Below are 115,343 nucleotides of genomic sequence, written 5' to 3' on the forward strand. Positions count from 1 at the left end.
TCAAAATTCGTCAATCTTTCGCGATTATCAACCACTAAACAGAAACGCCGTGGCTCATAATGAAACGACGCAAAATAGCGGTGGTATTGTAGTGCATTTTAGCCCGACTATTCAACTTAATGGAAATCAAGGCAAAGATGATATTTTAAATGACCTTCAACAGGGGCTAAATATGACTTTAACCGAACTTAAACGTTTAATTATTGATACAGTCAATCGTGAAAATGATCAATATAGACGGAGAGCTTACTAATGTATTTTATGTTAGGCAATATCGCCTTTGAGCCTGTCAATCTGACCGATTTTTCTGAAACTCATTCTGCGGATTTTGCCGAACACGCGGTGCTCAAAGGCAAGCCAAAACTGCAAGCCATGGGCGAAAAGCTGACAGATTTATCCTTTGCGATTCGCCTGCACCACAAAATCGGCGGTGTGGAAAGTCGCTATCAGTCGCTACTTTCGGCAAAAGCCAAGCAAGACGCTCTTGCCTTAATGTGGGGTTCAAAATACAAAGGCAATTTTGTGATCACTGATATTTCATCGACCACACTATTTACCGACGGCAAAGGTAATGCCTTAGCGCGCGAGATGAATATCAGCTTGAAAGAGTTTGTCGGCAATGGGCAAGCGGGCTTGCTTGGTGCGGCATTAAATGTGGATGGAAAATCTTTGCTCGGTTCGATTTTGCCGAAAGGTTTAACCAATACGCTTTCAACGGTGAAAAGTGCGGTTAGCCGTGGCGTGGAATTGTATCAGCAAGGCAAACGTGCGGTGGACGAAGTTCGTAACACCGTTGCAGTAGTTCGCCAGTTGGCACACGACCCTGCTTCCGCTCTTGCCTATTTGCCCAGCACCCTTGCCAATTTAGACAACGCCTTGGGTGGTTTTGGCGAACTGGTCGGTATGCAATCCGCTTTCGAGGGCGTTCGCCAGTATCTGCCTGCTATTAGAGAATTTAGCCGTGATGTGTCTGCGGTATATGATGATTTGCAAATAATGAAACAGAGTTTCAGTCGGGCGTCTGCTGATAGCGAATGGAATAACTGGTTCACGCCTGCCGATAATGCTTTAACTGAAATCAATGAGCGGCTGGATAATTCCGCAAATTCAGTGGCAAAAATGACCGCTTGGATTGTATTGCGTGAAGATGAAGACGTGGAGATTTTGAATGACCCAAACCGTACTTAAACATACCGTCAAACAAGGGGAACGCTGGGATAACCTCGCTTATTATTACTATGGCGACGCACTGGAATATGCTCGCATCATCGAAGCTAACCCACAAATTAACTTTTGCGAAGCGTTGCCTACTGGGGCGACCGTGCTTATTCCAGTGCTCAATGTAAAGCCGACCCAAAACGAAAATTTACCGCCGTGGTTAAGAGGAAATAATGAGTAAAGTCCAAACGCCCGATTTTTCGCTTTTTTACGAGAAAACCAATATCACGGCAGAGATTGAGCCGTCTTTGCTGGAATTGACTTACACCGACTATTTGGAAGGACAATCGGACGAGCTTTCTGTATCCTTTGAAGACATCAGTGGCAAATGGATTCGCCAGTGGTTTCCGACACAGGGCGACAAACTCAAGGCGGCGATTGGCTATCAGGGCGAGCCGTTAGTTGAAATTGGGGCATTTGAGATTGATGAGGTGGAATACAGCTATCACCCGTCTAGCATTACCTTGCGAGCCTTATCCACTGGCATTAGCAAAGCTAACCGCACGCTTAAACCAAAAGCCTACGAGAACACCACGCTTGCCCAAGTGGTGGCAGCGGTGGCAAATCGCTTGAAACTCAAAGTGGTGGGCAAAATTCGCCACATTCCCATTCAACGCATCACCCAATATCAAGAGCGTGATGTGGAATTTCTTGCCCGCCTTGCCCGTGAGTATCATCACAGTTTCAAGATTGTGGGCAATCAACTGGTGTTTACCGATAAAGATGAACTCGGGCAAAGCGAACCCGTAGTCGTACTCGATGAAAGCGAATGTATTAGCTTGCGACTTCGAGATCGGATTAAAGACACAGCAAAGCAAGTGGAAATCAAGGGCTTTGACACAAGCGGTAAAAAAGTGCTGAAAAAAAGCAAAAAAGCCACCACACTTCGCCCGAAAATGAAACAGGCACAGGCAGCAAGTGGCGATACGCTCAAAATCACGACACGTGGCGAAAGCCAAGAACAGATTGATGCCAGAGGCGATGCAGCATTAAGTGAGCAAAACGAAGACCAAAGTGCAGGCGATATTACCCTGATTGGCAACCCCAAACTGGTGGCAGGTTCAACCATTATGCTTAAAAATTTGGGCATATTTTCGGGCAAATACTTAATCAAACAATCACGCCACACCTTTAATAAACAGGGCTACACCACCAGCATCGAGGTGCGAATGTTGGAATTTATCCCCGATGATTTGATGACTTTAGGCATGGAGATGACGAATGCAAACTCATAATTTTGGTGCGACCTATCAAGAAGGCATTGTGTCGGCAATCGACCCGAAAAGCCACAAAGTGCGGTGTAAAATTCCCGCATTGGAAGATTTAGAAACTGCGTGGCTCTCTTTCCTCACGCCAAACGCAGGCGGAAACCAGTTTTACTGCTTGCCTGACGTGGGAGAATTGGTGGCGATTTTACTTGATGCACGTGGCGAAGGTGGTTGCGTGTTGGGGGCAATTTATAACGAGCAAGACAGAACGCCAGTGCAAGATGGCGACATTTGGTTCAAAAAATTTAAAAACGGCACAACTATTGCCCACGACCGTAAATCGGGCGATTTAACCATTCATACCAGCGGTAAAGTTATCGTCAATGATTGCGAAGTGGAAGTGAACAACGGCAATATCAATGTGAACGGTGGCGATGTGATCGCAGATGGTATTTCGCTGAAAAATCATAAACACCTTGAACAAGGCGATGGTAAGCTCACTTCTCCGTCAAAATCTTAGAATCTTTGACCGCACTTTTCTTTAAATCAGTTTAAAAGCTCCCCAAAAAATAGCCTTGTATCATCAAGGCTATGAATACAAATCCGATACACTCAACCCACTGGCAACTTGCACCGAATCTTAACGAGCAGGCGGTGCAAGGCATTGATGATATTCATCAGTGCATTGCTAACATTCTCAATACCCTCAAAGGCACGGATATTCTTCGCCCTGAATTTGGCTCGGATCATTTTCAATATATTGACCAGCCCGAAGATGTCGCCCTGCCGAATATGGTGCGTGAAATCACGCTTGCCCTACAACGATGGGAAAACCGCATAGAAGTCGAAAGTGTGCAAATCAGCGGACAAGCTCCGCATTTTGAATTGTTGATTTTCTGGACTTTAGTGGACGATGTATATCGGGAACTTTATCAGACACAGGTGGCGCAATGAGAAAAGAAGATGTGAAAATTGTCTCCGATGATATTAAGCAAATTTTAGCGGACGCCATTGCCGACTACGAACAACGCACAAGTAAGACATTGCAACCTGCCCATATTGAACGCTCTATTATTCAATCTTATGCTTACCGAGAAATGCTGGTGCGACAAGGCATTAACCACGCTTTTTTGCAAACCTTTCCGCAATTCGCCACCGGGCTAGCTTTGGATTTATGCGGCGAACCGATGGGCTGTTATCGATTATCAGACCAAGCTGCCGAAGTCACTTTGCGTTTTAGCGTGAGTGGTTCGCATTCCGCTATTGTTATTCCACAAGGCACGCTGGTTGGTGCAACCGGCAGCCTATTATTCGCTACGCAAACCGAAGTGCGAATTAACCCGACTGAGCAATATGTGGATGTAACGGCGATTTGCCAAACCACAGGTGAAAGTGGCAACGGCTGGCAAATCGGGCAAGTAAAAACGCTCAAAAGCAAACTGCCAGCCGATGTAACCGCCTCCAATATTGATGTGTCTGCAAATGGTATCGACACTGAAAGCGATGATGACTACCGCAAGCGGATTTTGCTTGCGCCTGAAGCCTTTACCACTTGCGGTTCAGTTGCCGCTTACGAATATCACACTCGTAGCGTGTCGCAAGTGATTTCTGATGTGGCGATTTCCACCCCTCAAGGTGGCACGGTCAAAGTCACGGTGCTTACCAAGCACGGACTACCGTCAGCAATTTTACAGGAGAAAATTCGCCATTACATCAGTGGCGAAAAACGCCGACCGCTGTGCGATACCGTGATTGTGGCTGCGCCTGAACGCAAAAGCTATCGTGTGGTTGCTAACTTAGATTTGCTCGCTACCGTCGCCGAAAATGAAGTGAAAGCCAAAGCCGAAACCGCTTTGCGAACCTATCTTTCATCACGCACGCAAAAATTGGGGCTGGACATCGTACCTCTCGATATTCAAAGCGTACTGAAAGTCGCAGGCGTGTATAACGTGCATTTGGCAAGCCCACAACTTACTGAGCTCACGCCTGAACAATGGGCAGAATGTGAAAGCATCACAATAAACATCAACGCAGGGCGAAAAGATGGCTAAGTTGCAATATCCGTCAATCATTGAAATATCGCCAAAACTGACCGCACTTGCCGACCTTGGCAAGCGATTAAACCGACTGGATAAATCACAAATTATGACCAGTTTCGTGGATTTAGTCCCGACCGAGTTTTTAGAACTGCTTGCCGAAAAATGGAGTGTAACAGGTTATGACGGCTGGTTGCTTGCCGAAAGTGTAGAAGCCAAACGCAAGCTGATTAAACGCGCGGTCGAGCTGCACCGCTACAAAGGCACACCGTGGGCAATGCGAGAAATTATTCGCCAACTAGGTTTTGGCGAGGTGGAGATTATTGAAGGCTTGTTTGACAAACGTCGCGACGGCTCATTTATCCGAGATGGAACTTACTACCACGGCGACCGCTCCAAATGGGCGCATTACCGTGTGATTCTGCAACAAACCATTACTAACGACCAAGCCGATTTACTGCGAAAAACCTTGCGTGTTTTTGCTCCTGCTCGTTGTGTGTTAGCGAGCTTAGACTACCGTCAAGCAGCACTTCGGCACAACGGTATGGCAATGCGTAACGGCAGATTTAATCGTGGCACAGCTTAACTCAAAAAGGAAACAAAATGGCAAATTTAACCTTAACCCGACAATGGGTGGAAAGCATCTATCAATTGGAAACATCCGACCCTGTAATGGGAGGACCAGACGGCATTGATAATCGCCAAGCCAAAGAACTAGGGGCGAGAACGAATTGGCTAAAAGACCAAGTAGATACCATCAACCAAGATCGCACTGGCTACGCTCCCAAAGCCAGCCCAGCGTTCACTGGCGTACCCACCGCTCCTACTGCCAACCAAAACACCAACAACACCCAAATTGCGACGACAGAATTTGTGAAAACCGCAATTGCCGCATTGGTGGGTTCTGCCCCAGCAGCATTAGACACGTTGGAAGAATTGGCACGTGCATTAGCTGGTGATGCAAATTTAAAAGCAACTTTGCTTGCGGAAATTGGGAAAAAAGCGAATGCCGCTGATTTTAATGCCTTACATGATTTATTTATTGGTATCCCTATCCCTTATCCGCTCTCTACCGTCCCAACAGGTTGCTTAGCCATGAACGGACAGCGGTTTGATACTCGTCGCTATCCAAAATTAGCACAGAAATATCCGTCAGGGCAACTGCCAGACATGCGCGGTGAATTTATCCGTGGTTTGGATAATGGGCGTGGTGTGGATGCTGGGCGGGCGTTGTTGTCGACACAAGATTTTGCAATGCAAAAAATTACAGCAGCCTTTTCTATTAGAGCAGTACAAGAACAAGACGGTACAAGACGAAGAGATCTTATTGTACAAACAACTGGAGCATTTCGAAATGAACAAGGGGGAGCTTGGGACTTTGGGAGTTTAGCATCTCCATCTGGGCGTGGTTCAAATGTAAGTATAGTGAATTTCGATTCAGAACGAGTTGTTAGCAGTGCAAATGAAACACGCCCCCGAAACATCGCTTTCCACTACATCTGCTTAGCCGAATAAGGAGTACAACATGACCGTAACATTTAATCAAGACGGCTTTGCCGAAACTAGTGGCGAAATCACCGTGTATTGCACTGACAACCAAGGTATTTACAGCCACAGCACCACCGAATTTGTCAGCGAAGGTGGCAGTCTTTCCGCAGGCAGTTATTTAGATGCACCGCCACAACCGAAACAAGGCTTTGTCATTGTGCGAGCAGATAACAGTTGGCAATATCAAGCCGACCATCGAGGCACCTATTACAGCAAGGAAACAGGCGAAAAAGTAGAACATACTGCACTGGGTGAATTGCCTGATAATTTAACTGTGCTTGAGCCTCTTGCTGAACCGTGCAAGTGGAATGGCACAGAATGGGTGAAAGATGAAGCGAAAATTGCCGAAATCAAATCCCAACAACAAGCCGAAATGTGGGAACGTATTAAACAAAAACGCCACGACAACTTACGCGGAGGTGTGTTTGTACGGTCGATTGGTAAATGGTTTCATTCTAACGATGAAAGCCGTCAGCAATACACCTTTATGCGAACGCTTGAGCAGCTGCCGCCCAATATGCAATGGAAAACTATGGAGAATGCGTTTGTTCCATTTAATAAAGCTATTTTGGACGAGCTTTCCTTGCAACTGATTGCCGATGAGCAAGCGGATTTTGCCAACGCAGAACGCCACAAGCATTTAATGGAACAGGTGGAAAATCCGCTCAATTACGATTTTTCAGACGGCTGGACGACGACTTTTACGGAGTAGCTTATGGCAATTTATTTGGCGTTATACAAACACAAACGTGATTGGAGAAAAGAACCATTCAAAGCCCTTGCCGACCGAGCTACTCGCTTTTTCACGAAGGGCAAATACTCCCACTGTGAAATCGCCGTGGAACGCATTGAATTTACCAACGGGCATCATTACGAACATCAAACCGTGTTCGATTGCTACTCATCCAGCGTGCAAGATGGCGGCGTGCGTTGCAAACAAATTGATGTATCCGATAACACCAAATGGGATTTAATCCCCCTTAACGAGGTCACCGAGGAGCAAATTAAAGCTTATTTTAACCGCACTTCTGGCAAGGCTTATGATTGGTGGGGTGCGCTTGGCATTGTGTTGAGCATTAAGCAAAAACGCAGCAAGTATTTTTGTTCTGAATGGTGTTTTAATGCGATTCATGGGAGTGAAGAAGGTTGGCGATTTAGCCCGAATCAGTTGGCTGCAATGTTTATTAAGGGATAATAATGACAAACAAACAAACAAACAAACAAACAAACAAACAAACAAACAAACAAACAAACAAACAAACGGAGCGTACTATGTTTAAACAAGCACCGCTACCGTTTGTTGGACAAAAGAGAATGTTTCTAAAGCACTTTGCAACGGTGCTAAATGAAAACATTGAAGGTGATGGCGAAGGCTGGACGATTATTGATACCTTCGGTGGTTCAGGATTATTAAGCCATGCAGCTAAACACATCAAACCGAAAGCGCGAGTAATCTACAACGATTTTGACGGCTACGCCGAACGATTAGTGCATATTGATGATATTAACAAGTTACGAGCCGAGCTTTACTCCGCAGTTAGTAACGCTACGCCAAAAAACAAACGAATGACGAAGGATTGCAGGGCAGAATGCGTCAGAATCATTCAAGATTTCGAGGGTTACAAAGACTTAAACTGCTTGGCTAGCTGGTTACTATTTAGCGGACAGCAAGTTGCAACTCTTGAGGACTTGTTCCAGTGTGATTTTTAGCATTGTATTCGCCAGTCAGATTATCCAAAGGCGGATGGTTATTTGGATGGTGTAGAAATTGTGCGGGAGTCATTCCATACGTTGCTACCGAAATTTGCGGATAATCCCAAAGCGTTGTTTGTGTTAGATCCGCCTTATCTCTGCACCAGACAAGAAAGTTACAAGCAAGCTACGTATTTTGACTTGATTGACTTTTTGCGACTGGTCAATATCACCCGACCACCTTATATTTTCTTCAGCTCAACAAAATCGGAGTTTGTGCGGTTTATTGAGTATATACAAGAAGATAAGGTGGATAATTGGCAGGTTTTTGACGGTGTGAAAAGAATTGTGGTAAATGCATCGGCGAGTTATTCGGGGAAATATGAAGATAATATGATCTATAAATTCTAACACCATTGAAATTCTAGATTATAACCACATCTAATATCTAAACACATTTTTATGTGTGAGGAAATTATTGTTTATGTTTTTAAAATGAGGCAATTTATGGCATCTTCAGGAAACGCAATACATTTGGCATTCCATAACTGTTTAGATGATTCAACCGAAACAACTTTTAATAAAGTTCGTAATGCAAAATTATCTCGATGGAAGCACTCTCTCAATGAAAAACAAGAAGATTGGGTCTTTTTTGACAAATGGGAAATTAGGCTAACCATTTTAGATGGGAGAGTTCGATCTTCTAATGTATTAACGAAAGGGCAAATAGAAGAAGGGTCGAAAGAAGAAGTAATTTCAATTTTGAAAAATTACCTATCTGATTTGAATGAAAACAATATCGATAGTTTTTCGTTTGAAATAGCTGATACTGACCCACTAGACGTAATAGCATACTAACCTAAAATTTGTAATGCTGTTACAGAATATGAAAAAAGCGAGATACTAAAAATATCTCGCTTTTTTAGCTCTAGTTATATTGCGCGGTTTTAATAACTTTGAGCGTGTTCAAGCATTAGCAAGTAGTTTTATCCAAATTACAGATAAAAGCACCGAGCTTTCTAATAAATTGAAGCTGGTTACTGATGATGAAATTCAGCACGCCCAAGCAATGTCAGCGGTATATGATATTTCGATGAAAACCGCTCAATCTACGCAGGCGGTTTCTGCCATCTATTCTTCTTTTTCCCAAAATGCAAAAGAGTTAGGTATCAATCAGCAACAGGTGGCGAGTGTTACCGAAACCATCTCAAAAGCGGTAGCTATTTCAGGTGCAAGTGCGTCAGAAGCTCAAAATGCCCTTACCCAATTTAGCCAGACTTTGCTAATGGGCAAAATGCGAGCTCAAGAATACAACTCGATTATGACCCAAACACCAGCGGTAATGCAGGCAATCGCACGAGGTTTGGGCGTAACAATGGGTGAATTAAAGCATATGTCAGATGATGGCAAACTGACTTCTGACAAGATGATTCAAGCCCTAGAAAAATCAAAAGCATCGGTTGATGAGCTCTATGGCAAAACAGCGACAACTGTTAGCAATGCAATGCAGAATTTGACAACTGCAACCGAAAAATTTATTGGCGAAGTTGATAAAACAACTGGTGTATCAAGTTTGGCGGCAGCAGGTATCAATACCCTAGCCCAAAATTTAAATAATTTAATTCCCCTTTTACTCTATGCTGGTACGGCATTTGCTGGAATGAAACTGCAAGTATTTACCGCTCAAACTTGGCAGCTAGTGAATGCCAAAGTTCAAGATGTAAAAACTACCGCAGAACAAGCACAAAAAATTCTATTTAAAACACAAGCAAGATCACAAGAAGTTGCCCAAGAACTTAGAGCAACACAAGCTTATATTGCAAATCTTCAAGCACAAATGAATTTAGCTCGTACCGAACAACAACGGAGCATTATTGCGAGAGAACTTCATATTCAAACGCAACGAGAAACGGCACTTGTTCAACAACAAACCTTGGCGATTAAAGCCCTTGAAACCGCACAAAACCAAGCAAATATCGCCAAACGAGCGGGGCTTGGTTTGCTTAATGCCTTTGGCGGACCTTGGGGAATTGCAATGGGATTAGTTTCTGCTGGTGTAATGGTTTTATACAACTGGCACCAAGAAGCTGAACAAGCCAGAGAGAAAGCCTTAGCTTATGCCGATGCTATCGAACAAGTGCGTGCTAACCTTGAAAAAATGTCTGCGGTTCAAGTAGCTGCGGAAATGGTTAAGGTTAAACAGTCTATTCACGAACAAGAAGAGGCAGTAGCGAAGCTTAAAGAGGAATATAAAAACCTTGAAGCTGAGGCGCAATCAGCGGTAAATATCGCAGACAGTATGGCAACAGGCTTTGTGACATATAAGACCGCTGAAGAAATGGCAAAAGCCAATGATGAATTAGCATTGAAAACGGCAGAGCTTGAAGAGGCTGAAAACAAACTCAATAAAACACTTGAATGGCAAAGAGATCTTAAAGCTCACGAGCCTGTAGCCGAACTCAAAGAACAATTTTCAGCCCTCTTTCCACAAGTGGAACAATCACAAATCAAGGTTGATGGCTTGAATGTGTCCATTGGTAACTTAACCGTCACTTTACCGCAAGCAACCATTGAGGCGTTGAAATTTGCAGGTGCTATCGGCTCTATTGCAACAGGTGCAATTCAAGCAGCGGTAGCAGTAGCTAATCTAAACAATGTCAGTGGTGGACAACTAGGCGAAACTGCCCAGAAAATGATTCGCCTTAATCAAATTGAAGGGGAGTTATCTGCAGCTAAAAAAGGTAATGATAAAAAACGTATTGCCGAACTTGAAGTAGAACGAGCGGAATTAAGCGGTCGTTATAAAGACTTACAAGGGAAAGATTTAGAAGCGGTAAAAGCCTCAGACTTTGAAAAATACCAACGGCAAGCTCAAGAGGGATTTTCAAAAGGCAGTAAAAAAGGAAAAACCAAATCAAGCGAAGATTACCGCAACGATTGGGATAAATACTACGATGACTTAGTCAATGCCAACGCCTCTGCGTGGGAGAAAATCAAGTATGAGCAAGATGTCGCCTTCCGTGAGTTAGGAAAACACCTTTCACACGGGGTAGTTAACCAAGCCGAAGCTGAAAAAGCCCGAGCGCTAATTGCCGAGCAATATGGCAAACAACGAATGGAATTGGCAGGGCAGTATATTCCTGAAATTGCCTATCGAGAAAAAATTAAAACCCAATTGAAAGATTTAGAACAATTGGAAAAAGATGGCACGCTTACCACCGAACAAGCTGCCCGCGCACGTCAAAATCTTGGTGCAAAATATGTACCTGTGGTGGCAGTGATGGAGGAGTATCGCCAAAAATTGGCTGAAATTGCAGAACTGGAACAACGTGGCATTATTAACAATAGCCAAGCCAACGAAGCTCGTGCGGATGCCGAATATGAAAAATGGAAAGGCACAGCCGACAAAAGCAACCCAATGAATGGGATTCGCCAAGGTTGGGAAGAATGGGCAAAAACGGCAGGTAATACGATGGAACAAGTGGCGAACATCACTACACAAGCCTTTGACGGAATGGCTGACCAACTCACCAATTTTGTGATGACAGGTAAAGCCGATTTCCGCAGCCTCACCGTTTCTATTTTGTCGGATATTTCCAAGATGATTATTAAGATGATGATCTTAAATGCAGTAAAAGCGGCATTCGGAGGCTTTTCTGGAGGCGGTTTAGTAGGTGGTACAGAAGTTAATGGTAACGCTACTTATGGAATGGGCACGTGGGCAACAGGTGGCTATACAGGTGATGGCGGCAAATATACCCCTGCTGGTATTGTCCATCGTGGCGAATATGTGATTACTAAAGAGGCAACGGCACGGCTTGGCAAAGGCTATTTGGATTACCTCAACTACGGCACACGTGGTTTTGCCAGTGGTGGCGGAGTTGCGGTGCCAAACGTGCCAATGCCGAATGTATCGTCAAGCGGTGCAAGCAGCAACCAAGTGAGCATCAATATCAACATTGACCAAAACGGCAACACCGAAAGCCAAACCGATACCACCGAGCAAGCCAAACAGCTTGGCAAAACCATTGAAGCCAAAGTGTTGGAAGTACTGGTAAAACAGCGTAGAGCTGGCGGAATATTGAGCTAATAAAATACCCAAAACATAACCCTGAACATTTGTGATGTTCGGGGTTTTTTATTGCCATAAATTTAATAGGAGCAAAAATGAACTTGCAAAAAATTGAGAATTTCAACCAATTTGTTCAAGTAAAAGGCGACAAAATTGTAACTAACACATTAACTATTGCTAGCGTGTTTGGTAAACGTCACACGGAAGTGCTACGAGCGATTAAGAATTTAAATTTACCTTCTGAATTTGGTGAACGCAATTTTGCGTCCACCTATTACAAAGATAAGTGGAATCGCCAAAAACCAATGTATGAAGTTACTAAAAACGGATTTATGTTCTTAGTAATGGGTTTCAATGGGCAAAAAGCTGACCGATTAAAGGTGGCATTTATTGAGGCGTTCGATTATTTGCTTGCTCAAGCAAACAAAACAGGCTATCAACTTCTGCAAGAATACCAACAAATTTGTCTCCATAAAAAAATGGAAGAAGAATTTGCCAGTTATTGTGGTAAAGGGTTGAATCGCTGGAAAGGTAAAAAACCGAACCTCAACCAAAAAATGAAAATGCTTGAAGATAAAATTCAAATTAACTTGAATCTAGTGATTGATGAAAATTTACTAACATCACAAATATAACAAACCCCGAAGCGTTTGCAGCACTTCGGGGTTTTCTATTTTCCCCTTATTGTACCTAAGAGGACATCAATTGAATGAATTTTAATATAGAGATTGGAAAAATGCTACAAAGCAATTTTAGAGCAGGTGGAATGTTCGCCTAATTTTAGGCGAATTTTCTATTTTGTGATCTTGTTCAAAGTTTTTTTGATGTTTTCAAAATAAAATGCAACCGACCATATTTTCAGAGGAGGTTGCATGAAAAAATTATTATTAACTGGGTTAGCTTGCGCATTATTGGTAGGGTGTGCTCAAGAACCGTTAAAAAAACAAACATCTTCAGGAAAACCTGAGACTGAATTTCCAAACAAAACTGTAGATCAGGTTATTAATGGAATCACTGAATATTGCAATGACAAAGGATTTGTTGTTGAAGAACAAAATAAAAACTATGTAGTTTGCGCAAAAGAAGCTGAAGGAGCTCAAGGATTCTTTACTCAGCTTGCTATAGGTAATGCCTACTCAACTACTCCACAAAATAAATTAAGATTTTCAGTATCAAAAAAAGGAAATGGTTCTAAAGTTTGGGTAAATGCTTGGAGCGAAACTCAAATGGCTATGGGGCAAGTAAATAAAATGCCTTTTGAAGGTAATAAAGCACAAAATCAAATGCAAGATATGCTTGATCTTTTATTACCTCAATATGTAAATAAGCAATAAAATAAATATAAGCCCCTTGACACCCAAGGGGATTTTTATTAGTATGTTTTCAAGGTCTCAAAAGCCTTATGTTCAACGGTATTATTCACCCCGTCAGCGTGATTTTTTTGTATCTAAAATTTGAGAATTTTACCGCCATTATAAAATTCTCAAAGAATCAATGACCGACGGTGCGAGGAATACAATACCGAAAGGGAATAACTCCGCCTGATTGAACACAGGTTTTGAGCCGTTGGTCGCCCAATTATGGGTAAATTATCAATCCATCAAAAGGAAATGTTCAATGAAAACTCAATCCCAACTCTCTACATTCAACTTTGAATCAAATTCTATCCGCACTTTAGCTATCAACAATGAGCCTTGGTTCGTTGCTGTTGATATTTGTAGGGCGCTTAATTTAAGCAGTCCATCAATGGCTATTGCCAATTTAGATGATGATGAAAAATATACCCTAAGTTTAACTGAGGGTATCGAAGGAGTCGGTAAACAAGTTCAAGAATTGAATTTAGTTTCCGAAAGCGGAATGTACACTCTAATTCTTCGTTGCCGTGATGCAGTGAAAAAAGGCTCTGTACCACACCGATTCAGAAAATGGGTAACCGCCGAAGTATTACCTGCCATTCGCAAAACAGGCAGCTATTCGCAAAACGCAAGCCAAATCCAACCGCTTGCAGACGAACCCCTAAAACTACTGGTGCAAGCCTATCATTTTCTTTACCAGGCAAGCGACTTACGCACCAAAGTGCAACCAACCTTTATCGGTATAGATATCGACCGCCACTTTGGTAGCCATTACCTCCACAACTTAGGTAAACCGCTCAGCCAATGTATGGAAAACATCCAAGCCTACATTCACGCAAGTGCCGAACGCCTTATGTTCGTACAAGGTATGGCAAGCCTGCTTGAAACACCAACTGCTAAAAAAGCAGTATTTAAATAATCCTTAAATACTCAACCGACCTCACCTGAAATAACGTGAGGCGGTTTCCCACTCCTTAAATTTAAGGAATGCACCATGACTGAAAAACAACTGCGCCTACAAATCAAATGGTACTGGCACAACTTCGCCCAAACAGGCAACATCGAATACTGGTACAAAGGCTACAACGCCTTTAACCAACTTGCAAAACTGCTCGGCTTATAATTCGTAAACCACAGCTAAAAAAAGACCGCTTGTGAACCATCGTAAGCGGCTTTTGGCGTGCTTTTTATTTACTATTTTTTTAAAAAAGGAATGCAGATATGGAAACCTTACCTTACTGCCCAAAACCCAATTACACGGTAAGCAATGAGCCGAAGATCAAAAAAATGGACTTTGGCGACGGCTATCAACAGCGCCGTGCGGACGGATTAAACCCACAGCTACGTAAATTCAGCGTAACCTTTAATCTACGAAATCCGCAAGCGGTCAAATTAGCCCAATTTCTTGCGAAGCATAAAGGTGTAACGGCTTTTCTGTTTAAAGCCGAAAATGCCAAAGTGACCTGCCCAAAATGGACAGAAAACCGTGGCAAAACCCACACCGAAATTCAATGCGAGTTTGAAGAAGTGGTGGAGTAATTTATGACAACCAACATCACCCCAAAATTCCAGCTTGAACTGGCAAAGCTCGAACAAACGGCGTTGCTTGACTTATTTGAGGTCGATATGCGACAGCTTACGGGCAAAGACGGTAATCGTGGCGAGCTGTTCCGTTTTTATGCAGGCACGAATGAACTTACCCAGCCGATTATTTGGCAAGGCAACCGCTACACACCCTTTGGGGTAAAGGCAGAAGGCTTTGAAATGTCAGGGCAGGGGGCGAGCAATCGACCAACGCTCACAGTAGTCAATTTTGATGGCTTTGTGACCGCACTCTCGAATAACTTCGAGCAATGCTTAGGTGCGATTGTACGCAGACGGCAAGTGTATGCCCAGTTTTTAGATGCAGCGAACTTTAAAGAGGGCAACCGCAATGCCGATCCACAGCAAGAGCGAGTGAGTTATTACCTGATTGAGCAATTAACCACGCTCACGCAAGATATTGCGACCTTTACGCTGGCGTTGCCAACCGAAACCGATAATGCCTTGATTAACAAGCGAACGATTTTAGTCACGTGCCCGTGGGTGTATCGCTCAACCGAATGCGGTTATACGGGCAGACCTGTTGCAGATGAAAAAGACCAACCGACCACCGACCCCAAAAAAGACAAATGTTCGGGGTGCTTGCGGGGTTGCCAACTACGTAATAACACCCTCAACTATGGTGGGTTTATTGGAGTCAATAAATTGGGATAGAAAATGATTGAACAAACCATTTTAGACCACGCCAAACAATGCGAACCGCAAGAAGCGTGCGGGTTGATTCTCAGCGACCATATGATGGGCGAGCGGTTTTATTACCCTTGCCAAAACGTGGCAACCGATCCACTCAATTTCTTTGAGATTTCGCCTGAGGAGCAAATCGAGGCGGAAAAATTGGGGTGGATTGAGGCGATTGTCCATTCACACCCGAATGGCGAACTTGTGTTATCGCTTGCCGACCGTCAGATGTTCGCCCACACCGATTGCGATTGGCTTTTAGTCTGTGAGGGTAAATTGCAACGTTTCCCGAAAATTGCCCCGCTTGTTGGCAGAACCTTTGAGCACGGCAAAACTGATTGCTACACGTTGTTTAAAGATTTCTACTTTTTAGCAGGTTTGGATATGGATGAGTTCAATCGCCCCAATGAATGGTGGCACAACGGGCAAAATCTTTACTTAGATAATCTCGAAGGGCAAGGCTTCAAGCGGTTAGATTCTCAGGAAACTTTGCAAATTGGCGATGTAATCTTAATGCAAGTAGGGGCGAACGTGCCGAATCACGCGGGCATTTACTTAGGCAGTCAGATGGTGTTGCACCATAGTCCCAAACGACTTAGCAAGCGAGATTTATACGATGGCTACTGGCTCAAACATACACACTCGATTTGGCGACATACCAATGCCGAGCAGTTGGGTTTTTCCATTCCGATTTCTACTTTATAGGGCACCTCTATGATCAAGATTAAATTCTACGGCTCACTCAAGCGTTTTGGCACGGATTTTCAGCTGGATTGCCAAACGGTGGCAGAGGCGTTAAAAGCCTTGATGAGCCAACTAAAAGGACTGCGTCACATGATGCAACAAGGGATGTATAAAGTCCGTATTGGTTCGCAATATTTAGATAATCGATATCTAGAAAAAGGCTTGCATTACCGCTTGAGAGCAGGAATGACGGTGCATTTTACCCCAGTGTTAAAAGGGGCGAAGCGTGGTGGCGTATTTGGCGTGATTGCGGGTATTGCTTTGATTGGTGCAGCTGTGTTACTTGGCCCTGTCGGTGGCATTATCAGTTCTCAAGCGGCAATGATGTTGGGTGGAATGGGAGCGTCTATGTTGCTAGGTGGCGTGGCACAAATGCTGACCAAAACGCCGAGTATGGGTAACTTCAACGAGCAAGAGAAAAAATCTTCGACGGCATTCAGCGGGCTACAAAATCGGGCCGCACAAGGACAAGCCATGCCACTGGCTTATGGGCGAATGTTGGTGGGCTCGTTGATTATCTCGCAAGGGATTGAGACCTTTGATGTGGTGGAAGAGAAAAAATAAGGGGCTATTATGGGATTATTCCGCAAAAAGAAAAAAGCACATACACCAATAGAAGCCAAAGAGAGTGGACGCAGTAAACAACGTATTAAAATTGTGGAAGTGCTTTCAGAAGGGGAAATTGAAGGTTTAGTAGACGGGTTAAAATCAGTCTATTTAGACAAAACCCCGATTGAAGCTCAAGACGGTTCGCACTATTTCAAAAACATGGAAATTGAAGGGCGTGAAGGGACGCAAACCCAAGAGGTCATGCAAGGCTTTCAAGCGGTCGAAAAAGAAGTTTCCGTTTCAACTGAAATCACCCAACGCACCGCTTTAACCCGTACGGTCACCGATGCTAATGTGAATCGCCTTCGCTTAACCTTGGGCGTACAAGCTTTATTTGAGCAGAACGACCAAGGCGACACCAATCCAGTTACCATTGAGTTAAACATTACCGTCGGCACACAACAGATTCCATTTACCATTCATGGTAAATACAACTCACCTTATTCCCGCTCAATTGAGGTGACAAATTTGCCAGCAGTGCCCTTTACCATCAAAGTGGAACGTATCACTGCCGATTCCACCTCAAACCGCTTAGCGAACAAAACGATGTGGGCGAGCTATACCGAAATCATTGATGCCCAATTCCGCTACCCGAATACTGCCTATATAGGCGTGAAATTCGACTCGGAGTATTTCAACAATATTCCCACTCGCACCTATGAAATCTATGGCATCAAAGTGCGTGTGCCGAGCAATTACAACCCTGAAACACGCACTTATACGGGGTTATGGGATGGCACATTTAAAGTCGCTTACACCAATAATCCTGCGTGGATTTTGATGGATATTGTTACCCACAAACGTTACGGCTTAGGCGACCGCTTGGGTGAGTTTAGCGTGGATAAATGGGCACTTTATCAAATCGCCCAGTATTGCGACCAGATGATTCCTGATGGTTTTGGAGGGCAAGAGCCTCGCTTTACGTGTAATTTATGGCTGACTGAACAACGCAGTGCTTATGATGTGCTCTCTGATTTATGCTCGATTTTCCGTGCGATACCAGTATGGAATGGCACAGAGCTCACTTTTATTATGGATAGACCATCCGATCCTGTTTGGGCTTACACCAATGCTAATGTGATAGGGGGGCAATTTTCACGCCAGTATTCGGCAATGAAAGCACGCCATAATGCGATTCAAGTGGAATACAAAGATGCCGAGAACAACTACGAGAGCACGATTGAGTATATTTCTGATGATGAGCAGATTCGTAAATTCGGTTTAAACCTCAAAAAAGTGACCGCTTTTGGCTGTACTTCACGTGGACAAGCATTCCGCACAGGTAAATGGATTTTAGAAACTGAACGCCTTGAAACCGAAACGATTACTTTCACGGTGGGCAGTGAAGGCTTAATGAATATCCCTGGCGATATTATCCGCGTGAGCGATAACCACTTTGCGGGCACGAATATTGGCGGGCGAGTACAAGCAATTCACGGTCGAATCCTTACGCTTGACCGTGAAATTCAATTCAGTGCGAATCATTTTTTAAGTTATATCAACGCTCAGGCGAAACATCAAAAAATACGCATTACCGCCGTTTCTGGCAAGCAGGTGACATTAGAGTCCGAGCCTGTTGGATTGAGCTTACAAGGGGTGTGGTCGCTTTTAACGCAGACAGTTGCCTCTCAACTTTATCGTTGCATGACGGTAACGGAAAACGAAGAGGGCACTTACACCATTTTTGCCTTGCAACACGAACCGCAAAAAGAGGCGATTGTCGATAACGGAGCGAGTTTTGAGCCTCGCAACACCAGTGTGATAAAAACGCCAACTTTGGAAAGCCTCAATGCGGAGGCGACTCCAAACGGCTTAAAGCTTAACTGGTCGTCTACGGCTGGGGTGGGTACGCTCACTTATGATATTAAGATCCTGAAAGCGGGCAATTTGTATGCCTACCATAAAGGTATCAGCAGCACCGAATTTTCTACAGATGATTTGCCCGATGGAGATTACACTGCGATTGTGATCGCTAAAAATGCAAGCGGTCAAATGGTGAGTGAAAAATCGCAAAGTTTCACCATAAATCGACCGCCTGTACCGCGTGATGTGGCGGTGCTCGGCGGGCTAGGTAATATCACGATCTCGTGGGCGTGGGTAGATGATTTCACCCAAACTGAAATCTGGGTCAGCGAGCAGGATAACCTTACTACCGCACAACGTTTAACCAAGCTCACTGCAAAAATGTACAGCCATGAAGTCGGTGCAAAGCAGGTGCGTTATTACTGGCTTAGACACGTGCGTGGGCAAAATGTCGGGTCGTTTTATCAACAAACGGGCTTGCGAGGAGAAAGTTCGGTAGATATTGATAAAGAGCTGAAACTGCTGAATGAAAAGCTCTCAAAAAATATCGTGAATGAAGTAATTGATACAGCCTTACCGGCTCGAAACCTTGATTTAATTAAAACGGTCAATGGTTTAAATACTGGTGAATATCAAGGACACAAACAGGTATATAACACCGCAGACGGTAAACTTTACACCTGGAACGGTAGCAAATACCTTGAAAACGGAATTGATATAAATGGTGTAAAAATTAGGACAACGCAATTAGTCGGCACTTTGCAAGCTAATCAAATTGGTGCGGACACAATCGGAGCAGGTGCATTACAAGCTGGAGCGGTGCGAGCAGATCATCTTGCTGCAGGGGAGATTTCAGCCGATAAACTGGCGATTGGGTTGGGTGGGAATTTACTCACTAATCCGATTTTTGCTAATAATGGTTATGGTTGGAATACATTTTTTAATAATAATGCAACAGGAATTCATACCGCTCATCAACGTTCTGATACTTGGGGAAATTTAAGTTATTTACCAAATGAGAATATATTTACAGGTAGTTTTAACGTTTCTAATGCTAGTATTGCTAACGGTGCTAGAGTTGGTGGTGTTTATATCAATGTACCTGTTGTTGCAGGGAAATGGTATATGTTGTCTTGTTATGTTGGTTGCCATCGTGGTGTTATTCAGATCTCGCCTGAGTTTAGAACAGCTAACGGTGGTCGGGTTGGCATTAAATATAGCAAAACTTCTAACGCAAATTTTGCCGGAGGACTAAAAGGAGCAGAAAGAATATATGTTCTAGCACAAGCTCCTGATAATGCAATAAGCGTTGATTTCTTTATTTCTGTTTATAAAACAGAAAATACAAGTAATCTTGCTTGGTTTGCTCAACGCCCCATGCTCGAAGAATGTACCGAACACACCAAAGTACCTAGCCCTTGGCAAAATGCAGGTGTCACAGCAATTCATGGTGGATCGATTGTCACCAATTCGATTACTGCTCAGCAGATTGCAGCGAATACGATTACAGGTAATGAGATTAAATCTGGGACAATTACGGCAAAAGAAATTGCATCAGGAACGATTACAGGGAAACACATTGCAGCGTCTCAAACGCTACAATCTCCGATTATTCGAGGAGGAGTTCTTGAAGTTGGTAGCTTGATTGGAGGAAATTTATATGAATTTTTATCAATTAGTCCAAATGGTCGTACTGCAAGTACCGTTGTTATTAAGCCCTCTATTGCAGAGCGATTGCTAATTATAAAATGGGAAACAGGTGAAGTCAGATATAGCAATAATAGTGTATCTATAATGTCAAATGATGAGTGGGTGACTAAAATAGAATCAACACATAAAAAATCAAGCTTTTATAGAAAAGGGCTTTATACTCAAACTATTCCAGCCAATACCGAGGTTCGTATTACATTAAATTATTTCGCAAAGAACATTATAAATCCGATTGATATAGAAACGATTGTATTTTCTGGGAAAAAATATATTGAAGTCAGATAAGCCCACAACCGTGGGCTTTTTACTATTTCTTACCTGCAAAAGCTTCGTAAGGATTACCGCGATCATCAAGGACTACACCGTTTACCTCTTCGGCTTTTGGTCCCATAAACGTACCCGCATAAGGTGTGTGCACTTGCATTCCATCAATGGTTGCATGAGCCATACCGCCAAAACTTGCAATGCTATCTGCAGACATTATCGTTCCTTTTTCAAGTGTAATTTCAGGAAGGGCTTTTTTATCTTTTAATGTCGTACGGTTATATAAACGACCTTCTACGTTTTTATTGGCAAAGTTAGCAGTGAAACGCATTTTACCTTCGCTGTTTGCGCCAAATGAGACACCGTTATAAGTTGCTGCACCTAGGTTAGCGATATCATCAAATTTGGTTGTTAACCCTACTATGTCAAAGTTATCTTTGGTCGTTACGCGGTTGTCAATAACACGTCCGTATTCATCAATACTTACATTTCTTGGCAGCACATAACCAATGGCAGAATATGGCAGATTATAGGCACGAAGTTTTAATTCATTCCCTACATTTTCAACAGAAATCCAGCCCTCAGGTTCAAAAGCAAAGTTGGCTTGCTGGTTTGGTAACTCAATTAGTTTTTCTTGAATGACTTGTGAACGGAAAGCACTATCAACCGAATCTAACGCAGTTTTTGGTGTTGTTGGCTGAGACACAGTTGGTTTTGACAAGGGGGGAGCAGGCTGATTAACAGCAGGGTGTGAAGTAGTGGTATCTGTATTGCTACCGCCACCACCACTTCCGCAAGCAGCTAAAACTAAACTAGAAAGGAGGGTTAAAGCGAGTTTTTTCATATGTTTTCCCCGTTATTGTTCTAAGAGTGTAGATTGAAATGACCCTGTTTTACAACATTGCCACTTTTAATTCAGAACCGCAAGCCTGAGCATAGCGTTGCAATGTGAGAAAAGAAGCGCGGCTAGCATTTTTTTCTAATTTACTGACAGCAGGTTGAGTAACGCCCATTTTTTCAGCCACTTGAGAAACCGTCAATCCCGCACGAGTCCGCATTTCTTTAAGTAGAGATTGCAACTCATCGACACGTTTCTCGGTTAAATAAAGTTGCTTAGTCTCTTCATCTTGCAAAAGTGTCTCTTTGACTTGTTTATAACTAATGGGTTGTACTTTCATCGGTCATTTCTCCTAAACGTTTTAACGCAAGTTCAATTTCAGAAGCGGGCGTTTTTTGTGTTTTCTTTACAAAAGTTCGCAAAATATAAATTTTCTGCCCAATGGCAAATGCAAAAAAGGTGCGAGAAATATCTTTATTCCCTGCTCTTAACTCAAATAATCCCTCTCCCATCGCTCGGGTATGGGGAAAGCGCAGCGCATTACCTAGCATTTCTAGCTTATCCAGTGCATTTAAGGCTTTCGATCTCATTGATGGAGAGAGTGCTTCGATTTCTGAAAAGGCGTCAGGGTGGAAAAGTAATTCAAACATCATCAAGTTCATAACTAATAAATCATGTTTATCATATCACTTTTGAAATATAAATTAAAGGTAATATTTCATCAACAACAAGGAGTCTTTTATGACGACATTTAACAAAATCTTAAACCCAGTCTATTCAACCATCTCTGGTTTCACCATGAATTCAGACGGTTCAATGAACGTGACTTACGCCATCGGCACAGGCACGGAAGAGGCGGAACAAATCACCGAATTTCGACCGCTTGTGACTGAGTACAAATACCTCGATGCCAGCCAATCACACGCCATTATGTTCGCCCCGCTCACACAGGGTGATATTGGCAAATCGTTCCAAGATTTAATGCTCAACCGTATTTACAGCTATATGAAAGAGCAGGGAATGATTGAGGTGTAAGGCTTTTCTTAAAACTAACCGCTTGTAGCAATGCAAGCGGTTTTCTTTTGGAGAAAAAATGGAAAACGTTAATTTAGAAATGATACGCGGCGATGATGATGGCTGGACGTTTGAAGTCCTCGAAGAATCACCAACGCTTGAGCTAACACAATGTCGCTTTGACTTACATATCAAACCCGGCAAAGGTGGCATTATCAAACTCTCAAGCAAAACAGGCGAAATTACGACCGAAGGCAACTTGATTCACGTAGTCATCGCACACAGCAAAACCGAAAACGAGACTTGGGAACAAGCACAATGGGATTTGCAATGTATCGACCCAAACCAAAAAGTCACAACCCTCGTGGGTGGTGATTTCACGTTAATTCCCGATATTACGAGGAACGAATAATGCAAAAAATCGCTATCCGCATTCGTGATAAACCCCCAATTCACGTACGGCTTTGGACTAAAAAGCCAATTAAAATCAAAGTAGCAAAATTGGCAATTGCACAGCCAGCTATCCCTCCTTTATCCGATTTAATTCTCAACTACAAAATAGGACGACTATGACAACACAAACAATCCAACAATTACTCACCGAATTTGCAACGTATTTAGGTGAGCAAGATAAAGCAATTTTGGCTCAAATTGATACTAAGGTCACCCAGCTTAAAAATGACCTGTTAGGCGGTGAAGTATCAACCGATTTAGACACATTTAGAGAGCTAGCAGAAGAGTTACGCAAACTCAAAGCAAGCGGAAGCAGTGCACCTGAGGCACTAACCAGCAAACTGACGGAATTTAAACAGAGTTTAGATGGCGTGATTGAGCAAATTAACACATTAAAAGCAATGGACTTAAAGGCAGCTTATCAACGCGGGAAAAATAGCTAATGAGCCTTTTAGAACAATTGCCCGAGGTCATCGAACAAATCGGGCGAGATATTAAAGCCATAACCGTTGTGCTTGGTAGCGGTCGCCCTGATAAGCCCGATACAACAGGCGGAAAAATAACAGGAAATGAGCCTAACGGCACGATTTATGAATCATCAGATGGCGGTAGAGTCGGAGCCTGGAAATGGCAAAAACGCAACGGAAAATGGATGGTTACAGATGGTGATACAGGTTTGGTTAATGCTGTAACTAAAAATCTAAAGCCTGGTGCTTACATTAAACTCCGCAGACAAGGTAACCTTGTATCATGCCATATGGGCGGGTTATCTTGGGGATTGTTTGGTTATCTAGGCAAAACCGAAAAAGGCTATACCCCACGACAAGCAGGTCGAGTTGAGGTTATTAGTCAAGGAGGAATCCCTCTTGGCTTTAGATCCGATGACTCTTGTGGATTTAGCTTGTTTGATGATGACACCAATCGAGCAGTTGCAGGTATTTATGTGGGAGGTGTAGGCGATTCTAATTTTATGCGATTTACCCCATACCACGCCGACCCTAAAATAAAAGGCAATGAGGCAATTCCTGATATTGGCCCCAAAAATCTAAGACCGCCCGCTATGATGTGGACAACATCCGACCCTTGGCCCGATAAGGTTTAAAATAATTTAATATCTCTAAATTTAAACGCCAACCGCTCGCATTCTGAGTGGTTATTTTAGGGCAACCAGCACAAAAGCACACTGGTTAAAGTGAATAAAGATGAAGTGGTTAAAAAATAAGTTTCGGAAAAAATGGGAGGGTTTCGGAAATGAGATAAATTTGAGGTGTGTAAGTGTTTGATTTTATAAGGAAATTCAGAGCCAATATAATTGTTCTTTATTTTCCTTAAAAATCAGAGTAAAGTTCAAAAATCCGTTTTAAATCTAAACACAACACAGGAAGCATTATGGAACGTTTTCCAAAATCAGATAAATTAGCACAGGTTCGCTACGATATTCGCGGTCCTATTCACAAAGAGGCGCTTCGCTTAGAGGAAGAGGGCAATAAAATTCTCAAACTCAACATTGGCAATCCTGCCCCATTTGGGTTTGAAGCCCCTGATGAGATTTTGGTGGACGTTATTCGTAACCTGCCAACAGCACAAGGTTATTGCGATTCTAAAGGTTTGTATTCTGCACGTAAAGCGATAGTGCAGTATTACCAATCAAAAGGTATGCGTGGAATGGACGTGAATGATGTATATATCGGTAATGGCGTATCAGAACTGATTACGATGTCAATGCAAGCGCTCTTGAATGAAGGAGATGAGATCCTTATTCCAATGCCTGATTATCCACTTTGGACTGCGGCAGCAACGCTAGCAGGAGGGAAAGCGGTGCATTACCTTTGCGATGAAGAGAATGAGTGGTTCCCTGATATTGAAGATATCAAAGCAAAAATCAGCCCACACACCAAAGGGATTTTGATCATCAATCCAAACAACCCGACTGGTGCGGTGTATAGCCGTGCAATTTTATTAGAAATTGCTGAACTGGCTCGCCAACACGGGTTGATTATTTTTGCTGACGAAATCTACGAAAAAATCTTATACGATGGTGCAGTTCATCACCATATCGCAGCTCTTGCACCTGATGTGTTGACAGTCACTTACAATGGTCTATCCAAAGCTTACCGCGTGGCAGGTTTCCGCCAAGGGTGGATGGTATTGAACGGACCGAAAAACCAAGCGAAAGGCTTTATTGAGGGCTTGGATATGTTGGCTTCTATGCGTTTGTGTGCCAACACTCCAATGCAACATGCGATCCAAACCGCACTGGGCGGCTACCAAAGCATAAATGAATTTATCCTCCCTGGTGGACGTTTGCTCGAACAACGCAACAAAGCGTGGGAGTTATTGATACAAATTCCAGGCATTACCTGTGTGAAGCCAAAAGGTGCGATGTATATGTTCCCGAAAATCGACACCGAGATGTATGGCATTAAAGACGATGCTAAATTTATCTACGATTTGCTTCAAGCAGAAAAAGTGTTGCTAGTGCAAGGTTCTGGCTTTAACTGGCATAAACCAGACCACTTCCGCGTGGTAACATTGCCTTATGTCCATCAGCTTGAAGAAGCGATTGGCAGATTGGCGAAGTTTTTGAAAACGTATAAGCAAGACTAACATTTTGTAACACAATGGTGTTGCGATTGATGTAGGGGGCGAATTTAATTCGCCCCTACACAAATGTAGCAAATTTGCTCTAAATTAATAAACTCCTCTCTATTTTTCATTTTCAATTCTTTATGTTAAAAGGCGTACTCTTTTCTTTAACAGCCTCTTTTTTATTTGGCTGTTTATATTATTTAGCCATTCACTTAAGACCTCTTGCAGGAGAAAGCGTGTTCGGTATTCGTATGGTATTGACGCTGCCTTGCTTATTTTTGGCTTTATTGTTATTTAAGAAATGGAACGAGTTTAGCTTATTTCTACAACGATTAAAACGTGAGCCAAAATTATTTCTGGTGATTTTCATCACTTCGGCGATTGTCGGCGGGCAAATGTGGCTATTTTTATGGGCGCCGAATAGCGGGAAAGCGATTGAAGTTTCCATGGGCTATTTATTAATGCCTATTGTTATGGTCGCTTTTGGCAAAATCTTTTATAAAGAACTGCTTTCAAGAAATAAATGGCTGGCAATTATTTTTGCCTTTATTGGCGTGGTGAGTAACATTATTTTGGCAGGGAAACTCTCTTTAGAAAGCGTGTTTGTTTGTACGGGTTATCCGATTTATTTTTATTTACGCCGAAAATTTGGCTTAAGTCATTTACATAGTTTTGTATTTGAAATTGCATTTTTAGTTCCTGTGGCAATTTATTTTATTTCTAAAACCGATATGCAAGCAGTACAACAGGTAAATCCGCATATTTATATTTTTATTGCTTTATTAGGCATTATTAGCGGGGCAGCTTTAATTTCTTACACGTTGGCAAGCACTATTTTACCTTTTAATTTATTAGGCTTATTGGGTTATGTTGAACCGTGCGTGATGTTACTCATCTCATTTTTAATTGGTGAAAAATTAAATCCCGATGCTTATATTTTAATGTCTTGCTTATTAATCGCGATTTTATTATTGATATTAGATGGTATTCAGGCTGTTCGCCGTAGTCATCGGAAACATAAAGCACAAATAAAGGTGAAATAATGTTAAAAGGTGTCTTTTTTTGTATCACAGCTAATTTTTTATTTGGCTTGGGTTATTATTTCGCAATTTTATTGCGCCCATTAAGTGGCGAAAGTATGTTTGGTTTTCGAATTATTGTATTGATTCCATTTATTTTACTCGCGATTTTATTATTTAAACAGACACCAAAATTTACACAACTTTGGAAAAAAATAAAGAAAAACCCACCGCTTATCTTTATTTTATTATTGCTTGCACTAAATACAGGCGTGCAACTTTGGCTTTTTATGTGGGCGCCCAATAATGGTCAGGCAATTCCTGTTTCTATTGGCTATTTATTGTTACCTATCGTTGCTGTTGCGTTAGGTAAAATCGTATTTAAAGAACATTTTACCTTATTGAAATGGCTTTCTTTAATCTTTGCGATTATTGGTGTAGGTATAAATATTATTTTAACGGGGGATTTTTCTTGGGGAACACTGGTCTCTGGCATTGGCTATCCACTTTATATTACATTACGTCGCTATTTTGATATTAATAATCTTGCTACATTTTTTATTGAGTTATTATTAGTCACTCCCTTTGCATTATATTTTATTTCTCAAACAGAGATGCAGCCAATCTTAATAGAAAATCATTATCTTTATGCGATTCTTGCTCTGTTTGGATTGGTAAATGGTGTTGCATTTATTGCTTATATTGCTTCCAGTAATTTATTACCTGTAAATGTGTTAGGGCTATTAGGTTATATGGAACCTTTAGTAATGCTTGCTATCTCATTTATTATTGGCGAAAGTTTAGATTCGAAATCTTATATATTGATGATATGTTTATCTCTTGCGATTACATTATTAACTATTGATAATTTTAGACAAGGAAGATTAAAACGATGAATGACATTGTAAATTATTGGGGATTTTTAACCGCTTGTATTTTATTAAATCTTACCCCTGGCTCAGATACCATTTATATTATTACCCGTACCATTGCGGAAGGCAAAAGATCGGGCATTGTTTCCGCTCTCGGCATTCAAACGGGAATGCTATTTCATGTGTTAGCGGTTTCCTTAGGTTTAGCGGGTGTTGTTGCTCACTCCACAATGCTATTTGCTATTCTCAAATATGCAGGTGCAGCTTATTTGCTTTATTTAGGCATCAAAATGTGGCGTGAACCTTTGGTCATTGATAATCCAAATTTAGACAAATTACCACTCTATAAAATTTATCGTCAAGGCGTGATTACTAACGTATTAAATCCTAAAGTAGTGTTATTCTTCTTGGCATTATTGCCACAATTTGTTACCTCAAACTTAGAAAATACCTTTTTACCGTTTTTATTACTGGGCTTAACTTTGCTCAGCACAAGTACCGTTTGGTGCATCATATTAGTGATAGCAGCCTCCCCATTAGGTTGTTTATTAAGAAATAATCAAAAAATTGGTAGCTGGTTAAATAAAATTTGTGGCACCATTTTTGTTGGGTTAGCAATGAAGATTGGACTTGAAAAGTAAGATAACAAAAAATGTATATAGTAGGTTTTTAAGGTTTATTATTTATTTTCAACTTCTGATATATTTAGGAAGTTTTCTTTGACATTAAAAAATAAATCTAAAATCTAAGGAATTAATTTTAGGGTTTTTATTCTCGTATGTTTTACTATCATTTTAACGCAAATCTTGTACCTCAAAATCAACAAATACTGCTCGAAAAATTTTTCACTTGCAAAAATTTTGAAAAATCAGACCGCTTGCTTGGTTTTGCAAAAGGGCGAGGCATTACATGGTTTTTAAATACGCAAGCTGAATTAGGGGTAAACAGTGTTTTACGTCATTATCGAAGAGGGGGCTTATTTGGCAAGATTATCAAAGATAGCTATCTTTTTCGTGGTATTGAACATACTCGGGCTTTTCAAGAATTTAGTTTGCTAGAAAAAATGTGTGCTTGGTGTTTGCCTGTTCCTCGTCCAATTGCCATTCAAATTGAGAAACGATTTTGCTGTTATCGTGCTGATATTATAATTGAAAAAGTGGAGAACACTCGAGATTTAAGTCAGATCTTGCAAAGTAGAATCCTGACTGATGAACAATATCAGCAAATAGGAAAACTGATTCGTCAGCTACATAATCATCAAGTGCACCATACTGATCTTAATATTCATAATATTTTGCAAGATACAAGCGGTCAATTTTGGCTTATTGATTTTGATAAGTGCTATATTCAGTCAGGTAATAGCTGGAAACAAGGTAATTTAGACCGATTGTTAAGATCGTTTCATAAAGAACAAAATCGACTAAATATTCATTTTAGTGAGCAGAATTGGCAAGCTCTTATAAATGGGTACCAAAATAAATAACCTTAAAAGATTATTATGAGTGGTGTTTTTTTTTGCTATTATGAAATTCTACCATGTTAGTAGATTCTTTTAATCTTTTTCAAATAAGGATATTTAATGAAAATTAGTGCAAGAAATCAATTAAAAGGTAAAATCGTTTCAATCAAAACTGGTTCTGTAAACGCAATTGTACATATTGATATTGGTGGTGGTAATGTAATTACTTCGACCATTTCTATCTCAGCAGTTAAAGAATTAGGTTTAGAAGTAGGCAAGGATGCGTATGCAATCGTTAAAGCAACTTCAGTAATGATTGGCGTGGAATAGTCTCATTTAAAAATAAAACCTCGCAAACTATATAGTCTGCGAGGTTTTAGTAGGCATAGTAGATAAAATAAAAAATTTTGTTTAGTATGACATTTTAAGCCTTACGCCAAGTTGTGCCATTCGGCGTATCTTCAAGCACGATATTCATTGCTTTTAACTTATCACGTACCTCATCCGCTACAGCCCAATTTTTTGCTGCTTTTGCTTCATTGCGTTGTTTGATTAATGCCTCAATTTCAGCCGCTTCATCATCATTCGCATCGCCTTTTAAGAAAGTTTCTGGATCTCGCTCTAATAAACCAAGCACGCTTGCTAACTCTTTTAAGCGAACCGCTAAACCATTCGCTGTTTCGGTATCTTCTGTTTTGAGTTTATTCACTTCACGAGCGATTTCGAATAAAACTGCTAATGCACCTGGTGTGTTGAAATCATCATCCATTGCGGTTTTGAATGCTTCCACATATTGCTCTCCGCCCTTTGCAGGAACAGTTAGATCGCACCCACGCAATGCCGTGTATAAACGTTCTAGTGCTGAACGTGCTAAATTTAAGTTATCAATGCTGTAATCAAGCAAGCTACGATAATGTGCAGTTAAGAAGAAATAACGCAGGCTTTCGGCATCGTATAAATCCAACATATAACGAATGCTAAAGAAGTTACCGAGCGATTTTGACATTTTCTCTTTATCAATCGTCAGCATTCCCGTGTGGAGCCAATAATTTACGTAATTACCGTGATTTGCACAACAAGATTGGGCGATTTCGTTTTCGTGGTGTGGGAACATTAAATCTGAACCGCCGCCATGAATATCAAAATGTTCGCCAAGCTCTTTGCTATTCATTGCAGAACATTCAATATGCCAACCTGGACGACCATTTCCCCAAGGGCTTTCCCAGCTTGGTTCGTTTTCTTTCGACATTTTCCATAGCACGAAATCCATTGGATTTTTCTTCACTGATTTGATTTCAACACGTGCACCTGCTTGTAGCTGATCTAAATTTTGGCGAGAAAGTGCCCCATATTTTGGGAAAGATTCTACATCAAACATCACATCGCCATCTGCAGCAACATAAGCGTGCCCGTTAGCAATAAGCTTTTCAACCATTGCAATAATTTCAGAAATATGATGGGTTGCACGCGGTTCAACATCTGGGCGAAGAATATTTAACGCATCAAAATCTTTGTGCATTTCAGCAATCATGCGATTAACAAGCTGATCGCAAGTTTCGTTATTTTCAATCGCACGTTTGATAATTTTATCATCCACATCGGTAATGTTTCGCACATAGCACAAGTTATAGCCAGAGTAGCGAAGGTAGCGTGCAATCACATCAAAAGAAACGAAAGTACGACCGTGCCCAAAATGACAAAGATCGTAAACCGTTACTCCACAGACATACATCCCAACTTTGTTGGGATTAATCGGTTTAAATTCTTCTTTTTCACGTTTTAGCGTATTGTAAATTTTGAGCATAAGGTCCTCGTTGATGAAATAAAGAAAGGATTGCAAACGGTTTGATAAAATCAACCGCTTGTAAATGAGAAGAAGTGTAGCAAATAAGAGGTAAAAATAAGAGGATTTTTTACAAATTTATTAGCATTTCATTCTTTTGAAAACGAAAAAGGTGTGCAAACTATTATTTATGCACACCTCTTATTTATTTTTATTAGCGACTATATTTCCCTGCCATTGCTTGATACACTAAATTTTCATTCGTTAAAATCGTATATTTTTGATTTAACAAAGAAATTTGTGAACTCAGCTCGGTATTCATCGCACTAATCCAATCACGGAATTCGGCTACACCTTGATTGTAACGGTTTTGGTAGTAAGTGCTGATTTTACGATTTTTCTCGTAAGTTTGCTCTAATAAACCTAAACTGCTACGTGCTTGGTTATAAGTGTAGTAATAGCTGTCAATTTCGTTTAATGCCGTTGTAATGCTTTGTTCGTAGTTGATACGAGCGGTAGTGTAATCTGCTTCAGAGATTTTCACGTTATTTTTCACACGGTTCCAATCTAAGAATGGTAGATCGAATGAGAACATACCATTTGCAATTGGGTTATTGCCAATGTTAGATGCAGAACGTGCACTACCTGAAATTGCTCCACCTAAAGTTAATGTTGGGAACCAGCTTTTTTCGGTTGCTGTTAAGGTTTTAAATGCGCTTTGTAAACGGCTTAAACGTGCGATAACATCTGGGCGGTTTGCAATTGCTGAAACAGGCACATTAGTATCAACGCCTTGTAATTTCACGTTAAGAATGTTTGGATAGCGAGATGGAAGCGGTTGATTTGGCTGAAGGTTTAGCAAATTACGCATCGTTTGTTCAGCGGTTTTTAAGCTTGTTTCTAAGCCAACCACGCTATTACGAGCACTTAGGGTCGCTTGTTGAGCTTGTTCTACCGCTAATGGGTCGATTGCACCCACTTTCAATTTATTGTTTAAGATATTGCTGATTTGCTCATAGTTTTTGATGGTGCGGTTTGTTACCGCAATCGCATCTTTGTAGTAAGCAATTTGGTAATAAGTTGCCACCACAGAGTTAATCAAAGAAAGGCGAGATGATTTTAGATCTTCAATTGTTGCTTTGTGTTCCCACTCTGCTGCACTTGCGGTATCTGCTAAACGACGCCATAAATCAACGGTATAGCTTAATTTAAAGCTTGCAGTATTGCTTACAGTTGATGTACCTACAGAGTTGGTGTTATTGCTTGAGCCAATACCTTTTGATGCAGAAGATGAACCCGAACTACTAAAAGTTGGTACTAAGTTTGCTCCCACTAAATTCGCATTATAAATTGCACGGTTTACTGAAATTGCACTTTTCGCTAAATCTAAGTTATTTTTAATCGCTTGATCAACCAACGCATTTAACTGCGGGTCGTTATAACCTCGCCACCACTGCTCGTCAATTGAGAATTGTTTACTAATATTTTCGTAATTTTGGTAAGTTTCTTGGGCTTGGTTTAACGAACCATCGCTACTCATATTTGAGCACGCAGATACGGCTAAACCTAATGCTACGGCAAAAGTTAATTTAGATAATTTCATTCCGTTTCCTTATTTATATAACGTAGAGCGGACTTTAGTCCACCACGAATACATATAATAATTTGGCGGACTAAAGCCCGCCCTAAGTTCAACATTGTGATTATTTCGCTAAAAGCTGCTCAATCAACGTTTTATGACGAATTTCTTGAGAAACTAATTTCAAGCGTTCGGCAGTTAAAATCGCTTTAAGTTCCGATAAAGCCTGTTGGAAATCATCGTTTACAATCACATAATCAAACTCGCTGTAATGGCTCATTTCTGACTTTGCTTCCGCCATACGTTTTGCAATGGTTTCTTCTGAATCTTGACCACGTCCTACTAAACGATTTTTTAACTCTTCACGTGAAGGTGGCAGAATGAAGATCGTTTTCACATTCGGCACTTTTTGGCGAATTTGTCTTGCTCCTTGCCAGTCAATGTCTAAGAACACATCCACACCTTGTTCAAGTGATTTTTCAATCATTGGCAAAGATGTGCCGTAATAGTTGCCGAATACCTCTGCCCATTCAAGGAAATGATCTTTCTCAATCAGTGCCTCAAATTCAGCGTGAGTAGTGAAATAATAATGAACGCCATCTTCTTCCGCAGGGCGAGGATTACGGGTGGTGTGAGAAATCGATAAACGTACTTCGTTGCGAGGTAAATCGGCAAGTAACGCATTGATTAGAGAGGACTTCCCTGCACCGCTTGGGGCAGATAAAATATATAAATTACCTAAACTCATAACAACCTCAAGAGGAAATCAGATAAAGGGAGTAAAAAGAGAAAATGGGTAACGAATCCACTTCATTACCCATTTTGATGATTATTTTTTCGCAAGAGGTGGAACGAACTGAATGCCTAAATCCCAAGGCTGTTCAATCCAAGTTTCTTGAGGAATATCAATGACATAATCGTCTACTAACGGTGCACCTGCTGGTTTTGCGAACACGGTCACAAATTTCGCTTTTGGATACATTCTGCGAATTTCGCGAGCGGTGTTACCTGTATCAACTAAGTCATCCACAACGATGAAACCTTCGCCATCCGTTTGTGCTGCGTGTAATACTTTTAACGCACCTTGGTTATCATGATCGTAGCTTGCAATACATACGGTTTCAACGTGGCGAATTCCTAATTCACGTGCTAGCACTGCCGCTGGGAATAAACCGCCACGGCTTACGGCAATAATGCCTTTCCATTGTGAAGCAGGCAATAAACGCTCTGCCAATTTACGTGCGTGCATATGGAACATATCCCAGGTCACAACATATTTTTCATTTGTGTATTTTTCGCTCATAACTAGATCCCAAAATATAAAAAATCGACGAATTGAGGTTTCGCCGAATAAAAAAATTGCGTTATTCTAACCTAAAAATGACATTCGTGCTATTATTTCCCGCATATTCTTTCTCGCTTTTGAACATAAATATTTTACAAGCGGTAGAATTTTCTCGATATTTAACAGATAACAGAAATAAACAAATGAGGTGTTATATGTCTGAAATTGCTTCTTTAAATCCACAAGCACTTTGGCAATGGTTCGATAAAATTTGTGCTATTCCCCACCCTTCTTATCACGAAGAGCAAATCGCCAACTTCATCGTGGATTGGGCAAAGTCTCAATCACTTTTCGTTGAACGTGATAATGCAGGCAATATTTTAATCCGCAAGCCTGCCACTCAAGGTATGGAAGACCGCCAAACTATTGCTCTGCAAGCTCACTTAGATATGGTGCCACAAGCTAACACAAGCACCGTACACGATTTCTTAAAAGACCCAATCCAACCTTACCAAGATGGCGAATGGGTGAAAGCCAAAGGCACAACCCTTGGTGCGGATAACGGCATCGGTTTGGCCTCTTGCCTTGCCGTGCTTTCCTCAACTGATTTAGCTCACCCAGAAATCGAAGTGCTTCTCACAATGAGCGAAGAAGTGGGAATGGAAGGGGCATTGGGCTTGCGTCCACACTGGTTAACATCCAACATTATGATTAACACTGACACTGAAGATAACGGTGAAATTTATATCGGTTGTGCAGGTGGTGAAAACGTAGAAATCCACTTACCTGTTGAGTTTGAAAAAGTAGAAGGTCAAGCATTGCAAATCACGCTTAAAGGCTTGCGTGGTGGGCATTCTGGCTGCGATATTCACACCAACCGAGTGAATGCCATTAAGCTATTAACGCGTATTCTTTCAGATCTTTATCAAGCAGAAGTTTTCCAGCTTGTAAACATTACGGGCGGTTCAGTACGCAATGCGATTCCACGTGAAGCTCACGCTACCCTTTTGGTAAAAGATGTGGCAAAAATCACCGCTTGCATTGAGCAACTACAAGCACAATTCCAAGCAGAATATCACTTAGCAGAACCGAATTTAACACTGGTTGCGGAAGCTACAAATTCAGCCGAAAAAGCCTTTACTGCAAAAGCAACCCAAACCGCATTACAGTTCTTAACGATGTTGCCAAACGGCGTGATCCGCAATAGTGATGCGGTAAAAAACGTGGTGGAAACCTCACTCAGCATCGGTGTATTGGCGTTAAAAGAAGAGCAACTCGTTGGCACTATTTTGTCTCGCTCATTAGTTGAACACGGCAAAGAAGAGGTGCGTAGTCGCTTAAATGCTTTAGCTCAATTAACAGGAGCAACGGTCGAATATTCAGGTAATTACCCTGGTTGGGAACCTGCACCAAACTCTGAAATTACGGCACTCACGAAAAAAATCTATGATGAAGTATTGGGCTACGACGCTCAAATCAAAGTCATTCACGCGGGTTTAGAGTGTGGCTTAATCAAAGAGGTATATCCAAACATGGATTTAGTCTCTATCGGGCCAACTATCCGCAATGCACACTCACCAGATGAAAAAGTACATATTCCAGCGGTACAAATTTATTGGGAATTGCTAACCAAATTATTAGCGAATGCACCGCAAAAATAAGGCAAAAAATCACCGCTTGTAAAGCTAGGTAATTTTTGTTGTCTTTTGGGGATTGTGCTATACAATCCCCATTTTCTTAAACTACATTTAATTAAATAGGAGACTTTTATGAAAAAAATCTTATGGATTGTGTTAATTGCAGTGGTTGGTTTAGGCGGCTACTCTCTTACCAAATACAATGACTTAATGCGTGCGGAAGAAGATATTAACTCTGTTTGGGGGAATGTAGAATCGGCTTACCAACGCCGTGCGGATCTCATTCCAAACTTAGTCAATGCAGTAAAAGGGCAAGCGAATTTTGAGAAAGAGACGCTAACCGCGGTAATGGATGCTCGCTCAAAAGCAACAGCGGTAACGATTAATCCAAACACCGCAACCGAAGAAGAAATGGCGAAATTCCAAGCGGCTCAACAAGATGTAAACTCATCGCTTTCGCGTTTATTAGTTACGGTTGAAAAATACCCAGAATTGAAAGCCCACGAAGGTTTCTTAAACTTACAAGCTCAGCTTGAAGGCACAGAAAACCGTATCAATACTGAACGCAATAACTTCAATGCAGCAGTAAAAGAGTACAACAAACAAGTGCGTGAAATGCCAACCAAAATTGCAGCAATAATTATGGGCTTTAAAGCTAAACCACAATTTAAAGCCGAAGCGGGCGCAGAAAAAGCACCTGTGGTGAATTTTAATTAGTTTCCAGATTAGCGTAGGGCGTGTACAACACGCCCCTACAAAAACGAATGATTGCTACAATACAAGGATTTTGCTATGCCCTCAATTCCTTTCTTCTCCAAAAAACTTCCCATTAGCACCAAACAAATCGAACAAGCTATTGCCCGTTTAGAAACACAGACCTCCGCTGAATTACGTGTAGTGGTTGAGCGTAAAAACACGAGTAAATTCGATGCTATTGCTCGTGCCGAACAGCTTTTTGATGAGCTAAATATGCGAGAAACGCAAGATCGTAATGGTGTGCTGATCTACCTTGCTTTTAAACCACATCATTTAGCGGTGATTGGCGATCAAGGTATTGACGAAAAAGTGGGGAACGATTTTTGGCAAGCGGTTTATGAAGCAATGAAAAAACAACTTCAATTGGGCAATTACACCCAAGCAATTTGCGATGGCATTGCTCAAGTTGAAGAACAACTCGCCCGTTATTTCCCTTATCAAGCGAATGATGTGAATGAACTCCCAAATGAGGTGGTAATTAAATGATTAGCAAATTTTCTCAATATTTTTACCGCTTGTTTGGGCTATTTTTATTGTTTTTTAACTTAAACAGCTGGGCGGTTGATTATCCTAAAGCACCTGATCCGTTCTATTATGTGAACGATTACACTAACACACTCAGCCCGCAAGAATGGCGAACACTGGAAAATGCGTTGATTGAAAACCGCAATAAAACCAGCTCTCAAATTATTGTAGCGATTATTCCCACCACGCAAGGCGAAGAGATTGCGCAATATGCGACTAATTTATTCAACAAATGGGGCATTGGTCGAACCAAGCATAATGAGAATAATGGTGTATTATTACTCATTGCCAAAAATGACCGTAAACTCTTTATCGCAACAGGACGAGGTATTGAAGGGGCACTGCCTGATGCAACGGCTTCAACCATTATTCGCCATAACATCACGCCTTATTTCAAACAAGAGCGTTATGCGGAAGGTATTGCCAACGGCTTATCGGCAATTATGGCAGCTATCAACGGTGAATATGCTGCTTACGACAGCTATGGTGAAGAAGAACAACGGTTCGATGACATTAACGGGCTACTCTTTTTCTTAGGAATGGGGTTGATCATCTTTGTGATTTTCTATCCTCGAGGTAACAGCCGTTATGTTAGCCCAAGCACTCTAGACCAATTAGGTCGAGAAATGATGCGAGCATCTCGCAGCAATAACGGATTTGGCGGCGGATTCAGTGGTAGCTTTGGTGGCGGAAGCCGTGGTAGCGGTGACAGCTTTGGTGGCGGATCTTCTGGCGGCGGCGGTGCTGGCGGAAGTTGGTAAATTCTCCCCTTCTCCCTCAAAGGGAGAAAGTAATAATACATTTTAACAACGAAGGAATTAATATGAAAAAATCCCTTTTCACACTTTTAACAAGTGCAATCTTATTAGGTAATACTGCTTTAGCACACAATCTCAAATTAGAACAATCTTTACCGCAAGTAAGCGTTTCAGATGAAGGTGAAATCGTATTGAAAGGCAAAGAAGTAGCATATCAACCGTGGAAATCGACCACTTTAAATGGCAAAGTTCGCATTGTGCATCACTTAGCAGGCAGAAGCGCAGCAAAAGAGAAAAACCAAGCAGTCATTGATGCAATTAAAGCGGCTCACTTTAACTCAACCCAATATCAAACCACGACGATTATCAATGCTGATGATGCCATTGTTGGCACAGGCTTATTTGTTAAAAGCAGTGCAGAAAATGGCAAAAAAGAAAACCCACACAGCCAAGTAGTGTTAGATGATAAAAGCGCAGTGAAAAATGCGTGGGGATTAAAAAGCAAAGAGAGTATGATTATTGTGTTGGATAAATCAGGCAAAGTGAAGTTTGTAAAAGAAGGTAAACTTTCGAATGAGGAAATTCAAACTGTGATTGGTTTAGTCAAAAATTTAGTGCAATAATTTTGAATATATTATCAAATGCCAATTGAATTTAATTTTTCAATTGGCATTTTTATTACTAGATTATATTTTTGATTTCATAATCTACGCCGAACGCTTCGCCGTTGAAGCAAAGGTGATTTTATCTGGGCGATAGCTGATGCTGCCGTATTGGAATAGACGACCATCGGCAAGATAAGTTGTGCTGGTTACGCTGACTACCATCTCATATTCGGCTAAATCCATTTTCTCTTTTTCTTCATCGTTAGCATAACGGAAACTAATTTCCCGCTGAGAATAGCTAATTTTCAAGCCGAGTTCATTTTCTAAATAGCGGTAGATAGACTGTTCAGCGATTTCACGGCTAATAAAAGGCACAATCCGTCGATCAAAATAAGAGATCTCATATTCCACGGCTTCGCCATCAATTTCACGGAGGCGACTTATACGGTAAAAGTCAATTTGATCATTTACGTTAAAGATCTGCATAAGCGTCTCTTCACCTTGAACAATATAGAGGCTCGAAAGTGTTGTTTTTACTTGATGCGCAGACTTATTGTTAAGTTCGCTCATTGTTTTAAGTTCAGAGAGAGGTTGCAATTTTAATAAATCACGTTCTAAAACAATGGAATTTCTGCCTTGTTGTTTCTGAATATAACCATCCATTTCAAGTAAAGACAGGGCTTTGCGAATAGTATCCTTAGAAAAACCATAGCTTTGCATCAGCTCGTATTCACTCGGTAATTCTTGATTAGGTGCTAGAAGCCCCTGGCTGATTTTAGTTTTGATTTCATTGTAAACTTGCTGATATTTACTCATTTTTATCCGTTCTTTTGTTCTTATTTTATCCATTATTTCTTTAGATGCCCTATAGCATACCATAAAACCGGATAAGTTATACGTAAAAATGTGATCAATATCACAAATTTACGTAAAAATCCCAACTTTTACGTAAAAGTTATTGCTTAAGACTTGGTTTGGAGTAAAATGCATCAAAATTCTTAATTTTAAAAGGAACATCACAATGACTCAATTTAGTACTTTCGTACAAACTGCCACTCATAAAACATTAGAACAACTTAGTGATCGTGAAATTTACGTTCAGTTATTAAATTATGTTAAAAGCCTCTCTGCCGACAAAACCAAAAACACCGCAAAACGCAAGGTTTACTACATTTCAGCAGAGTTTTTAATTGGTAAATTACTTTCTAATAACCTGATCAATCTTGGGATTTATCAAGAGATCAAAGCTGAATTAGCTGAAGCGGGGAAATCATTAAGCCATATTGAAGATATTGAGCCCGAGCCGTCTTTAGGAAATGGTGGCTTAGGTCGTTTAGCCTCTTGCTTTATTGATTCGATGTCCACTCTAGGCTTGAATGCGGAAGGTGTGGGCTTAAATTATCACTGCGGTTTATTTAAACAAGTATTTAACAAGAATGAACAGCACGCAGAGCCAAATAATTGGATTGAAGAGAATTCTTGGTTAATTCCAACAGAAATCAGCTATGAAGTGCCGTTCAAACACTTTACTTTAACCTCTAAATTAGATCGTATAGATATTTTAGGCTATAAAAAAGAGACTAAAAACTATCTAAATTTATTCGATATTCAAGCCTTAAATTATAATCTTATTGAAACTGGCATTGAATTTGATAAAACCAAAATTAAAGAAAACTTAACATTATTTCTTTACCCAGATGATTCTGATAAAAATGGTGAATTATTACGCATTTATCAGCAATACTTTATGGTATCTAACGCGGCGCAATTATTAATTGATGAAGCGATTGAACGTGGCAGTAATTTACACGATTTAGCAGATTACGCTTATGTGCAAATTAATGATACTCACCCTTCCATGGTGATTCCTGAATTAATTCGTTTATTAACCAAAAAGCATCATTTGAAATTTGATGAGGCGGTGGAAATTGTCCGTAATATGGTGGGTTATACCAACCACACTATTTTAGCGGAAGCCTTAGAAAAATGGCCGTTAGCTTATTTAAATGAAGTGGTGCCGCACCTTGTAGTAATTATTAAAAAATTAGATAAATTAGTTCGCAAAACCTATAAAGACCCTGCGGTGCAAATTATTGATGAACACAAACGTGTGCATATGGCACATATGGATATTCACTTCTCTAATTCGGTGAATGGCGTAGCAGCATTGCATACAGAAATTTTAAAAAATTCAGAATTAAAAGCGTTCTATGCGATTTATCCTAAAAAATTCAATAATAAAACCAATGGGATTACGTTCCGTCGTTGGTTAGAATTTTCAAACCAAGAATTAGCTGCTTATATTAAAACATTAATTGGAGAAGGTTATTTGCACGATGCTACAGAGTTAGAAAAATTATTAGCGTTTAAAGATGATAAAGCCGTGCATCAAAAATTAGCGGGAATTAAATTTAATAATAAACTCGCATTGAAAAAATATCTGAAAGAAAATAAAGGCATTGAATTAGACGAACATTCAATTATTGATACACAAATTAAACGCTTCCACGAATATAAACGTCAGCAAATGAATGCACTTTATGTGATTCATAAATATCTTGAAATTAAAGCGGGTAAATTACCAAAACGTAAAATCACAGTGATTTTTGGCGGTAAAGCAGCACCTGCTTATATTATTGCCCAAGATATTATTCACTTAATTCTTTGCTTATCAGAATTGATTAATAACGATCCTGAGGTAAATCAATATTTAAACGTATTCTTAGTGGAAAACTATAACGTGAGCGTGGCAGAAAAATTAATTCCTGCAACCGATATCTCAGAGCAAATTTCCCTTGCCTCAAAAGAAGCATCTGGTACGGGCAATATGAAATTTATGCTAAACGGTGCATTAACCCTTGGCACAATGGACGGTGCGAACGTGGAAATCGCGGAATTAGCAGGGGCGGAAAACATTTACACCTTCGGTAAAGATTCAGAAAGCATCATCAAGCTTTATGAAACTGCAGGCTATGTATCAAAAGATTACTACGAAGCGGACAAAAACATTCAACAAGCGGTTGATTTTATTCTGAATCCTGCAATTGTGAAATTAGGCAACGAAATGCGCTTAACTCGTCTTTACAACGAATTGTTGAATAAAGACTGGTTTATGACCTTAATCGACTTCGATGCTTATGTGAAAGCGAAAGAGCAAATTCTAGCTGATTATGAAGACCAGGATAGATGGAACGAAAAAGTGGTACAAAACATTGCCAAAGCAGGTTTCTTCTCATCCGACCGAACCATTGCGCAATACAACGCCGACATCTGGCACTGTGAGGGCTAAGGGGAAGGTATGAAATTACTAACCCTCAACGTACACGCTTGGTTAGAAGATAACCAAGCGGAAAAAATCGACATTCTTGCCGACACCATTGCGGAAAAAGGCTACGATGTGATTGCATTGCAGGAGGTGAATCAATTGATGGAATCTCCTGCCATTTCACGGGAGTTAAAGGCGGATAACTATGGCGTGATTTTGCTCAATAAAATCAACCAAAGTGCGGTGCAAAAATATTCCCTTTTTTGGAGTAATTCACACATTGGTTACGACAAATATGACGAAGGCATCGCCTTTTTAACCCGCTTACCTGTGTGCGAAGTTGATCCGTTTTATTGCAGCCAGCATCAACGCCTTGATTCCATCCTTTCCCGCAAAATTCTTGGCTTAACCTTGGAATATCAAGGCAAGCGGATTGATTGCTACTCTTGCCATATCAATTTGCCAAACTGCGAAGGCGAAAATCAGATTGACAACATTCGCAACATTGTTGAGCGTAGTCAAAGCGGTAATCTTAAAATTTTGATGGGTGATTTCAACACCGATGCTATTGGTGATTTGCAATCTTATCAACAAATTAAATCGCTTGGTTTACTTGATGCTTTTGAACTTGCTGAGCAAAAAGACAGTGGCGTGACGGTGGAAAAAGCAATTGACGGTTGGCAAGGGCATAGTCAAGAGAAGCGATTAGATTACATTTTTTTAAATCAAGCCCAAAGGGTTTTGTCCAGTCAGGTGATTTTTAACGGTAAAAATAAACCGATTGTATCCGACCATTTTGGTGTAGAAGTTGAGCTTTTATTGTAGGAGATATAAATGAAAAAACTACTCAGTTTTGAATTTTGGCAAAAATTCGGCAAGTGCTTAATGGTGGTGATTGCCGTTATGCCTGCCGCAGGTTTAATGGTCAGTATCGGTAACTCATTGCCGTTAATTAGCGATGCTCATTGGCTCGCGATGGTGGGGAACATTATTGCCCAAATCGGTTGGGGGATTATTGGTAACCTTCACTTGCTCTTCGCGTTAGCCATTGGTGGTAGCTGGGCGAATGAACGAGCAGGCGGAGCATTCGCGGCTGGCTTGGCATTTATCCTGATTAACTTAATCACAGGGAATTTCTTCGGCGTAAAATTGGAAATGTTAAGCGATCCAACTGCACACGTAAGCACCGTATTCGCAGGCGAGATTCCAGTTGCACACTACTTCGTAAATATTCTCGGACAACCCGCTTTAAATATGGGCGTATTCGTTGGGATTATTGCGGGTTTTGTGGGGGCAACCACGTTCAACAGCTACTACAACTTCCGTAAATTGCCAGAAGTGCTTACTTTCTTCAACGGTAAACGTTTCGTGCCTTTTGTGGTGATTTTCCGCTCTGTGATTGTGGCAATTTTCTTAGCCTTATTCTGGCCAATTGTACAAACAGGGATCAACCATTTCGGTGAATGGATTGCCAATTCACAAAGCTCGGCACCAATTCTTGCACCATTTGTATATGGTACATTAGAGCGTCTCTTATTGCCATTCGGCTTACACCATATGCTTACCATTCCGATGAACTACACTTCATTAGGTGGCACTTATGAATTCTTAACAGGGGCACAAGCGGGCAAACAAGTCTTCGGTCAAGACCCATTATGGCTTGCATGGATTTCTGACCTCATCAACTTAAAAGATTCTGGTGATCTTGTACAATACAACGAATTACTTAATAATGTGACTCCAGCTCGCTTTAAAGTGGGGCAAATGATCGGCTCAAGCGGTATCTTAATGGGCTTAACCCTTGCGATGTACATCAATGTCGATGCTGACAAGAAAAAAGTGTACAAAGGGATCTTCCTTTCATCTGCACTAGCGGTGTTCTTAACAGGCGTAACCGAGCCAATCGAATATATGTTTATGTTTGTAGCACTTCCGCTTTACCTTGTGTATGCTGTAATACAAGGTGCAGCGTTCGCGATGGCAGATATTGTGGACTTACGCGTGCATTCATTCGGTAACATCGAGTTCTTAACCCGTACGCCAATGGCAATTAAAGCGGGCATTGGAATGGATTTAGTGAACTTCATCTGGGTTTCAATCCTATTCGCTGTGGTCATGTTCTTTATCGCCAATTTTATGATTAAGAAATTTAACCTTGCCACTGCAGGTCGTAACGGCAACTATGATGCAAAAACCTCAGACGAAGCGCCATCAGATGATAAAAAAGTGGCAAACGCTAGTGAACAAGTGGTGAAAATTATTAACTTACTGGGCGGCAAAGATAACATCTCGAATGTCGATGCTTGTATGACTCGCTTACGTATCACCGTTCATAATCCAGAATTAGTGGGCAAAGAAGCGGAATGGAAACAAGTTGGTGCAATGGGCTTTATCGCCAAAGGCACAGGCATTCAAGCCATCTACGGACCAAAAGCTGATGTATTGAAATCGGATATTCAAGATTTGCTTTCATCAGGAGTGGAAATTCCTAAAATCTAAATAAATCCCCCTAAAAAAATTTGATCTGTCCTCAAAAAGTTAGGCTTATTTAGTTCAAGGACTGAGTTCTGTAATTCATAGAGCCCAGTCCTTTTAGTTTCCCCTGAATGCGCTCCTGGTTGTAATAATGAATGTACTCGTGGATCGTTTTTTCCAGTTGTTCGAACGTTTCAAATCGTTTACCCTAATAATATTCCGCTTTTAATCGTCCAAAGAAGCTTTCCATCATACTGTTATCTAAACAATTTCCCTTCCTTGACATACTTTGTTGAATGCCATTCTCCCTGAGTATGTTATGATAGCCTACCATCTGATACTGCCAACCTTGGTCGGAATGTAAAATCTGTTTTACTCCTTCAAGCCTTGCTACAACTTGATTACTCACTTAGGTAATCTCAAACGCTTTGAACCCCCTCTTAAAATTCAAGGTTTCACCAAAACATTGATTTGGCACGAACGGATACATAAAGATCCTGCCTATCGCTGGATCAGGGGCTGATTGAAAAGGCTTGTTTGGGTTGAAAAAGAATGATGAATGATAATGATAGGTATGAGAAATTTCCATTTATGGTCTGTAAATAGCGTATAAGCGAATGCACTTTTAAAAGATGCAGTAAAAAGGCATAATTGAAGCCCTCATTTTTCAGAATTATTTGTTGTAGGAGCAAAAAGATGAATATTTTATTATTAGACGGTGGTAAAAATTTCGGACATTCACACGGTGAGTTAAATCATACACTTCACAAAAAAGCGAAAGAAGTTTTGACCGCACTTGGACACAATGTAAAAGAAACCGTGATTGATGCCGGCTATGACGTTGAAGCAGAAATTGAAAAATTCTTGTGGATGGATGCCGTGATTTGGCAGATGCCAGGCTGGTGGATGCACGAACCTTGGACAGTGAAAAAATACATAGATGAAGTATTAACCGCAGGACACGGCAAGCTTTATCAAAGTGATGGTCGCCATCGTGTTAATCCGACTGAAGGCTACGGCACAGGTGGTTTATTACAAGGCAAAAAACACATGCTTTCGCTTACTTGGAATGCCCCGATTGAAGCGTTCACCCGTGAAGGCGACTTCTTTGAAGGTAAAGGTGTGGATGTATTGTATATGCACTTCCACAAACTCAATGAGTTTATCGGCTTGACCCGTCTGCCGACATTCTTATGTAACGATGTGATTAAAAATCCACAAGTGGAACAATACTTAGTAGACTACCAAGCACATTTAGAAAAAGTATTCGGTTAATTACAAAATATTAGTTTAGAAGGTGAGTATTTTTGCTTACCTTTTTTATTTTTCTCTAATCAAACTTCCTAACGGAGAGAGGGAAGATGAATAGGCTGAGTTTAGATCACACAAGCGGTCTAATTTTGAATTAAATTTGCAAAAATGCTTTGAAATCTGACCGCACTTTAAAATAAAAAGATCTAAACATCCTCAATTTGAAACTGCTTACGCCAGCGATTCGGTGAAATCTTATGTTTTTTCAAGAAATGCTGACGCAAGGCGGTATCGCTATGAAATCCACTTTGTTCTGCAATATCAGTAATAGATAAATCTGTGCTTTCCAAAAGCTCTCTTGCTCGCTGTAGCCTTGCTTCAATTAACCATTGATTTAATGGCATTCCGGTTGCTTTGCGAAAATGTCGGGTGAAAGTGCTACGGCTCATTGACAAACGTTCAGCAAGACTATCCGTCGAATGAAGTGCGGTCAGATTTTCATTTAAATAAGCAAGTAACTCATTGATATTATGATTAGGTGTGGAACGAGAAATAGGGCGTTCGATAAATTGTGCTTGTCCGCCTTCACGATGAGGGGGGATAACCAGTATTCGGGCAATATGATTGGCAATTTTCACACCATATAATTTACGGACAATAGAAAGACAACAATCCATAGAAGCGGCCGTTCCTGCGGAGGTAATCAGTCGATCTTGTTCCAAATAAATAGGATTTAAATCCCATTTCACCTGCGGAAAATGATGAGTAAAATCACTATCTCCCAGCCAATGTGTGGTTGCTTTTTTGCCGTTAAGTAGACCACTGCACGCTAACACATAGGCGCCATAACATAAACCCACTACTGTCGCACCACGTTGATACGCTTGCCGTAATGCTGTTAATAAAGCCTCACTCGGCATCACTTGAGTATCATGCCATCCAGTCATCACAACAATATCGGCATTCTCCAACCATTCTAAACCTCCATCTAAATGTATGTGAAATAGCGAGTTTGTCAGATTGTCCGAATCGCTAACGATTTTACAGTCAAATAACGGCTTGCCGTTTAAATCCGACATAGAAAAAACGGAATATGCCATCGCAAAATGAATAGGCATCATTTGTTCATACACAATAAAAGCAACTGTGGGTGTATTCATTTTATTCTCCTATTTAATATGAGCATAACACAGAAATGACCCGATTATTACGTTTATTGATTTTTTATCCATTTTTGCGCAATTTTGTTCTCTCTATAATATGTTTATTCATTCAATAACGTATAGAAAAGGAAAAACAATGAACTTAAAAACCTTAATTAGCACTACAGCATTGGCTATTAACGCAAATACTTTCGCTGTAGCTCTTTCCTCTAAAAACACTGATAGCTACCAACACATCCGCAATGCCACTGGTCGTCTGAACTACGCAGGGAAAACTTTTTTAATTGATCCGATGCTTGCTGAAAAAGGACGTTATGCAGGCTTTGAAGGGACATTAAATAGCCATTTGCGTAATCCACTTGTGGAATTGCCGATGAAAGCAGAAGATACTTTCAAAGATGTTGATGCCATTATTTTGACTCATACACATGAAGATCATTGGGATGAGGTTGCACAAAAAATTTTACCTAAATCCATCAAAATTTTTGTGCAACATGAACGGGATGGCGACCTACTCAAAGCGCAAGGTTTTACTAATATAACCAGTTTATCGTTGGAAAAATCGGTGGAGTTTGAAGGTATTATTTTAAATAAAACCGGCGGTTCTCACGGCACAACGGACATGTACGCTGTACCACAATTAGCTGAGATTTTAGATGAGGCGATGGGCGTAACATTCCAAGCGAAAGACCATCCAACTGTTTATTTGGTTGGTGACACAATTTGGACTGCTGAAGTAAACAAAGCCATTAATCGTTATAAACCTGATGTAATGATTATGAACACCGGTGATGCGCGGACCTTAGCTTTTCCGAATGACGGCATTATTATGGGGTTACAAGATGTTGCTCATGCTCGCCAAATGCTACTGAATACAAAACTTATTACGGTGCATATGGATGCAGTAAATCATATGTCTGTGTACCGTAAGGATTTACGCCAATTTGTCCATGCAAACAAGCTTGAAAATGTAGCAATTCCAGAAGATGGTGAAACAGTGAAGTTTTAAAAACAAGCGGTCAAGTTTCTAGGAAGATTTGCAAAAATACCTAAAAATTTGACCGCACTTTTGTATTTGTTATTCAAAAAACGTTCTACCACGATCTATCTAGGGATGAAATTCAGATGAATTCCGAATATTTTTTATTTTAATCAACGGCAGGAAATGCTCCATGTGGTCATGATTTCTCATTGGTGGCACGAGAATATGCTTGTGCTGATATGGGGTTGGCAGTGTTACTTTTTGGTGATGTTGCATCATTGATAGAAAATATGGACAATTAAGAGTTGTTATGCCTGAATGCGAAATTACTACTACCCTAAAGCCACTTTTTCAGCTACCCTTATCTTATATTTACACCGTTTCCCAAGGAGTTCCTAATGAAAATCGCCATCACAGGCACCAGCGGCAACATCGGCGGTATGGTCGCCCGACACCTCAATTCACGCAGCCTTCCGTTAATTCTGCCGCTGCGCAACCCCGCCAAAGCGCCCGATCTAACGAACTGCGAGGCACGACGGTTTGCTTATGGAGATTTGGAGCTTGCTAAGCAGGCGTTAAACGGGGTGGACGTGCTGTTTATGGTGTCCGCCGCCGAAAGCCTGACGCGCGAACAGGAGCATTTGACTTTGGTGCAGGCTGCTTCGGAAGCGGGTGTGAAACACATGGTCTATCTCTCTTTTGCACAGGCTGCGTTGGACAGTATCTTCACGCTGGCACGTACCCATGCGGTTACCGAAAATGTGATCCGGCAAACGAATATGTGCTACACCTTTCTGCGTGACAATTTTTACAGCGAGATGATGGCAACGATTGCCAACGCAGACGGCATCATCGCAGGCCCAGCCGAAGATGGGCGCGTTGCCTGCGTTTCGCAGCGCGATGTCGCCCAAGCGGCGGCAAACGTTATCGCCGACATCGAATGCGGCAACCACCGCCACGATAATCAGACCTACACGTTGACAGGTTCCCAATCATTAAGTTGTGCTGAAATAGCTGCCGTCTTAACCGAAATTACCGGCAAACCGCACCGCTACCACAATGAAACCGTGGAGGAAGCCTTCGCCATCCGCAAAGCTGAGTATTCTGACATGCCTGATTGGCAGATTGAAGCCTGGGTTTCCACCTACACCGCCATTGCTAAAGGCGAACTTGCCGCCGTTTCAGACGACCTGCCACAGTTGTTGGGACGCACACCGCTTAATTTTGAAGATGTAGTAAAGGCACAATATGCAAAATAATCTTGTTCCATTTGTCGAATTTCGTGGCGTAGGCAAGCAATATGACGGCAAATATGCCGTGAGCGATTTGGATTTGACTATTTATGAGGGTGAATTTTTCGTGTTGGTGGGCGGATCGGGTAGTGGTAAATCCACCACTTTACGCATGATTAACGCGCTAATTGAACCGACCGATGGCAACGTTTATCTGCACGGCAAACGGATTAAAGACTACGACATCCGCCAGCTCCGCCACCAAATTGGTTACGTATTGCAGCAAATCGCCCTGTTCCCCACTATGACTGTGGCGGAAAACATCGAACTCATGCCAGACGTACTGGGCTGGACGAAAGCAGAACGCAAAACGCGTGTGAATGAATTATTGGAGTTGGTGGAACTTGACCCTGCACACTACCGCGACCGCTATCCGCACGAACTTTCCGGCGGCGAACAGCAGCGCATCGGCATTTTGCGTGCCATTGCCGCCAAGCCCCAAGTGCTGCTGATGGACGAACCGTTTTCCGCGCTCGACCCGCTGGTGCGCACCGTGCTGCAAGACCAAATAGCTATGATTCACCAAAAATTTGGCACCACTATCGTTTTCGTTACCCACGATATGCAGGAAGCCGCAAAACTCGCTTGTCGTATCGGTGTAATGCATAACGGCAAACTGGTACAAATCGGCACACCTGAAGAAATCAAAAAGCAACCGGCAAATGATTACGTGCAATCGCTGTTTTCCACCGCCGACGCCCCCGATGCCGAACGCATCATCCACCAATTCTTACGGTTGGATAAACAGGAACAGGAAGCTGTGAGAAGGGCGGTGTTATGATGGTGAAGGCTGTCTGAAACCTCTTTCAAGGTGCTAATACCTTGAAGTAAAGTAAACATAAACATCTATTATTCAACATACTAACTATAAATTTAAAACTATGTTCTCATCCCTAAACGTTACCCCAGCAGAACTCTGGCAAATGTTGCTTACGCATTTATGGCTTTCTGGACTGGCTTTGCTCGCTGCAGTGGCCATTGCGGTGCCTGCCGCCGTGTTGTTTGCGCGCAGACAGCGGGCAGCAGAAGCGGTGTTGCAGTTCACCAATATATTGTAAACCATCCCGTCTTTGGCATTGCTAGGTTTGCTGATTCCGTTTGTCGGTATCGGTTCGCCGCCCGTCTTGATTGCACTCACGCTATACGCATTGTTGCCGATTTTTCAAAATACCTATCTGGGGCTAACCCAAATCGACCAATCGATTCAAGATGCATACACCGCATTCGGGCTATCGCGTTGGCAATCATTGTGGCGGGTTGAACTACCGATGGCGCTGCCTGCCATGATTTCGGGCATCCGCACGGCGGCAGTGCTGATTGTCGGCACGGCAACACTGGCGGCGTTAATCGGCGCAGGCGGTTTGGGCAACCTGATTCTGCTAGGTATCGACCGCAACAATATGACGATGACGTTCACTGGCGCATTGCTCTCCGCGTTACTGGCTGTCGGCGTAAGCGGCATTATCGGGCTGTTGCAAAAATCGCGACGCAAGTTGCCGATTATTCTTGCATTGGCGGTAGGCTTCGGTGCTCTCGGTCTATCGCAGATTTCATTTACACCTGCCACAAAAAACGTGGTGATTGCCGGCAAAATGGGCAGCGAGCCTGATATTCTGATTAATATGTATAAATTCTTGATTGAACGAGAAAATCCGAATGTGAAAGTCACAGTCAAACCTAATTTTGGTAAAACCACCTTCCTGTTTAACGCACTCAATAGTGGTGAAATCGACATTTACCCCGAATTCACTGGCACCGTGCTGGAAGCCTTAGTACAAGTGCCAACTGAACAGAAAAACCGCCATCTGTCGCCCGATGAAACCTATCAACGGGGCAAACAATTATTGGCGGAACAATATCAGTTAGAGTTTCTACCACCGATGTCTTATCAGAACACTTACGCGTTGGCGGTCAAAGAAAGCTACGGTGCATCGCACCAACTGAAGACAATCAGCGACTTGAAGCAGGTAGCGCCCGATATTCGAGCTGGTTTCTCACTAGAATTTATCGACCGAGAGGATGGCTATAAAGGCATGCAGGCAGCTGGTATCATGCTAAAACATATTGTTAGCCTAGAACCTGCCTTACGCTATACGGCATTGTTGAATGACAAAATCGACCTAGTGGAAGCCTTTTCTACTGATGCTGAGTTGAAACAATATCAATTGAGCCTGCTGAAGGATGATATTTCCCTGTTCCCTGCCTATCAGGGGGCGCCGCTGATGAAGGCAGAATTTGCCGAAAAAAATCCGCAAATTGTGACCGCACTTAACCGACTGGCGGGAAAAATTAGCGAAGAGGAAATGAGCGAGATGAACTACCGCGTAAAAGTGCAAGGCGAAAGTGCGGAAAATGTGGCTCGGGATTATTTAGAGAAAAATGGGTTGTTAGGAAAGTAAAATTGGCAGCAGGCTACCTGAAAGCATTAGATTCTTAGGGAGGTATTATGAAAGCCATGAAAATCTACCAAGCCGGCAGTCCGGAGCAACTGATTTATCAAAACGTGCCAACACCTAATATCAAAGAGGGGTAGTCACTGGTGAAAATCAAAGGCTTCGGCATCAACCATTCTGAGATTTTTACACGAGAAGGCAAATTGCCGTCTGTCCAATTTCAGCGTATCTTGAGCATCGAATGTGTGAGCGAAGTGGCGCAAAGTTCCACGCCCGTGCTGGCGGTCGGACAAAAGGTTGTTTCTATTATGGGTGAAATGGGACGCGCCTTTGACGGTAGCTACGCCGAATATGTATTGCTGCCTAACAAGCAAGTTTACCCTGTTCATACCGATTTGGATTGGACAACTCTTGCTGCAATTCCCGAAACCTACTACACCGCATTCGGCTCATTGCAGTAGCTTCGCATTACGCCGCAAGATCATTACAACAATGAGCACATTCAGGGGAAACTAAAAGGACTGAGCCCCGTGAATTATAGAACTCAGTGCTTGAACTAAATAAGTCTAACTTTTTGAGGTCAGAATACTAGCGAGCTTAGTCTTTTCTCTTTTCTTTATTTCTTTTCTTCAGCCTTTCCCTCAGCCTTTCAGATTTTATGCTAGAATAACGACCAATTTTTTGTAAAACGTTCAGCAAAATTAACCGCTTGGAGAGACTTTATCAATGCTTCGTTTTTGTTATACCTTATTGAGCTATTGCATTCAGCCGCTAATTTTGCTTTTTATGTGGAAGAAAGGCTTAAAACAGTCCGATTATCGCAAACGTTTGTGTGAACGTTATGGGGTTTATTCTAATTTAACGAAGCCTATGCCAAACGGTATTATTGTGCATGCTGCCTCTGTGGGCGAGGTTATTGCGGCAACGCCGTTAATTAAAGCGATTCAAGCACGTTATCCCGAATTGCCGATTACGGTGACTACCGTGACGCCAACAGGTTCGGCACGTGTAAAAGGCGCATTTGGAGAGAGCGTGTCGCACTTTTACCTGCCTTACGATCTGCCTGATGCGATTGATCGCTTTATTGATTTTGTGCAACCTAAATTGATAATTGTGATTGAAACCGAGCTCTGGCCGAATCTGATTGCACGTTTTCATCAGCGGAACATTCCCTTTATTGTCGCAAATGCTCGCCTTTCTCCGCGTTCGGCTAAACGTTATGGTTGGATTAAACGGGCGTTAAAAGGTACGTGGCAACGCATCAATATGATTTTAGCTCAAGATAAAGTAAGCGAACAACGCTACTTGGATTTAGGTTATCCGCACGAAAAATTAGTAAACACGGGGAATTTAAAATTTGACCTTGAGATTACCGAACAGCTAAGAAAAAAAGTATTTGAAACGGTAGAGGCGTTAAATATTAGTCAGCGTTTGGTGTGGATTGCGGGGAGCACGCACGAGGGCGAAGAGAAGATGATTTTAAACGCGCATCAAGTGCTGCTTAAAAAACATTCAGATTTGCTGTTGATTTTAGTGCCTCGTCATCCTGAACGTTTTAATGCGGTGGAAGAGCTTATTCAAAAATCGGGCTTATCTTATCGAAAACGCTCCCAATTTGCAGTGCTTGAACAGACAACGCAAGTGTTACTTGGAGACACGATGGGGGAGATGATGGTTCTTTATGGTTTGGCGGAAATTGCATTTGTTGGCGGAAGTTTAGTCAAACACGGGGGGCACAACCCGCTTGAACCGATTGCGTTTGAACTTCCAGTTATTTCTGGTGTACATACTTATAATTTCCCAGAAATTTTTGCGAAGCTACGTTCTGTTCACGGTGTCGTTGAAGTAGAAAGTTCAGAAGAAGCACTTGCACAAGCGGTTGCATTTTTACTTGAAAATACGAATGCTCGAGAAAAAATTGCTCGTTATGGCTTTGAAGTATTAAAAGAAAACCAAGGAGCATTAGCTCGCCATTTGCATTTATTAGCACCTTATTTAGAAAAATAAAGATGAAAAATATTGTAATTTACGCAGGAACGTTCGACCCGATTACTAATGGGCATTTAGATATTATCCGCCGTGCCGCGAGCTTGTTCGATAAAGTCATTGTGGCAGTGGCTAAAAATTCTAGCAAACAGCCAATGTTTTCACTTGAAGAACGCACAGCGTTAGTTGAGCAAAGTTGTCAAGCGTTAGCTAATGTACAAGCGGTCAGTTTTTCTGGATTACTTGCTGATTTTGCTAAACAAAACCAAGCTACCGCATTAGTGCGTGGTATTCGTGGTAGCGATGATTTGGAATATGAAATTCAGCTTGCTCAATTAAATGATAAATTAGCTCACGGATTAGAAACAATTTTCTTGCCTCCTTCGGTGGAATGGCGTTATCTCTCTTCAACCATGGTGAGAGAAATTCATAAACATCACGGTGACATTCAGCCTTTTGTACCTGGCTGCGTGATGGATTTATTAAAAAATAGAACAGAAAAGGAATAAAAATGAGCCAAGATAAACAAAATTTAATCTGGATCGACCTTGAAATGACAGGCTTAGATCCTGAAAAAGAACGCATTATTGAAATTGCGACCATTGTGACCGATAAAGATCTCAATATTTTAGCGGAAGGTCCTGTTTTTGCTGTGAAACAATCTGATGAACTACTTGGTAAAATGAGCGGTTGGTGTGTGAAAACGCATACCGAAAATGGCTTAATTGAACGAGTGAAAGCGAGTAAGCTGACGGAGCGTGCTGCGGAGCTTCAAACGATAGATTTTCTAAAAAAATGGGTGCCAAAAGGTGCTTCTCCAATCTGTGGTAACAGCATTGCTCAAGACAAACGTTTTTTATACAAATATATGCCCGATTTAGCAGATTATTTCCATTACCGTCATTTAGATGTGAGTACGCTAAAAGAGTTAGCTCGCCGTTGGAAACCTGAAATTTTAGAACAGTTTAAAAAACAAAATACCCATTTGGCTTTAGATGATATTAAAGAATCGATTAATGAACTAAAATTTTATCGAGAGCATTTTATCAAACTTGATTAAATTTCCTTTGAATTGATATATTTTTCTCACTTGTGACATTTTTTAAAATTTTGCTTGTGAGGCACTGAGAAATTTGTATAATGTCGCTATTCAATTCTGAATGACCTCAAATGCGGGAATAGCTCAGTTGGTAGAGCACGACCTTGCCAAGGTCGGGGTCGCGAGTTCGAGCCTCGTTTCCCGCTCCATTTTTTCTTCAAATTTCTTCATGTCAATTTACTTTTAGTTTTTATTTTAAATAAACTATTTTTGCTATGACAGAACCTAATGCTTTTTATCTTCCTCACGAAGAAGCCTTATTACAATTCGGGCAACAATTTGCTACTGCAATTCAAGATTATTTAACGCAACATATAGGTGAAGGCGTAGTGATTTATTTGAATGGCGATTTAGGTACTGGGAAAACCACGCTGACTCGCAGTATCGTTCGTCAGTTTGGTCATCAAGGTAACGTGAAAAGCCCAACTTATACCTTAGTGGAAGAGTATCAACTTTCGCCTATTTCTGTGTATCACTTTGATTTATATCGCTTAGCCGATCCCGAAGAGCTAGAGTTTATGGGCATTCGAGACTATTTCCGACCGCAAACATTGTGTTTGCTAGAATGGGCATCAAAAGGCGAAGGTATGATTCCAGAGGCAGATATTCTGGTGCAAATTGATTATGCTGAAGAGGGCAGAAATCTGCACTTATATCCAAAATCCGAAAAAGGCATCCAAATCACCTCATTTTTGCACAAAATCACAGAAATTTAACTGATTGTAATTTGTAATATTTGTAAAATAAAGGAATGATATGAATAAGTTTATCCGTTGCTTAACAATCGCATTATTCGGTCTGTTAAGCGTAAGTAGTTATGCGAAGACAGTTGTGGCAATTGATGCGGGACACGGCGGGAAAGATCCTGGTGCCATTGGTAAAAAGCTTGGTATTAAAGAGAAAGATGTTACTCTTGCGATCGCTAAAGAATTAAAAGCCTTGCTTGATGCTGACCCGAATTTCGAAGCGGTTATGACACGTAAAACGGATACTTTTGTACAATTACCTGAGCGAACAGAAATTGCCCGTAAAAATCGTGCGAACTATCTGGTTTCAATTCATGCCGACTCCTCGCCTCGTTCCGATGATATGAAAGGTGCTTCCGTTTGGGTGCTTTCTAACCGTCGAGCTAATGATGAAATGGGTTTATGGTTAGAAGAGAGTGAAAAAAAGTCAGAACTGTTGGGCGGTGCAGGGCAAATTTTGGCACACAATAACGAACGTTATTTGAACCAAACGGTGCTGGATTTGCAATTTTCGCACGCACAACGCACGGGATACGCATTAGGTTCAAATGTGATTGGGAAAATGGCAATAATTACCTCATTAGCAAAATCGCAACCACAACACGCAAGTTTAAGCGTGCTCCGTTCGCCAGATATTACTTCTGTGCTAGTTGAAACGGGATTTTTATCTAACGCCGTTGAAGAACAAAAGCTCTCAACAATGACTTATCGCAAACAGATTGCAAAAGCAATTTATGATGGATTAGTCTCTTACCGAAAGCAAAATGGAAGGCTTTCTGATAATAAAACCATTGCTGAAAAAGAGCCTAAAGAAAAAGCATCTAAAGAAGAGAAAAAAGTAGACAATACAGATGCTAAGCAAGCGGTCAAAAATAACGAAAAATCAGCAAAAAGTACTGAGACTAAAGTAGATAACCCTAAAGGAAAAGAAAAAACAAACGAGAGCGAAAAAGAAGATTCATCTCGTAAAATCCAAAAATCAAATAATGGTTATCACGTCGTTCAACAAGATGAAACGCTCTACTCTATTGCTCGAACTTACAACACAACGCCAGAAAAACTTAGCAAACTGAACGACATTAAAAATAATAAGATTGTTGTAGGTAAAAAATTAAAAGTAGAGTAGGGATAATTAGGCATATAGGATGAATTTCCTATATGCCAACTTTAAATCCTATGGCACATCCTTCAATGCATTCGGATTTTTCTCAATAAACATGGCATCGCCATAGCTAAAGAAACGATATTTTTCTGCTACTGCGTGGGCATAGGCGTTCATTGTTGTGTGATAGCCAGCGAATGCAGAAACTAACATAATGAGCGTAGATTCTGGCAAATGGAAGTTAGTCACTAAAGCATCGGCAACTTTGAATGTTTTACCTGGGTAGATAAAAATTGAGGTGTCGGAGAAAAACGGTTCAATCAGGTTTTCAGGATTTTTGACCGCTTGTGCTGCACTTTCAATGGAGCGAACAGAGGTTGTGCCCACGGCGATAACACGTTTGCCATTCGCTTTCGTCTGTAAAATTTGATCTACTACTTCTTGTGAAACTTCCGCATATTCAGCGTGCATTTTGTGATCTAAAATATTTTCCACACGAACAGGTTGGAAGGTACCCGCCCCAACGTGAAGCGTAACAAATGCTGTGTTTACCCCTTTCTCTTTTAATTTCACTAATAAATTTTGGTCGAAATGCAAGCCTGCTGTTGGTGCTGCTACTGCGCCTAACACTTTGCTATAAACGGTTTGATAACGCTCTTGGTCTGCATCTTCATCTGGCCGGTCAATATATGGCGGAAGTGGCATATGCCCTGCTTGTTGAAGCAAATCAAATAGCGGTTTTTTGCCTTCAAATTGCAATTCAAAGAGAGCATCGTGACGAGCCGTCATCGTTGCGGCTAGGCCATTTCCTTCGCCTAATTTATCTTCGCCAAACACTAAAACAGTGCCTTCTTTTGGTGCTTTAGACGCCCGCACGTGAGCTAAACAGCGGTGTTCATCTAATACGCGCTCAACTAAAGCCTCAACCTTGCCACCACTTAATTTTCGACCGTAAAGACGAGCTGGGATTACACGAGTATTGTTAAAAACAAGCAAATCGCCTTCGTTTAAATGTTCGAGCAAATCGGTGAAGTGTTGATCAGCAAATTCGCCCGTATTACCGTTTAAATAGAGTAGTCGACTGGCGGTACGCTCTTTGGTTGGGTAGCGAGCGATGAGCTCATCGGGTAAATCAAAATGGAAATCGGAAACTAACATATTGTCCTTCTTTGGTAAAAAATAAGGGAAATTAGACCGCTTAATAATTGATTTGTAGGGAGGGGGCCCCCGTCCTTGCTCAAATAAAATAAGACAGGGATAAACCCTGTCCCTACGTCATAAATATTGGTCTAAAAATTAACTTTGTTCGCTAGAAGAAAACGCATTAAATACGGCTTTGACTAAGGTTGCCAATGGAATGGCGAAAAATACGCCCCAGAAGCCCCATAATCCGCCAAAAATAAGGACGGCAATAATGATGGTTAAGGGGTGCAAATTCACTGCCTCAGAGAATAAAAACGGTACGACTAAATTCCCGTCTAATAATTGGCTAATCACAAATGCCAAAATTAAGTAGTAGAATTCAGGTGATAAACCGAACTGCATCAGGGCAATCAAGGCAATTGGAATGGTTGCAAGTACCGCACCAATGTAAGGCACTAGAACAGAAAGCCCAACGATGACTGAAAGCAAGAGGGGGTAGCGTAAATCGAAGAAGATCAAAATGATATAAGTAATTACGCCAACAATCGCGATTTCTAAACATTTTCCACGAATATAATTTGCGATTTGATCTTGCATTTCTACCCATACGCGGGTCGCCAAGCGACGGTTTCTTGGCAATAAATTAGCAAGCGAATTTAAAAAGAGGGATTTATCTTTCAACAAGAAAAATACCATCAACGGCACAAGAAACGCATAAATACCTAAGCCGACCAAGTTAATCAGCGAGTTCACTGAAATGGATAGCAGCGATTCTCCATAGCCTAAAATTTTCGCCCTTACCGAACTGACGACGCTATCCAACATCGAATAATCAATCAGCTCAGGGTAGTGCTCTGGCAAGGTTTGCACCCATTCGCTCAAGAGGTTGAGCATATTGGGTAAATCGCGAATAAAATTGACTGCTTGATTCCATAAACTTGGCAGCATAACCACCAATAAGAATGAAACAAGCGAGAGCGCCGAGCCAAGTACAATAACGACACTCAATGTTCTTGGCATAAAGCGTTCAAGCAAGCGGATTGGCACTTCTAGCAAATAAGCCAGAACAATCGCAACCAGCAATGGCATAATTAGGTTGCTGAAAAAATAAATGATCCCAAAGCCAATCAGCAAAATCCCTGCAAGAGCCGCGATTTGAGGATCATTAAATTTTTGGCGATACCACGTTTGGATTTGTTCTAACATAGACTATTTTTGGCTACACACAGCAATGAAGCCCATTTTTTTCTCTGGGTCATTAAAGGTTTTGAACATCTTAGTAAAGGTTTCACGGTTTTCTGGTTTAAGTGCGTTGCTGATAATTTTCATTGCGCCAAGCACGCCTTCATCGGTAATTAACCCTTTTGGTGAAAGCAGAGACATCTCGCCTGAGTAAGTATCTACATTACGGAAACCACAACGGTGGAAAAGTTCTTTCCAGCCCTCTTTTTTCAGTGGCGTAACGGTAATGTGAATCGCATCGCGTAGATCAGCAATCACGCCTTCGGCATCATCGGTATTTAGCATCACGTCATGGGTGAGCAATAAACCATTTGGTTTAAGCACACGTAGGTATTCGCGAATTGCTTTTTCTTTCGCTTCAATTGGCAACATAGTCAGCATTGCTTCGTTGATTACAATATCAAAGCTGTTATCTTCAAAAGGCAGTTTGGTGGCATTCGCTCGTTGCACTTGCACCAACTCTTCTACGCCATTTTCTTTGATATTTGCACGTGCTTTTTCTAAAGCTTCTTCGTCTAAGTCAATGCCCGTAATATGGCAACCATACTCTTTAGCAAGCTGAATCGCGGTTGTCCCCATATTGCACGCCACTTCGAGTACTTTTTTCTCTTTGTTGAAATCGCCATTTGCGATAAGCCAATCGGTTGCGACTTTACCGCCTGGACGTAAACGGGTTTTGCCTAAGCGAGCAAGGAAATTGTGTCCAACTTCTTCTTTTTTCATAAATACCTCGAGCTTTGCCAATGTGTAAAATTTGATAGAAAAACGACCGCTTAAAACGATGTAATTCAGTCGGGATTATACAAAAAAATTTAGGGTTCTTATAGGGTAAAGATAGGGAAAGTGTGAAAAATAACCCCACATTTGGAGATGTGGGGGTTAGAGGCTTACAAACAATTATTCTCACCGCGAGAGAGGCTAATAATCCCTGAACGCACGATTTCAATAATAGTTGTTTCTGCTTTTACCGCTTCAATAAAGGCGTTGAGTTTTTCGCTTGTGCCTGTTAATTGGATGGTATAAAGTTTTGGAGCGATATCCACGATTTGACCGCGGAAAATATCGGTCATTCGTTTTAATTCATCACGGGCAGAGCCTGTCGCACGCACTTTTAATAGCAACACTTCACGTTCTACGTGTTCGCACGCACTGAGGTTAATCACTTTAAACACATCGATAAGTTTGTGCAGTTGTTTTTCAATCTGCTCTAAGATTTTTTCATCACCGTTTGCTACAATCGTCATACGTGACAGACTTTCATCGTCAGTTGGTGCAACGGTTAAACTTTCGATATTAAAGCCACGTTGTGAGAAAAGGGCAACCACGCGAGATAAAGCACCTGATTCATTTTCAAGTAAGACTGATAATGTTCTACGCATCTGTACGCTCCGTTTTGCTTAAAATCATTTCATTCATTGCACCGCCACGAATTTGCATTGGGTAAACGTGTTCGGTTTCATCTATACGCACATCAACAAAGACTAATTTATCTTTGATAGAGAAAGCTTGCGTGAGTTTTTCTTCTAATTCACTTGGGTGATCAATGGTAATGCCCACGTGCCCATAAGCTTCCGCCAATTTTGCAAAATCTGGCAATGAGTTCATGTACACTTGTGAGTGACGACCTTGATAAATAATATCTTGCCACTGTTTTACCATCCCTAAGAATCGGTTGTTAAGGCTGACAATCACCACTGGCGTGTCGTATTGTTTAGCGGTAGAAAGCTCTTGAATATTCATTTGAATTGAACCGTCACCCGTAACACACACAACTGTTGCTTCAGGGTGTGCAAATTTTACCCCAATTGCAGCAGGTAAGCCGAAGCCCATTGTGCCCGCACCACCAGAGTTGATCCAACGGCGTGGCTTATCAAAGCCGTAATGAAGAGCTGCAAACATTTGGTGCTGACCTACATCGGATGCCACATAAGCATCACCATTGGTTAGTTTATGGATTAAGCGGATCACTTGTTGCGGTTTAATCACCTCTGAACTCTCTTCAAATTTCAAGCAATCTTTTGCTTTCCATTCGTCAATTTGTTTCCACCAAGCGGTCAAATCTGCCTGATTTTTTGCCAAATTCACATCTTCAAGCAAGCTTAAAAATTCATCTAACACATTCTTCGCTGAGCCTACGATTGGAATGTAAGCCTGAACGGTTTTTGAAATGGAAGCTGGGTCAATATCTACGTGAATCACTTTCGCATTTGGGCAATATTTCGCCAAGTTTGCGGTGGTACGGTCATCAAAACGCACGCCGATACCTAAAATTAAATCGCTTTCGTGCATCGCATTATTGGCTTCATAAGTGCCGTGCATGCCAAGCATCCCTAAGAATTGGCGGTCTGAGCTAGGATAAGCCCCTAACCCCATCAACGAACTAGTTACAGGTAAGTTTAATTTTTTCGCAAAATCGACAAGTTCGTTGCTACATTCTGCTGAAATCACGCCACCGCCCACGTAAAGTACAGGTTTTTTTGCCACCATCAAGGCTTTTAATGCACGTTTGATTTGCCCTTTGTGCCCTTGCACCGTTGGGTTGTAAGAACGCAATGCTATTTCTTTCGGGTATTCATAAGCAAATTTATTGGCAGGGTTTACCATATCTTTAGGAATATCGATCACCACAGGACCAGGTCGCCCCGTGGAAGCGATATAGAACGCTTTTTTGATCGTTTCAGGGATTTCTTGCGGATCTCTAATCATAAAGCTGTGTTTTACCACAGGGCGAGAAATGCCGATCATATCGCACTCTTGGAACGCATCCGAACCGATTAACGAAGAAGGTACTTGACCTGTGATAATTACAAGCGGCACAGAATCGGTATAAGCGGTTAAAATCCCTGTAATCGCATTGGTTGCACCAGGACCTGAAGTCACCAACACACAACCCACTTTACCCGTTGAGCGAGCATAACCATCTGCCATATGCACCGCACCTTGTTCGTGACGAACTAACACGTGGTTAAGGCTTGATTGATGAATTGCATCATAAATATCTAACACTGAGCCTCCTGGATAGCCGAAAACGTATTCCACGCCTTCATCTAACAAGGATTGCACAACCATTTCTGCACCAGAAAGTTTTTTCATTAAATCCTCCAATTTCTTATAGCATTGTGAATGTTATTCACAACTCAAATATACGATTAAATTGGCAACATTGTGCAAGAGTTTCTCGCGTTTGTCTAGCAGTCAAGTTTTGCTAAAAACAGCATAAAATTTTTAAAATTGGCTAAGTTTAGATTTTTATAAGAATAATTTTGAATTTAATCGCTTGCTTAGCATATCCATCCATATTTTATAAAATATAAAGCGTTAAATTTTTTTATGATGAATGAAAGGGAAAATAAAGAATTGGTTAGAGGGAGTATGTTTTGATGAGATAGAGTAAATTTTCATAAAATACCTCTAATCTCCCCTTGCTCTTTCCTAAGAGAAGAGGATAATAGCAAACTAAGAATTAGTTTCATTTGGAAGTGATCTATGCATCATTTTATTCGCTACATTATTTTTTCTCTCATTTTGGGATTATCTCAATCTCTTTTCGCCCAAGACAACTACCAACAATGGGTATCCGACATCACTAATCGTCTCAACAATACCGAGCAACTGCTCAAAGAGAACAAAATTGATGATGCTAAAACCGAAGTACAGATGGCGTATTTTGAGGTGTTTGAGAATTTAGAAGGCCCGATTCGCATTAACTTTTCGGCTCAAAAAAGTTACCAAATGGAAGCCACTTTTGGTGAAATTCGCAAAATGATTGGCGAAGGCAAACCGATGAGCGAAATTCGAGCAAAGCTCGAAGGGCTAAAAAAGGAATTGCAGGAAGTGTTGCCTTCTTTGATTGAAGGACACCAACTCAACGCCGATGGGCAGCATGGGGTTTACGATAATGCAGAAATCAAACCTTACTGGCAACAAAGCTTCAAAACTATTGACAATTTAGTTGCTCAAGCTATTACTTACTACGAAAACGGTGATTTTGCCAACGCGAAAAAATCCTTCCAACAAGCGCAATACGACGGCTACAAAAATTCTGAAATGGAAATGTCGGTGCGAACCAACCGTTCATCTGAGATTTCATCTGCCATCAATCAACAATTCTACAATTTGATCCGTTTGAGTGAACAACCCGATCAAATGACGGAAATCGCCTATCAAAGCACGCAACTTTTGCAAGATATTGAAGAACAGCTGCCAAATTTACCGACTACACGTGAAGAACAAAACATGCAAGCGGTGCAATCTGGTACGCAGACTGTAAATGACGCAGCCGATCAAGACTGGGCGAAAATCAGCGCAGAAATTAATCAACGCATTCAACAAGCCATTGATTTATACAATCAAGGAGATGCGAAAAAAGCGATGCTTTTCGTGCAAGATACCTATTTTGACGTGTTCGAAAATTTGGGAATGGAAAACAAAGTTGGCTCGCGTGATAGCAATTTCAAAGCTGAACTCGAAGGCTATTTTACCCGCTTAGTCAGCCTAATGAAAGCAGGGCAAGGCGATAAATTGCAAGATCAAGCGGTCGGTTTAAGCCAAAATCTTGCAAAAGCCGTTGATATGCTGCAAGGTGGCGAACAAAGCGACTTGTCGATGTTCCTTTATAGCCTACTCATTATTTTACGTGAAGGCTTGGAAGCCTTGCTTATCGTGGCAGCAATCGTGGCTTATATGGTGAAAAACAATCATCACGACAAATTACCTGTCATTCGCCAATCGGTTTACGTGGCGTTGTCTGCCAGCGTGGTGACTGCGTTTATCTTCCAACTGATTTTTGAAAATTCAGGGCAAAATCGCGAATTGCTCGAAGGTTTCACGATGATCATCGCCGTGTTTATGCTGTTTAGTATGAGCTACTGGCTACTCTCCAAAGTGGAAGCTCAAAACTGGAAACGCTACCTTGAAGGGAAACTTTCTACCGCACTCACCGCAGGTTCGCTATTTGGCTTATGGCTTACCAGCTTCCTTGCTGTCTATCGCGAAGGGGCGGAAACCGTATTGTTCTACTATGCCTTAGTGGGCGATGCGAAAAGCTCGGTCAGTTTATTTTATCTTTTCGCAGGCTTCATCACAGGGGCGGTTCTACTCGCGATTTGCTACTTCATTATGCGTTATGGCGTGGTAAAATTGCCGCTCAAACCGTTCTTTATGTTCACAGGTTCGTTTATGTATTTAATGGCGTTTGTATTTGCAGGTAAATCCGTGCTTGAGCTTATTGAAGGCAAATTATTTGAACCAACATTAGTCAACGGCGTCCCAGAAATTTCGTGGCTTGGTATTTACCCTTACGTCGAAACCCTTGTACCACAAGTGATTTTAATCATCGCAGCAATTTTTGCGTTGTTTGTGATGAAATATCAAAGCAAAAAAGCTGCATAACGTAGGGTGGGCATTTCTGCCCACCATTAACACCGTGTTGATTTTTATCGGTGGGCAAGAATGCTCACCCTACATTTAAAACCACTCTCAGGAGAGAAACTATGAAAAAAGTACTTTTTGCTACAACATTACTCGCTGGAATGTTTGCTGCTTCATCTGCGAATGCTTTCCAAGAATATCCAATAGGTGAAGCTGTGACGATGAACGAACTGGAAATCGCTGCAGTTTACTTAAAACCAATCGATATGGAACCACGTGGAATGGGCTTACCAGCAGCGAAATCTGACATTCACTTAGAAGCCGACATCCACGCTGTAAAAGGTAATAAAAACGGTTTCGGCGAAGGCGAATGGATGCCATACTTAACCATCAACTATACTTTAGTGAACACTGACACAGGTGCGAAACAAGAGGGTACCTTTATGCCGATGGTAGCAGGCGACGGTCCACACTATGGCGCGAACGTGAAAATGATGGGCGTGGGTAACTACAAATTAACTTACCACATCGACCCACCATCAAAAGCAGGTATGCACCGCCACACCGACGAAGAAACTGGCGTAGGTCGCTGGTGGAAACCGTTTGATGTGAGTTATGAGTTTAAATTTACAGGTTTGAAATAACTTTTAGACCGTGGGTAAGTATACCCACGGTTAAGCATAGTTATTCCTCTTTAGGAAACCAGCAATATCTACCCCAAAGGGGTAGAATTATGCTTAACCTAGGGTAACTTGTTACCCTAGGCGTTTACAAACAGTATTCTATGACCTACTTCTTCATCTTCCTACTCCAATCCTTATTGCCAATTTCGCTTTTACTCGGGGCTTCATGGGCAATCAAAAAAGGCACGATTTTCCCTAAAACACTGATCTGGCTCAGCCTGTTCGGCTTGGCTTGTGGCGTTGTCTTGCGGTTAAATCTGCCGAACGGACAAGTGCAGAACCTGATTCTTACCCTTGGCTTTTTAATCGCATTTTTTCTTTTTGCGATCTGCCAATGGCTTCCATCTGCAAAACTTGCGGGCTTTTGGCAATTTGCGTTAATGCTCATCGCAGGTGCAACGTGGGCGAAAGATCCGAATATCACCGCACTTAGCAACACCGATGTCATTAACACCGATTTTATTTTGAACCTAAGTGCAGTCATTTCTGGGATGATTTTCTGCTTTGCAGCTTCGGCTTGGCTTTATTTTTTACTTAAACAGCAACAAAAAACACAAGGCAAATCTACCGCACTTTTAGCCTTGAACTTTTTGCTTTTTATCGCCTTAATTTTACCGCTTGTGGCTGAATTATTGCTCACGCTGATGAAACTACAGCTTGTCGAACTCACCAAACCACGACTCAGTTTTGTCGCAAAATCGGGCGAAATCACCGTATGGCTGAATACGATTTGTGTGGTTTTAATGGCGATAATTTTGGCTATCTTTACTATTCAAACCCATGTTAAACGCCTAAAACACGCCAATACAGAAAGCGATCCAATTGAAAAACGCAAAAAACTCGCCTTGGTGCAGATTTCCAAACGCTTAATCGGCTGGGGTGCTTTCGGGCTTTTATTGATAGGCGTAAGTCAGCTTTATTGGGAAAAAGTAGCATCACAACCACCGCAACTTTCCGAAGCTATGCCTGTACAACTCAATGAAAAAGACGAAGTGCATTTAGCCCTTGAACCACTTAAAGATGGCAAATTACACCGTTTTGTGTGGATTGCCGACGACGGCAAAGCGGTGCGATTTTTTATCATCAACCGTCAACCAAACAAAGTGAGTATGGCGGCAGTGTTTGATGCTTGCTTGCTCTGTGGCGATCAAGGTTACGTGATGCAAGGCAACCAAGTGGTGTGCGTGGGCTGCGGCGTGCATATGTTCATTCCATCCATCGGCAAACCGGGTGGATGCAACCCTGTGCCGATTGAAGATTGGCAACAAACCGACAGCGAAATCATTATTTCTCGCAAAAGTTTGGAAGATGGCTTGAATTTGTTCAGCACCATCGTGGAAATTGATGTGCAAGATCCGATTAGTGGCACGAAACTCAAAAATACTAAAACGGAGTTCAAATATAGCCACGAAGGGCACACTTATTTCTTCGAGAACGAAAAAAATCTCGATCAATTCCGTGACGACCCTGAAAAATATCTCGGTGGCAAAGAGAACGAGAATAAGGGGGACTAATGCTGGCAAGAATGTTATTTCAATCTTGGCGGTTCAGCTTAAAACGCAAATTGCTTGCCATTATCACGATTTTCTTAGCAGCAGGCTTGGTATCTGCACTACTTGCAGTTTCCATTGATATTGGCGACAAAATGGCGAAAGAGCTGAAATCTTACGGCGCGAATATTTTGGTAGAGCCTGCCAGCAATGCCGCCTTGCCCGATGAATTGAGCCATAGTAGTTCACTTTCCAGCCAAGATTTTCTGGATGAAAAAGAACTGCCCAATATCAAAGATATTTTCTGGAGAAACAATATTGTTGGCTTCGCCCCGCTGCTTTCTGCCAACGTGCAAGCGGTTAAATTCGCGGACTATTCTGCAAATTCACCTAAAAAATCGACCGCTCTTTCAGCAAAAACTATTAACGTGTTGGGTACGTTTTTCGATCACCAAATCGCCATTCCCGATGAAGATGATTACCATACAGGGCAGCGCATTATCAGCCCATTCTGGAAAGTGAACGGCGAATGGGTAGATGACTTCAGCGGTGAGTTTGGCGAGTTCATCCCTGCCTTGGCAGGCGAACAACTTGCCAAGGCGAACGGCTGGCAAATTGGCGATAAATTAACGCTCAGTTACACTAACGAGAATAATGAAACGCAGAAAAGATCTGTGGGAATCAAAGGCATTTTAAGCACTGGCGGCTCAGAAGATAATCAACTCGTGATGCCATTAAACCCTGTACAAACCTTGCTCGGTTTGGAAGGCAAAGTGCAATCCGTTCGTGTTTCTGCGCTCACCGTGCCTGAAAACGATCTTTCTCGTAAAGCACGTGTCAATACGGATGCCTTAGATGCGGAAGAATATGACCGCTGGTATTGCACGGCTTATGTCTCCTCCATTTCGCACCAGTTGGAAGAAGCGATTTCAGGGGCAATCGTTCGCCCGATTTGGCAAGTGGCGGCATCGGAAGGCGTAGTGATTGGCAAAATCCAGCTCTTGCTTGCGGTGGTGACTGTGGCTGCGTTAATCGCAGCGGCAATGGGGATCGCATCGTTGATGAGTGCAGGCATTATCGAGCGTTCCAAAGAGATTGGCTTGATGAAAGCACTTGGTGCTTATCAGTGGCAAATCACGCTGCTGTTTTATTGCGAAGCGGTGCTCAGTGCGTTGGTTGGTGGCGTGCTTGGCTGTATTGCTGGTTGGGGCTTGGCAAAATTTATCGGTTCTTCATTGTTCGGTACACCACTGGATTTCGCTTGGATTGTTGTACCTTGCGTGTTGGTGCTTTCAATGCTGATTGCCGTGATTGGCACCTGGTTCCCTGCTCATAAAATCGCAAAACTTTACCCTGTGGAGGTGCTCTATGGTAGAGCATAAAAAAGCAGACAATAAAGTAGCAAATAGCAGTATGTTTTGGCGATTGATTTTCCGTGCTCTACGCCTTCGCTTGCAACGCGTGTTGATTATTTTCACTGCACTCACCGTGGGGGCGAGTATCGTGACGGCGATGGCGGCGGTTTACTTCGACATCAACACCAAAATGAGCCAAGAACTCCGAACCTTCGGGGCAAATTTCTATATTGGTTCAGCCGACGGCGGAATGATCAACGAAACTGAACTCAACGCCATTTTGCAAAATGTCCCGAACGATTTAGTGACCGCATCTAGCCCTTATCTTTACGGCGTGGTGCGTAGCGATTTGGAAAAAATTGTGCTGATGGGCGTGAATTTCGATGCGATGCGAACTCTGGCCCCTTATTGGCAAATCACAGGCTCGGCAATCAACGTGAACTTTGATGACCGAAACGCAATGATCGGCAAAACCCTTGCCGAACGGTTGCATTTAAAAGTGGGCGACAGCATTCAACTTTCCAAAAATGCCGTCGAAAAACACCGCTTCACCATCAAAGCTATTGTGGAAGCGGGTGATGCTACCGACAATATGTTGCTAGTCAATCTCGCCTTTGCCCAAAATTGGCTGGAAAAAGAAGGCTTGGCGAATAATGCGTTGCTGAACGTGAAAAATGAGCAAGGTGCAAACCAAGCGGAGCAATTCGCTGAACAAATTATGCAACAACACCCTGATTTAACCGCTCGTCCAATCCGTAAAGTCTCCGCTTCCGAAGGGCAGATTTTGGATAAAATCAAAGGCTTAATGGGCTTGATTTCACTGGTGATTTTGGTGCTTGCAACCCTTTGCGTAAACACCACGCTGATTGCGATTGTGGGCGAACGTGCCAAAGAGTTCGCGCTTCAAAAATCCTTGGGGGCGAAAAAATCGGACATTATTCACCAAATCAGCACCGAGATTTTTATCATCGCAAGCGGTGCAATTATTACCGGGCTTTGCTTAGGCTATTTGCTTGCCCAAGTGCTCGGCTTGATGGTGTTTAAATCCTACATTGATATGCGCTTGCCTGTGCTGCCTATTACGATTGTGTTGTCGTTATTGGTAGCCTTCGTGGCGGTGATTATTCCAACGCGCAGAGCGTTGAATATTAATATGGCGAATGTTTTAAAAGGTGAATGACTTTTACGCCTAGGGTAACAAGTTACCCTAGGTTAGGCATAATTCAACCCCTTTGGGGTTGGTAGTTAGAAATACCCCAAAGGGGTATAACTATGCGTAACTGTGGGTATACTTACCCACGGCAAAAGGAATAGTATGACCAACTTTGTAATCGAAACCCAACATTTATACAAACGCTTCGGGCAGGTAACCGCCCTTGAAGACATCAACATCCAAATCAAACAAGGCGAATTTGTTACCATTATGGGCGCATCTGGCTCAGGAAAAACCACGCTGATGAACATTCTCACTGGCTTAGACACTGCAAGCGAGGGCAAGGTGATTTTAGACGGAGTAGATGCCGCCCAACTGGACGAAATCGGTCGCCAGCGTTTCCGAGCGGAAAAAATTGGCTTAGTGTTCCAACAATTCCACTTAATTCCCTACTTAACCGCACTCGAAAATGTGATGCTCGCTCAGCATTATCACAGTGTGATTGATGAAGAAGCTGCCAAAGCCGTGCTTGAACAAGTGGGGCTTGGGCACCGTATTGATCACCGTCCAAGCCAACTGTCAGGCGGTGAGCAACAACGGGTTTGCATCGCCCGTGCCTTGGTCAATCAACCACCTGTGATTTTTGCGGATGAACCGACGGGGAATTTGGATGAAAAAAATGAAACATTGGTGCTCGATCTGCTTACAGAGCTTAACAAGCAAGGGCGAACCATCGTGATGGTGACGCATAATCCAGAACTTGGCAAACTCACCAACCGCACTATTTATCTGCAACACGGCAGATTTTTAAAAGAAGAGAGAAATTAAAATGATGACAAAAACCTTATTCAAACTGAGTTTACTTGCGATTGTTTTTGGTATTACCGCTTGCAAAGAAGAAAGTGCAGTAATTGGTCAAGCCGCTCCTAAGATTGCGGCTTATGATTTGCAAGGCAATTCTGTGAAATTAGAGGATTGGCAAGGCACCCGCTTACTCACTTTTTGGTCGGAAACCTGTGGGTATTGCATTATGGAGCTAAAAATGTTCGAGAAAATGGCTGATGCTCATCCAAACAGGGTGCAACTGATTGCAATCAACGTCGATGGCGAAAAAGCAGATACTCAAGCGGTCGTAAATAAACAAAAACTTACATTGCCTGTCGTGAAAGATCAGCTGAAAATTACAGCCGAACGCTATCACCTTGTTGGCACACCGACCACTTATGTTATTGATGCAAAAGGCAATATTACCGCCAAATATGAAGGTAAGATTCCCGATGCGGATTTGGAGAAGTTATTTAAAGGATAGTGTATGAAATACGCTAAATGGATGTTGGCTATTTTGCTTGGCAATTTGAGTTTTTCTGCTTGGGCTGATATGGATATAACTCCAGCTGAAAAACTTTACCGCCGTTCTTGTGCCACTTGCCACGGTAGAACCGCAGAAAAACCAGCGATGGGGAAATCTAAAATCATTAATCAAATGAGCCAAGAAGAGATTTTAAATGCTTTAATGGATCGTAAAAATGGCAAAGTAAATGGCGGTGGTAACACCGCCAAACAGAAATTGAGCGATGAAGAAGTTAAGATTTTAGCGGCGTATTTAGCTAAAAAGCCTTAATCATTCATTTAATGATTACTTAAACACCGCCCAAACAGGAGAATGATCTGAAGGTTTTTCCATCGCACGGATTTCCAAATCAATGCCTGTTTCTACACAGCGTTCCGCCAATGGTTTTGAGGCAAGCACTAAGTCAATGCGTAAACCGCGGTTGTCATCAAAGCCTTTTGAACGGTAATCAAACCACGAGAATTTGTCATCTGCTTCTGGGTGCATTGCTCGGAATGTATCAACCAATCCGTAGCTTTGCAAACGCCCTAACCATTCGCGTTCTTCTGGTAGAAATGAGCATTTTCCATCACGTAACCAACGTTTACGGTTTGGTTCACCAATGCCAATATCTAAATCAGTTGGACTAATATTCATATCGCCCATAATCACGATTGGATTTTCAGGTTTCAATTCTGTTTCTAAATAATTTTGGAGATCTGCGTAGAATTTTTCTTTTGCTGGGAATTTAGTTTCATGCTTGCGGTTCTCGCCTTGAGGGAAATAGCCGTTTAATACTGTAAGCACGCCAAATTCAGTCTCAATATCCGCCATAATCATTCGTTTTTGTGCATCTTCGCTATCAGTTGGAAAACCTTTACGCACCGCAAGCGGTTGTTTTTTGGTTAAAAGTGCCACGCCGTAGTGTCCTTTTTGCCCATGGTGGAAAACGTGGTAGCCTAAGTGATTGATTAAGTCATAAGGGAAATCTTCATCTGAAACTTTGATTTCTTGTAAGCCAATAATATCAGGTTGGTGTTTTTCGATAATGGCTTCAAGTTGATGCGGTCTAGCACGTAAGCCATTGATATTAAAAGAGATAAATTTCATAAATAGCCTTTTTCGGAATATTTTTATATATTGAACGAAATAAAAGGGCGTGTGCAACACGCCCCAGTAAATGATTGCATTATAATAATTACAACGTCATTGCCGCAATCCAACCAAACACTAACAATGGAATGTTAAAGTGTAAGAAAGTTGGTACAACCGAATCCCAAATGTGGTCGTGTTTGCCATCAGCATTTAAGCCTGATGTTGGGCCAAGAGTGGAATCTGATGCGGGTGAACCCGCATCGCCAAGTGCGGCGGCTACGCCCACGATAGACATCGTTGCAAGCGGTGAAAAACCGAAAGCCACACACAAAGGCACATAGATAGAGGTAATAATTGGTACGGTTGAGAAAGAAGAACCGATGCCCATAGTGATAAACAAACCAACAACCAACATTAAGAATGCGGCTAAACCTTTACTATCAATTGAACCACGTAAACCTTCGACCAATTCGGCAACACCACCTGTTGAATTCACCACGCTTGCATAGCCAGATGCGGCAATCATCACAAAGCCAATCATTGCCATTAAGCGTAAGCCATCTTGGAAGATGTCGTTGGATTGTTTAAGTCTAAATACGCCACCTAAAGCAAAAATCACTAAGCCAACTAAACCGCCAATAATGGTCGAATTTGTGGCTAATTGTGTCGAACAGGTTGCTATAATAGCAAAAATGCTTAACCAGATATGGAATGGTTTTACGTGTGTAACACGCTCTGCAATATCATCCGCATTTTTTTCTTGCACTTCCGCATAAGTACGTGGTTTACGATAAGAGACCAAGAAGGCAAAGAGCAAGCCTAAAATCATCCCCAATACAGGCACGAACATTGCTTTAGTCATATCCGAAGTAGTTGCGACTAAACCAAATTGCGAGCCTACATTATTGATATTTTTCACCAAAATGCTTTCTATAAAGATCTGCCCGAAACCTGCTGGAATCAACATATAAGTTGCGGTTAAACCGAAAGTTAATCCACAAGCCACCGCACGGCGGTCGATTTTAAGCTGGTTCATCACACCTAACAGCGGTGGCACCACAATCGGGATAAACGCAATATGGATCGGGATCAAGTTTTGAGATGAAATCGCAAAGGCAGTCAATACAAACAAAATGATGTATTTAAACCAAAATACGGAGCGACCAGATGGGCGTTTGCCAAAATGCGAAATCACTTTGTAAGCCAATAAATCGGTTACGCCTGATTTAGATAAAGCAACCGCAAACGCACCGAGCACGGCATAGTTCATCGCGGTTTCTGCACCTCCTCCTAAACCACCTGTAAAGCTACCGATGGTCTTCTCTAATGCTTGGAAAAGCGTGGCATTTTCGACACCGTAATTGCCGATAACCCCGCAAACCAAGGCTGCAATAATAAGTGAAATGACCACGTTAATTCGCATCAAACTTAATGCGAGTAATACAATGATCGAAATCACGACTTCGTTAGAAAACATGAAGCCTCCTTTTCGTAAATGTTTGCAAATTATGTTAAAGATTAAACTGCTTTAAATTGGATTAACCCTTCTTGTGCAAATTCGTGATCGTCTTCATCCATGACCGCACCCACAGGAATTGCTGGCATCTCTTCCTTATCAAAGGCAAGGTCGCCTTCTATGCCTTCAATCACTTGCCCGTGTTTGATATTTTTGAAATCAAATAAATTCGGATCGCAAAGGTGCGATGGTGTGACATTTTGCAAGGCACTGAACATCGTTTCAATTCGTCCAGGGTATTGACGATCCCACATTTGCAACATCTCTTTAATCACTTGGCGTTGCAGGTTAGGTTGCGAGCCGCATAAGTTACACGGAATAATCGGGAACTGTTTCGCTTCCGCGTATTTTTCGATGTCCTTCTCTTTGCAGTAAGCTAACGGACGAATCACAATTTGCTTGCCATCATCACTAATTAGCTTTGGTGGCATTGACTTTAATTTACCACCATAAAACATGTTTAGGAAGAGGGTTTCGAGCATATCATCGCGGTGATGCCCTAATGCAATTTTGGTTGCTCCAAGTTCAGTTGCAGTGCGATATAAAATCCCACGACGTAAACGCGAGCAGAGCGAGCATGTAGTTTTGCCCTCTGGAATTTTTTCTTTTACGATGCCGTAAGTATTTTCTTCCACGATTTTATATTCCACGCCGATGCTTTCTAGGTATTCAGGCAAAATATGTTCTGGGAAACCAGGTTGTTTTTGGTCTAAATTTACCGCCACCACATCAAAATGGATTGGGGCGTTGAGCTTCAAATTAAGCAGAATATCCAAGAGAGTATAGCTGTCTTTTCCGCCAGAAAGGCAGACCATTACTTTATCGCCCTCTTCAATCATATTGAAATCGGCAATGGCATTACCTACATTGCGGCGTAAACGTTTTTGCAGTTTGTTAAGGTTGTAGGTTTGTTTTTTTTCTTTGTCGGTTTGTGTTGTCATAAAAATTATTCTGTCAAAATAAAGAAAACGGCACAAGCCAAGAAATTGGCTAGTGCCATCCAAAAATTGGGGGAATTATAACTCATCAAAGTATTTATTGCCCCACGTTTTTTCTGCAAGTTGCAATAAATTTGCAAAATCCTGATAGGTCGGCACCGATTGCACGGGGCAAGCGGTTAATTTTACCTTTTCATTTACTAATTTCTGACGCAGCTCTTCATACCAACCCATTAAATGCAAAGGAAGTGGCGATTTTGACCGCTTGCCGAGAAAATATAAACCTTGATAGGGAATACTTACCGCAAAAAGGGCGGTAATTACCGAATTTACCAAAATTGATTGGCTAGGGTCTTTAAAAAAGTATTGCCACAAAATTGTAAAGCAAGCAAAAGCGGGCATCCACTTGCCTGAAAATTTAATAATCTGAATAAGGCGGTAATCGATCATAAACACGTTTAATTTCTTTTGTTGAGGATAGGTGTTTAGATAGCGTTGTCCTGATTGGAGTGTTTCGATCATAGTTTTGAATCTAAATATTGTAATGATGTTTCTTAGTAACCTTAATTGCAGGAAATGACAAGTGAAATTTACATTAATTTACAATAATGTCGTTGAACAGAAAATTAAGCTAGACATATAATATTTGGAAAATATATTCATATATATGTAAAAAATGAAATATTTCTTCACGAATAGTAGGTTTTAAAAGCAATCGGCTATTTTTGACAAAAAACTTAAGAAAAAGGAAATAAATATGAATAAGATCTACAAAGTCTTATGGAATCACTCTACTCAAAATTGGGTTGTTACATCAGAGTTATCTCGTGGGCATGTCAAGTCCTCAAGCTCAAATGAGACAAACACTCAACAAAAAAGCAAATTGCAAAAACGGATTTCTCTTCTTGCAATGGCTATAATGGGGATTTTTAGTTTACTTTCTACACCTGTAAATGCTTCTGGTGAAACACCTGTAAATGCTTCTGGTGAAACATCAAGAGATGGTGTATTGATTAGGAGCTACTTTGACAATAATGGAAATGGTAAGTATGACCCAGGTATCGATGATTTAATCAGTGAAGCTCCCCTCTATAATGGTACGAATGGTTCGAATGGTGCTGATGGTAAGAGCTCAACAGCTCCAACAATTGAAGTGGGTGAAAAAACGCCAGAAGGTGAAACCACTATTACCATTAAGAATCCTGATGGCACGAGCAAAAAAGTAATCGTGAAAGATGGTAAAGATGGTAAAGATGGTAAGAGCCCAACAATTGAAGTGGGTGAAAAAACGGCAGAAGGTGAAACCACTATTACCATTACTAATGTTGATGGCACGATCAAAACAGCCACTGTGAAAGATGGTAAAGATGGTAAAAACGCGGTAGCAGAAGTTACCAAAGAGGGTTCAAACCACGTTATTAAAATCACAGACGGTAACGGCAAAGTGACGACTACAACTGTGAAAGATGGTAAAGACGGTAAGGATGGCAAAGACGGTATTGGTTTCAATCCAGATGACGGTTTGAAATTCACGGGTAATAATGAAGTTGTGAATAACAACAAGCTTAATAGCACCGTTAAAGTGAAAGGTGAAGGCGTTTCTAAAGAGAAATCTGAGAAATTTCAGTCTGCGAAAGGTAATATCAACGTTAAATCGAATGGTAATGACACCTTAGAAGTTCAACTTACTAAAGATATTGATCTTGGTGATAAAGGATCGGTTACTACGGGTAAAACTGTGGTAAATAATGAGGGCGTAACAATCCATCATTCAGATCACAATCGAGTGGTATCAGTTACTGAGAATGGATTGAATAACGGCGGCAATCGCATTATTAATGTTGCTCCTGGTGTAAAAGGTACGGATGCTGTTAATGTTAACCAATTAAAAGGCGCTGTAACTAATATTCGTAATGATATGAATAAAATGGATAAAACTTTACGTGCAGGTATTGCTAGTTCTAAAGCAACCGGAGGTTTATATCAAGTTACTTCTCCTGGTAAATCAATGATTTCAGCAGGTATTGGTACCTATAAAGGTGAAAGTGCAGTTGCAATGGGTTATTCTCGTTTATCCGATAATGGTAAAGTTGGTGTGAAATTATCTATTGATACCAACAGTCGAGGTGATACAGGGACTGCAGCAAGTGTGGGTTACCAATGGTAATCTAGCTTATTGCTAAGCTAATCATTTAATTCAAAGCCTGAGCTCGAAAGAGTTCAGGCTTTTTTTATGTGTAATATTACTCTAAGAAATACGAAAAGCTTGTGGCAAAACTTAATGCACTTCAAGCTATCTATTGATATACTTATGAGCAATTTTTTTACTTTTTATTAACGAAAAAACAAGGATTTTTATGCCGATTAATTTTCCTCAATTATTACAAGATAGTTGGAATTTTATCCGAAATCGTCGTCAGTTTTCGCTAACAGCTATGGGATTATTGCTTGCTATTCAATTACTGGCAACCTTTGTGCTTTCTAATTTTATGGTTTCAGCTTCAGCTGTTTCATTGCTTCCCTCTCTCTTAATTGGTATTGGAAATATTTTTATTTCTGTGCTTTTAGTGCTTAATATTAACGATATTAATGTGGGCATATTCCAATCTTTTTTCCAAAATACGAGCAAAGCCTTGGCAAAACTGCTACCCGCGATTTCGCTTTACATTATTATGGTGCTGCCTCTTTCTTTCGGTATGTCGTCGATTTTATTTAGTAATATTTCAGGCAGTGGGGCAAGCATTTTTAGTTTACCCCTATCAGCAATTGGGATTTTTGTATTTGTGCGCTTAAATCTCGCTATTTATGTCTTTCTTGTTGAAAATTATCGTGTTGGACAAGCGGTCAAATTTATGTGGCAACTTGCAAAAGGCAAAATGGCAGCCCTTTTTGCTTATACATTATTAGCAAACCTATTACCAATTTTAATTACTGCTCTAGTTGGGCGTTTAGGCGATAATGTCGCAATTATGATGCTATCTTTCGTGATCTCTGCTTTTTTATCACTTTTTACCACCATTTTGGGCTTCCGTTTTTATCAAACCATTCGCCCAAAAACGGTTAATTAAGGATCAATGATGAAACAATTGCTTGAATTTATTCCTCTTATTCTTTTCTTTGTAGTGTACAAATTTTTTGGCACACAAGAAGCTGCGATTACGTTGGTCATCGCAACGCTTGTTCAACTAATTGTCCTAAAAATGCTCTATGGCAAAATTGAAAAAATGCAGCTTTTTATGGCTGGCTTTGTCGTTGTTTTCGGTGGGCTAACCGCTTATTTTAACGACGATGCCTTTTTAAAATGGAAAGTCACTCTCTTAAATGGATTATTCGGATTAGTGCTGTTAATTAGCCAATTTGTATTGAAAAATCCTATTATCAAACATCTATTGGGTAAAGAAATTTGCTTACCAGAAAACGTGTGGGCAAAACTCAATACGGGTTGGGCGATCTTCTTTATTATTTGTATGTTTCTTAACCTCTATGTAAGCCATTTTATGTCGAATGATGCGTGGTATACTTTCAAAGTCTTTGGCTTAACAGGTTTAAGTCTAGTAGCAACGATTTTAACGGGGGTGGTGGTTTACCCTCATTTACAAGAAAACCAACAGAACAAGGAATAACAAATGAAAAACGAACCTTATACAAAAAATCCTGATGGTAAGCTGATTTTACGTACACTGGCAATGCCATCAGACACCAACGCCAACGGTGATATTTTCGGTGGTTGGATTATGTCGCAAATGGATTTAGGCGGTGCGATTTTAGCCAAAGAATTGGCAAAAGGGCGTGTTGTAACCGTTACTGTCGATAAAATGATTTTCCACCTTCCTATTTCTGTCGGTGATGTGGTTTGCTGTTACGGCACATTAGTACGTTTAGGTCGCACTTCAATGCAAGTAAAAGTGGATGTGTTTATCAAACAAGTGTATGAAGGCACACGTGAACGCTTTAAAGTAACCGAAGCCTTATTCACTTATGTGGCAATTGATAAAGAGGGGAAACCTCGCCCAATTCCACGTGAAAATAACCCAGAATTAGACGAAGCATTGGCACTGTTAGAAACAAGCCAAGCCGAAGAAAAAACAAAATAAACATTTATTAACAGAAGGAAATAACGATGTATTACGTAATTTTTGCCCAAGACAACCCAAATATGTTGGAAAAACGCCTTGAAGTTCGCTCAGCTCATCTTGCACGACTTGAAAAATTGCAAGTTGAAGGCAGACTCTTAACCGCAGGCCCTAACCCGACAGAAGATGGCTCAAGTGTGACTGGCTCAACTGTAATTGCAGAATTTGATTCGCTGGCAGATGCTCAAGTTTGGGCTTCTGAAGATCCTTATGTAGAAGCTGGCGTTTACGGTGATGTGATTATTAAGCCGTTTAAGAAAGTATTCTAGTTTTGCATAATCCGCATATTTAATATGCGGATTTTATTTTTTCGATCGCGCTCGAAAATTTAAAAGAAAATTCTGCACACTTTTCTATTTCTCGGCATACTGTCTAGCAAAAACAGATTGCTATGACACTTGACCGCTTTTTCATTCTTCTTTGCCTCTCTTTCCTGCCCATTTTATGGCTGCCGCAACAGGCTTTGTTGTCTGTGATGTTGTTTGCCACACTCTTAATGCTTTACTTTGGTTTTAAACGCCAAATTTTTCCGTTTATGTTGGGCTTGGCAATGTTGTTAAGTTACGGGCAAGTTTTAAATATTGCAAATCAAGCAGAGAATTTCACCGCTTATAAAAGCTCACAACCGATTGAAATTGTTAAAATTTTAAAGCAACAAGATTATCAGACCGCAATTGGCAGGCTTACAAGCGGTCAAAATATCTATCTTAATTGGCAAGCGAAAACGCCTTTACAACTCAATGCTGTCTATCAAGCAGAGTTTAATCTTCGCCCCATTTCTGGACGAAGTAATATCGGCAATTTTGACCGTCAGCGTTGGTATTTTGCTAATCATATTGATGGGCTTGCAACCATTAGAAAAGCAGAATTGATTGATCAAACAAATTTGCCTTTTCGAACCCGATGGCTTAACCGAACTTATGAGCAAACACAATCCTTAGCAACACAAGGATTGTTACTTGCCCTTGCTTTCGGTGAACGTGCTTGGTTGAAATCAGAACATTGGCAAATTTTCCAACAAACCACCACTGCACATTTGATTGCCATTTCAGGGCTGCATATTGCTCTTGCCTTTGGTTTCGGCTTCTGGTTTGCCAAGCTAGGGCAATGGCTTATGCTCCGTACAAAATGTCGCTATGATTTTGTGCAACAAATCAGCTTTTCTTATCTGCTTCCTCACTTAATGGGCTTTGCTTTTGCGTTGAGTTACAGCTATTTGGCTGGGTTTACCATTCCAACCGTTCGAGCGATTGTTGCGATTAGTTTGGTTTTGCTTTGCCAATTCGCTCGCAGGCATTACACGCCCAGCCAATTTTGGTGGCGAATTGTTGCGATCTTGCTGATTTTAGACCCGATTACGGTGCTATCCGACAGCTTTTGGCTTTCTATTTTAGCCGTAGCAAGCCTGATTTTGTGGTATCGCTATTTCCCGCTAAAGCAGTTTGAGTGGCTTATTCCGCATTGGCTAAACCGTCCCTTTTTCAAGCCTATTTTATCGTTATTGCATCTACAAACGGGCATCTTTTTCCTTTTCTCGCCTGTACAATTTTTCTTTTTTGAAGGCTATTCGCCGCTCGGCTTTGTAGCCAATTTATTGATTGTTCCATTTTACAGCCTTGTGCTTGTACCGATTATTCTATTTACTCTTTTAACGGATAATCTGCTTCACACTTGGCAATTAGCGGACTGGTTAGCGCAATTTAGCTTATGGTTAATTGAACCGCTTTCTCATTCTTGGATAACACTTTCTTTGCAAAACCAATGGCATTTGCTGGCGTTTAACGTGCTGATTTTGGTGGGAATTTATGCCAAAAGCTGGATGAAATCTTGGCAATTTTTTGCCAAATTCAGCACGATTTTAGCCTCTATTTATCTAGCGGGGCTTTGCTACCTGAAAAAAGATCATTACATTGAATGGGTTACTTTTGATATTGGTCAGGGTTTGGCTCAAGCCTTGATTTACCAAGATACAAGCGGTCAAAAACAGGCAATTTTTTACGATACGGGGGCAAGTTGGGGAGAAGGTTCGCAACGCAATTCAATGGCAAATTTAGAAGTATTGCCGTATTTAAAACGCAATAATATTCAAATTAAAGCGATTTTTATCAGCCATGATGATAACGATCACTCTGGCGGCGTTGCCGAGCTGCTGGCTGAATACCCTAAAGCTCAGCTCTTTTCAAGTGGGCAGACGGCTTATGCTCAGCGTATCTCAGAGCCTTGTGTTGCGGGCAGAGAATGGTTATTTGACAGTATAAAGCTGACCGCAATTTTCCCTGAACAAATCACAAAGCGAGCAGAAAACCAACATTCTTGCACTTTATTAGTCGAAATAGACCGCTTGAAATTGCTTTTTACGGGCGATGCAGGCGTAGAGCAAGAGCGAATTTTTTCTCCGATAATTGGAAAAATCGATTTCTTACAAGTCGGGCATCATGGTAGTAAAACAAGCACAGGTGAGATTTTAGTGGCAACAACCAAACCTAATATTGCGGTGATTTCAGTTGGGCGTTGGAATGCGTGGAAAATGCCGAATAAAAATGTCGTCGAACGACTAGAAAAGCATGGCGTGCAGATTTTAGATACATCCAAAGTGGGTATGGTGAAGATTATTTTTGAGGAAGGAAAATATCAGATAAAAACAAGCCGAACACGAAGTTCGGCTTGGTATCAAGGTTATTTTAATCACAACCGTAAGGATTAGTTCATTATAAAACGCCTTGTTCTAGCATCGCGGTTGCTACTTTTTTGAAGCCTGCGATGTTTGCACCGTTTACATAGTTTACATAACCGTCTGCTTCTGTACCGTTTTCCACACAGTTTTCGTGGATTGCACTCATAATGCCGAATAAGCGTTGATCCACTTCTTCACGACTCCAAGATAAACGGATGGCGTTTTGGCTCATTTCTAAACCTGAAGTTGCTACACCACCTGCATTTGCCGCTTTACCTGGTGCGTAAAGGATTTTTGCTGCGATGAACACTTCCACACCTTCTAATGTGGTTGGCATATTCGCACCTTCTGCTACACAGATACAGCCGTTTTTCACTAACTCTTTCGCGGCTTCGCCATCTAATTCATTTTGGGTTGCACACGGAAGAGCGATATCACATTTCACGCCCCAAGGTTTTTGACCTTCGAAGTATTGAATGCCTTGCTCTGCTGCATAAACTGATAAACGTTCACGGCGTTCATTTTTAAGCATTAATAAATCCGCTAATTGTTTTTCAGTCATACCTGAATCTGGGAATAACACATAGCCATTTGAGTCTGAAACCGTTAATACTTTCGAGCCTTTTTGGATTGCCTTTTCCGCAGCATATTGTGCTACGTTACCCGAACCAGAAATCACCACACGTTTGCCTTCAAAGCCTTGACCGCGTGTTGCTAACATCGCATCAGCAAAGTACACAGCACCGTAACCTGTCGCTTCAGGACGAATTAAGCTACCGCCCCAAGTTAAGCCTTTACCTGTTAATACGGAAGCAAATTCGTTGCGTAATTTTTTGTATTGACCATACATATAGCCGATTTCACGACCGCCCACACCGATATCGCCAGCTGGTACGTCTGTGTCTGCTCCGATGTGGCGAGATAATTCAGTCATAAACGCTTGGCAGAAACGCATGACTTCCGCGTCAGATTTTCCTTTCGGATCGAAGTCAGAACCACCTTTACCGCCACCCATTGGTAATGTCGTTAATGCGTTTTTGAAAACTTGTTCAAAAGCTAAGAATTTTAATACGCCTAAATCCACAGTTGGGTGGAAACGGATACCGCCTTTATAAGGACCAATCGCAGAGTTCATTTGTACGCGATAACCACGGTTCACTTGCACGTTACCTTTATCATCCACCCAGGTTACACGGAAAGTAATTACACGTTCAGGCTCAACAATACGCTCTAAAATACCGTGTTTAGTATATTGCGGATTTTTTGCAAGGAACGGCGCTAAAGAACCGAAAACTTCTTCAACCGCTTGGTGGAATGGTGCTTGGTTAGGATCACGTTGTTTGATTTTTTGGAACAGTGCGTTTAAATCGCTCATGATGTACTCCTGTGTAAAGATAGTTTAAATTTGTTAAGGATGTTGTGTTTTGGAATGGCTCGCAATGTATCAAAACTTTTTTTGCTTGAAAAGAGGGATAATAAAAAATAATGTAATAAATTAGAAAAATTAGGTTTAAGTGATTGTTTTTTGAACTTAAAGCATATTGAAATGGTTTAAAAGGAGCCTTTTTAAGCAAAAATAAGGGAGGAAAATAAATTTTATAAATAGAAATTTTATGATTAAAAATTCTAATGTTTAATTTTAGCAAAAAGAAAGCGGTCATTTTCTTACAACGTTTTGTAGAAATCTAACCGCTTATCATTTATTGTGCTTTTTTTTCAACTACTTTCTGATTTTTAATATCATCAAGTTTAATATCTGTCACAATACCTTTATTATCAAAATAAACTAACAGAGTGCGTTGGATGGGATCATTATGCCCTTCGCGTTTGATGAAAACATAATCCCAACGATTTTCTGCAAAAACATCTCTTAACACAGGTGTACCGAGTAAATATTGCACTTGAACTTGATTCATCCCAATTTGTAACTGATCAATTTTATCTTGCTCTAAATAGTTACCTTGAGGAACATCAATGCGATAAACCACTTTTTTTACTGTTGAACAAGCTGTAACGCCCATCGCAAGTAAAATTATCGCTAAAAGAGATTTCATTTTCATATCAATACCTTAATAAATTGAAATTTGTCCAGATCATACCGAAATTGGCTGAAAAAAACTATCATTTATTGCGTTCAAGTTGATCACGCAAGTTTACGGGTAATCCTTTGATTGTTAAAGTGTCATTTAGTTCATCCCAAATTAAACGCTCACCTAATAATTCTGCATTAAAACTAATTGTTACCCCTTTACCTGAACCTGAATATTTGGTTAAGCCTTTTAAAGCACTACGAACTGGTGGGATAGACTCTTCCAAACCATACTCTTTTTCTTGAGTAAATTGAGCAAAATTTAACTCATTTAAGGTTGGTAAAGATTCGGCAAGCTCGTTGATCGCAATCTCTTCACCTTGATTGATTTGTCCTTTGCAATATTCAAATGCTTGTTTTTTAACTTCGCGAGTTTGTGGTACTGAAAGCTCGCCTTGTTCGCAGAAATCGTTTACCGCTTGCAATAAAGTTTGGTTTTGAACCTGTGGGTTTAACCCTTCTTCCGCACTTAAGAAATCCATAAAGAAATCAGCAACTTTACGCCCTACACGACCTTTAATAAAGGTAAGATAACGGTTTGAGGTGGCATTAATGCTAAGTTCCGTTAAGTTAATTCGGCAAGCAATATCGTATTGAGTGATGTCTAAATATTGAGTGCTTTTTACATCTAAATGGTCATCTACCAAGATGGAAGAACGGCTATCGATTAACGCAATAAAGAGATAATCAGTCGCTAAAAAATTATATCGACAGAGAATAAAAGTCCCGCCTGAAGCAAAAGGATATTTCGCTAATTCAGTCGCTAACATATTAGCAGATTGATGGCTAAATGCTAGAAAATCAGTCTCTTTTTCCAGAAAACGATTAAGCTGTTGTGCAAATACAGATTCTCTCTTGAACACACCATAGCCTTTTGCTTTACTCTGATAGGCTTGGTGTAATTGCAACATCATTTGCTCGGCAGCAGGACTAATAGGCAGTAATTCCTCACGCAATACCGTTTTGAGTTCCACATTCTCTCTTTCAACGTGATGCTGAATTTGGTGTAAAACAATTTCTTCTAAATTTATGCTCATAAAATCGGCTCTCTTCTTTTCTGTTTATTAAAATTTACGCACAAATAGGAATAATATTAAAATGAGCTGACTGACTTGCTTTCCATAAATCATAGTTTGCTTGTTGATAAAGCCAGCTCTCTGCAGATGGGCTATTTTCACCAAGCCATTGATGCAAACGAAGTGCCATATCTGCACTAATTCCCATTTTTCCATTAAGCAAGCGAGAAAGTGTTACTCTATTTACACCAAGTTGTTTGGCTGCCTCTGTCACTGTAAGCCCAAGTTCAGGCAAAATATCTTCTTTTAAAACTTCCGCTGGATGCGGCGGATTAAACATACGCATCATATTTCCTCTAATGATAATCTTGATAACTAACAACTTCAGCATGACCTCTTTCAAATTTAAAGGTCATGTGCCAGTTTTCCATTTACTTTTACAGACCAGCATCCTGCTAAATTCCCACTTAATTGGTGAAGCACCCAACCAGGTAAATTCATGTCGTTGGGTGTTTGGGTGCTATCAAGTCGAGCTAATATCCTTGCTAATTTTGACTTATTGACAACTTGAATACCTGCAGTTGAGCCTGTTAAGAAATACTCCAGTCCTTTATGCTTAAATGAAATAATCATTATTATCCTATCTTCTTACTTATTGTAGCCTGTTATGCAACAGCTGCAAATAAAAAAGAGATATTTTCTCTGTTTTAAAATAGAATTTTTTAGCATAAAATCGTATCGCTTATTTATTTTATTAAGATTAAGGAAATACTATGACTAAAGTCATTCACACAGAAAATGCCCCTGCGGCTATCGGACCTTACGTACAAGCGGTTGATTTAGGTAATCTTGTTTTCACATCAGGCCAAATCCCCGTTAATCCTAAAACAGGTGAAGTGTCGGCAGATATTACCGAGCAAGCACGCCAAGCGCTCGAAAATGTTAAAGCCATTTTAGAACAAGCAGGTTTGAGTGTTGCAAACATCATCAAAACAACGGTTTTTGTGAAAGATTTAAACGACTTCGCAACTGTAAATTCTGAATATGAAAAATTCTTCCGTGAAAATAATCACCCTGCATTCCCTACTCGCTCTTGCGTAGAAGTAGCTCGCTTACCAAAAGATGTTGGCTTAGAAATTGAAGCGATTGCTGTTCGTCCATAAGCTTACAAGCGGTTGTTTTTTCAAAATAAAATACAGAAATAAAAAGGGAGTGCGAATGAACGCTATTTATCCAGATTGGCAAGCACCGAAAAATATTAAAGCTCTCACGACCGTCAGAACGGGCGGTGTAAGTCTTCCGCCATTTGATAGCTTTAATTTAGGCGATCACGTTTGTGATGACCCCAAAGCAGTGCAACAAAATCGCTCTTTGCTAGTGGATAAATTTGACTTACCTCATCCGCCTCTTTTTCTCACACAAACTCACAGCACGAAAGTTATTGAGTTACCTTTTACGGGAAGCAATGTTGAGGCTGATGCGGTTTACACCCAACAAGCGAATCAAGTTTGCTTAGTAATGACCGCAGATTGTTTGCCTGTACTCTTCTTCAACAAAGAAGGCACAGAAGTTGCAGCAGCTCATGCAGGTTGGCGAGGTTTATGTGATGGTATTTTGGAAGAGACTGTCTCAAAATTTAAATGCCCAACTTCTGATATTATTGCTTGGCTAGGTCCCGCTATCGGACCAACCGCTTTCCAAGTAGGTGAAGAGATTATCGAACAATTTTGTGCCTTTGATTCTAATGCTAAACTAGCCTTTAGACCTGATCTCACTACAAGCGGTAAATTTCTCGGCAATCTTTACCAACTAGCGACTCAACGCTTAAACAGGCTCGGCATTACCGAAATCTCAGGCGGAGGACATTGCACTTACACAGAGCAAGATAAATTTTTCTCCTACCGCCGAGATAAGCAAACGGGTAGAATGGCATCTCTTATTTGGATTGAGTAGTTGCTTACTTTTTAAACGAACAAGCCGAAAAAGATAGACGAAATCAGTACTTTCTTTTATAATCTAAATCTCTTTCAATCCCCCCTTAGCTCAGTCGGTTAGAGCAGGCGACTCATAATCGCTTGGTCACTGGTTCAAGTCCGGTAGGGGGGACCATTTGATTTTCTCTTCTTTTATCAATTCTTGATTCACTTATAAATTAGTCATTATTAAATTAGTTATTATGTATCTATATGCCTTTCATACTGCTAGGTAATAAAAAAGGACACCAACAGGTGCCCTAATTTTATCTAAACTTTAAATTAAAGTGCAGATTTTGCTTTTTCAACTAATGCAGCGAATGCTACTTTGTCGAATACAGCGATGTCAGCTAAGATCTTACGGTCGATTTCAACAGACGCTTTTTTCAAGCCGTTGATAAATTTGCTGTAAGATAAACCGTTTTGACGTGCTGCAGCGTTGATACGTGCAATCCATAATTGACGGAATTGACGTTTACGTTGACGGCGGTCACGGTATGCATATTGACCAGCTTTAATTACTGCTTGGAACGCAACGCGATAAACACGTGAACGCGCACCATAATAACCTTTAGCAGCCTTAAGAACTTTCTTATGGCGTGCTCTTGCAATAACACCACGTTTTACACGAGCCATTATTTAATCTCCTAATGTATATTTAAAAACTAAAATTCACTAAAGTACGTCTTCACGCAAACGCTTATGCGTATGGTAAACACGCTACTACTAATACTTGGTCTGCTTTCGCTACCATTGATTTGTGGCGTAAGTGACGTTTACGTTTAGTGGTTTTCTTAGTCAAAATATGACGTAAGTGAGATTGTTTACGTTTGAAACCGCCTGAAGCTGTTTTCTTGAAACGCTTAGCAGCACCACGTACTGTTTTAATTTTAGGCATTGTTTTAAAAACTCCGCATTGTTTTGTTAATCATTAGTAATCAGGCGAATATTATTGCTAACATTACTTGTAAAGCACTGATTACATCTCAAGCAATAAATATTATTGCATTATCTAAAGTGATTTAGGCTGCGTAGTGTGCCTGCTATCATCTTTGTTTTCCGATACAGAAAACGGGGAAATTCTACAGAAATATTAAGCGTTCTGCAAGCGGTTATTTTAGAAATAAAAAATGCAACCTATTGGTTGCATCTCCTTTATCTTAACTATTTTTTCTTAGGTGCGATAACCATAACGGCTTGACGACCTTCTAATTTACCTGGTGCTGATTCAACTGCTGCAATTTCTGCGGTATCTTGCTTAACGCGTTCTAACACGTCTAAACCGATATCTTGATGGGCCATTTCACGACCACGGAAACGCACGGTAATTTTTACTTTATCGCCATCTTCCAAGAAACGCATAATGCTACGTAATTTAACTTGATAGTCGCCTTCATCTGTACCTGGACGGAATTTGATTTCCTTCACTTGAACGACTTTCTGTTTTTTCTTCTGCTCTTTTGCTGCTTTCTCTTTCTCATAAATGAACTTACCGTAGTTCATAATACGACAAACTGGCGGTTCAGCATTCGGGCTGATTTCTACTAAGTCTAACTCAGCTTCTTCCGCTCTCGCTAAAGCATCTTGAATTGACACGATACCAACTTGCTCGCCATTTTCATCAGTTAAGCGAACTTCCTTCACGCCACGGATTTCTTCGTTAAGACGGTGAGCGCGATTTGACTGAACACGTTTTACAGGTTTAATAGTATTATTCCTCTAGTTAGTTTATATGTAAGCTGCATCAAAGCAGATTTTGTTTAAATCGTTTGCCTTTTAAGACAAAAACGGGCGAAATTCTAGCGGATCTAAATTGATTATGCAATAGTCAATTGTTTGAGCCTCGAAAACTTATAGCAAAAATGGCATTTAAGCGCAAGGCTCGCTATAATAAGTCGTTCTAATTTGAGGTTTTTATGAATTTACAGTGGCAAAAATATCCGCACAACGCGAGAAAACTTTTTAAACTCACTATCCCCATTTTTATCTCCCAACTTTCCGCTTCGGGGATGGGACTTGCAGATATTGTAATGGCAGGCTTAGTCAGCGATGATGATGTATCAGCGATTGCGGTAAGTAACTCGATTTATTTCCCCCTTTTTCTCTTTGTGCTCGGCTTACTCAATGCGATTACGCCAACCGTCTCTTATTTAAATGGTTCGAACCAACGCCACCTTATCGCTCACCAAGTGCGACAGGGCTTTTGGCTTGTACTGACTATATCCATTCCGCTGATTTTGATTTTCTGCAATAGCCATCTGATTTTGGATTATATGCATACGCCCGAATCGTTTTCTAGCAAATCACAGCAATATTTGATGATTATGGCAATCGGCATCGTGCCTGCCTTGCTTGCTATCAATCTTCGTTGTATGAATGACGGCTTGTCGAACCCAAAACCTGCGATGATCATTACCTTCTTCGGCTTATTGCTGAATATTCCGCTCAACTACATCTTTATTTTCGGTAAATTAGGCTTGCCTGAAATGGGCTCGGTCGGTTGTGGGGTAGCAACTGCTATCGTCAACTGGGTGATGTTCTTGATGATGTTTTACTATTGCTACACTAACAAATCACAACGCGACATTGGCTTATTCAGCAAATGGATGGAAATGCCAAGCGGTCAAACTTTGCTAAAAATTTGCAAACTCGGCTTACCCATCGGCTTTGCGACTTTCACCGAAGTGATGCTGTTTTCCACCTCAGCACTTTTCCTTTCACCATTAGGTGCACAAGTAGTGGCAAGCCATCAAGCCGCATTACAAACCAGCTCGCTCTTTTTTATGATTCCAATGTCATTTAGCATTGCAACGACGATTGTAATCGGGCAAACTTTAGGACAAAAACGCTTAGACGATGCAAAAGTGTTAAGTTATCACGCCCTGCTTACAGGCTTAGTTTTTGCAACGATGGCGGCGGTAGTTATTGTGTTGCTCGACCAATACATTCCACTTGCTTTTACACGCGATCCGATTTCGATTTCGATTGCTGCTCACTTACTCTTATTTGCAGCGGTTTACCAAATCCCCGACGCACTCCAAGCCGTTGCGAATGGGGTATTACGTGGCTACAAGCACACGCAACCGATTTTATATGTCACCATTATCTGTTATTGGATTGTCGGCATGCCGCTCGGCTATCTTCTTGCCAGAACGGATTTTATTACTGAACCGATGGCGGCACAAGGCTTCTGGACAACATTTTGTATTAGCTTAAGCCTTGCAAGCGGTCTATTAATTTGGCAAATTAGCAAAATTCAGAAAGTGCCGCACGAAGTGTTAATTCAGAAATTGGAACGGATAAAATAATCTATGCAAACGCTCAACCCTCTCACACTTCCGCTTAACTGTGCCAGCCTGATTGAAGCCTCGGCTGGCACGGGCAAAACACATACGATTAAAAACCTCTATCTTCGTTTATTACTGGGCATCAGCCACGATGGTGAACCACTAGAACCATTAACAGTTGAACAAATCTTAGTAGTAACTTTCACCAAAGCGGCAACTGAAGAACTTAAAGACCGTATCCGCCAAAATATTCAAGATTGCTACGCCTATTTTTCGGCAAAACTCACCGAGCAAGCGGTGAAAAATGATGATTTTTTTGCAGAACTTTTCGAGAAAGTCGAAAAGAAAGAGGAAGCGTTGCTCCGCTTGCGAATTGCCGAGCGAGAGATTGATTTGGCGAGTGTGTTTACCATTCACAGCTTCTGCCAAAAGATGCTCTATCAATTTGCATTCGATTCGGGTATCAGTTTTGAGTTTGAACTGCAAAAAAACGAACAGCAATTGCTTGAACGTCTTGCCCAAGAAGTGTGGCGTGAGCAGTTCTACCCGATGAATTTGAGCGAAACAAGCATTGTTGCGGATGAGCTCAAAACACCACAAGATGCATTGGATGCGGTGCGAGCTTATCTGACAGAAACTTTGCCTGAGTTAAACGACGATCAACAAGGCATTAACCAACCTTTTGCCGAGCATTTAAAAGCCTATCAACAATTATTGGCCGAAGTTCGCCAATATTGGCGTGCCAACCGTGAGGAAATTGTAAGCCCAATCATCAATGAACTGGATAAAAAATATAAAACTGGCGTGAAAAAAGCATTAAATCGCCGCTCATATCAAATGCGTTATGTGGAAAATTGGTTAAAATCAGTAGACGAGTGGGCAGAAAGTGAAGCCATTTATTTCCCCGCAGAGCATTTTTCACGCTTTTGCCAAACAAGCCTTATTGAAAAAGCAGAAGAGGGAGCAGAACCGCTAACATCAACGCATTTCGCAACTAATCAAGCATTTTTGACCTCTTATCAAAGCCAATTCGAAGCAAAGCAGAAATCAATCTTGCTTTATCAATTCTTAATGCATTTGCGGGAAAAATTGGCTAATTATAAAGCTACACATCCTGAAAAAAGTTTTGATGACTTGCTGATTGTGCTCAATCAAGCCTTAAAAAACACCCGTGGCAAGCAGTTGGCAAGCCAGATCCGCCAACAATATCCGTTTGCGATGATTGACGAATTTCAAGACACGGACCAAACCCAATATGAAATCTTTAGCCAAATCTATATGGCAGAAGAGGCTCAAAATCAGGGCTTTATTATGATTGGAGATCCCAAACAGTCGATCTATAAATTCCGTGGGGCGGATATTTTTACCTATTTGAAGGCCTCGGAGCAAGCGGATGAAAAACGCACTTTAGATAAAAACTGGCGTTCTTTGCCGAAGGTTGTTGAAGCAGTAAATCAGATTTTTACCTTCCCAGAAAATAGCGGAAATCATCCGTTTTTATATCAAGGCATTCCATTTCAAGCGGTAAAAGCCAAAACGCCAGAGGCAGAATTAATCGGTAGTGAAAATGTGGTTTGCTATTTGCAGCCTGAATTTAACGAGAATGAGGCGGCTGAACATTGTGCCGATCAAATTCAGAAACAATTAATGGCGATGCAAGCGGGTGAAATTTACCTAAAAGATGCAAAAGACAGTAGTCAAATTCGCTTGGAGGCGAAAGACATTGCGATTTTGGTGCGAAGCAATAATCAGGCCAAATTGATGAAACGTGCTTTAGCTAAACGAGGTTTGAAATCTGTTTTTCTCTCTGAGCGTAGCCGTGTTTATGAGAGTGAAGTTGCACCAGAATTAGCGTGGGTATTAAAAGCCTGCCTAAATCCGTATCAACAGAAAACCTTGCTTTGTGCCTTGGGTTCGAGCTTGTGGGGCTTAACCGCACAAGAGATTTATCAGCTCAAAAATGATGAGCAGCAATGGGAAAACTATGTTGATAAATTTGTTCATTATCAACAGATTTGGCAATCGCAAGGCGTGCTACCGATGTTGCATCAACTGTTCTTGCAAGAAGGTGTGATCGAACGATTGAAAGCGCGAGCAAATGCGGATCGTTTATTAACTGACCTCTTCCACCTTGCGGAAATTTTACAATCGGCAATGCAAGAGGTGGAAAATGAGAGTGCCTTAGTACGTTGGTATGAACAGACGTTAAACGATGCCAAAAATGGCGACGACACTCATACTTTGCGTTTAGAAAGCGAAGAGGCTTTGATTAAAATTGTGACCATTCACGGCTCCAAAGGATTGCAATATCCTGTCGTTTGGCTACCATTCATTGGTAAAAACAGCACCAGCGTAAAAGCCTCCGCACTTTCCATTTACCACGATGAAAATGCACAAAAGCAGTGGGATTTTGGCAGAAAAGATGACGCAATTAAACAACTTAAAAATCAAGCGGAATATGCCGAAGATCTGCGCTTGCTCTATGTTGCTTTGACCCGTGCCGAGTCACAACTGAATTTGATTTTGCCTACTCAATTTGGCAAAGGCTGGAACAGCGTACATTATTTGCTGAGCAACGGCAAAATTGGTTTAAAAGAGGCAGAAACAAGCATCCATACGGAAACTTATTTTGCAGAGAAAGGGCTAAATTGTGCGTTACAAACGCTTGCTGAAACAGCTGAAGAACATTTTTGGTCGCCGGAGCAAGAGACAACCTCATTGTTACAAGTGCGTGAATTTAACCACACGATCCCGACAAATCAAGGGCAGATCACGAGTTTTAGTGCATTAAGCAACTATAATGAGTGGGCATTAGAAAATTATCACAATACTCAAACAGATTACCTCACTGAAATTAGTGATTTTGCACAAGATTACGATAATCAGACCGCTTACAGCGAGCCATTAGTTGAGGTAGGCATTGAACAAGCGGGCGATTTTGTGGAAGAAACTGCAAATGGTTTGAACGCTTACCAATTCCCGCATAGCACCAAAGTGGGGAACATTTTGCACCGTTTTATGGAGCATTGCGACTTCCAACAAGCGGTTAAAATTGAAGATATTTTGCCAATTTGCGAACAGCTCAATTTAGATGAAGAGTGGCAAGCACCCGTGCAACACTGGATAGAACAAGTCCGCACTACACTATTTGCGGAGAATTTAGCATTAAGCGATCTTACCAATGAATATCGCTTAAATGAATGGCAATTCTTCTTACGCCTAAAAAATGAAGAGGGCTTACGCAAACTCAATCAGCTATTACAAGAACAGAGTGACTTGGCTCGTCAATTACCACCATTGCGATTACCGCAACTTTCAGGCTATGTGCGCGGTTTTATAGACTGTATTGCCAAAGCAAATGGCAAATTTTATGTAATTGATTATAAATCAAACTTCTTAGGCTATTTGCCGCAAGATTACCGCCAAATACGCCTTGCGAAAACAATAGGGCAATATCGCTACGATTTACAATACTTGCTCTACACCCTCGCGGTACATCGCTACCTACGTGCTCGCTTAGGTGAGAGTTACGACTACGACCGAGATTTTGGTGGCGTTGCCTATTTATTCTTGCGCGGAATGAACGGTGAGCCGAACAGCGGTGTGTATTTCGATAAACCGAACAAGGCATTGATTGACGGAATGGATTTGTTGTTTAGTTAATATATAAAGGGCAGTTTGACATAACCAAACTGCCCTTGTTTCTAGTTTTTACGTCTCATCACCGCCAATGCCACAATCAACGTACTCAAACTATAAAGCACCGTATTGCCCCATAAACTAAAAGGCGTTTGACTGATTACAGGCGAAATTTGAGCGGTAAGCACACCTTTTTCAAACTGTGGTAACTGCTGAATAACTTTGCCGTTTGCATCCACTATTGCGGTAATTCCCGTATTAGCAGAGCGAAGAAGTGGTTTGCCAAGCTCTAAAGCACGCATTCTTGCCATTTGGAAATGTTGCCACGGACCAATTGAGGTGCCGAACCACGCATCATTCGTGATGGTTAAAAGATAATCGGCATTGTGTGCTTTTTGATTTTGCTGCACTTGATCACCAAAGATAATCTCATAGCAAATCGCTAAATTAAAACGAGCATTTTTTGAGTGCAATTCAGGCTGAACAAAGTCACCTTGCGATAAATTGATTGGCAGAATAAAGACCTCACGCATCCAATCTAATACCGAACCAAAAGGCACGTATTCGCCAAAAGGCACGAGATGATGCTTTTTATAGCGAGGTGCTTGTTCAGCATCATAAGGTTGTTCATTCAGTAATAACGCACTGTTAAAGAGTTGATTTCGATTATCTTGATAAAGCGTGCCGATAATAATGTCACTTTGGCTTTCCATCGCAGCGTTTTGCATCGAATTAAGCAACGATGAAATCTGATTTTCCAATGCGGGAATTGCCGATTCAGGCAGAATAATCACTTCACTTTTTCCAAGCAATGGACGAATAAGATCCACATAGGTTTGCACCGAATAGTTGAAATGATCTGGGTCCCATTTCATTTTTTGTTCAATATTGCCTTGCACAAGGCTCACGGTAAGCGGTTGTTTTTCAGCATCAATTTGCCAGAAATTGCCAAAACGTGTGGCAAAGCTGACCGCTATGAGCAATGCAAAAGTCGCCATCGGTTTGATTTTCCGATTTTCTTTCAAAATAAATTGAACAAGATAAGTAGCAATCACAATAATGAAGAAAGTAATACCTTCTACGCCAAAAGTCGGAGCGATATGGGCAAAAGGGCTATCAACTTGACTATAACCGAGCTGAAGCCACGGGAAACCAGTGAGAACGACGCCACGGAGATATTCTGTTCCAGTAAAAAGGCTTGCAAGCACAAACGGATTTTTCAGCTTAAATTTATGCACGCCCCAAGTAAATAGCAAGTTATAAAGTGCTAAATAGCAAGCTAGCAGAAGAACTGCAAGATAGCTAATGACCACAGGCACGCCGCCAAATTGGATCATACTCACGTGAATCCAATTTACGCCAATGCCAAAATAACCAATCGACCAAGCAAAAGTTGCCCACAATGCGGTATTTCGTTGTGATAAAGTGGCCGACCAGATTAAGCCAAAAGTGGAAACAAAAGCGATAATCCAGTAATCAAAAGGGGAAAAAGCAAGTGTGCCGATCGATCCAAAGAGAAAACTGATGATACAAGCGGTTAAAAATGGGGGATTTTTTACGAAATTTGACATATAACGTAGGGCGGACTTTAATCCGCCAATAGGTAAGTTAAATAAAAGGCGGACTGAAGTCCGCCCTACGCATTATTGCTATTATTCTTCAGCTTCTATCTGACGACTTTCCATTTGTTCTAATTGCTCGTCTGAAACGGTTACACGCAATTGAATCAAGCGGCGATTGTCTGCAGAAGTCACTTTTACATTCATCTGTTCAAGCTCAAGCTGCTCACCGCGTTGTGGCAAGTGTCCGAAGGCTTGCATGACTAAACCGCCGAAGGTATCTACCTCTTCATCCGTAAATTCGGTAGCGAAAAACGCATTGAATTTTTCAATATCCGTTAAGGCAGAAACGGCATAAGTATGGCGAGAAAGCTGGCGGATTGGCTCGACTTCTTCTTCATCGAACTCATCTTCAATATCGCCTACAATTTGCTCTAAAATATCTTCGATGGTGACCAAGCCAGACATCGCACCGAACTCATCGACCACCAATGCCATATGGAAGCGTTCCGAGCGAAACTCTTTGAGCATTCGATCCACGCGTTTACTCTCTGGCACAATTACTGCAGGGCGAAGAATGGCTTCCATATTAAATTCTTCTGCATCAGAACGGAGATATTTGAGTAGATCTTTAGCAAGCAAAATTCCCTGAATGCTATCTTTGCCATCATCTAAAATCACAGGGAAACGAGAATGGGCAGATTCAATAATAATATCCACGCAAGCTTCAAGCGGCAGTTTGGAATCAATCGAAATAATCTGTGGGCGTGGGATCATAATATCACGCACACGAAGTTCGGAAATTTCCATCACTCCTTCAATCATCTCTTTGGTATCGCTGTCGATCAACTCATTTTCGACTGAATCGCGGATTACTTCCACCAAATCCTCACGGTTTTTAGGTTCTGTTTGAAAAATGCCTAAAAACGACTGAATTAAATTCTTTTTCTCTGTTTTTTCTATTGAGCCGAGGCCCTGATGTTCATCATTCATAATTATTCCTGTTAAAAATTAGCGTGATTTTCCCACAAAAATAACGCTTTGATAATAAATTTATTTCTATTTTATTTAATTTAGCATAGCATAGGCATAACTTTTTTCAAATCCATTGTAATTTAAGGAAGTATTATGAAATTAGCAAAATTGATGATGACTACCACCGCTTGTTTAGCGGCAACTTTTGCGACAGCAGGCACGTTAAAAACCCCTAATACCGTGGAAATGTTAGCCTTAGATGGTCAGTCGGTAAAACGTTGGGAAGATGTCCAAATTAACGATAACAAAACACACCAAGTGGTGGTGAGCGTAGGAGACATTGTTGATGGTAAATATTTCTCAATGAATCCAATCGTATTAACTTTTGAGGGAACACCTGAAGAAATGACACTTGTTGTGCCTCAATTCCGCTCATCTCACGATGTGAATAAATTTCAAGCTAATCCGACCTTTAAAATTCAAACTGCAGCTGGTAAAGAAATTCCCTTTAAACAAGATATGTTAAAAGGAGAAGGTTTCGCTCCAAATAGCCGAATTGAAGATAACCTTGCCAAATATAATGCTGGCAAAGGCGTAGCAGCTGTGCCAGAATTTGTAAATGCGACTTTTGAAGCAAAAGGTCAAATTGTGGTAGAAACCAAAAATATTAAAGAAGAACAATTGCAATTACTCTTCTCTAAAGCTGATAAAGAAACCCAAAAACGTTTCTTAGACTGGGCGAAGAAAAATGTAAAATAATTTACAAAATCATTTAATAACGAAAGACATAGTGTAGTGCTATGTCTTTATTTTTTGGCTAAAGCCGATTAGAATAAAAAGTCCTTTTAACAATTCATTAGGACTTATATGCAAACTCTTCTCAAACTTACACAATTCGTCAGTAAAACCTTCGCACTCTGGGCGATCGTTTTTGCTGTTCTTGCGTTCTACTTCCCCGCTGAATTTAAAATCTTCGCGCCTTACATTCCTTACTTATTAGGCTTGGTAATGTTTGGTATGGGCATCACGCTTACCTTCAATGATTTCGGTGAAGTGGCAAAACACCCAAAATCAGTTGCGATTGGCGTAGTTGGACAATTTGTGATTATGCCCTCTATCGCTTTTGTTCTCGCTAAAGCCTTTGACTTACCACCTGATTTAGCCGTTGGTGTGATTTTGGTTGGTTCTTGCCCTGGTGGTACATCTTCAAATGTAATGACTTACCTTGCTAAAGGAAATACAGCACTTTCTGTTGCTTGTACAACGATTTCAACATTGCTTTCGCCATTATTAACACCTGCAATTTTTTACGTTCTTGCCAGCCAATGGTTAGAAATTGATGCATCCGCAATGTTCTTATCCGTATTAAAAATGGTGCTTTTTCCAATCTTCTTGGGGCTAGTTGTGCGTGCATTATTTAAGAAAACAATTGAACAAGCCAGCCAAACCATGCCGTTAGTGTCAGTTATTTCAATCGTATTGATTTTGGCGGCTGTCGTCGCGGTAAGCAAAGATAAGATCGTAGAATCAGGCTTGTTGATTTTTACTGTAGTGGTATTGCACAACTGTTTAGGCTATTTAATCGGCTACTGGGCAGCTAAACTCTTTAAATTAAATGTCGCTGATAGCAAAGCAATTGCCATTGAAGTAGGGATGCAAAACTCGGGTTTAGGCGCCGCATTAGCTGCCGCACATTTCAATCCAATTGCTGCTGTACCAAGTGCTTTATTTAGTTTCTGGCACAACGTTTCAGGGCCAATTCTGGCGAATATTTTCTCAAATATGAGAAATGAGAAATAATAGATATATATAATATTGTTATTTAAGAAAAAATAAGGCATTGTTTTCATCACAATGCCTTCCTTTTTTACGCTACTTTCGCCATTTCAAACTCAATCAACATCATTAAAATGTGGATGACTTTGATATGGATTTCTTGCGTGCGGTCTGCATAACGGAAGTGTGGTACGCGAATTTCAATATCCGCAAGACCTGCCATTTGACCGCCATCTTTACCCGTCATTGCAATCACTTTCATTCCTTTTTCTTTGGCTGCTTTGATTGCATTTAAGACGTTTTTAGAGTTGCCTGAGGTTGATAAACCGAAAAGCACATCGCCTTTTTGACCAACTGCTTCAACGTAGCGAGAGAACACGTATTCATAACCGAAATCGTTACTTACACAGCTTAAATGGCTCACATCTGAAATTGCGATAGCTGGGTAACCTGGGCGATTCTCGCGGTAACGGCCGGTTAATTCTTCTGCAAAGTGCATAGCATCACAGTGTGAGCCACCATTACCGCAAGAGAGCACTTTACCGCCTTGTTTGAAGCTGTTTGAGATAAGCAATGCCGCTTCTTGAATAAGCTGAATGTTTTTTTCATCGTGCATAAATTTATCTAGCACATCTGCAGCCTCTTGTAGTTCGGCTTTGATTTGATCTAAATACATAAAAGTTCCTTAACAATGTAAAAAAGAGGAAAAATTTTACCGCTTGTAGGGCAAAATGATTGTGGAAAAGTCTAGGGGATTAGGCTTGGAATGTAAATATAAATTTTGTTGTTCTTGCTGTAAACAAAACTTTCCAAAAATAGATTTTCAGAGTATGATCTGCTCATCAATTTTGAGGATTTTACTATGAACACAACTCAGTATGCCACTCAGAACACTACGCCATTTGACCAAATCTTAACTCAATCTCCGAATATGCAAAATGTGATTGAGCAAGCTAAAAAGTTTGCTCTGCTCAATGCACCGCTGTTAATTGAGGGCGAAACAGGCACGGGCAAGGACTTACTTGCTAAAGCTTGCCATCAATTTAGCCATCGTGCAGAACAAAAATTCATTGCTGTGAATTGTGCGGGTTTGCCTGAAGAAGAGGCCGAAACGGAGATGTTTGGGCATCGAGGGACACAAAATGAGAGTGTGGGCTTTTTTGAATATGCGAACGGTGGCACGGTGTTGCTTGATGCCGTGTCGGAACTTTCGCTTGAAATGCAAGCGAAGCTGTTACGTTTTTTGAATGATGGTTCATTTCGTCGCGTAGGCGAAGATCAAGAACGCAAAGTGGATATTCGTGTGATTTGCACTAGTCAAAAACCGCTTAATCAGTTAGTGGCTGAGGGGAAAGTACGTGAGGATTTATATTATCGCTTAAATGTGCTCACTCTTAAGTTGCCGCCCTTGCGTGAACGTTTGGACGATTTACCGTTGCTGGTAGAGCATTTTGTAAGCGAAATCAGCAATCAACTGGGTTTCTCAAAATTAGAGTACGATCACGCCTTTTTAAATGCCTTTTCTCGCTATAGCTGGGCGGGCAACCTGCGTGAGTTGCACAATGTGCTTTATCGAGCTTGCACCTTGTCACATAGCTATCGTTTATCTGTTAAAGATCTCAATTTACCCAATACAACCTTGAACACGGCAGAAATCGCCACTCATCTTCCCGAAACAGGCACCTTAGATGAAATGATGGCACAGTATGAAGCTGAGCTACTACGTAAATTTTATGCTGAATATCCAAGTACACGAAAACTCGCCCAACGGCTTGGCATTTCACACACCGCTATCGCCAATAAATTGCGTGCGTATGGAATCAACAGCAAATAGGATAGGGTAGTTATGAAATCTCTTGTTCAAGCGGTGAAATTTCTCTGTAGTTTTGCAATTCTTGGGCTAAATCCGACCGCTTATTCCGCACCTAGTATTCCAGATGAGTTGCGTGAGAGTAGCTTGATTTATTGCACCAATGCTTCTAGCTTTTCGCTCAATCCGCAACAGGCAGATATGGGGGCGAACGTGAATGTGGTGACCGAACAGCTTTATGACAAACTATTTGAACTTGATCCAAAAACAAATCAGCTAAAACCAATGCTCGTTGAGCATTATAATGTGAGTGCTGATGGGCTCACAATCACTCTACATTTACGCAAAAATGTGTCGTTTCACAATACTCGCTGGTTCACACCAACGCGCAAATTCAATGCGGAAGATGTGATTTTTTCACTGAATCGAATGATGGGCATTGCAGGCGATTTACCTGCGTTAAACCGTGAAAGTAGCGAAAGTGGTAAATTTCATCTGGCTCAAGCGATGGCATATCGCACTAAAGCGAATTTGGCGCACTATCCCTATTTTGAGAGCATTGCGCTAAAGCAAAAAATTGCTCAAATAAAAGACATTAGTACTCATACCGTACAAATTACGCTAACCGAGCCTGACCAAGCGTTGTTATCGCACTTGGCGAGTCAATATGCGGTGATTTTATCGAAAGAATACGCATTGCAACTTAATGCGGATGAAAACTTACCTCAGCTTGATCTTTTGCCTGTTGGAACAGGTCCGTATCAGCTTGCAAGCCTGACGCAATCGGACTACATTCGCCTGCAACCACATCCAAAATATTGGGGTAAAAAGGCACATATTGAGAATATGGTGGTCGATTTTTCCTCTGATGGCACGGGCAGATTGGCAAAATTTTTAAACAACGAGTGCGATGTGGTGGCGTTCCCTGAACCAAGCCAGCTTTCGCAAATTCCAACTGAGCAACGCATTGAAAATGATGGGGCAAACTTAGCGTTTTTAGCCTTTAATATGCAAAGCTCTGTGATGCAAAATATCACGCTTCGCCAAGCGATTGCCCAAGCTGTTGATCGTCATCGTTTGGTTTCGCGTCTCTTTTTTGGCACAGCCCACGTCGCCGATCAAGTGTTGCCCGAAGTGTTATGGCAAGATCCATACGGCAAAGTGCCTTTTGATTACGCAACAAGCCATGCACAGCCTTCGTTGCAAAAACCGCTTAAGTTTTGGGTAGTAGATGAAAAACGGGTGTTTAATTTGCACCCAATGAAAATGGCAGAAATGCTCCGCTTCGACCTTGCTCAAAAAGGGATTCCTACCACGCTCATTCCTGTGAATCGAGCCTATATTGCGCAACAATTGGCAAATGGCAAGGCGGATTACGATCTGATTTTAACGGGCTGGCTTGCGAATAATGCGGATTTAAATGGCTTTTTAAAACCCATTTTATCGTGCGATGCCAAACGTGATGTGACCAATTTAGCGAATTGGTGTAACCCTTATTTTGATCTGTTACTTAACCTAGCTAAAACCACATCAAGCAAGGCTACACAAAATATGCTTTACCATCTCAGTCAATCGATTTTACAACAAGAACTGCCAATTTTACCGCTTGTGAATGCCAAGCGATTGTTGTTAGTAAACCCTCAAGTGAGCAACATGGCGATTAACTCAATGGGGCAGGTGAAGTTATCGGAAATTCGATTGAAAAAACATCAGAAATAAAGAGATAAAACAATGCTTATTGCTCTCTTACGAAAATTCTTATTAACGCTGATTACGCTCATCATTCTCTCGATTATCAGCTACAACATTTTACTTCGAGATCCGCTGAACTCACTCAATGGTATCGGCGTAATGACGGGCTATTTCCGCTATGTCGCAAGCTTGTTGCAAGCGGATTTAGGCATTAGCTATATCAATGGCGAACCTTTAACGGTGCAGATGTTGAGCGTGTTTCCTGCGACCATTACGCTATGCGTGTCAGCCTTATTGCTTTCGTTGTTAATTGGCTTGCCGCTTGGCTTTTGGGTGGCCTATATTCAAAAAAGTACGCTAGGCAAAGTGATGACTTGGTTGGGCTCATTAAGCTTTTCAATGCCCGTGTTTTGGCTGGCGTTGCTGTTACTTTATAGTGCTTCTATCAACCGTTGGGAAATTGCTGCCGTTGGTGATCTGCATCCAATTTATGCAATTCAACCGCTTACAGGCTTCCGTATCCTGGATATTCTCTCAACTGATTCGCCTCATCAGCTTAAAATGATGCAGAGTGCTTTGCATCACCTGATTTTACCAACGCTAGTGCTCGGTATTCCTTCCATTTTGGAAGTAATGCGATTCACTCAAGAACGAGCAAATTATGTGATGAAGCAGAATTATATCAAAGTAGCACAAACGCGGGGGTGGTCGACATTTCGGATTTTTCGTAGTCACGTGCTTGGCAACTCTTTACCTGCGTTAATTCCAACCATTGCCCGCCATTTTACCGTGATTTTTGCCTTTGGGATGTTGATTGAAAATATCTTCAGCTGGAGCGGTATTGGGCGCTGGCTGATTAACGCTTTGGCGGTGCAAGATTACAATGCGATTTCCGCAGGTGTAGTGGTCATTGGCGGATTTGTACTTTTGATTGATCTCTTTACCAGTTTTCTCAAAACGCTGTTAGATCCCTCACAGAAAAAGGATTGGTACACGAAATGATCGCAACGCAAAATAAAGAACCAGAATATTTCCGCGAAAGTCACTCTTTCCGTTCATTTTGGCAGAGCTTTCGTGAAGATAAAATCGCCCTTATCAGCCTCTATCTTTTTCTTGCTTTGTTAGTGTTAGTATTTGGCGGGGCATTTGTTGCACCTTATCACTACGAGCAACAGTTTGTTGGGCTGGAATTGCAACCGCCTTCGTGGGATGCAAGCGGTCAAATTCGCCACTTTTTTGGTACAGACGATTTAGGGCGAGATATTTTCAGCCGAATCATTGCCGGTTTCTATTATACGGTTGGCTCTTCGCTGCTGGTTTGCCTTGCTATCGGAGTTATTGGCGGCATTATTGGCATTTTCGCAGGCTTGAACCAAGGGAAATCGGTGTCATTTTTGAGTCATTTATTCGATATTTTCTCATTTATTCCTGTATTGCTGATTACGATTATTATCGCAGCGCTAATGGAAGCCAGCTTACTCAATGCGATGTTTGCGATTTTTTTAGCACTTCTACCGCATTTTATTCATCGCATTTATCAGGTAACCCAACTGGAGTTAAAGCGTGAATATGCGGTGACTTTACGATTAGATGGTGCGAACAAAAAAACACTTATTCGTGAGGTGATTTTGCCTAATTTAACTGTGGTAGTAATCAAGGAAATTTCGGTCTATTTTATCTTTAGCATTCTGGATATTACCGCGCTGGGTTTTATCGCCATTGGGGCAAAAAGTGGCACACCAGAATGGGGTGTCATGCTTCGCGATTCAGCTGAATTGGTGTACATCGCTCCGTGGGCGATTGTGCTCCCAGGGCTTGCGATTACCTTTAGCATTTTGATTATTACGTTGTTAAGTAACAGCTTGATCCGCGTGCTTAAAAAGCATCGAGCGTCTTCCTATTTTTAATCGAGAATGGATGGTGATGAATGGCTCTTTTAGATATTCGACATCTCAGTATTGAGATTAATACGCCAAACGGACGCGTGAAAATGGTAGATAACATCAACCTGACTTTAGATGAAGGCGAGGTGTGCGGCTTGGTGGGCGAATCGGGCTCGGGTAAAAGTTTGATTGCCAAAGTGATTTGCGGTGTACTCAAAGATGAGTGGGTGGTCAGCGCGGATCGCTTCCGCTTTAATGATATTGAATTGCTCAAACTGCCTGTAGCACAACGCCGACAAGTGGTAGGTGAGCAGATTTCAATGGTCTTTCAAGATGCGTTGTTAAGCTTAGATCCGAGTGAAACAATCGGCAAACAGCTCATTAAAAGCGTGCAATTTAAAGGCAAATGGTGGCAATGGTTTGGTTGGAAAAGGAGAAGATCCATTGAGCTATTGCACCGTGTAGGGATTCGTGATCACAAAGACATTATGCGAAGCTACCCAAGCGATATTACCGAAGGCGAAGCGCAAAAAGTGATGATTGCAATGGCAATCGCCAACCAACCTCGATTGTTGGTGGCAGACGAGCCAACTAATACAATGGAGGCAACCACGCAGCTGCAAATCTACCGCTTACTTTCCAGTATGAATAAAAACCTTGGCACATCAATTTTGCTAGTGAGCAGCGATATGAAAAATATTGCCCCGTGGGTAGATTCGTTTAACGTACTCTATTGTGGGCAGACGGTCGAGATTGGCGATAAAGAGGATATTCTGACCAAGCCTTTGCATCCTTATACATCCGCGTTGCTCAATAGCATTCCTGATTTCTCGCAACCGCTAGTAAGCAAAAGCCATTTAAACACGCTCAAAGGTAGTATTCCTATGCTACAAGAGATGCCAATTGGTTGCCGCTTAGGACCACGCTGTCCTTTTGCACAGAAAAAATGCATTCAAAAACCACTGCTTAAAAAGTTCAAACAACGCGAATTTGCCTGCCATTTTCCGATTAACTTTAGGGAAGTAAACGCAAACCGCAAGGCAGAGTTTGAGCCTGTTGTGGTGGAGATGGAGTAAACCTATCGTTTTCTATATGAAATAAGTGATAGAGTTTAAAAAAATTTTGCAAAAATAAAGGGTAGCAGATCAGTGCTACCCTTTAGGTTAATGTTTGCTAGGCTGCAAATATTCCTCTCGATTTGGATCAACCGTTTTTGATTTTCTGATCATCGGTTCAATGGTTGAACCTTGTACGAGAATTGAGAACATTACGACGGCATAAGTCATCACCAAAATCAAATCTTTCACATCAATGGAGCCAGCAAACGCAGTTTTGCTTGGAATGGAAAGTGCCATTGCCAATGCTAAGCCACCACGTAAACCACCCCATGTCATAATTTTAAGCGTGTAAGGGTTGTAGGTTCTGAATTGCTGCATTCCTTTAAATGGAATCCAGAGACTGAGATAACGCGAAATCAAACAAACAGGAATCGCGATAATCATCAGCACAATCCCGTAGAATTCAAAGTCTACTAACAATAACGCAAAGCCGATCAGAAAGAAGAGCAATGAGTTTAGGAAGTGGTCGATCATCTCCCAGAAGTGGTCTAGATAACGTTGGCTCTGTTCCGAGAAACCTGAACGGCGCGTCCAGTTACCAATCATAATCCCTGCAACAACCATTGCCAAAGCACCAGATACGTGCAAGATGTTGGAAGCAAACATAAAGCCAGCGGTTGGGATGGTAAGAGTAATGAGAATTTCCATTGAGCCATCATCGGTTGAGGAAATCAGCACGTGGGCAATAAAACCGAGCAGGAAGCCGAATAAAATCCCGCCAATGGCTTCGTGCATAAAGAGACTAAAAATATTGGCAACGGAAGTATCTTGACCGCCAAAAGCCACCGCAAAAACAGTCACGAAAATCACTAAGCCGACACCATCGTTAAACAGCGATTCCCCTTCTACTTGCATGGATAAGCGTTTTGGAGCACGTAAATTTTTGATAATTGCCAACACTGCGATTGGGTCGGTTGGGGAAATCAATGCACCGAAAACGACGCAGTAGATAAAGTCAATTGGCAAGCCGATAAGGTTGGCAGGTGTCCAAATCAATAATGCAATCAAGAAAGTGGAAATGAGGGTTGAGATAAGAGCGAATGCGGTAATTTCCCATTTTTGGTCTTTGAGCACGGGTAATTTTACCCCTAAAGAGCCCGCAAAAAGCAAGAAGCCTAAAATCCCGTTGAGCAAGAAACTTTTAAAATCGATTTGTTCCATCACATTTTTAGCGATAACGTCAATTTTAAACCAACCGAAAGAACCTAAGATCCAGACTAATAGCGAGCAAACCATTGCTGCTGCAGTAATAGCGATGGTTGATTGTACGCGAGCGGAAATTTTGCTTGTAATGAATCCAAGTAAGATAGAAAGTGCTGCCAGAAAGCAAATATAGGCATAAATATTCATCAAGAAAATCCTGTATGTTTCTGAATAGAGAAATGAAAAGAGGGGGCATTCTATCACAAATCAATTGATAAAGAATGGAAAAATCAGATTTGAGAAAAGTTGACTTTACAGTATAATTCACAGCATTTTCTGATTTTAAACTTAGGAAACTTCTATGATTGAAAAATGGCATGAAAAAAGCAACGGGATTGCTTTCAAAATTATTTTTGCCCTTGTCTCGCTTTCGTTTGTGTTAGCGGGTGTAGGTACTGGATTTATTGGGGTAAATACCTCAGCGGTGAAAGTGAATGGTAAAGAGATTTCTCAGCGTGAATTTAGTGATGCAAAAAATCGTCAGCAACAAACGATGGCGAACCAAATGGGATCTCAATTCTGGGATTTAATGGATGATCCAAAATTTGCTGCGGAGTTTGATCAATCCGTTCTGAATAACCTGATTAATGATGAATTGCTTCGCCAATATATTGATGAATTAAAATTGGGCGTGAGTGTAGATCAAATTAAATCGGAAATTGTGCACAGCTCTTATTTCCAAAATAATGGCAAGTTTGATAATAATTTATATCAACAAACTTTACGTAACGCGGGCTTAAACGCTGACGGATATGCTCAAATTGTAGGACAAGGCATTCTCTTTTCTCAAATGGAAGAGGGTGTGTTAGGGACGAACTTTAATGTGCCTGCTCAAGAAGAAACCTTAGCCAAATTGTTATTCCAAAAACGCCAAGTGCGTTTAGCTTCTTACTCTTTAGCAAATGAAGTGAAAAAACAGACCGCTTCACAAGAAGAGTTGCAAGCTTTCTACGATAAGCATAAAGCGCAATTAGTGTTGCCAGAGCAGTTTGTTGTGGAATATGTGACCTTATCGCCAAAACAAGTAGAAAATAAAGTGCAGATTACGGATGAGCAAATTGCAACTTATTATGAAGCGAATAAAGCGCAATATGTTACTAAAAGCGAATCTCAACTTGCACATATTCAAGTAGCAAATGAAGCAGAAGCGCAAGCCATTGAACAGCAATTAAAATCAGGTACTGATTTTGCAACCCTTGCAAAAGAAAAGTCATTAGATAAATTATCAGCAACCAAAGGCGGCGATTTAGGTTGGGCAAAAGCAGGGACATTCCCAACTGAATTTGAAAAGGCTGCAAATGCATTGCAAGTAGGGCAAGTTAGCCAACCTGTTAAAATGGGCGACGAGTATCACATTATTAAAGTGTTAGATCGTAAACCGGAGACAGCTTTACCACTTGAAAAAGTGAAAGAAAACATTGTGAATACTTTGCGTCAAGAATTAGTTGGGGCTGAGTACTCAACGGTGACGCGTGATATGGCAACTTCTGCGTATGAAAATGCGGGATCATTGGAAGAAGTCGCAAAAGTGGCAGGCGTTGAAGTTCAAACTACCCCTATGTTTACTCGTGAGACATTACCAGAAGCATTAAAATCTGATTCGGTAACTAAAGTGCTCTTTGAAGGTGATTTAGCTCAATCAGGTCAAAATTCAGAAGCGTTAGAAGTGGGTAATGAAAATGCCTCTCGCACAATGTTTCTTCGCGTAAAACAGTATCAGCCACAGCGTGAGAAAACTTTTGATGAAGCAAAATCAGAAGTGGAAGCAATGGTAAAACGTGAAAAAGCGGAAACGGCATTGTTAGCTCAAGCAGAGGCTCAAGTAAAAGCGTTAAGCGAAGGCAAAAATGAAGTTACTTTCGGCGGAGCTCAAACACTGGTTTATGTTCAAGCACAAGCAGAACAACCTGCATTTGCTAAAGTAGTATTTGCAATGCCAAAACCGACAGATAAACCAACTTTCAGTGTCGCCCGTAATGTTCAAGGCGATGTGCTATTGGTGGCATTAGATAAAGTAGAAGATGGTTTATTAAGTGAATTTAAACCACTTCAAGCTCAATTTAATGAATCAAATCGCACCACGTTACGTGCTGATTTAATCAACAATTTACGTGAGCGTGCGTCAATTGATGTGAATGAAGAGTTTATGCAACAACTAAATTCTACAGCGCAGTAATCAGCTATTGCGTTATTTTAGGGCGGAGATAATTTCCGTCCTTTTCTTTATCAATTTTCCCAAATTAGCGTATAATAGCCATAGTTTAGAAATCTACTCAGGTATTTGTATGGCTTATTCTCTTTTTCAATCTCAAGCGGTGAAATTTGCAAAAAATCTTGCAATCTTTACCGCTTGTTTTTGTTTCTTTTTGTCTGCGAATGCCAAAACGGTGGAAAAAGCCGCTTCGCCAGCTAAACTTTGCACTTATTTTTACGATTTTAATTTTCACGATCCGCAGTTAAAAAAGCCTGAAGTTCGCCGAGCCATTAAAGCAATGATATTTTCAAATCGCATCAAATACGAAAATGGTGAAACCAATCACCATATTTTGTCAAAGTCATTACAAGTGGAAACCGAAAGTCATTGGTCGCCTTTGGTTGTCGAACAACTGCTTGCTCAAAGTGGCGTAAGCCCGAAGTCGCCATTACAGTTGAAAATTCTGTTTGAAAATCAAAAACCGCATAATGTGATTGGGCGACAAATAAGCAGAGTGTTAGCACAATCGGATCTTATTCGAGTAAATCCACAAACGGTCAAAAAATCTGAATTGATTGCACAGCGAAATAACGGCAATTACCAGCTTATTCGTAATGAGCAATGTATCGACAAACCTGATCCTACACTGTTCTTATGGCGATTTTATTCAAAAAGCACAGAAAATAAGAATGGTTATGTAAATCCAGAGGTGGATAAATTACTCTCAAAACTACAACAGCAGAAATTGAGTAAATCTAAACGTCAGGCAGTGATTCAACAAATTGTTGAGCTATTAGAACAAGATGTGGCAATTTTGCCATTATATGAATTTTCTAAATAAATTTTTTAGCCCTTTTTAGGGATTGTTTTTCTTTATTAATTCGCATACTTTGCGGTGATTACCTGTATCAATTAAGGATTATTATGAACCAACTAACCGAACAACAACTTAATGACATTAAGTTTGTGATCCAAAATTTTACGCACGCAACCTTGCAAAAAGATTTAATTGCTTTAAATGCACTTAAAAAAGCAGAATTAGGAGCAGGCATTTTACGCCTTGAATTCACCATGCCATTTGCATGGAATACAGGTTTTGAGGCTTTAAAACAAACGATTGAAGCGAAATTAAAAGAAGTAACTGGTGCAACCGAAATTAAATGGATTCTGAACTACAATATCGCGACCTTAAAACGTGCAAATCAGCATCCTGCAGTTAACGGGGTGAAAAATATTATTGCAGTTACTTCAGGCAAAGGCGGTGTAGGGAAATCAACCACGTCGGTAAATTTAGCGTTAGCCTTAAAAGCTCAAGGGGCAAAAGTGGGGATCTTAGATGCGGATATTTATGGTCCATCTATTCCGCATATGTTAGGCGCAAAAGATCAGCGTCCAACTTCGCCAGATAATAAACATATTACTCCAATTGAAACTTACGGCATTCAATCGAACTCTATCGGTTATTTAATGGCAGAAGATAACGCAACCATCTGGCGTGGACCGATGGCGAGCAGTGCATTAAGCCAATTACTCAATGAAACTTGGTGGAATGAGTTGGATTATTTGGTTATCGATATGCCACCAGGCACAGGTGATATTCAACTTACCCTTTCACAACAAATTCCAGTCACAGGTGCGGTAGTAGTAACAACACCACAAGACATTGCATTGCTTGATGCAATTAAAGGGATTTCTATGTTCCAAAAAGTGTCCGTACCTGTATTGGGCATTATTGAAAATATGAGCGTGCACATCTGCCAAAATTGTGGACACCACGAAGATATTTTTGGCACAGGTGGAGCAGAAAAAATTGCGAAACGCTACGGCACGCAAGTATTAGGGCAAATGCCGTTGCACATTCGTTTGCGTCAAGATTTAGATGCAGGAATGCCAACCGTTGAGGCAGATCCAACTCACGAAATCAGCCAAGCCTATATTGAGTTAGCTGGCAAAGTGGCTTCTGAATTATACTGGCAAGGTCAGGTTATTCCGTCTGAAATTATGATTCGTGAAGTGAAATAATTCCTTTCAAAATCTTTTGAAAATTCTAAAAGGGCAATAGATAATAACGCTATTGCCTTTTCTCTTTTAAGCCGATGAAATAAGCTTATGAAACTAATCCGCGTTGCTTTACCCGTGCCGTTAAATCGCTATTTCGACTACCTTTTGCCTGATTTTTTCTCTGCAGTAAAAGGGGTGAGAGTCTCTGTGCCTTTTGGTTCGCAAACCAAAGTTGGCATTGTGATTGATTTTCCTGAAACAAGTGACATTCCCGTCGAAAAACTCAAACCCATCAAAGCAGTGTTAGATTTAGAACCAATTTTTGATGAAGAGATGTTTAAACTACTCAACTGGGCTTCGAGCTATTACCATGCCCCCATCGGCGAAGTATTGAGTAGTGCGCTGCCTGTTAAGCTTCGGCAAGGTGATTCAGCTCAACGAACACGGCCTGATTATTTTATCGTAACAGAATTTGGGCATTCAGCACTTGAATCTGGCGAACTCAAGCGGGCTAAAAAACAACAAGATTTGCTAAATGAATTATCTCAATCGGCAAACTTTTTTGAAAAACCGACCGCTTGCAGCCCATCGGCTTGGAAAGGATTGATTGAAAAAGGTTTTATTGAAAAAGTCGATCTTCCATTCAAACCGCAATCTTGGCAAGAAAAATTGGGAAATCAACCGCTTGTCAATAGCCAAAATCGCTTAGTACTAAATAAGCAGCAAACTTTGGTGGTTAGTCGTTTGAGTGTTCGCAACGGGTTTGAAACCTTTTTGCTCAATGGTGTGACAGGTTCGGGCAAAACCGAAGTCTATTTGCAGGCAATTGAAAGTGCACTTAATCGTGGCGAGCAGGTACTTGTACTGGTGCCTGAAATTGGTTTAACACCGCAAACTATTCAGCGTTTTAAAGCTCGTTTTAATGTAGAAATGGATGTGCTGCATTCCAATATGAATGAGACTGAACGCCTGAATGCGTGGCTTCGTGCAAGAAATGGTGAGAGTGCAATTGTGATTGGCACGCGTTCAGCACTTTTCACTCAATTCCAAAATCTGGGCTTAATTATTATTGATGAAGAACACGATAGCTCGTTCAAACAGCAAGAAGGCTGGCGTTATCACGCTCGTGATTTAGCGGTCATTCGAGCAAAAAATCTTGCGATTCCAATTATTTTAGGTTCAGCCACACCAAGTTTAGAAAGCGTGCAAAATGTACAGAAAGGTAAGTTTACTGAGCTTACTTTAACCACTAGGGCGGGTAATGCAGAGCCGGTCAAGCAACAGATCATTGACTTAAAAACACAACGAGTGACAGCAGGGCTTTCAGAGCAGCTACTTGCTAAAATGAAATCTCATTTAGACAAAGGCAACCAAGTGATGCTATTTTTGAACCGCCGCGGTTTCGCCCCTGTGTTGCTCTGCCACGAATGTGGTTGGATATGCCAGTGTGAAGCATGCGATAAACCCTACACGTACCATCAAAAACAGCGTGTGTTGCGTTGTCATCACTGCTCTTCGCAACGGATTATTCCTCGCCAATGTGGGCATTGTGGTTCAACTAATTTAATTACGACAGGGGTTGGCACAGAACAGCTAGAGCAAGTTTTAGGCGAACAATTCCCAGATTATAAAATTAGCCGTATCGATCGCGATTCGACCGCTCGTAAAGGAACATTAGAAACGCATCTCAACGATATTCGTGAGGGCAAAAGCCAGATTTTGATTGGCACACAGATGCTTGCAAAAGGGCATCACTTTCCGAATGTGACTTTGGTGGCGATTATCAACGTGGATTCAGCACTGTTTTCAACTGATTTTAGAGCCGAAGAGCGTTTAGCCCAACTTTATTTACAAGTTTCAGGGAGGGCTGGGCGAGCTGAAAAACAGGGGGAAGTCGTTTTGCAAACACATTATCCAGACCATCCTTTGCTAAAAAATTTAGTGGAAAAGGGCTACGAAGCTTTTGCAGGAGAAGCACTAAAAATGCGTCAATTGATGATGCTTCCGCCATTCTCCTCGCAAGTGCTGTTTAAAGCAACGAGCAAAAACAGCGAACAAGCGGTGCAATTTTTACAAGAACTGGCAAATTTCTTTGCCCAAAAAGCAAATGATTTAGCCTTACAAGGCTTGCAAATTCGCCCACCTTTTTCTGCACCGCTTGCGAAAAAGGCTGGTTATTACCGTTGGTTAGTGCTCATTCAACATCCATCCCGAATAGCGTTGCAAAAACTACTGAACATGTTTGATGCTGAAAAAGAACAGATAGCTGTACCAAATTCAATTAAGCTGGCAATGGATATTGATCCGATGGATATTGGGTAACAAAGCTCTATATGAAAAAGACCACATTTCTCAATGTGGTCTTCATTTCTAATATTTCACCGTATGCCCGTAACTTTCAATAATGTCTTTGATACGCTCTAGCGTCTCTTTCGGTGGTGGTAATACGCCTTCAAGTTCATATTTGTAACCTAAAGTTTCCCATTTGTGAGCCCCTAAACGGTGGTAAGGTAACAGTTCTACTTTTTCGATATTTTCCATACCTTGAATAAATTTTCCTAAACGATGAGCAGAATCATCATCATCAGTATAACCTGGCACAACCACATAGCGAATCCACGTGCGTTTGTTGAGTTTTTGTAGGTAACGAGCGAAATCAAGGGTGCGTTTGTTTGAAACACCGACGAGATCTTGATGAATTTCATCGTTGAGCTGTTTTAAATCTAACATTACCAAGTCGGTGACTTCCAACATCTCATCGACAACAGGACTATAATGACGCACAAAACCGTTGGTGTCTAAGCAGGTATCAATGCCTTCGGCTTTACACGCTCTAAACCAATCACGCACAAACTCCATTTGAAGCACAGCTTCACCGCCTGATGCAGTAACGCCACCGCCTGTCGCTTTCATAAAGTGTTTATAAGTGACCACTTCTTTCATTAGGTCTTCAACGCTAATCAGTTTACCGCCATCTAAATCCCAAGTGTCGCGGTTATGGCAGTATTTACAACGCATTAAACAGCCTTGTAAGAAGAGAATAAAGCGAATACCTGGACCATCTACGGTACCGCAAGATTCATAAGAATGATATCTAGCCATCACTGACATACTGTTCTCCTAATTCTTTCGTAATATGTTGAAATAAATAATCTGTGCGAACTTATTTATTTCAAGATACTGCGAATATGGTTTCGATTTATCCTTCGATAGGCTCAGGAACCGTCTTGACAACTTTTCATCTAAATAAAACAAGCGGTCAGATTATACAATAATTTTGCAGAATCTGACCGCTTAATTTAGCTTATAACACTAAACGGTAACAACTTCCGTATTACATACATTCTGTGAATGTACGAGTAATAACGTCTTGTTGTTGTTCTTTAGTTAATGAGTTGAAACGTACTGCATAGCCTGAAACACGAATTGTTAATTGTGGGTATTTTTCAGGGTGTTCAACCGCGTCTAATAATGTTTCACGGTTTAATACATTTACGTTCAGGTGTTGACCACCTTCTACTTCAGCTTCGTGGTGGAAGTAACCATCCATTAAGCCCGCAAGGTTACGTTTTTGTGATTCGTAATCTTTACCTAATGCGTTTGGTACGATTGAGAAAGTATATGAGATACCATCTTTCGCATACGCAAATGGAAGTTTAGCCACAGAAGTTAATGACGCTACCGCACCTTTTTGGTCACGACCGTGCATTGGGTTTGCACCTGGTCCGAATGGCGCACCTGCACGACGACCATCTGGGGTGTTACCTGTTTTTTTACCGTATACCACGTTAGAAGTGATAGTAAGTACAGATTGAGTAGGTACTGCGTTGCGGTAAGTTTTGTGCGTTTGGATTTTTTTCATGAAACGTTCAACTAAGTCGCACGCGATGTCATCTACGCGGTTGTCGTTGTTACCAAATTGTGGGTATTCGCCTTCGATTTCGAAGTCTAATGCTACGTTTGTAGCCACCACGTTGCCATCTTTATCTTTGATATCGCCACGAATTGGTTTCACTTTCGCATATTTAATTGCAGATAATGAGTCAGCCGCAACAGAAAGACCTGCGATACCACACGCCATTGTACGATATACATCACGATCGTGGAACGCCATTAACGCTGCTTCGTAGCTGTATTTATCGTGCATAAAGTGGATGATGTTTAATGCAGTCACATATTGTGTTGCTAACCAATCCATGAAGTGATCCATACGGCTCATTACATCATCAAAGTCTAAGTATTCTGAGGTAATTGGATCTGTTTTCGGACCCACTTGTGCACCTGATTTTTCATCAATACCGCCGTTGATTGCGTATAACATGGTTTTCGCTAAGTTCGCACGTGCACCGAAGAATTGCATTTGTTTACCCACAACCATTGGTGATACACAACATGCGATTGCGTAGTCATCGTTATTGAAATCTGGACGCATTAAGTCATCATTTTCGTATTGAACTGATGAAGTATCAATTGAGACTTTAGCACAATAGCGTTTGAAGCCATCTGGTAATTGTTCAGACCAAAGGATTGTTAAGTTTGGCTCTGGAGATGGTCCCATTGTGTAAAGAGTATTTAAGATACGGAAGCTATTTTTGGTGACTAATGTACGACCATCTAAGCCCATACCTGCTAAAGTTTCAGTTGCCCACATTGGGTCGCCTGAGAATAATTGATCGTATTCAGGTGTACGTAAGAAACGAACCATACGTAATTTCATGACTAAGTGGTCAATTAATTCTTGAGCTTCTTCTTCTGTGATTTTACCGGCTTTTAAGTCACGTTCGATATAGATATCTAAGAATGAAGAGACACGACCGAATGACATTGCCGCACCGTTTTGAGATTTAACCGCAGCAAGGTATGCGAAGTAAGTCCATTGAACCGCTTCTTGTGCTGTTTCTGCAGGACGTGAAACGTCGAAACCGTATGAAGCAGCCATTTGTTTGATTTGACCTAAAGCACGGTGTTGTTCAGCAATTTCTTCACGTAATTGAATGGTTGCTTGAATATCTTCACCTGCTTCTAAGCGTGGTTGTAATGATGCAAATTGACGTTGTTTGTCTTTCATTAAGAAATCAGCACCATAGATCGCTAAACGACGGTAGTCACCGATGATACGACCACGACCATACGCATCTGGTAAACCTGTGATGACACCTGATTTACGGCAACGTAAAATGTCTGGCGTATAAACATCGAATACACCTTGGTTGTGCGTTTTGCGGTATTCAGTAAAGATTTTTTCCACTTCAGGATTTAAGGTACGACGATAAACATCGCAAGAACCTTTAACCATTTTGATGCCACCGAATGGGATGATAGCACGTTTTAATGGAGCATCTGTTTGAAGACCAACGATTTTTTCTAATGCTTGGTCAATATAACCAGGTTTGTGAGAAGTAATTGTAGAAGGAATATCACAGTCGATATCGTACGGTTCGTGCGTTTTATTCTCAACTTTGATTTTCTCCATCACTTCTTCCCATAATTTAGTGGTTGCAGCCGTTGCACCCGCTAAGAAAGACTCATCGCCTTCATATGGAGTATAGTTTTTTTGGATAAAATCACGCACGTTTACTTCGGTTTGCCAGTCACCAGCAGTAAAACCTTCCCATGCTTTTTGTTGAGTTTCAGTTAATTGAGTCATTTTAAATCCTCTATTTGTTTTAAATAAAATTTGTGATGCCGAAACATCGTAGTTTGTAAAATCTCTGCGAAATTTGACCGCTTACATCTTAGTTCAACTTCTCGCCAGATTTATAAATAGGTTATTTTTAGTGCTTACGAATATATAAGAACCACTGCACTAAACCGATAAAGAACACGCCACCTACGATATTACCTAAGGTAACGGGAATTAAGTTCTTTACCACAAAATGATATAAATCTAAGTCTGCATATTGCATAGGGTCAACACCAATCGCTGTCCAGAATGATGCATCTGAAGTATGAGCTATCACCATTCCCATTGGGATCATAAACATATTTGCCACACAGTGCTCAAAGCCAGACGAAACAAATAATGCGATAGGTAAAATCATGATGAATGCTTTATCAGTCAATGATTTTCCTGCATTAGCCATCCAAACCGCAATACACACCATAATGTTACACAAAATACCGAGGGTAAAAGCTTCCATCCAAGTATGATGAATTTTATGTTGGGCTGTTTTTAAAATAGTCAAGCCCCATTGCCCATTTGCTGCCATCATCTGACCTGAAAGCCAAATCAATACCACAACACTTAAACCGCCAATAAAATTACCGCCATAAACGACAAACCAGTTTCTAAACATTTGAAACCAAGTAATACGATGAGTTGCTTTTGCGACAGCAGTTAATGTGGATGAAGTGAAAAGTTCTGCACCAAAAATCACGCACATAATCACGCCAATAGAGAACACGATACCGCCTACTAATTTAGATAAGCCCCAAGCAACATCCGCTGTGCCTGTTTGCGTTGTGGTATAAAAAACAAAAGCCAGACCGATAAAACCGCCTGCTAAAATTGCAGAGATAAAAGAATAGAGTTGGTGTTTAGTTGCTTTATAAACTGCACCATCTTCGGTGATTTTTGCCATTTCAGTAGGAGAAAACATGGATAATCCCTTCGTGTTAACGTTGACGATTATTCAAAAACACTTCTGAATAAACTAAAATTGAAGACATAATAAAATTTGTGTGGAATTATAGACTTGTTCCGCTCGTCTGAAAATCAAAAACTTACCTATTTAAGGGGATTTGAGCATCTTTTTTTGATGTATCTCAACTTTATAAAAAATATCAAACTTTTGTTAAAATTTATTTAACTTTTTATTAACTTTTAACCAACTTTATGATCACAGATTACCTCACTTCTCTTTTTAGCTTGCTTTTTTTAAGCGAACATCAATTTGTCGTGATGTTTGTCAGTAGCCTAATTAGCTCATCATTATTACCAGGAAATTCTGAGATCGTATTTACCACTATTGCAAGCCAACTTATTATTTCAGAACGTTCACTTTACTCTTTTTCATTATTTGGACTAATAGCGGTTGCAACCATTGGCAACACATTAGGAAGCTTGATTACTTTTGCGATGGGAAAATTATTGCCAGAACCTAAAGCACAAGAAAATAAATATGCTGATTGGGCAATTGACAAGCTAAATCGCTATGGCACGTTAATGCTTTTATTAAGCTGGTTACCCATTGTTGGCGATCTGCTATGTGGATTAGCTGGTTGGTTACGCCTACCCATTCTGCAAAGTACGATTTGCATTTTGATCGGAAAATTTGCCCGCTATATAGTACTTTTAGTGGGCGTTTATCCGATTGTGAAGTATATAATGTAATTTAAAGATGTTTTATTGCAAAAAATCCCGCTAAAATGACCGCTTTTAACGATCTTTCAATTGCAAAATGAGGAGAAAATGAGCGAATTTGATGCCAAAGTGTTTTTAGCTAATGTGCCACATCTGCCAGGGGTCTATCGAATGTATGATAGCAAAGGTACGATTATCTATGTGGGCAAGGCGAAAGATCTGAAAAAACGCTTGTCGA

114 protein-coding genes, 2 tRNA genes and 6 pseudogenes (2 of these 122 only partly in view) are annotated in these 115,343 nt (G+C 41.1%); 88 read left to right on the top strand and 34 right to left on the bottom strand.

Annotated elements, in window-relative coordinates; all coding sequences use genetic code 11:
* The 23 genes and pseudogenes from DPV92_RS03150 to DPV92_RS03255 all read left to right on the top strand — a co-directional run.
* Positions 1–253, top strand: the 3' portion of a protein-coding gene (locus tag DPV92_RS03150) for a phage tail tape measure protein (RefSeq protein ID WP_111353644.1). 2,465 nt of this gene lie to the left of the window's left edge; 253 of the gene's 2,718 nt are visible here — the last part of the coding sequence; the start codon falls outside the window, past its left edge; it ends in the stop codon at positions 251–253.
* Entirely contained in the window at positions 253–1,188 is a 936-nt protein-coding gene (locus DPV92_RS03155; protein ID WP_111353645.1) for a phage tail protein, read from the top strand. Before DPV92_RS03150 ends, DPV92_RS03155 begins: the two co-directional genes overlap by 1 nt.
* Positions 1,169–1,399, top strand: a complete 231-nt coding sequence (locus DPV92_RS03160; protein WP_111353646.1) for a tail protein X — start codon at positions 1,169–1,171, stop codon at positions 1,397–1,399. The genes DPV92_RS03155 and DPV92_RS03160 overlap by 20 nt, the downstream gene beginning before the upstream one ends.
* Positions 1,392–2,453, top strand: a complete 1,062-nt coding sequence (locus DPV92_RS03165) for a phage late control D family protein (protein WP_111353647.1) — start codon at positions 1,392–1,394, stop codon at positions 2,451–2,453. Before DPV92_RS03160 ends, DPV92_RS03165 begins: the two co-directional genes overlap by 8 nt.
* Positions 2,440–2,946, top strand: a complete 507-nt coding sequence (locus DPV92_RS03170) for a phage baseplate assembly protein V (protein ID WP_111353648.1) — start codon at positions 2,440–2,442, stop codon at positions 2,944–2,946. The genes DPV92_RS03165 and DPV92_RS03170 overlap by 14 nt, the downstream gene beginning before the upstream one ends.
* Before the next feature lie 71 nt (positions 2,947–3,017).
* The gene (locus DPV92_RS03175; protein ID WP_111353649.1) at positions 3,018–3,380 is read left to right on the top strand and encodes a GPW/gp25 family protein; all 363 of its coding nucleotides are present in this window, start codon (positions 3,018–3,020) and stop codon (positions 3,378–3,380) included.
* Positions 3,377–4,477 (top strand): baseplate assembly protein, encoded by a 1,101-nt coding sequence (locus tag DPV92_RS03180; RefSeq protein ID WP_111353650.1) that lies wholly within the window; start codon positions 3,377–3,379, stop codon positions 4,475–4,477. The genes DPV92_RS03175 and DPV92_RS03180 overlap by 4 nt, the downstream gene beginning before the upstream one ends.
* Positions 4,470–5,048 (top strand): phage tail protein, encoded by a 579-nt coding sequence (locus DPV92_RS03185; RefSeq protein WP_111353651.1) that lies wholly within the window; start codon positions 4,470–4,472, stop codon positions 5,046–5,048. The genes DPV92_RS03180 and DPV92_RS03185 overlap by 8 nt, the downstream gene beginning before the upstream one ends.
* A gap of 17 nt (positions 5,049–5,065) precedes the next feature.
* Positions 5,066–5,977, top strand: a complete 912-nt coding sequence (locus DPV92_RS03190) for a phage tail protein (RefSeq protein WP_111353652.1) — start codon at positions 5,066–5,068, stop codon at positions 5,975–5,977.
* Between the two features lie 10 nt (positions 5,978–5,987).
* Positions 5,988–6,722, top strand: a complete 735-nt coding sequence (locus DPV92_RS09915) for a DUF4376 domain-containing protein (RefSeq protein ID WP_111353653.1) — start codon at positions 5,988–5,990, stop codon at positions 6,720–6,722.
* Positions 6,723–6,725: 3 nt separating this feature from the next.
* Positions 6,726–7,205, top strand: a complete 480-nt coding sequence (locus DPV92_RS03200; protein ID WP_111353654.1) for an enoyl-CoA hydratase — start codon at positions 6,726–6,728, stop codon at positions 7,203–7,205.
* 77 nt (positions 7,206–7,282) lie between these two features.
* Positions 7,283–8,113, top strand: a pseudogene (locus DPV92_RS03205) (hypothetical protein).
* Between the two features lie 96 nt (positions 8,114–8,209).
* Positions 8,210–8,560 carry a hypothetical protein gene (locus tag DPV92_RS03210; RefSeq protein ID WP_115180396.1) on the top strand — a complete coding sequence of 117 codons (351 nt, stop codon included), beginning with the start codon at positions 8,210–8,212 and terminating at the stop codon, positions 8,558–8,560.
* Positions 8,561–8,639: 79 nt separating this feature from the next.
* Positions 8,640–11,792 carry a phage tail tape measure protein gene (locus DPV92_RS03215; protein WP_111353656.1) on the top strand — a complete coding sequence of 1,051 codons (3,153 nt, stop codon included), beginning with the start codon at positions 8,640–8,642 and terminating at the stop codon, positions 11,790–11,792.
* Between the two features lie 77 nt (positions 11,793–11,869).
* Entirely contained in the window at positions 11,870–12,409 is a 540-nt protein-coding gene (locus DPV92_RS03220) for a Rha family transcriptional regulator (RefSeq protein WP_111353657.1), read from the top strand.
* A 237-nt stretch (positions 12,410–12,646) separates the two neighbouring features.
* Positions 12,647–13,108 carry a hypothetical protein gene (locus tag DPV92_RS09920; RefSeq protein ID WP_204628476.1) on the top strand — a complete coding sequence of 154 codons (462 nt, stop codon included), beginning with the start codon at positions 12,647–12,649 and terminating at the stop codon, positions 13,106–13,108.
* Positions 13,109–13,391: 283 nt separating this feature from the next.
* Positions 13,392–14,048 carry a BRO-N domain-containing protein gene (locus tag DPV92_RS03230; RefSeq protein ID WP_111353658.1) on the top strand — a complete coding sequence of 219 codons (657 nt, stop codon included), beginning with the start codon at positions 13,392–13,394 and terminating at the stop codon, positions 14,046–14,048.
* Between the two features lie 75 nt (positions 14,049–14,123).
* Entirely contained in the window at positions 14,124–14,252 is a 129-nt protein-coding gene (locus DPV92_RS09960; protein WP_263969919.1) for a hypothetical protein, read from the top strand.
* Positions 14,253–14,350: 98 nt separating this feature from the next.
* Positions 14,351–14,668, top strand: coding sequence for a phage tail protein (locus DPV92_RS03235; RefSeq protein ID WP_111353659.1), 318 nt, complete (start codon positions 14,351–14,353; stop codon positions 14,666–14,668).
* A gap of 3 nt (positions 14,669–14,671) precedes the next feature.
* Complete coding sequence (locus DPV92_RS03240) at positions 14,672–15,385, top strand: phage minor tail protein L (protein WP_111353660.1); 714 nt, start codon at positions 14,672–14,674, stop codon at positions 15,383–15,385.
* 3 nt (positions 15,386–15,388) lie between these two features.
* Positions 15,389–16,114, top strand: coding sequence for a C40 family peptidase (locus tag DPV92_RS03245; RefSeq protein WP_111353661.1), 726 nt, complete (start codon positions 15,389–15,391; stop codon positions 16,112–16,114).
* Positions 16,115–16,123: 9 nt separating this feature from the next.
* A complete protein-coding gene (locus DPV92_RS03250) occupies positions 16,124–16,717 on the top strand; it encodes a tail assembly protein (RefSeq protein ID WP_111353662.1) in 594 nt (197 codons plus the stop codon).
* Between the two features lie 9 nt (positions 16,718–16,726).
* Positions 16,727–20,560 (top strand): host specificity protein J, encoded by a 3,834-nt coding sequence (locus tag DPV92_RS03255; protein ID WP_111353663.1) that lies wholly within the window; start codon positions 16,727–16,729, stop codon positions 20,558–20,560.
* 22 nt (positions 20,561–20,582) lie between these two features.
* On the opposite strand, the gene DPV92_RS03260 is transcribed toward DPV92_RS03255, so the two are convergent.
* From DPV92_RS03260 to DPV92_RS03270, 3 genes are read right to left on the bottom strand one after another with little or no spacing between them, the layout of a single operon-like run.
* Complete coding sequence (locus DPV92_RS03260; protein WP_111353664.1) at positions 20,583–21,383, bottom strand: factor H binding protein domain-containing protein; 801 nt, start codon at positions 21,381–21,383, stop codon at positions 20,583–20,585.
* Between the two features lie 49 nt (positions 21,384–21,432).
* Complete coding sequence (locus DPV92_RS03265; protein ID WP_111313760.1) at positions 21,433–21,717, bottom strand: helix-turn-helix domain-containing protein; 285 nt, start codon at positions 21,715–21,717, stop codon at positions 21,433–21,435.
* On the bottom strand, positions 21,698–22,039 hold the full coding sequence (locus DPV92_RS03270) for a type II toxin-antitoxin system RelE/ParE family toxin (protein WP_225791954.1): 342 nt from the start codon (positions 22,037–22,039) through the stop codon (positions 21,698–21,700). The genes DPV92_RS03265 and DPV92_RS03270 overlap by 20 nt, the downstream gene beginning before the upstream one ends.
* Before the next feature lie 79 nt (positions 22,040–22,118).
* Between DPV92_RS03270 and DPV92_RS03275 the strand changes: the two genes are divergently transcribed.
* From DPV92_RS03275 to DPV92_RS03320, 11 genes are all read left to right on the top strand, one after another.
* Positions 22,119–22,412: a hypothetical protein gene (locus DPV92_RS03275; RefSeq protein WP_111353666.1), complete on the top strand. Its 294-nt coding sequence runs from the start codon at positions 22,119–22,121 to the stop codon at positions 22,410–22,412.
* A 58-nt stretch (positions 22,413–22,470) separates the two neighbouring features.
* Positions 22,471–22,803: a hypothetical protein gene (locus DPV92_RS03280; protein WP_111353667.1), complete on the top strand. Its 333-nt coding sequence runs from the start codon at positions 22,471–22,473 to the stop codon at positions 22,801–22,803.
* Positions 22,803–22,964: a hypothetical protein gene (locus DPV92_RS09830; protein WP_192574170.1), complete on the top strand. Its 162-nt coding sequence runs from the start codon at positions 22,803–22,805 to the stop codon at positions 22,962–22,964. Before DPV92_RS03280 ends, DPV92_RS09830 begins: the two co-directional genes overlap by 1 nt.
* Positions 22,961–23,287 carry a hypothetical protein gene (locus DPV92_RS03285; RefSeq protein ID WP_111353668.1) on the top strand — a complete coding sequence of 109 codons (327 nt, stop codon included), beginning with the start codon at positions 22,961–22,963 and terminating at the stop codon, positions 23,285–23,287. Before DPV92_RS09830 ends, DPV92_RS03285 begins: the two co-directional genes overlap by 4 nt.
* The gene (locus DPV92_RS03290; RefSeq protein ID WP_111353669.1) at positions 23,287–23,946 is read left to right on the top strand and encodes a hypothetical protein; all 660 of its coding nucleotides are present in this window, start codon (positions 23,287–23,289) and stop codon (positions 23,944–23,946) included. Before DPV92_RS03285 ends, DPV92_RS03290 begins: the two co-directional genes overlap by 1 nt.
* Positions 23,947–24,233: 287 nt before the next feature.
* Entirely contained in the window at positions 24,234–25,451 is a 1,218-nt protein-coding gene (locus tag DPV92_RS03295; RefSeq protein ID WP_111353670.1) for a pyridoxal phosphate-dependent aminotransferase, read from the top strand.
* A gap of 122 nt (positions 25,452–25,573) precedes the next feature.
* Entirely contained in the window at positions 25,574–26,476 is a 903-nt protein-coding gene (gene rarD, locus DPV92_RS03300) for an EamA family transporter RarD (RefSeq protein WP_111353671.1), read from the top strand.
* On the top strand, positions 26,476–27,348 hold the full coding sequence (gene rarD, locus DPV92_RS03305) for an EamA family transporter RarD (RefSeq protein ID WP_111353672.1): 873 nt from the start codon (positions 26,476–26,478) through the stop codon (positions 27,346–27,348). Before rarD (DPV92_RS03300) ends, rarD (DPV92_RS03305) begins: the two co-directional genes overlap by 1 nt.
* Complete coding sequence (locus DPV92_RS03310) at positions 27,345–27,965, top strand: LysE family translocator (protein WP_111353673.1); 621 nt, start codon at positions 27,345–27,347, stop codon at positions 27,963–27,965. The genes rarD (DPV92_RS03305) and DPV92_RS03310 overlap by 4 nt, the downstream gene beginning before the upstream one ends.
* A gap of 137 nt (positions 27,966–28,102) precedes the next feature.
* Positions 28,103–28,807, top strand: coding sequence for a 3-deoxy-D-manno-octulosonic acid kinase (locus DPV92_RS03315; protein ID WP_111353674.1), 705 nt, complete (start codon positions 28,103–28,105; stop codon positions 28,805–28,807).
* 96 nt (positions 28,808–28,903) lie between these two features.
* Positions 28,904–29,113 carry a TOBE domain-containing protein gene (locus tag DPV92_RS03320; RefSeq protein WP_111353675.1) on the top strand — a complete coding sequence of 70 codons (210 nt, stop codon included), beginning with the start codon at positions 28,904–28,906 and terminating at the stop codon, positions 29,111–29,113.
* A 94-nt stretch (positions 29,114–29,207) separates the two neighbouring features.
* On the opposite strand, the gene cysS is transcribed toward DPV92_RS03320, so the two are convergent.
* The 4 genes from cysS to gpt all read right to left on the bottom strand — a co-directional run bounded on the left by cysS (position 29,208) and on the right by gpt (position 33,448).
* Positions 29,208–30,587 (bottom strand): cysteine--tRNA ligase, encoded by a 1,380-nt coding sequence (cysS, locus tag DPV92_RS03325; RefSeq protein ID WP_111353676.1) that lies wholly within the window; start codon positions 30,585–30,587, stop codon positions 29,208–29,210.
* Between the two features lie 193 nt (positions 30,588–30,780).
* Entirely contained in the window at positions 30,781–32,169 is a 1,389-nt protein-coding gene (tdeA, locus tag DPV92_RS03330) for a toxin/drug exporter TdeA (RefSeq protein WP_111353677.1), read from the bottom strand.
* Positions 32,170–32,269: 100 nt separating this feature from the next.
* Positions 32,270–32,893 (bottom strand): guanylate kinase, encoded by a 624-nt coding sequence (gene gmk, locus DPV92_RS03335; protein ID WP_111353678.1) that lies wholly within the window; start codon positions 32,891–32,893, stop codon positions 32,270–32,272.
* 81 nt (positions 32,894–32,974) lie between these two features.
* On the bottom strand, positions 32,975–33,448 hold the full coding sequence (gene gpt / locus DPV92_RS03340; RefSeq protein ID WP_005705687.1) for a xanthine phosphoribosyltransferase: 474 nt from the start codon (positions 33,446–33,448) through the stop codon (positions 32,975–32,977).
* Between the two features lie 197 nt (positions 33,449–33,645).
* Here gpt and DPV92_RS03345 point away from each other — a divergent pair, with 197 nt between their 5' ends.
* The 5 genes from DPV92_RS03345 to DPV92_RS03365 all read left to right on the top strand — a co-directional run bounded on the left by DPV92_RS03345 (position 33,646) and on the right by DPV92_RS03365 (position 37,729).
* The gene (locus DPV92_RS03345) at positions 33,646–35,091 is read left to right on the top strand and encodes an aminoacyl-histidine dipeptidase (RefSeq protein ID WP_111353679.1); all 1,446 of its coding nucleotides are present in this window, start codon (positions 33,646–33,648) and stop codon (positions 35,089–35,091) included.
* A 108-nt stretch (positions 35,092–35,199) separates the two neighbouring features.
* The gene (locus DPV92_RS03350) at positions 35,200–35,784 is read left to right on the top strand and encodes a LemA family protein (protein ID WP_111353680.1); all 585 of its coding nucleotides are present in this window, start codon (positions 35,200–35,202) and stop codon (positions 35,782–35,784) included.
* 75 nt (positions 35,785–35,859) lie between these two features.
* Positions 35,860–36,309 carry a TPM domain-containing protein gene (locus DPV92_RS03355; protein ID WP_111353681.1) on the top strand — a complete coding sequence of 150 codons (450 nt, stop codon included), beginning with the start codon at positions 35,860–35,862 and terminating at the stop codon, positions 36,307–36,309.
* Positions 36,306–37,109, top strand: a complete 804-nt coding sequence (locus tag DPV92_RS03360) for a TPM domain-containing protein (RefSeq protein WP_111353682.1) — start codon at positions 36,306–36,308, stop codon at positions 37,107–37,109. Before DPV92_RS03355 ends, DPV92_RS03360 begins: the two co-directional genes overlap by 4 nt.
* Before the next feature lie 62 nt (positions 37,110–37,171).
* The gene (locus DPV92_RS03365) at positions 37,172–37,729 is read left to right on the top strand and encodes a YtfJ family protein (RefSeq protein WP_111353683.1); all 558 of its coding nucleotides are present in this window, start codon (positions 37,172–37,174) and stop codon (positions 37,727–37,729) included.
* An 84-nt stretch (positions 37,730–37,813) separates the two neighbouring features.
* On the opposite strand, the gene DPV92_RS03370 is transcribed toward DPV92_RS03365, so the two are convergent.
* Entirely contained in the window at positions 37,814–38,527 is a 714-nt protein-coding gene (locus DPV92_RS03370; RefSeq protein WP_111353684.1) for a UTRA domain-containing protein, read from the bottom strand.
* Positions 38,528–38,732: 205 nt separating this feature from the next.
* Between DPV92_RS03370 and glgP the strand changes: the two genes are divergently transcribed.
* Genes glgP through DPV92_RS03385 form a run of 3 tightly spaced genes read left to right on the top strand, consistent with a single transcriptional unit; the run spans position 38,733 to position 43,475 of the window.
* Positions 38,733–41,000, top strand: a complete 2,268-nt coding sequence (gene glgP, locus DPV92_RS03375; protein ID WP_111353685.1) for a glycogen/starch/alpha-glucan family phosphorylase — start codon at positions 38,733–38,735, stop codon at positions 40,998–41,000.
* 9 nt (positions 41,001–41,009) lie between these two features.
* Positions 41,010–41,801 (top strand): endonuclease/exonuclease/phosphatase family protein, encoded by a 792-nt coding sequence (locus tag DPV92_RS03380; protein WP_111353686.1) that lies wholly within the window; start codon positions 41,010–41,012, stop codon positions 41,799–41,801.
* Positions 41,802–41,810: 9 nt separating this feature from the next.
* Positions 41,811–43,475 carry a PTS transporter subunit IIBC gene (locus DPV92_RS03385; protein WP_111353687.1) on the top strand — a complete coding sequence of 555 codons (1,665 nt, stop codon included), beginning with the start codon at positions 41,811–41,813 and terminating at the stop codon, positions 43,473–43,475.
* A 49-nt stretch (positions 43,476–43,524) separates the two neighbouring features.
* On the opposite strand, the pseudogene DPV92_RS03390 reads toward DPV92_RS03385, so the two are convergent.
* Positions 43,525–43,851: pseudogene (locus DPV92_RS03390) on the bottom strand (transposase); the annotation flags it as partial.
* A gap of 296 nt (positions 43,852–44,147) precedes the next feature.
* Between DPV92_RS03390 and DPV92_RS03395 the strand changes: the two are divergent.
* Complete coding sequence (locus tag DPV92_RS03395) at positions 44,148–44,726, top strand: NAD(P)H-dependent oxidoreductase (protein WP_111353688.1); 579 nt, start codon at positions 44,148–44,150, stop codon at positions 44,724–44,726.
* Positions 44,727–44,908: 182 nt separating this feature from the next.
* On the opposite strand, the gene DPV92_RS03400 is transcribed toward DPV92_RS03395, so the two are convergent.
* Positions 44,909–45,862, bottom strand: a complete 954-nt coding sequence (locus DPV92_RS03400) for a GlxA family transcriptional regulator (RefSeq protein WP_111353689.1) — start codon at positions 45,860–45,862, stop codon at positions 44,909–44,911.
* A 139-nt stretch (positions 45,863–46,001) separates the two neighbouring features.
* Here DPV92_RS03400 and DPV92_RS03405 point away from each other — a divergent pair, with 139 nt between their 5' ends.
* From DPV92_RS03405 to DPV92_RS03455, 12 genes and pseudogenes are all read left to right on the top strand, one after another.
* Complete coding sequence (locus DPV92_RS03405; protein ID WP_111353690.1) at positions 46,002–46,874, top strand: MBL fold metallo-hydrolase; 873 nt, start codon at positions 46,002–46,004, stop codon at positions 46,872–46,874.
* Positions 46,875–47,245: 371 nt separating this feature from the next.
* Entirely contained in the window at positions 47,246–48,106 is an 861-nt protein-coding gene (locus DPV92_RS03410; protein WP_111353691.1) for an SDR family oxidoreductase, read from the top strand.
* Positions 48,096–48,920 carry an ABC transporter ATP-binding protein gene (locus DPV92_RS03415; RefSeq protein WP_111353692.1) on the top strand — a complete coding sequence of 275 codons (825 nt, stop codon included), beginning with the start codon at positions 48,096–48,098 and terminating at the stop codon, positions 48,918–48,920. The genes DPV92_RS03410 and DPV92_RS03415 overlap by 11 nt, the downstream gene beginning before the upstream one ends.
* Before the next feature lie 100 nt (positions 48,921–49,020).
* Positions 49,021–50,538, top strand: a pseudogene (locus DPV92_RS03420) (ABC transporter permease/substrate-binding protein).
* Between the two features lie 140 nt (positions 50,539–50,678).
* Entirely contained in the window at positions 50,679–50,993 is a 315-nt protein-coding gene (locus DPV92_RS09835) for an alcohol dehydrogenase catalytic domain-containing protein (protein ID WP_404810736.1), read from the top strand.
* Between the two features lie 21 nt (positions 50,994–51,014).
* Positions 51,015–51,092, top strand: a pseudogene (locus tag DPV92_RS10030) (IS3 family transposase); the annotation flags it as partial.
* Between the two features lie 166 nt (positions 51,093–51,258).
* On the top strand, positions 51,259–52,539 hold the full coding sequence (gene waaA / locus DPV92_RS03430; RefSeq protein ID WP_111353693.1) for a lipid IV(A) 3-deoxy-D-manno-octulosonic acid transferase: 1,281 nt from the start codon (positions 51,259–51,261) through the stop codon (positions 52,537–52,539).
* Between the two features lie 2 nt (positions 52,540–52,541).
* A complete protein-coding gene (gene coaD, locus DPV92_RS03435; RefSeq protein WP_111353694.1) occupies positions 52,542–53,027 on the top strand; it encodes a pantetheine-phosphate adenylyltransferase in 486 nt (161 codons plus the stop codon).
* A gap of 2 nt (positions 53,028–53,029) precedes the next feature.
* A complete protein-coding gene (gene orn / locus DPV92_RS03440) occupies positions 53,030–53,578 on the top strand; it encodes an oligoribonuclease (RefSeq protein WP_111353695.1) in 549 nt (182 codons plus the stop codon).
* Positions 53,579–53,690: 112 nt separating this feature from the next.
* Positions 53,691–53,766: transfer RNA gene (locus DPV92_RS03445), tRNA-Gly, on the top strand.
* Between the two features lie 66 nt (positions 53,767–53,832).
* Positions 53,833–54,333: a tRNA (adenosine(37)-N6)-threonylcarbamoyltransferase complex ATPase subunit type 1 TsaE gene (tsaE, locus tag DPV92_RS03450; RefSeq protein WP_111353696.1), complete on the top strand. Its 501-nt coding sequence runs from the start codon at positions 53,833–53,835 to the stop codon at positions 54,331–54,333.
* A gap of 40 nt (positions 54,334–54,373) precedes the next feature.
* Positions 54,374–55,489, top strand: coding sequence for an N-acetylmuramoyl-L-alanine amidase (locus DPV92_RS03455; protein WP_111353697.1), 1,116 nt, complete (start codon positions 54,374–54,376; stop codon positions 55,487–55,489).
* A 48-nt stretch (positions 55,490–55,537) separates the two neighbouring features.
* On the opposite strand, the gene queA is transcribed toward DPV92_RS03455, so the two are convergent.
* From queA to DPV92_RS03480, 5 genes are all read right to left on the bottom strand, one after another.
* On the bottom strand, positions 55,538–56,623 hold the full coding sequence (gene queA / locus DPV92_RS03460; protein WP_111353698.1) for a tRNA preQ1(34) S-adenosylmethionine ribosyltransferase-isomerase QueA: 1,086 nt from the start codon (positions 56,621–56,623) through the stop codon (positions 55,538–55,540).
* A 138-nt stretch (positions 56,624–56,761) separates the two neighbouring features.
* On the bottom strand, positions 56,762–57,814 hold the full coding sequence (locus DPV92_RS03465) for an AI-2E family transporter (protein WP_111353699.1): 1,053 nt from the start codon (positions 57,812–57,814) through the stop codon (positions 56,762–56,764).
* A gap of 3 nt (positions 57,815–57,817) precedes the next feature.
* The gene (locus DPV92_RS03470; RefSeq protein ID WP_111353700.1) at positions 57,818–58,573 is read right to left on the bottom strand and encodes a class I SAM-dependent methyltransferase; all 756 of its coding nucleotides are present in this window, start codon (positions 58,571–58,573) and stop codon (positions 57,818–57,820) included.
* Positions 58,574–58,737: 164 nt separating this feature from the next.
* Positions 58,738–59,229: an acetolactate synthase small subunit gene (gene ilvN / locus DPV92_RS03475; RefSeq protein WP_040215906.1), complete on the bottom strand. Its 492-nt coding sequence runs from the start codon at positions 59,227–59,229 to the stop codon at positions 58,738–58,740.
* Complete coding sequence (locus tag DPV92_RS03480; protein ID WP_111353701.1) at positions 59,222–60,943, bottom strand: acetolactate synthase 3 large subunit; 1,722 nt, start codon at positions 60,941–60,943, stop codon at positions 59,222–59,224. The genes ilvN and DPV92_RS03480 overlap by 8 nt, the downstream gene beginning before the upstream one ends.
* A 393-nt stretch (positions 60,944–61,336) precedes the next feature.
* Between DPV92_RS03480 and DPV92_RS03485 the strand changes: the two genes are divergently transcribed.
* From DPV92_RS03485 to DPV92_RS03520, 9 genes and pseudogenes are all read left to right on the top strand, one after another.
* On the top strand, positions 61,337–63,241 hold the full coding sequence (locus tag DPV92_RS03485; protein ID WP_111353702.1) for an FTR1 family iron permease: 1,905 nt from the start codon (positions 61,337–61,339) through the stop codon (positions 63,239–63,241).
* Between the two features lie 101 nt (positions 63,242–63,342).
* Positions 63,343–63,864, top strand: a complete 522-nt coding sequence (locus DPV92_RS03490; protein WP_111353703.1) for an iron transporter — start codon at positions 63,343–63,345, stop codon at positions 63,862–63,864.
* A 140-nt stretch (positions 63,865–64,004) separates the two neighbouring features.
* The gene (locus DPV92_RS03495; protein ID WP_111353704.1) at positions 64,005–65,417 is read left to right on the top strand and encodes a Fe-S-containing protein; all 1,413 of its coding nucleotides are present in this window, start codon (positions 64,005–64,007) and stop codon (positions 65,415–65,417) included.
* Positions 65,417–65,996, top strand: a pseudogene (locus DPV92_RS10035) (ABC transporter permease); the annotation flags it as partial. The gene DPV92_RS03495 and the pseudogene DPV92_RS10035, both read left to right, overlap by 1 nt.
* A gap of 125 nt (positions 65,997–66,121) precedes the next feature.
* Positions 66,122–66,775, top strand: a complete 654-nt coding sequence (locus tag DPV92_RS10040) for an ABC transporter permease (RefSeq protein ID WP_404810738.1) — start codon at positions 66,122–66,124, stop codon at positions 66,773–66,775.
* Positions 66,762–67,928, top strand: coding sequence for an ABC transporter permease (locus DPV92_RS03505; protein WP_192574171.1), 1,167 nt, complete (start codon positions 66,762–66,764; stop codon positions 67,926–67,928). The genes DPV92_RS10040 and DPV92_RS03505 overlap by 14 nt, the downstream gene beginning before the upstream one ends.
* A gap of 135 nt (positions 67,929–68,063) precedes the next feature.
* Positions 68,064–68,729, top strand: coding sequence for an ABC transporter ATP-binding protein (locus DPV92_RS03510; RefSeq protein ID WP_111353706.1), 666 nt, complete (start codon positions 68,064–68,066; stop codon positions 68,727–68,729).
* 1 nt (position 68,730) lies between these two features.
* Positions 68,731–69,210: a TlpA family protein disulfide reductase gene (locus tag DPV92_RS03515; protein ID WP_111353707.1), complete on the top strand. Its 480-nt coding sequence runs from the start codon at positions 68,731–68,733 to the stop codon at positions 69,208–69,210.
* Positions 69,211–69,213: 3 nt separating this feature from the next.
* The gene (locus DPV92_RS03520; RefSeq protein ID WP_111353708.1) at positions 69,214–69,522 is read left to right on the top strand and encodes a c-type cytochrome; all 309 of its coding nucleotides are present in this window, start codon (positions 69,214–69,216) and stop codon (positions 69,520–69,522) included.
* Between the two features lie 15 nt (positions 69,523–69,537).
* On the opposite strand, the gene xthA is transcribed toward DPV92_RS03520, so the two are convergent.
* From xthA to yfbV, 4 genes are all read right to left on the bottom strand, one after another.
* A complete protein-coding gene (xthA, locus tag DPV92_RS03525; protein ID WP_111353709.1) occupies positions 69,538–70,341 on the bottom strand; it encodes an exodeoxyribonuclease III in 804 nt (267 codons plus the stop codon).
* A gap of 88 nt (positions 70,342–70,429) precedes the next feature.
* Positions 70,430–71,803, bottom strand: a complete 1,374-nt coding sequence (locus DPV92_RS03530) for a Na+/H+ antiporter family protein (RefSeq protein WP_111353710.1) — start codon at positions 71,801–71,803, stop codon at positions 70,430–70,432.
* 41 nt (positions 71,804–71,844) lie between these two features.
* Positions 71,845–72,783 carry a tRNA 2-thiocytidine(32) synthetase TtcA gene (gene ttcA / locus DPV92_RS03535; protein WP_111353711.1) on the bottom strand — a complete coding sequence of 313 codons (939 nt, stop codon included), beginning with the start codon at positions 72,781–72,783 and terminating at the stop codon, positions 71,845–71,847.
* A 75-nt stretch (positions 72,784–72,858) separates the two neighbouring features.
* On the bottom strand, positions 72,859–73,302 hold the full coding sequence (gene yfbV / locus DPV92_RS03540; RefSeq protein WP_111353712.1) for a terminus macrodomain insulation protein YfbV: 444 nt from the start codon (positions 73,300–73,302) through the stop codon (positions 72,859–72,861).
* A 235-nt stretch (positions 73,303–73,537) separates the two neighbouring features.
* Here yfbV and DPV92_RS03545 point away from each other — a divergent pair, with 235 nt between their 5' ends.
* The 6 genes from DPV92_RS03545 to DPV92_RS03570 all read left to right on the top strand — a co-directional run bounded on the left by DPV92_RS03545 (position 73,538) and on the right by DPV92_RS03570 (position 79,617).
* Entirely contained in the window at positions 73,538–74,947 is a 1,410-nt protein-coding gene (locus DPV92_RS03545) for a YadA-like family protein (protein ID WP_111353713.1), read from the top strand.
* A 190-nt stretch (positions 74,948–75,137) separates the two neighbouring features.
* Positions 75,138–75,848 carry a hypothetical protein gene (locus tag DPV92_RS03550; protein WP_111353714.1) on the top strand — a complete coding sequence of 237 codons (711 nt, stop codon included), beginning with the start codon at positions 75,138–75,140 and terminating at the stop codon, positions 75,846–75,848.
* A 9-nt stretch (positions 75,849–75,857) separates the two neighbouring features.
* Positions 75,858–76,403: a septation protein A gene (locus tag DPV92_RS03555; protein WP_111353715.1), complete on the top strand. Its 546-nt coding sequence runs from the start codon at positions 75,858–75,860 to the stop codon at positions 76,401–76,403.
* A 3-nt stretch (positions 76,404–76,406) separates the two neighbouring features.
* Positions 76,407–76,874: an acyl-CoA thioester hydrolase YciA gene (gene yciA, locus DPV92_RS03560; RefSeq protein ID WP_111353716.1), complete on the top strand. Its 468-nt coding sequence runs from the start codon at positions 76,407–76,409 to the stop codon at positions 76,872–76,874.
* 26 nt (positions 76,875–76,900) lie between these two features.
* Positions 76,901–77,182 carry a YciI family protein gene (locus DPV92_RS03565; RefSeq protein WP_111353717.1) on the top strand — a complete coding sequence of 94 codons (282 nt, stop codon included), beginning with the start codon at positions 76,901–76,903 and terminating at the stop codon, positions 77,180–77,182.
* A 122-nt stretch (positions 77,183–77,304) separates the two neighbouring features.
* Entirely contained in the window at positions 77,305–79,617 is a 2,313-nt protein-coding gene (locus tag DPV92_RS03570) for a DNA internalization-related competence protein ComEC/Rec2 (RefSeq protein ID WP_111353718.1), read from the top strand.
* Positions 79,618–79,621: 4 nt separating this feature from the next.
* On the opposite strand, the gene gdhA is transcribed toward DPV92_RS03570, so the two are convergent.
* The 5 genes and pseudogenes from gdhA to DPV92_RS03595 all read right to left on the bottom strand — a co-directional run bounded on the left by gdhA (position 79,622) and on the right by DPV92_RS03595 (position 83,325).
* A complete protein-coding gene (gene gdhA / locus DPV92_RS03575; RefSeq protein ID WP_111353719.1) occupies positions 79,622–80,962 on the bottom strand; it encodes an NADP-specific glutamate dehydrogenase in 1,341 nt (446 codons plus the stop codon).
* A gap of 325 nt (positions 80,963–81,287) precedes the next feature.
* Positions 81,288–81,647 carry an outer membrane protein assembly factor BamE gene (gene bamE, locus DPV92_RS03580; protein WP_005708693.1) on the bottom strand — a complete coding sequence of 120 codons (360 nt, stop codon included), beginning with the start codon at positions 81,645–81,647 and terminating at the stop codon, positions 81,288–81,290.
* Between the two features lie 61 nt (positions 81,648–81,708).
* Positions 81,709–82,713 (bottom strand): nucleoid-associated protein YejK, encoded by a 1,005-nt coding sequence (gene yejK, locus DPV92_RS03585; protein WP_111353720.1) that lies wholly within the window; start codon positions 82,711–82,713, stop codon positions 81,709–81,711.
* 34 nt (positions 82,714–82,747) lie between these two features.
* Positions 82,748–83,038 carry a HigA family addiction module antitoxin gene (locus DPV92_RS03590; RefSeq protein ID WP_111353721.1) on the bottom strand — a complete coding sequence of 97 codons (291 nt, stop codon included), beginning with the start codon at positions 83,036–83,038 and terminating at the stop codon, positions 82,748–82,750.
* A gap of 10 nt (positions 83,039–83,048) precedes the next feature.
* Positions 83,049–83,325: pseudogene (locus DPV92_RS03595) on the bottom strand (type II toxin-antitoxin system RelE/ParE family toxin).
* 140 nt (positions 83,326–83,465) lie between these two features.
* On the opposite strand from DPV92_RS03595, the gene DPV92_RS03600 reads away from it, so the two are divergent.
* The 3 genes from DPV92_RS03600 to DPV92_RS03610 all read left to right on the top strand — a co-directional run bounded on the left by DPV92_RS03600 (position 83,466) and on the right by DPV92_RS03610 (position 84,801).
* Complete coding sequence (locus DPV92_RS03600) at positions 83,466–83,855, top strand: RidA family protein (RefSeq protein WP_111353722.1); 390 nt, start codon at positions 83,466–83,468, stop codon at positions 83,853–83,855.
* A 55-nt stretch (positions 83,856–83,910) separates the two neighbouring features.
* Positions 83,911–84,645 carry a peptidoglycan editing factor PgeF gene (gene pgeF / locus DPV92_RS03605; protein ID WP_111353723.1) on the top strand — a complete coding sequence of 245 codons (735 nt, stop codon included), beginning with the start codon at positions 83,911–83,913 and terminating at the stop codon, positions 84,643–84,645.
* Between the two features lie 79 nt (positions 84,646–84,724).
* Positions 84,725–84,801 (top strand) — tRNA-Ile (locus DPV92_RS03610).
* Between the two features lie 146 nt (positions 84,802–84,947).
* Here DPV92_RS03610 and rplT read toward each other — a convergent pair.
* The 3 genes from rplT to infC form a co-directional block, all read right to left on the bottom strand.
* A complete protein-coding gene (rplT, locus tag DPV92_RS03615; RefSeq protein ID WP_005596075.1) occupies positions 84,948–85,301 on the bottom strand; it encodes a 50S ribosomal protein L20 in 354 nt (117 codons plus the stop codon).
* Between the two features lie 64 nt (positions 85,302–85,365).
* Positions 85,366–85,563 carry a 50S ribosomal protein L35 gene (gene rpmI / locus DPV92_RS03620; protein ID WP_005596065.1) on the bottom strand — a complete coding sequence of 66 codons (198 nt, stop codon included), beginning with the start codon at positions 85,561–85,563 and terminating at the stop codon, positions 85,366–85,368.
* 266 nt (positions 85,564–85,829) lie between these two features.
* Positions 85,830–86,372 carry a translation initiation factor IF-3 gene (infC, locus tag DPV92_RS03625; RefSeq protein WP_078177651.1) on the bottom strand — a complete coding sequence of 181 codons (543 nt, stop codon included), beginning with the start codon at positions 86,370–86,372 and terminating at the stop codon, positions 85,830–85,832.
* Positions 86,373–86,581: 209 nt separating this feature from the next.
* Here infC and DPV92_RS03630 point away from each other — a divergent pair, with 209 nt between their 5' ends.
* Both DPV92_RS03630 and recB read left to right on the top strand, forming a co-directional pair.
* Positions 86,582–87,973, top strand: a complete 1,392-nt coding sequence (locus DPV92_RS03630; protein WP_111353724.1) for an MATE family efflux transporter — start codon at positions 86,582–86,584, stop codon at positions 87,971–87,973.
* 3 nt (positions 87,974–87,976) lie between these two features.
* Positions 87,977–91,615, top strand: coding sequence for an exodeoxyribonuclease V subunit beta (recB, locus tag DPV92_RS03635; protein WP_111353725.1), 3,639 nt, complete (start codon positions 87,977–87,979; stop codon positions 91,613–91,615).
* A 41-nt stretch (positions 91,616–91,656) separates the two neighbouring features.
* Here the strand turns inward: recB and lnt are convergent, their stop codons facing one another.
* Both lnt and corC read right to left on the bottom strand, forming a co-directional pair.
* Positions 91,657–93,162, bottom strand: a complete 1,506-nt coding sequence (lnt, locus tag DPV92_RS03640) for an apolipoprotein N-acyltransferase (RefSeq protein ID WP_111353726.1) — start codon at positions 93,160–93,162, stop codon at positions 91,657–91,659.
* 81 nt (positions 93,163–93,243) lie between these two features.
* Positions 93,244–94,143, bottom strand: coding sequence for a CNNM family magnesium/cobalt transport protein CorC (corC, locus tag DPV92_RS03645; RefSeq protein WP_111353727.1), 900 nt, complete (start codon positions 94,141–94,143; stop codon positions 93,244–93,246).
* A 135-nt stretch (positions 94,144–94,278) separates the two neighbouring features.
* On the opposite strand from corC, the gene DPV92_RS03650 reads away from it, so the two are divergent.
* Positions 94,279–94,884 (top strand): DUF2057 family protein, encoded by a 606-nt coding sequence (locus tag DPV92_RS03650; RefSeq protein ID WP_005708717.1) that lies wholly within the window; start codon positions 94,279–94,281, stop codon positions 94,882–94,884.
* A gap of 108 nt (positions 94,885–94,992) precedes the next feature.
* On the top strand, positions 94,993–95,925 hold the full coding sequence (locus tag DPV92_RS03655; protein ID WP_111353728.1) for a bile acid:sodium symporter family protein: 933 nt from the start codon (positions 94,993–94,995) through the stop codon (positions 95,923–95,925).
* A 67-nt stretch (positions 95,926–95,992) separates the two neighbouring features.
* Here the strand turns inward: DPV92_RS03655 and lpcA are convergent, their stop codons facing one another.
* Complete coding sequence (gene lpcA / locus DPV92_RS03660) at positions 95,993–96,577, bottom strand: D-sedoheptulose 7-phosphate isomerase (RefSeq protein ID WP_111353729.1); 585 nt, start codon at positions 96,575–96,577, stop codon at positions 95,993–95,995.
* Between the two features lie 186 nt (positions 96,578–96,763).
* On the opposite strand from lpcA, the gene DPV92_RS03665 reads away from it, so the two are divergent.
* Genes DPV92_RS03665 through DPV92_RS03685 form a run of 5 tightly spaced genes read left to right on the top strand, consistent with a single transcriptional unit; the run spans position 96,764 to position 102,362 of the window.
* Positions 96,764–97,735 carry a sigma 54-interacting transcriptional regulator gene (locus tag DPV92_RS03665; RefSeq protein ID WP_111353730.1) on the top strand — a complete coding sequence of 324 codons (972 nt, stop codon included), beginning with the start codon at positions 96,764–96,766 and terminating at the stop codon, positions 97,733–97,735.
* Positions 97,736–97,747: 12 nt separating this feature from the next.
* Complete coding sequence (locus DPV92_RS03670; protein WP_111353731.1) at positions 97,748–99,430, top strand: ABC transporter substrate-binding protein; 1,683 nt, start codon at positions 97,748–97,750, stop codon at positions 99,428–99,430.
* A gap of 12 nt (positions 99,431–99,442) precedes the next feature.
* Positions 99,443–100,405, top strand: a complete 963-nt coding sequence (locus tag DPV92_RS03675; RefSeq protein WP_111353732.1) for an ABC transporter permease subunit — start codon at positions 99,443–99,445, stop codon at positions 100,403–100,405.
* Complete coding sequence (locus tag DPV92_RS03680) at positions 100,402–101,310, top strand: ABC transporter permease subunit (RefSeq protein WP_111353733.1); 909 nt, start codon at positions 100,402–100,404, stop codon at positions 101,308–101,310. The genes DPV92_RS03675 and DPV92_RS03680 overlap by 4 nt, the downstream gene beginning before the upstream one ends.
* 20 nt (positions 101,311–101,330) lie before the next feature.
* A complete protein-coding gene (locus DPV92_RS03685) occupies positions 101,331–102,362 on the top strand; it encodes a peptide ABC transporter ATP-binding protein (RefSeq protein ID WP_111353734.1) in 1,032 nt (343 codons plus the stop codon).
* Positions 102,363–102,449: 87 nt separating this feature from the next.
* Here DPV92_RS03685 and DPV92_RS03690 read toward each other — a convergent pair whose 3' ends face one another.
* A complete protein-coding gene (locus DPV92_RS03690; protein WP_111353735.1) occupies positions 102,450–103,754 on the bottom strand; it encodes a cation:proton antiporter in 1,305 nt (434 codons plus the stop codon).
* Positions 103,755–103,908: 154 nt separating this feature from the next.
* On the opposite strand from DPV92_RS03690, the gene DPV92_RS03695 reads away from it, so the two are divergent.
* The 4 genes from DPV92_RS03695 (at position 103,909) to priA (ending at position 110,124) form a co-directional block, all read left to right on the top strand.
* Positions 103,909–105,783, top strand: a complete 1,875-nt coding sequence (locus tag DPV92_RS03695) for a SurA N-terminal domain-containing protein (RefSeq protein WP_111353736.1) — start codon at positions 103,909–103,911, stop codon at positions 105,781–105,783.
* A gap of 109 nt (positions 105,784–105,892) precedes the next feature.
* Positions 105,893–106,642, top strand: a complete 750-nt coding sequence (locus DPV92_RS03700; protein WP_111353737.1) for an ABC transporter substrate-binding protein — start codon at positions 105,893–105,895, stop codon at positions 106,640–106,642.
* A gap of 83 nt (positions 106,643–106,725) precedes the next feature.
* Positions 106,726–107,823 (top strand): iron-sulfur cluster carrier protein ApbC, encoded by a 1,098-nt coding sequence (apbC, locus tag DPV92_RS03705; protein WP_111353738.1) that lies wholly within the window; start codon positions 106,726–106,728, stop codon positions 107,821–107,823.
* An 87-nt stretch (positions 107,824–107,910) separates the two neighbouring features.
* Positions 107,911–110,124, top strand: a complete 2,214-nt coding sequence (priA, locus tag DPV92_RS03710; protein WP_111353739.1) for a primosomal protein N' — start codon at positions 107,911–107,913, stop codon at positions 110,122–110,124.
* 48 nt (positions 110,125–110,172) lie between these two features.
* Here priA and pflA read toward each other — a convergent pair whose 3' ends face one another.
* From pflA to focA, 3 genes are all read right to left on the bottom strand, one after another.
* A complete protein-coding gene (pflA, locus tag DPV92_RS03715; protein WP_111353740.1) occupies positions 110,173–110,913 on the bottom strand; it encodes a pyruvate formate lyase 1-activating protein in 741 nt (246 codons plus the stop codon).
* A gap of 223 nt (positions 110,914–111,136) precedes the next feature.
* Positions 111,137–113,449 carry a formate C-acetyltransferase gene (pflB, locus tag DPV92_RS03720; protein ID WP_111353741.1) on the bottom strand — a complete coding sequence of 771 codons (2,313 nt, stop codon included), beginning with the start codon at positions 113,447–113,449 and terminating at the stop codon, positions 111,137–111,139.
* A gap of 127 nt (positions 113,450–113,576) precedes the next feature.
* A complete protein-coding gene (gene focA, locus DPV92_RS03725) occupies positions 113,577–114,401 on the bottom strand; it encodes a formate transporter FocA (protein ID WP_111353742.1) in 825 nt (274 codons plus the stop codon).
* Between the two features lie 236 nt (positions 114,402–114,637).
* On the opposite strand from focA, the gene DPV92_RS03730 reads away from it, so the two are divergent.
* A complete protein-coding gene (locus tag DPV92_RS03730; RefSeq protein ID WP_111353743.1) occupies positions 114,638–115,135 on the top strand; it encodes a YqaA family protein in 498 nt (165 codons plus the stop codon).
* A gap of 78 nt (positions 115,136–115,213) precedes the next feature.
* On the top strand, positions 115,214–115,343 hold the beginning of the coding sequence (gene uvrC, locus DPV92_RS03735) for an excinuclease ABC subunit UvrC (RefSeq protein ID WP_111353744.1). It continues 1,706 nt past the right edge of the window; 130 of the gene's 1,836 nt are visible here — the first part of the coding sequence; the start codon lies at positions 115,214–115,216; its stop codon lies beyond the right edge, outside the window.

This window comes from Pseudohaemophilus paraphrohaemolyticus, assembly GCF_003253115.1.
GTDB lineage: Bacteria > Pseudomonadota > Gammaproteobacteria > Enterobacterales > Pasteurellaceae > Haemophilus_A > Haemophilus_A paraphrohaemolyticus_A.

What these genes read in the sequence shown, in the direction of transcription:
- DPV92_RS09915 (WP_111353653.1), top strand. Translation starts at nt 5,988, where the DNA reads ATGACCGTAACATTTAATCAAGACGGCTTTGCCGAAACTAGTGGCGAA.
- DPV92_RS03415 (WP_111353692.1), top strand. Translation starts at nt 48,096, where the DNA reads ATGCAAAATAATCTTGTTCCATTTGTCGAATTTCGTGGCGTAGGCAAG.
- DPV92_RS03685 (WP_111353734.1), top strand. Translation starts at nt 101,331, where the DNA reads ATGGCTCTTTTAGATATTCGACATCTCAGTATTGAGATTAATACGCCA.
- DPV92_RS03230 (WP_111353658.1), top strand. Translation starts at nt 13,392, where the DNA reads ATGAAAACTCAATCCCAACTCTCTACATTCAACTTTGAATCAAATTCT.
- DPV92_RS03160 (WP_111353646.1), top strand. Translation starts at nt 1,169, where the DNA reads ATGACCCAAACCGTACTTAAACATACCGTCAAACAAGGGGAACGCTGG.
- DPV92_RS03155 (WP_111353645.1), top strand. Translation starts at nt 253, where the DNA reads ATGTATTTTATGTTAGGCAATATCGCCTTTGAGCCTGTCAATCTGACC.
- DPV92_RS03680 (WP_111353733.1), top strand. Translation starts at nt 100,402, where the DNA reads ATGATCGCAACGCAAAATAAAGAACCAGAATATTTCCGCGAAAGTCAC.
- DPV92_RS03515 (WP_111353707.1), top strand. Translation starts at nt 68,731, where the DNA reads ATGATGACAAAAACCTTATTCAAACTGAGTTTACTTGCGATTGTTTTT.
- DPV92_RS03630 (WP_111353724.1), top strand. Translation starts at nt 86,582, where the DNA reads ATGAATTTACAGTGGCAAAAATATCCGCACAACGCGAGAAAACTTTTT.
- DPV92_RS03570 (WP_111353718.1), top strand. Translation starts at nt 77,305, where the DNA reads ATGACACTTGACCGCTTTTTCATTCTTCTTTGCCTCTCTTTCCTGCCC.
- focA (WP_111353742.1), bottom strand. Translation starts at nt 114,401, where the DNA reads ATGTTTTCTCCTACTGAAATGGCAAAAATCACCGAAGATGGTGCAGTT.
- DPV92_RS03650 (WP_005708717.1), top strand. Translation starts at nt 94,279, where the DNA reads ATGAAATTAGCAAAATTGATGATGACTACCACCGCTTGTTTAGCGGCA.
- DPV92_RS03385 (WP_111353687.1), top strand. Translation starts at nt 41,811, where the DNA reads ATGAAAAAACTACTCAGTTTTGAATTTTGGCAAAAATTCGGCAAGTGC.
- DPV92_RS03470 (WP_111353700.1), bottom strand. Translation starts at nt 58,573, where the DNA reads ATGAAAAAAGAAGAAGTTGGACACAATTTCCTTGCTCGCTTAGGCAAA.
- DPV92_RS03655 (WP_111353728.1), top strand. Translation starts at nt 94,993, where the DNA reads ATGCAAACTCTTCTCAAACTTACACAATTCGTCAGTAAAACCTTCGCA.
- rarD (WP_111353671.1), top strand. Translation starts at nt 25,574, where the DNA reads ATGTTAAAAGGCGTACTCTTTTCTTTAACAGCCTCTTTTTTATTTGGC.
- lpcA (WP_111353729.1), bottom strand. Translation starts at nt 96,577, where the DNA reads ATGTATTTAGATCAAATCAAAGCCGAACTACAAGAGGCTGCAGATGTG.
- DPV92_RS03370 (WP_111353684.1), bottom strand. Translation starts at nt 38,527, where the DNA reads ATGAGTAAATATCAGCAAGTTTACAATGAAATCAAAACTAAAATCAGC.
- DPV92_RS03530 (WP_111353710.1), bottom strand. Translation starts at nt 71,803, where the DNA reads ATGTTTTCTAACGAAGTCGTGATTTCGATCATTGTATTACTCGCATTA.
- DPV92_RS03690 (WP_111353735.1), bottom strand. Translation starts at nt 103,754, where the DNA reads ATGAATATTTATGCCTATATTTGCTTTCTGGCAGCACTTTCTATCTTA.
- corC (WP_111353727.1), bottom strand. Translation starts at nt 94,143, where the DNA reads ATGAATGATGAACATCAGGGCCTCGGCTCAATAGAAAAAACAGAGAAA.
- DPV92_RS03590 (WP_111353721.1), bottom strand. Translation starts at nt 83,038, where the DNA reads ATGCGTATGTTTAATCCGCCGCATCCAGCGGAAGTTTTAAAAGAAGAT.
- gpt (WP_005705687.1), bottom strand. Translation starts at nt 33,448, where the DNA reads ATGAGCGAAAAATACACAAATGAAAAATATGTTGTGACCTGGGATATG.
- bamE (WP_005708693.1), bottom strand. Translation starts at nt 81,647, where the DNA reads ATGAAAATGAAATCTCTTTTAGCGATAATTTTACTTGCGATGGGCGTT.
- yciA (WP_111353716.1), top strand. Translation starts at nt 76,407, where the DNA reads ATGAAAAACGAACCTTATACAAAAAATCCTGATGGTAAGCTGATTTTA.
- DPV92_RS03675 (WP_111353732.1), top strand. Translation starts at nt 99,443, where the DNA reads ATGCTTATTGCTCTCTTACGAAAATTCTTATTAACGCTGATTACGCTC.
- ttcA (WP_111353711.1), bottom strand. Translation starts at nt 72,783, where the DNA reads ATGACAACACAAACCGACAAAGAAAAAAAACAAACCTACAACCTTAAC.
- pflB (WP_111353741.1), bottom strand. Translation starts at nt 113,449, where the DNA reads ATGACTCAATTAACTGAAACTCAACAAAAAGCATGGGAAGGTTTTACT.
- DPV92_RS03245 (WP_111353661.1), top strand. Translation starts at nt 15,389, where the DNA reads ATGATTGAACAAACCATTTTAGACCACGCCAAACAATGCGAACCGCAA.
- DPV92_RS03400 (WP_111353689.1), bottom strand. Translation starts at nt 45,862, where the DNA reads ATGAATACACCCACAGTTGCTTTTATTGTGTATGAACAAATGATGCCT.
- gdhA (WP_111353719.1), bottom strand. Translation starts at nt 80,962, where the DNA reads ATGAGCGATTTAAACGCACTGTTCCAAAAAATCAAACAACGTGATCCT.
- tdeA (WP_111353677.1), bottom strand. Translation starts at nt 32,169, where the DNA reads ATGAAATTATCTAAATTAACTTTTGCCGTAGCATTAGGTTTAGCCGTA.
- DPV92_RS03255 (WP_111353663.1), top strand. Translation starts at nt 16,727, where the DNA reads ATGGGATTATTCCGCAAAAAGAAAAAAGCACATACACCAATAGAAGCC.
- cysS (WP_111353676.1), bottom strand. Translation starts at nt 30,587, where the DNA reads ATGCTCAAAATTTACAATACGCTAAAACGTGAAAAAGAAGAATTTAAA.
- DPV92_RS03165 (WP_111353647.1), top strand. Translation starts at nt 1,392, where the DNA reads ATGAGTAAAGTCCAAACGCCCGATTTTTCGCTTTTTTACGAGAAAACC.
- DPV92_RS09920 (WP_204628476.1), top strand. Translation starts at nt 12,647, where the DNA reads ATGAAAAAATTATTATTAACTGGGTTAGCTTGCGCATTATTGGTAGGG.
- DPV92_RS03280 (WP_111353667.1), top strand. Translation starts at nt 22,471, where the DNA reads ATGGAAAACGTTAATTTAGAAATGATACGCGGCGATGATGATGGCTGG.
- priA (WP_111353739.1), top strand. Translation starts at nt 107,911, where the DNA reads ATGAAACTAATCCGCGTTGCTTTACCCGTGCCGTTAAATCGCTATTTC.
- DPV92_RS10040 (WP_404810738.1), top strand. Translation starts at nt 66,122, where the DNA reads ATGCCATTAAACCCTGTACAAACCTTGCTCGGTTTGGAAGGCAAAGTG.
- recB (WP_111353725.1), top strand. Translation starts at nt 87,977, where the DNA reads ATGCAAACGCTCAACCCTCTCACACTTCCGCTTAACTGTGCCAGCCTG.
- DPV92_RS03315 (WP_111353674.1), top strand. Translation starts at nt 28,103, where the DNA reads ATGTTTTACTATCATTTTAACGCAAATCTTGTACCTCAAAATCAACAA.
- DPV92_RS03510 (WP_111353706.1), top strand. Translation starts at nt 68,064, where the DNA reads ATGACCAACTTTGTAATCGAAACCCAACATTTATACAAACGCTTCGGG.
- waaA (WP_111353693.1), top strand. Translation starts at nt 51,259, where the DNA reads ATGCTTCGTTTTTGTTATACCTTATTGAGCTATTGCATTCAGCCGCTA.
- DPV92_RS03395 (WP_111353688.1), top strand. Translation starts at nt 44,148, where the DNA reads ATGAATATTTTATTATTAGACGGTGGTAAAAATTTCGGACATTCACAC.
- DPV92_RS03670 (WP_111353731.1), top strand. Translation starts at nt 97,748, where the DNA reads ATGAAATCTCTTGTTCAAGCGGTGAAATTTCTCTGTAGTTTTGCAATT.
- DPV92_RS03250 (WP_111353662.1), top strand. Translation starts at nt 16,124, where the DNA reads ATGATCAAGATTAAATTCTACGGCTCACTCAAGCGTTTTGGCACGGAT.
- pflA (WP_111353740.1), bottom strand. Translation starts at nt 110,913, where the DNA reads ATGTCAGTGATGGCTAGATATCATTCTTATGAATCTTGCGGTACCGTA.
- lnt (WP_111353726.1), bottom strand. Translation starts at nt 93,162, where the DNA reads ATGTCAAATTTCGTAAAAAATCCCCCATTTTTAACCGCTTGTATCATC.
- tsaE (WP_111353696.1), top strand. Translation starts at nt 53,833, where the DNA reads ATGACAGAACCTAATGCTTTTTATCTTCCTCACGAAGAAGCCTTATTA.
- DPV92_RS03480 (WP_111353701.1), bottom strand. Translation starts at nt 60,943, where the DNA reads ATGAAAAAACTTTCTGGTGCAGAAATGGTTGTGCAATCCTTGTTAGAT.
- DPV92_RS03350 (WP_111353680.1), top strand. Translation starts at nt 35,200, where the DNA reads ATGAAAAAAATCTTATGGATTGTGTTAATTGCAGTGGTTGGTTTAGGC.
- DPV92_RS03285 (WP_111353668.1), top strand. Translation starts at nt 22,961, where the DNA reads ATGACAACACAAACAATCCAACAATTACTCACCGAATTTGCAACGTAT.
- DPV92_RS03275 (WP_111353666.1), top strand. Translation starts at nt 22,119, where the DNA reads ATGACGACATTTAACAAAATCTTAAACCCAGTCTATTCAACCATCTCT.
- apbC (WP_111353738.1), top strand. Translation starts at nt 106,726, where the DNA reads ATGAACCAACTAACCGAACAACAACTTAATGACATTAAGTTTGTGATC.
- DPV92_RS03565 (WP_111353717.1), top strand. Translation starts at nt 76,901, where the DNA reads ATGTATTACGTAATTTTTGCCCAAGACAACCCAAATATGTTGGAAAAA.
- DPV92_RS03695 (WP_111353736.1), top strand. Translation starts at nt 103,909, where the DNA reads ATGATTGAAAAATGGCATGAAAAAAGCAACGGGATTGCTTTCAAAATT.
- DPV92_RS03320 (WP_111353675.1), top strand. Translation starts at nt 28,904, where the DNA reads ATGAAAATTAGTGCAAGAAATCAATTAAAAGGTAAAATCGTTTCAATC.
- DPV92_RS03310 (WP_111353673.1), top strand. Translation starts at nt 27,345, where the DNA reads ATGAATGACATTGTAAATTATTGGGGATTTTTAACCGCTTGTATTTTA.
- DPV92_RS03405 (WP_111353690.1), top strand. Translation starts at nt 46,002, where the DNA reads ATGAACTTAAAAACCTTAATTAGCACTACAGCATTGGCTATTAACGCA.
- coaD (WP_111353694.1), top strand. Translation starts at nt 52,542, where the DNA reads ATGAAAAATATTGTAATTTACGCAGGAACGTTCGACCCGATTACTAAT.
- DPV92_RS03545 (WP_111353713.1), top strand. Translation starts at nt 73,538, where the DNA reads ATGAATAAGATCTACAAAGTCTTATGGAATCACTCTACTCAAAATTGG.
- DPV92_RS03555 (WP_111353715.1), top strand. Translation starts at nt 75,858, where the DNA reads ATGAAACAATTGCTTGAATTTATTCCTCTTATTCTTTTCTTTGTAGTG.
- rpmI (WP_005596065.1), bottom strand. Translation starts at nt 85,563, where the DNA reads ATGCCTAAAATTAAAACAGTACGTGGTGCTGCTAAGCGTTTCAAGAAA.
- DPV92_RS03665 (WP_111353730.1), top strand. Translation starts at nt 96,764, where the DNA reads ATGAACACAACTCAGTATGCCACTCAGAACACTACGCCATTTGACCAA.
- DPV92_RS03520 (WP_111353708.1), top strand. Translation starts at nt 69,214, where the DNA reads ATGAAATACGCTAAATGGATGTTGGCTATTTTGCTTGGCAATTTGAGT.
- ilvN (WP_040215906.1), bottom strand. Translation starts at nt 59,229, where the DNA reads ATGCGTAGAACATTATCAGTCTTACTTGAAAATGAATCAGGTGCTTTA.
- DPV92_RS03505 (WP_192574171.1), top strand. Translation starts at nt 66,762, where the DNA reads ATGGTAGAGCATAAAAAAGCAGACAATAAAGTAGCAAATAGCAGTATG.
- DPV92_RS03380 (WP_111353686.1), top strand. Translation starts at nt 41,010, where the DNA reads ATGAAATTACTAACCCTCAACGTACACGCTTGGTTAGAAGATAACCAA.
- DPV92_RS03170 (WP_111353648.1), top strand. Translation starts at nt 2,440, where the DNA reads ATGCAAACTCATAATTTTGGTGCGACCTATCAAGAAGGCATTGTGTCG.
- DPV92_RS03260 (WP_111353664.1), bottom strand. Translation starts at nt 21,383, where the DNA reads ATGAAAAAACTCGCTTTAACCCTCCTTTCTAGTTTAGTTTTAGCTGCT.
- DPV92_RS03290 (WP_111353669.1), top strand. Translation starts at nt 23,287, where the DNA reads ATGAGCCTTTTAGAACAATTGCCCGAGGTCATCGAACAAATCGGGCGA.
- xthA (WP_111353709.1), bottom strand. Translation starts at nt 70,341, where the DNA reads ATGAAATTTATCTCTTTTAATATCAATGGCTTACGTGCTAGACCGCAT.
- DPV92_RS03490 (WP_111353703.1), top strand. Translation starts at nt 63,343, where the DNA reads ATGAAAAAAGTACTTTTTGCTACAACATTACTCGCTGGAATGTTTGCT.
- DPV92_RS09830 (WP_192574170.1), top strand. Translation starts at nt 22,803, where the DNA reads ATGCAAAAAATCGCTATCCGCATTCGTGATAAACCCCCAATTCACGTA.
- yejK (WP_111353720.1), bottom strand. Translation starts at nt 82,713, where the DNA reads ATGAGCATAAATTTAGAAGAAATTGTTTTACACCAAATTCAGCATCAC.
- DPV92_RS03180 (WP_111353650.1), top strand. Translation starts at nt 3,377, where the DNA reads ATGAGAAAAGAAGATGTGAAAATTGTCTCCGATGATATTAAGCAAATT.
- orn (WP_111353695.1), top strand. Translation starts at nt 53,030, where the DNA reads ATGAGCCAAGATAAACAAAATTTAATCTGGATCGACCTTGAAATGACA.
- DPV92_RS03240 (WP_111353660.1), top strand. Translation starts at nt 14,672, where the DNA reads ATGACAACCAACATCACCCCAAAATTCCAGCTTGAACTGGCAAAGCTC.
- DPV92_RS03235 (WP_111353659.1), top strand. Translation starts at nt 14,351, where the DNA reads ATGGAAACCTTACCTTACTGCCCAAAACCCAATTACACGGTAAGCAAT.
- DPV92_RS03220 (WP_111353657.1), top strand. Translation starts at nt 11,870, where the DNA reads ATGAACTTGCAAAAAATTGAGAATTTCAACCAATTTGTTCAAGTAAAA.
- DPV92_RS03175 (WP_111353649.1), top strand. Translation starts at nt 3,018, where the DNA reads ATGAATACAAATCCGATACACTCAACCCACTGGCAACTTGCACCGAAT.
- DPV92_RS03365 (WP_111353683.1), top strand. Translation starts at nt 37,172, where the DNA reads ATGAAAAAATCCCTTTTCACACTTTTAACAAGTGCAATCTTATTAGGT.
- queA (WP_111353698.1), bottom strand. Translation starts at nt 56,623, where the DNA reads ATGTTAGTTTCCGATTTCCATTTTGATTTACCCGATGAGCTCATCGCT.
- glgP (WP_111353685.1), top strand. Translation starts at nt 38,733, where the DNA reads ATGACTCAATTTAGTACTTTCGTACAAACTGCCACTCATAAAACATTA.
- rarD (WP_111353672.1), top strand. Translation starts at nt 26,476, where the DNA reads ATGTTAAAAGGTGTCTTTTTTTGTATCACAGCTAATTTTTTATTTGGC.
- DPV92_RS03495 (WP_111353704.1), top strand. Translation starts at nt 64,005, where the DNA reads ATGACCTACTTCTTCATCTTCCTACTCCAATCCTTATTGCCAATTTCG.
- DPV92_RS03210 (WP_115180396.1), top strand. Translation starts at nt 8,210, where the DNA reads ATGGCATCTTCAGGAAACGCAATACATTTGGCATTCCATAACTGTTTA.
- DPV92_RS03295 (WP_111353670.1), top strand. Translation starts at nt 24,234, where the DNA reads ATGGAACGTTTTCCAAAATCAGATAAATTAGCACAGGTTCGCTACGAT.
- DPV92_RS03200 (WP_111353654.1), top strand. Translation starts at nt 6,726, where the DNA reads ATGGCAATTTATTTGGCGTTATACAAACACAAACGTGATTGGAGAAAA.
- yfbV (WP_111353712.1), bottom strand. Translation starts at nt 73,302, where the DNA reads ATGATCGAAACACTCCAATCAGGACAACGCTATCTAAACACCTATCCT.
- DPV92_RS03265 (WP_111313760.1), bottom strand. Translation starts at nt 21,717, where the DNA reads ATGAAAGTACAACCCATTAGTTATAAACAAGTCAAAGAGACACTTTTG.
- DPV92_RS03270 (WP_225791954.1), bottom strand. Translation starts at nt 22,039, where the DNA reads ATGAACTTGATGATGTTTGAATTACTTTTCCACCCTGACGCCTTTTCA.
- DPV92_RS03345 (WP_111353679.1), top strand. Translation starts at nt 33,646, where the DNA reads ATGTCTGAAATTGCTTCTTTAAATCCACAAGCACTTTGGCAATGGTTC.
- DPV92_RS03550 (WP_111353714.1), top strand. Translation starts at nt 75,138, where the DNA reads ATGCCGATTAATTTTCCTCAATTATTACAAGATAGTTGGAATTTTATC.
- DPV92_RS03465 (WP_111353699.1), bottom strand. Translation starts at nt 57,814, where the DNA reads ATGTTAGAACAAATCCAAACGTGGTATCGCCAAAAATTTAATGATCCT.
- gmk (WP_111353678.1), bottom strand. Translation starts at nt 32,893, where the DNA reads ATGAGTTTAGGTAATTTATATATTTTATCTGCCCCAAGCGGTGCAGGG.
- DPV92_RS03410 (WP_111353691.1), top strand. Translation starts at nt 47,246, where the DNA reads ATGAAAATCGCCATCACAGGCACCAGCGGCAACATCGGCGGTATGGTC.
- DPV92_RS03730 (WP_111353743.1), top strand. Translation starts at nt 114,638, where the DNA reads ATGATCACAGATTACCTCACTTCTCTTTTTAGCTTGCTTTTTTTAAGC.
- DPV92_RS03185 (WP_111353651.1), top strand. Translation starts at nt 4,470, where the DNA reads ATGGCTAAGTTGCAATATCCGTCAATCATTGAAATATCGCCAAAACTG.
- pgeF (WP_111353723.1), top strand. Translation starts at nt 83,911, where the DNA reads ATGAACGCTATTTATCCAGATTGGCAAGCACCGAAAAATATTAAAGCT.
- DPV92_RS03600 (WP_111353722.1), top strand. Translation starts at nt 83,466, where the DNA reads ATGACTAAAGTCATTCACACAGAAAATGCCCCTGCGGCTATCGGACCT.
- DPV92_RS03700 (WP_111353737.1), top strand. Translation starts at nt 105,893, where the DNA reads ATGGCTTATTCTCTTTTTCAATCTCAAGCGGTGAAATTTGCAAAAAAT.
- DPV92_RS03485 (WP_111353702.1), top strand. Translation starts at nt 61,337, where the DNA reads ATGCATCATTTTATTCGCTACATTATTTTTTCTCTCATTTTGGGATTA.
- DPV92_RS09960 (WP_263969919.1), top strand. Translation starts at nt 14,124, where the DNA reads ATGACTGAAAAACAACTGCGCCTACAAATCAAATGGTACTGGCACAAC.
- DPV92_RS03360 (WP_111353682.1), top strand. Translation starts at nt 36,306, where the DNA reads ATGATTAGCAAATTTTCTCAATATTTTTACCGCTTGTTTGGGCTATTT.
- DPV92_RS03455 (WP_111353697.1), top strand. Translation starts at nt 54,374, where the DNA reads ATGAATAAGTTTATCCGTTGCTTAACAATCGCATTATTCGGTCTGTTA.
- rplT (WP_005596075.1), bottom strand. Translation starts at nt 85,301, where the DNA reads ATGGCTCGTGTAAAACGTGGTGTTATTGCAAGAGCACGCCATAAGAAA.
- DPV92_RS03355 (WP_111353681.1), top strand. Translation starts at nt 35,860, where the DNA reads ATGCCCTCAATTCCTTTCTTCTCCAAAAAACTTCCCATTAGCACCAAA.
- DPV92_RS03190 (WP_111353652.1), top strand. Translation starts at nt 5,066, where the DNA reads ATGGCAAATTTAACCTTAACCCGACAATGGGTGGAAAGCATCTATCAA.